Annotated in this window: 106 protein-coding genes and 17 pseudogenes (2 of these 123 cut by a window edge); 57 read left to right on the top strand and 66 right to left on the bottom strand. The window is 69.7% G+C overall.

Annotated features, from left to right (window positions below):
- A protein-coding gene (locus tag ACFYW1_RS04440; RefSeq protein WP_388986792.1) for a PhzF family phenazine biosynthesis protein crosses the window boundary here: on the top strand, positions 1–362 show its final stretch. 544 nt of this gene lie to the left of the window's left edge; 362 of the gene's 906 nt are visible here — the last part of the coding sequence; the start codon falls outside the window, past its left edge; the stop codon is at positions 360–362.
- Positions 363–975: 613 nt separating this feature from the next.
- Here the strand turns inward: ACFYW1_RS04440 and ACFYW1_RS04435 are convergent.
- Positions 976–1,638: a class I SAM-dependent methyltransferase gene (locus tag ACFYW1_RS04435; protein WP_388986789.1), complete on the bottom strand. Its 663-nt coding sequence runs from the start codon at positions 1,636–1,638 to the stop codon at positions 976–978.
- Between the two features lie 457 nt (positions 1,639–2,095).
- Here ACFYW1_RS04435 and ACFYW1_RS04430 point away from each other — a divergent pair, with 457 nt between their 5' ends.
- Together ACFYW1_RS04430 and ACFYW1_RS04425 are read left to right on the top strand one after the other, a co-directional pair.
- Positions 2,096–2,704, top strand: coding sequence for a hypothetical protein (locus ACFYW1_RS04430; protein WP_388986786.1), 609 nt, complete (start codon positions 2,096–2,098; stop codon positions 2,702–2,704).
- A complete protein-coding gene (locus tag ACFYW1_RS04425; protein WP_388986782.1) occupies positions 2,695–2,979 on the top strand; it encodes a hypothetical protein in 285 nt (94 codons plus the stop codon). Before ACFYW1_RS04430 ends, ACFYW1_RS04425 begins: the two co-directional genes overlap by 10 nt.
- On the opposite strand, the gene ACFYW1_RS04420 is transcribed toward ACFYW1_RS04425, so the two are convergent.
- Both ACFYW1_RS04420 and ACFYW1_RS04415 read right to left on the bottom strand, forming a co-directional pair.
- Positions 2,912–4,300, bottom strand: a complete 1,389-nt coding sequence (locus ACFYW1_RS04420; RefSeq protein ID WP_388986779.1) for a DJ-1/PfpI family protein — start codon at positions 4,298–4,300, stop codon at positions 2,912–2,914. The genes ACFYW1_RS04425 and ACFYW1_RS04420 overlap by 68 nt on opposite strands.
- A 120-nt stretch (positions 4,301–4,420) precedes the next feature.
- The gene (locus tag ACFYW1_RS04415; protein ID WP_388986775.1) at positions 4,421–5,401 is read right to left on the bottom strand and encodes a GlxA family transcriptional regulator; all 981 of its coding nucleotides are present in this window, start codon (positions 5,399–5,401) and stop codon (positions 4,421–4,423) included.
- Positions 5,402–5,600: 199 nt separating this feature from the next.
- On the opposite strand from ACFYW1_RS04415, the gene ACFYW1_RS04410 reads away from it, so the two are divergent.
- The gene (locus ACFYW1_RS04410) at positions 5,601–5,837 is read left to right on the top strand and encodes a transposase (protein WP_388986772.1); all 237 of its coding nucleotides are present in this window, start codon (positions 5,601–5,603) and stop codon (positions 5,835–5,837) included.
- 107 nt (positions 5,838–5,944) lie between these two features.
- Here ACFYW1_RS04410 and ACFYW1_RS04405 read toward each other — a convergent pair.
- Positions 5,945–6,350, bottom strand: a pseudogene (locus ACFYW1_RS04405) (hypothetical protein); the annotation flags it as partial.
- Between ACFYW1_RS04405 and ACFYW1_RS04400 the strand changes: the two are divergent.
- From ACFYW1_RS04400 to ACFYW1_RS04390, 3 genes and pseudogenes are all read left to right on the top strand, one after another.
- Positions 6,347–6,535, top strand: a pseudogene (locus ACFYW1_RS04400) (hypothetical protein); the annotation flags it as partial. The pseudogenes ACFYW1_RS04405 and ACFYW1_RS04400 sit on opposite strands and share 4 nt — an antisense overlap.
- Positions 6,536–6,656: 121 nt before the next feature.
- The gene (locus ACFYW1_RS04395; protein WP_388986769.1) at positions 6,657–6,830 is read left to right on the top strand and encodes a hypothetical protein; all 174 of its coding nucleotides are present in this window, start codon (positions 6,657–6,659) and stop codon (positions 6,828–6,830) included.
- Positions 6,812–7,363, top strand: a complete 552-nt coding sequence (locus tag ACFYW1_RS04390; protein WP_388986766.1) for a hypothetical protein — start codon at positions 6,812–6,814, stop codon at positions 7,361–7,363. The genes ACFYW1_RS04395 and ACFYW1_RS04390 overlap by 19 nt, the downstream gene beginning before the upstream one ends.
- A 104-nt stretch (positions 7,364–7,467) precedes the next feature.
- Here the strand turns inward: ACFYW1_RS04390 and ACFYW1_RS04385 are convergent, their stop codons facing one another.
- The 3 genes and pseudogenes from ACFYW1_RS04385 to ACFYW1_RS04375 all read right to left on the bottom strand — a co-directional run bounded on the left by ACFYW1_RS04385 (position 7,468) and on the right by ACFYW1_RS04375 (position 9,497).
- Complete coding sequence (locus ACFYW1_RS04385; RefSeq protein ID WP_388986763.1) at positions 7,468–8,691, bottom strand: prealbumin-like fold domain-containing protein; 1,224 nt, start codon at positions 8,689–8,691, stop codon at positions 7,468–7,470.
- A gap of 230 nt (positions 8,692–8,921) precedes the next feature.
- Positions 8,922–9,232 (bottom strand): annotated as a pseudogene (locus tag ACFYW1_RS04380) (hypothetical protein).
- Between the two features lie 34 nt (positions 9,233–9,266).
- A complete protein-coding gene (locus tag ACFYW1_RS04375; protein WP_388986760.1) occupies positions 9,267–9,497 on the bottom strand; it encodes a hypothetical protein in 231 nt (76 codons plus the stop codon).
- 533 nt (positions 9,498–10,030) lie between these two features.
- On the opposite strand from ACFYW1_RS04375, the gene ACFYW1_RS04370 reads away from it, so the two are divergent.
- Positions 10,031–10,261, top strand: a complete 231-nt coding sequence (locus ACFYW1_RS04370; RefSeq protein ID WP_388986756.1) for a hypothetical protein — start codon at positions 10,031–10,033, stop codon at positions 10,259–10,261.
- 165 nt (positions 10,262–10,426) lie between these two features.
- Here ACFYW1_RS04370 and rpsN read toward each other — a convergent pair whose 3' ends face one another.
- Together rpsN and rpmB are read right to left on the bottom strand one after the other, a co-directional pair.
- Positions 10,427–10,732: a 30S ribosomal protein S14 gene (rpsN, locus tag ACFYW1_RS04365; RefSeq protein WP_388986753.1), complete on the bottom strand. Its 306-nt coding sequence runs from the start codon at positions 10,730–10,732 to the stop codon at positions 10,427–10,429.
- A complete protein-coding gene (gene rpmB, locus ACFYW1_RS04360; protein WP_388986750.1) occupies positions 10,732–10,968 on the bottom strand; it encodes a 50S ribosomal protein L28 in 237 nt (78 codons plus the stop codon). The genes rpsN and rpmB overlap by 1 nt, the downstream gene beginning before the upstream one ends.
- A 68-nt stretch (positions 10,969–11,036) precedes the next feature.
- Between rpmB and rpmG the strand changes: the two genes are divergently transcribed.
- From rpmG to rpsR, 4 genes are read left to right on the top strand one after another with little or no spacing between them, the layout of a single operon-like run.
- The gene (rpmG, locus tag ACFYW1_RS04355) at positions 11,037–11,201 is read left to right on the top strand and encodes a 50S ribosomal protein L33 (protein ID WP_388986747.1); all 165 of its coding nucleotides are present in this window, start codon (positions 11,037–11,039) and stop codon (positions 11,199–11,201) included.
- A 47-nt stretch (positions 11,202–11,248) separates the two neighbouring features.
- On the top strand, positions 11,249–11,503 hold the full coding sequence (locus ACFYW1_RS04350) for a type B 50S ribosomal protein L31 (RefSeq protein WP_388986744.1): 255 nt from the start codon (positions 11,249–11,251) through the stop codon (positions 11,501–11,503).
- Positions 11,503–12,657: a CobW family GTP-binding protein gene (locus ACFYW1_RS04345; protein ID WP_388986741.1), complete on the top strand. Its 1,155-nt coding sequence runs from the start codon at positions 11,503–11,505 to the stop codon at positions 12,655–12,657. Before ACFYW1_RS04350 ends, ACFYW1_RS04345 begins: the two co-directional genes overlap by 1 nt.
- Positions 12,658–12,699: 42 nt before the next feature.
- A complete protein-coding gene (gene rpsR, locus ACFYW1_RS04340) occupies positions 12,700–12,942 on the top strand; it encodes a 30S ribosomal protein S18 (RefSeq protein WP_388986738.1) in 243 nt (80 codons plus the stop codon).
- A 54-nt stretch (positions 12,943–12,996) separates the two neighbouring features.
- On the opposite strand, the gene ACFYW1_RS04335 is transcribed toward rpsR, so the two are convergent.
- The 3 genes from ACFYW1_RS04335 to ACFYW1_RS04325 form a co-directional block, all read right to left on the bottom strand.
- Complete coding sequence (locus ACFYW1_RS04335; protein WP_388986735.1) at positions 12,997–13,197, bottom strand: hypothetical protein; 201 nt, start codon at positions 13,195–13,197, stop codon at positions 12,997–12,999.
- A gap of 566 nt (positions 13,198–13,763) precedes the next feature.
- Positions 13,764–16,319 carry a GH32 C-terminal domain-containing protein gene (locus ACFYW1_RS04330; protein WP_388986733.1) on the bottom strand — a complete coding sequence of 852 codons (2,556 nt, stop codon included), beginning with the start codon at positions 16,317–16,319 and terminating at the stop codon, positions 13,764–13,766.
- 208 nt (positions 16,320–16,527) lie between these two features.
- Positions 16,528–17,499, bottom strand: coding sequence for a carbohydrate kinase (locus tag ACFYW1_RS04325; protein WP_388986730.1), 972 nt, complete (start codon positions 17,497–17,499; stop codon positions 16,528–16,530).
- A 300-nt stretch (positions 17,500–17,799) separates the two neighbouring features.
- Between ACFYW1_RS04325 and ACFYW1_RS04320 the strand changes: the two genes are divergently transcribed.
- From ACFYW1_RS04320 to ACFYW1_RS04305, 4 genes are all read left to right on the top strand, one after another.
- The gene (locus ACFYW1_RS04320; protein ID WP_388986727.1) at positions 17,800–18,813 is read left to right on the top strand and encodes a sugar ABC transporter substrate-binding protein; all 1,014 of its coding nucleotides are present in this window, start codon (positions 17,800–17,802) and stop codon (positions 18,811–18,813) included.
- A 174-nt stretch (positions 18,814–18,987) separates the two neighbouring features.
- The gene (locus ACFYW1_RS04315; protein WP_388986724.1) at positions 18,988–19,983 is read left to right on the top strand and encodes an ABC transporter permease; all 996 of its coding nucleotides are present in this window, start codon (positions 18,988–18,990) and stop codon (positions 19,981–19,983) included.
- Positions 19,980–20,813, top strand: coding sequence for an ATP-binding cassette domain-containing protein (locus tag ACFYW1_RS04310; RefSeq protein WP_388986721.1), 834 nt, complete (start codon positions 19,980–19,982; stop codon positions 20,811–20,813). The genes ACFYW1_RS04315 and ACFYW1_RS04310 overlap by 4 nt, the downstream gene beginning before the upstream one ends.
- 110 nt (positions 20,814–20,923) lie before the next feature.
- On the top strand, positions 20,924–21,967 hold the full coding sequence (locus ACFYW1_RS04305) for a LacI family DNA-binding transcriptional regulator (protein WP_388986718.1): 1,044 nt from the start codon (positions 20,924–20,926) through the stop codon (positions 21,965–21,967).
- 52 nt (positions 21,968–22,019) lie between these two features.
- On the opposite strand, the gene ACFYW1_RS04300 is transcribed toward ACFYW1_RS04305, so the two are convergent.
- Entirely contained in the window at positions 22,020–22,169 is a 150-nt protein-coding gene (locus ACFYW1_RS04300) for a hypothetical protein (protein WP_388986715.1), read from the bottom strand.
- Between the two features lie 260 nt (positions 22,170–22,429).
- Positions 22,430–23,089, bottom strand: a complete 660-nt coding sequence (locus ACFYW1_RS04295) for a carbohydrate-binding protein (RefSeq protein ID WP_388986712.1) — start codon at positions 23,087–23,089, stop codon at positions 22,430–22,432.
- A gap of 308 nt (positions 23,090–23,397) precedes the next feature.
- On the opposite strand from ACFYW1_RS04295, the gene ACFYW1_RS04290 reads away from it, so the two are divergent.
- The 4 genes from ACFYW1_RS04290 (at position 23,398) to ACFYW1_RS04275 (ending at position 26,368) form a co-directional block, all read left to right on the top strand.
- Entirely contained in the window at positions 23,398–23,700 is a 303-nt protein-coding gene (locus tag ACFYW1_RS04290) for a hypothetical protein (RefSeq protein ID WP_388986709.1), read from the top strand.
- A gap of 391 nt (positions 23,701–24,091) precedes the next feature.
- The gene (locus tag ACFYW1_RS04285; protein ID WP_388986707.1) at positions 24,092–25,099 is read left to right on the top strand and encodes a hypothetical protein; all 1,008 of its coding nucleotides are present in this window, start codon (positions 24,092–24,094) and stop codon (positions 25,097–25,099) included.
- Between the two features lie 40 nt (positions 25,100–25,139).
- Positions 25,140–25,907 carry a hypothetical protein gene (locus ACFYW1_RS04280; protein ID WP_388986704.1) on the top strand — a complete coding sequence of 256 codons (768 nt, stop codon included), beginning with the start codon at positions 25,140–25,142 and terminating at the stop codon, positions 25,905–25,907.
- Positions 25,892–26,368: a sugar-binding protein gene (locus ACFYW1_RS04275; protein WP_388986702.1), complete on the top strand. Its 477-nt coding sequence runs from the start codon at positions 25,892–25,894 to the stop codon at positions 26,366–26,368. The genes ACFYW1_RS04280 and ACFYW1_RS04275 overlap by 16 nt, the downstream gene beginning before the upstream one ends.
- A 98-nt stretch (positions 26,369–26,466) precedes the next feature.
- Here the strand turns inward: ACFYW1_RS04275 and ACFYW1_RS04270 are convergent, their stop codons facing one another.
- The 8 genes from ACFYW1_RS04270 to ACFYW1_RS04235 all read right to left on the bottom strand — a co-directional run bounded on the left by ACFYW1_RS04270 (position 26,467) and on the right by ACFYW1_RS04235 (position 36,743).
- On the bottom strand, positions 26,467–26,703 hold the full coding sequence (locus ACFYW1_RS04270) for a hypothetical protein (protein WP_388986700.1): 237 nt from the start codon (positions 26,701–26,703) through the stop codon (positions 26,467–26,469).
- A gap of 239 nt (positions 26,704–26,942) precedes the next feature.
- The gene (locus ACFYW1_RS04265) at positions 26,943–27,809 is read right to left on the bottom strand and encodes an NAD-dependent epimerase/dehydratase family protein (RefSeq protein ID WP_388986697.1); all 867 of its coding nucleotides are present in this window, start codon (positions 27,807–27,809) and stop codon (positions 26,943–26,945) included.
- A 26-nt stretch (positions 27,810–27,835) separates the two neighbouring features.
- Positions 27,836–30,058: an FAD-dependent oxidoreductase gene (locus ACFYW1_RS04260; RefSeq protein WP_388986694.1), complete on the bottom strand. Its 2,223-nt coding sequence runs from the start codon at positions 30,056–30,058 to the stop codon at positions 27,836–27,838.
- A gap of 12 nt (positions 30,059–30,070) precedes the next feature.
- Positions 30,071–32,362, bottom strand: coding sequence for a hypothetical protein (locus ACFYW1_RS04255; protein WP_388986691.1), 2,292 nt, complete (start codon positions 32,360–32,362; stop codon positions 30,071–30,073).
- 103 nt (positions 32,363–32,465) lie between these two features.
- Positions 32,466–33,344: a carbohydrate ABC transporter permease gene (locus ACFYW1_RS04250; protein ID WP_388986688.1), complete on the bottom strand. Its 879-nt coding sequence runs from the start codon at positions 33,342–33,344 to the stop codon at positions 32,466–32,468.
- Positions 33,341–34,285 (bottom strand): carbohydrate ABC transporter permease, encoded by a 945-nt coding sequence (locus ACFYW1_RS04245; RefSeq protein WP_388986685.1) that lies wholly within the window; start codon positions 34,283–34,285, stop codon positions 33,341–33,343. The genes ACFYW1_RS04250 and ACFYW1_RS04245 overlap by 4 nt, the downstream gene beginning before the upstream one ends.
- Before the next feature lie 7 nt (positions 34,286–34,292).
- Positions 34,293–35,633 (bottom strand): ABC transporter substrate-binding protein, encoded by a 1,341-nt coding sequence (locus tag ACFYW1_RS04240; protein WP_388986682.1) that lies wholly within the window; start codon positions 35,631–35,633, stop codon positions 34,293–34,295.
- Positions 35,634–35,741: 108 nt separating this feature from the next.
- Positions 35,742–36,743, bottom strand: coding sequence for a LacI family DNA-binding transcriptional regulator (locus tag ACFYW1_RS04235; RefSeq protein WP_388986679.1), 1,002 nt, complete (start codon positions 36,741–36,743; stop codon positions 35,742–35,744).
- A gap of 235 nt (positions 36,744–36,978) precedes the next feature.
- Here ACFYW1_RS04235 and ACFYW1_RS04230 point away from each other — a divergent pair, with 235 nt between their 5' ends.
- Together ACFYW1_RS04230 and ACFYW1_RS04225 are read left to right on the top strand one after the other, a co-directional pair.
- Positions 36,979–38,121, top strand: coding sequence for a mandelate racemase/muconate lactonizing enzyme family protein (locus tag ACFYW1_RS04230; protein ID WP_388986677.1), 1,143 nt, complete (start codon positions 36,979–36,981; stop codon positions 38,119–38,121).
- Between the two features lie 536 nt (positions 38,122–38,657).
- Positions 38,658–40,775, top strand: a complete 2,118-nt coding sequence (locus tag ACFYW1_RS04225; protein WP_388986674.1) for a DUF6351 family protein — start codon at positions 38,658–38,660, stop codon at positions 40,773–40,775.
- Between the two features lie 132 nt (positions 40,776–40,907).
- Here the strand turns inward: ACFYW1_RS04225 and ACFYW1_RS04220 are convergent.
- Positions 40,908–41,399 (bottom strand): annotated as a pseudogene (locus tag ACFYW1_RS04220) (transposase); the annotation flags it as partial.
- A gap of 33 nt (positions 41,400–41,432) precedes the next feature.
- Here ACFYW1_RS04220 and ACFYW1_RS04215 point away from each other — a divergent pair.
- Positions 41,433–41,672 (top strand): annotated as a pseudogene (locus tag ACFYW1_RS04215) (IS5/IS1182 family transposase); the annotation flags it as partial.
- Positions 41,673–41,702: 30 nt separating this feature from the next.
- On the opposite strand, the gene ACFYW1_RS04210 reads toward ACFYW1_RS04215, so the two are convergent.
- From ACFYW1_RS04210 to ACFYW1_RS04195, 4 genes and pseudogenes are all read right to left on the bottom strand, one after another.
- Positions 41,703–42,050, bottom strand: a complete 348-nt coding sequence (locus ACFYW1_RS04210; RefSeq protein ID WP_388986670.1) for an AAA family ATPase — start codon at positions 42,048–42,050, stop codon at positions 41,703–41,705.
- Between the two features lie 35 nt (positions 42,051–42,085).
- A pseudogene (locus ACFYW1_RS04205) lies at positions 42,086–42,259 on the bottom strand (IS5/IS1182 family transposase); the annotation flags it as partial.
- Positions 42,260–42,293: 34 nt separating this feature from the next.
- Positions 42,294–43,169, bottom strand: coding sequence for an IS3 family transposase (locus ACFYW1_RS04200; protein WP_388986667.1), 876 nt, complete (start codon positions 43,167–43,169; stop codon positions 42,294–42,296).
- Complete coding sequence (locus ACFYW1_RS04195; RefSeq protein WP_388986664.1) at positions 43,166–43,465, bottom strand: transposase; 300 nt, start codon at positions 43,463–43,465, stop codon at positions 43,166–43,168. The genes ACFYW1_RS04200 and ACFYW1_RS04195 overlap by 4 nt, the downstream gene beginning before the upstream one ends.
- Positions 43,466–44,150: 685 nt before the next feature.
- Between ACFYW1_RS04195 and ACFYW1_RS04190 the strand changes: the two genes are divergently transcribed.
- A complete protein-coding gene (locus ACFYW1_RS04190) occupies positions 44,151–44,984 on the top strand; it encodes a serine hydrolase (protein ID WP_388986662.1) in 834 nt (277 codons plus the stop codon).
- Here the strand turns inward: ACFYW1_RS04190 and ACFYW1_RS04185 are convergent.
- Positions 44,923–46,014 (bottom strand): aminotransferase class I/II-fold pyridoxal phosphate-dependent enzyme, encoded by a 1,092-nt coding sequence (locus ACFYW1_RS04185; RefSeq protein WP_388986659.1) that lies wholly within the window; start codon positions 46,012–46,014, stop codon positions 44,923–44,925. The two genes, ACFYW1_RS04190 and ACFYW1_RS04185, sit on opposite strands and share 62 nt — an antisense overlap.
- 247 nt (positions 46,015–46,261) lie before the next feature.
- Here ACFYW1_RS04185 and ACFYW1_RS04180 point away from each other — a divergent pair, with 247 nt between their 5' ends.
- The 4 genes from ACFYW1_RS04180 to ACFYW1_RS04165 all read left to right on the top strand — a co-directional run bounded on the left by ACFYW1_RS04180 (position 46,262) and on the right by ACFYW1_RS04165 (position 49,028).
- Positions 46,262–46,720: a transposase gene (locus tag ACFYW1_RS04180; protein ID WP_388986656.1), complete on the top strand. Its 459-nt coding sequence runs from the start codon at positions 46,262–46,264 to the stop codon at positions 46,718–46,720.
- A gap of 278 nt (positions 46,721–46,998) precedes the next feature.
- The gene (locus ACFYW1_RS04175) at positions 46,999–47,676 is read left to right on the top strand and encodes a CGNR zinc finger domain-containing protein (protein ID WP_388986653.1); all 678 of its coding nucleotides are present in this window, start codon (positions 46,999–47,001) and stop codon (positions 47,674–47,676) included.
- A gap of 30 nt (positions 47,677–47,706) precedes the next feature.
- Entirely contained in the window at positions 47,707–48,771 is a 1,065-nt protein-coding gene (locus ACFYW1_RS04170) for a 2,3-butanediol dehydrogenase (protein ID WP_388986650.1), read from the top strand.
- A 62-nt stretch (positions 48,772–48,833) separates the two neighbouring features.
- Positions 48,834–49,028, top strand: coding sequence for a hypothetical protein (locus ACFYW1_RS04165; RefSeq protein WP_388986648.1), 195 nt, complete (start codon positions 48,834–48,836; stop codon positions 49,026–49,028).
- A gap of 201 nt (positions 49,029–49,229) precedes the next feature.
- Here ACFYW1_RS04165 and ACFYW1_RS04160 read toward each other — a convergent pair whose 3' ends face one another.
- The 4 genes from ACFYW1_RS04160 to ACFYW1_RS04145 form a co-directional block, all read right to left on the bottom strand.
- On the bottom strand, positions 49,230–49,907 hold the full coding sequence (locus tag ACFYW1_RS04160) for a hypothetical protein (protein WP_388986646.1): 678 nt from the start codon (positions 49,905–49,907) through the stop codon (positions 49,230–49,232).
- 601 nt (positions 49,908–50,508) lie between these two features.
- Positions 50,509–50,655 (bottom strand): hypothetical protein, encoded by a 147-nt coding sequence (locus tag ACFYW1_RS04155; RefSeq protein ID WP_388986644.1) that lies wholly within the window; start codon positions 50,653–50,655, stop codon positions 50,509–50,511.
- Between the two features lie 577 nt (positions 50,656–51,232).
- The gene (locus ACFYW1_RS04150) at positions 51,233–51,895 is read right to left on the bottom strand and encodes a response regulator (protein WP_388986641.1); all 663 of its coding nucleotides are present in this window, start codon (positions 51,893–51,895) and stop codon (positions 51,233–51,235) included.
- Complete coding sequence (locus ACFYW1_RS04145; RefSeq protein ID WP_388986638.1) at positions 51,892–53,019, bottom strand: sensor histidine kinase; 1,128 nt, start codon at positions 53,017–53,019, stop codon at positions 51,892–51,894. Before ACFYW1_RS04145 ends, ACFYW1_RS04150 begins: the two co-directional genes overlap by 4 nt.
- 227 nt (positions 53,020–53,246) lie before the next feature.
- Here ACFYW1_RS04145 and ACFYW1_RS04140 point away from each other — a divergent pair, with 227 nt between their 5' ends.
- The 3 genes from ACFYW1_RS04140 (at position 53,247) to ACFYW1_RS04130 (ending at position 55,051) form a co-directional block, all read left to right on the top strand.
- Entirely contained in the window at positions 53,247–53,681 is a 435-nt protein-coding gene (locus ACFYW1_RS04140; protein ID WP_388986635.1) for a DUF6223 family protein, read from the top strand.
- A gap of 153 nt (positions 53,682–53,834) precedes the next feature.
- Entirely contained in the window at positions 53,835–53,990 is a 156-nt protein-coding gene (locus ACFYW1_RS04135; RefSeq protein WP_388986632.1) for a hypothetical protein, read from the top strand.
- A 494-nt stretch (positions 53,991–54,484) separates the two neighbouring features.
- Positions 54,485–55,051 (top strand): hypothetical protein, encoded by a 567-nt coding sequence (locus ACFYW1_RS04130; RefSeq protein WP_388986629.1) that lies wholly within the window; start codon positions 54,485–54,487, stop codon positions 55,049–55,051.
- Between the two features lie 484 nt (positions 55,052–55,535).
- Here ACFYW1_RS04130 and ACFYW1_RS04125 read toward each other — a convergent pair whose 3' ends face one another.
- The 4 genes and pseudogenes from ACFYW1_RS04125 to ACFYW1_RS04110 form a co-directional block, all read right to left on the bottom strand.
- On the bottom strand, positions 55,536–56,078 hold the full coding sequence (locus tag ACFYW1_RS04125) for an SMI1/KNR4 family protein (RefSeq protein WP_388986627.1): 543 nt from the start codon (positions 56,076–56,078) through the stop codon (positions 55,536–55,538).
- Positions 56,079–56,711: 633 nt separating this feature from the next.
- Positions 56,712–57,014 (bottom strand): hypothetical protein, encoded by a 303-nt coding sequence (locus tag ACFYW1_RS04120; protein WP_388986624.1) that lies wholly within the window; start codon positions 57,012–57,014, stop codon positions 56,712–56,714.
- A gap of 52 nt (positions 57,015–57,066) precedes the next feature.
- Positions 57,067–57,350: pseudogene (locus ACFYW1_RS04115) on the bottom strand (IS110 family transposase); the annotation flags it as partial.
- 16 nt (positions 57,351–57,366) lie between these two features.
- Positions 57,367–58,104, bottom strand: coding sequence for an ATP-grasp domain-containing protein (locus ACFYW1_RS04110; protein WP_388986621.1), 738 nt, complete (start codon positions 58,102–58,104; stop codon positions 57,367–57,369).
- A gap of 287 nt (positions 58,105–58,391) precedes the next feature.
- Here ACFYW1_RS04110 and ACFYW1_RS04105 point away from each other — a divergent pair, with 287 nt between their 5' ends.
- Positions 58,392–58,763: a hypothetical protein gene (locus ACFYW1_RS04105; RefSeq protein ID WP_388986619.1), complete on the top strand. Its 372-nt coding sequence runs from the start codon at positions 58,392–58,394 to the stop codon at positions 58,761–58,763.
- Positions 58,764–59,092: 329 nt separating this feature from the next.
- Positions 59,093–59,593, top strand: coding sequence for a DUF6355 family natural product biosynthesis protein (locus ACFYW1_RS04100; protein WP_388986616.1), 501 nt, complete (start codon positions 59,093–59,095; stop codon positions 59,591–59,593).
- Positions 59,594–60,436: 843 nt separating this feature from the next.
- On the opposite strand, the gene ACFYW1_RS04095 is transcribed toward ACFYW1_RS04100, so the two are convergent.
- The 3 genes from ACFYW1_RS04095 to ACFYW1_RS04085 all read right to left on the bottom strand — a co-directional run bounded on the left by ACFYW1_RS04095 (position 60,437) and on the right by ACFYW1_RS04085 (position 61,719).
- A complete protein-coding gene (locus ACFYW1_RS04095; RefSeq protein ID WP_388986613.1) occupies positions 60,437–60,871 on the bottom strand; it encodes a protein-tyrosine phosphatase family protein in 435 nt (144 codons plus the stop codon).
- A gap of 163 nt (positions 60,872–61,034) precedes the next feature.
- Positions 61,035–61,247, bottom strand: a complete 213-nt coding sequence (locus ACFYW1_RS04090) for a hypothetical protein (RefSeq protein WP_388986610.1) — start codon at positions 61,245–61,247, stop codon at positions 61,035–61,037.
- Positions 61,248–61,314: 67 nt separating this feature from the next.
- Positions 61,315–61,719, bottom strand: coding sequence for a DUF6188 family protein (locus ACFYW1_RS04085; protein ID WP_388986607.1), 405 nt, complete (start codon positions 61,717–61,719; stop codon positions 61,315–61,317).
- Between the two features lie 162 nt (positions 61,720–61,881).
- Between ACFYW1_RS04085 and ACFYW1_RS04080 the strand changes: the two genes are divergently transcribed.
- Positions 61,882–62,085, top strand: coding sequence for a hypothetical protein (locus ACFYW1_RS04080; protein ID WP_388986604.1), 204 nt, complete (start codon positions 61,882–61,884; stop codon positions 62,083–62,085).
- 364 nt (positions 62,086–62,449) lie between these two features.
- Here ACFYW1_RS04080 and ACFYW1_RS04075 read toward each other — a convergent pair whose 3' ends face one another.
- Positions 62,450–63,367: an NAD(P)-dependent oxidoreductase gene (locus tag ACFYW1_RS04075; protein WP_388987010.1), complete on the bottom strand. Its 918-nt coding sequence runs from the start codon at positions 63,365–63,367 to the stop codon at positions 62,450–62,452.
- Positions 63,368–63,455: 88 nt separating this feature from the next.
- Here ACFYW1_RS04075 and ACFYW1_RS04070 point away from each other — a divergent pair, with 88 nt between their 5' ends.
- Entirely contained in the window at positions 63,456–63,830 is a 375-nt protein-coding gene (locus ACFYW1_RS04070) for a winged helix-turn-helix transcriptional regulator (RefSeq protein WP_388986601.1), read from the top strand.
- A 52-nt stretch (positions 63,831–63,882) separates the two neighbouring features.
- Positions 63,883–64,431 (top strand): IS6 family transposase, encoded by a 549-nt coding sequence (locus ACFYW1_RS04065; RefSeq protein WP_388986598.1) that lies wholly within the window; start codon positions 63,883–63,885, stop codon positions 64,429–64,431.
- Positions 64,432–64,597: 166 nt separating this feature from the next.
- Here ACFYW1_RS04065 and ACFYW1_RS04060 read toward each other — a convergent pair.
- Positions 64,598–64,746 (bottom strand): annotated as a pseudogene (locus ACFYW1_RS04060) (IS701 family transposase); the annotation flags it as partial.
- Positions 64,747–65,573: 827 nt separating this feature from the next.
- On the opposite strand from ACFYW1_RS04060, the gene ACFYW1_RS04055 reads away from it, so the two are divergent.
- Genes ACFYW1_RS04055 through ACFYW1_RS04045 form a run of 3 tightly spaced genes read left to right on the top strand, consistent with a single transcriptional unit; the run spans position 65,574 to position 67,729 of the window.
- Positions 65,574–66,068 carry a hypothetical protein gene (locus ACFYW1_RS04055; RefSeq protein WP_388986595.1) on the top strand — a complete coding sequence of 165 codons (495 nt, stop codon included), beginning with the start codon at positions 65,574–65,576 and terminating at the stop codon, positions 66,066–66,068.
- Positions 66,069–66,119: 51 nt separating this feature from the next.
- On the top strand, positions 66,120–66,869 hold the full coding sequence (locus tag ACFYW1_RS04050) for a DsbA family protein (RefSeq protein WP_388986592.1): 750 nt from the start codon (positions 66,120–66,122) through the stop codon (positions 66,867–66,869).
- Positions 66,866–67,729 (top strand): cytochrome c biogenesis CcdA family protein, encoded by an 864-nt coding sequence (locus ACFYW1_RS04045; RefSeq protein ID WP_388986590.1) that lies wholly within the window; start codon positions 66,866–66,868, stop codon positions 67,727–67,729. The genes ACFYW1_RS04050 and ACFYW1_RS04045 overlap by 4 nt, the downstream gene beginning before the upstream one ends.
- A gap of 255 nt (positions 67,730–67,984) precedes the next feature.
- On the opposite strand, the pseudogene ACFYW1_RS04040 reads toward ACFYW1_RS04045, so the two are convergent.
- Positions 67,985–68,107 (bottom strand): annotated as a pseudogene (locus tag ACFYW1_RS04040) (sulfite exporter TauE/SafE family protein); the annotation flags it as partial.
- A 120-nt stretch (positions 68,108–68,227) separates the two neighbouring features.
- Here ACFYW1_RS04040 and ACFYW1_RS04035 point away from each other — a divergent pair.
- Positions 68,228–68,920 carry a hypothetical protein gene (locus ACFYW1_RS04035; RefSeq protein WP_388986587.1) on the top strand — a complete coding sequence of 231 codons (693 nt, stop codon included), beginning with the start codon at positions 68,228–68,230 and terminating at the stop codon, positions 68,918–68,920.
- Between the two features lie 180 nt (positions 68,921–69,100).
- Here ACFYW1_RS04035 and ACFYW1_RS04030 read toward each other — a convergent pair whose 3' ends face one another.
- Complete coding sequence (locus ACFYW1_RS04030) at positions 69,101–72,592, bottom strand: protein kinase (protein ID WP_388986584.1); 3,492 nt, start codon at positions 72,590–72,592, stop codon at positions 69,101–69,103.
- A 215-nt stretch (positions 72,593–72,807) separates the two neighbouring features.
- Between ACFYW1_RS04030 and ACFYW1_RS04025 the strand changes: the two genes are divergently transcribed.
- Together ACFYW1_RS04025 and ACFYW1_RS04020 are read left to right on the top strand one after the other, a co-directional pair.
- Positions 72,808–73,098: a DUF1330 domain-containing protein gene (locus ACFYW1_RS04025; protein WP_388986581.1), complete on the top strand. Its 291-nt coding sequence runs from the start codon at positions 72,808–72,810 to the stop codon at positions 73,096–73,098.
- A gap of 347 nt (positions 73,099–73,445) precedes the next feature.
- Positions 73,446–73,844: a hypothetical protein gene (locus ACFYW1_RS04020; protein ID WP_376297882.1), complete on the top strand. Its 399-nt coding sequence runs from the start codon at positions 73,446–73,448 to the stop codon at positions 73,842–73,844.
- Here the strand turns inward: ACFYW1_RS04020 and ACFYW1_RS04015 are convergent.
- From ACFYW1_RS04015 to ACFYW1_RS03985, 7 genes and pseudogenes are all read right to left on the bottom strand, one after another.
- Positions 73,839–74,681 (bottom strand): IS5 family transposase, encoded by an 843-nt coding sequence (locus tag ACFYW1_RS04015; protein ID WP_388986578.1) that lies wholly within the window; start codon positions 74,679–74,681, stop codon positions 73,839–73,841. The genes ACFYW1_RS04020 and ACFYW1_RS04015 overlap by 6 nt on opposite strands.
- 228 nt (positions 74,682–74,909) lie before the next feature.
- Positions 74,910–75,742, bottom strand: a protein-coding gene (locus ACFYW1_RS04010; protein ID WP_388986575.1) for an IS5 family transposase whose coding sequence is annotated in 2 segments (ribosomal slippage) — positions 74,910–75,382 and positions 75,382–75,742 — 834 coding nt in all. Because the reading frame shifts where the segments join, the coding sequence is not laid out codon by codon here.
- 49 nt (positions 75,743–75,791) lie between these two features.
- Positions 75,792–77,255 carry an MFS transporter gene (locus ACFYW1_RS04005; protein WP_388986572.1) on the bottom strand — a complete coding sequence of 488 codons (1,464 nt, stop codon included), beginning with the start codon at positions 77,253–77,255 and terminating at the stop codon, positions 75,792–75,794.
- 603 nt (positions 77,256–77,858) lie between these two features.
- A complete protein-coding gene (locus tag ACFYW1_RS04000) occupies positions 77,859–78,314 on the bottom strand; it encodes a relaxase domain-containing protein (RefSeq protein WP_388987007.1) in 456 nt (151 codons plus the stop codon).
- A complete protein-coding gene (locus ACFYW1_RS03995) occupies positions 78,245–78,496 on the bottom strand; it encodes a relaxase domain-containing protein (RefSeq protein WP_388986569.1) in 252 nt (83 codons plus the stop codon). The genes ACFYW1_RS04000 and ACFYW1_RS03995 overlap by 70 nt, the downstream gene beginning before the upstream one ends.
- A 296-nt stretch (positions 78,497–78,792) precedes the next feature.
- Positions 78,793–79,437, bottom strand: a pseudogene (locus ACFYW1_RS03990) (transposase); the annotation flags it as partial.
- Positions 79,383–80,684, bottom strand: coding sequence for an MFS transporter (locus ACFYW1_RS03985; protein ID WP_388986566.1), 1,302 nt, complete (start codon positions 80,682–80,684; stop codon positions 79,383–79,385). The pseudogene ACFYW1_RS03990 and the gene ACFYW1_RS03985, both read right to left, overlap by 55 nt.
- Before the next feature lie 55 nt (positions 80,685–80,739).
- Between ACFYW1_RS03985 and ACFYW1_RS03980 the strand changes: the two genes are divergently transcribed.
- A complete protein-coding gene (locus tag ACFYW1_RS03980; RefSeq protein WP_388986562.1) occupies positions 80,740–81,483 on the top strand; it encodes an AraC family transcriptional regulator in 744 nt (247 codons plus the stop codon).
- A 368-nt stretch (positions 81,484–81,851) separates the two neighbouring features.
- On the opposite strand, the pseudogene ACFYW1_RS03975 reads toward ACFYW1_RS03980, so the two are convergent.
- Positions 81,852–82,148 (bottom strand): annotated as a pseudogene (locus ACFYW1_RS03975) (LysR substrate-binding domain-containing protein); the annotation flags it as partial.
- Positions 82,149–82,151: 3 nt separating this feature from the next.
- On the opposite strand from ACFYW1_RS03975, the pseudogene ACFYW1_RS03970 reads away from it, so the two are divergent.
- A pseudogene (locus ACFYW1_RS03970) lies at positions 82,152–82,535 on the top strand (SDR family oxidoreductase); the annotation flags it as partial.
- A 59-nt stretch (positions 82,536–82,594) separates the two neighbouring features.
- Positions 82,595–82,933, top strand: coding sequence for a hypothetical protein (locus ACFYW1_RS03965; RefSeq protein WP_388987004.1), 339 nt, complete (start codon positions 82,595–82,597; stop codon positions 82,931–82,933).
- Here the strand turns inward: ACFYW1_RS03965 and ACFYW1_RS03960 are convergent.
- The gene (locus ACFYW1_RS03960) at positions 82,838–83,218 is read right to left on the bottom strand and encodes a hypothetical protein (protein WP_388986559.1); all 381 of its coding nucleotides are present in this window, start codon (positions 83,216–83,218) and stop codon (positions 82,838–82,840) included. The two genes, ACFYW1_RS03965 and ACFYW1_RS03960, sit on opposite strands and share 96 nt — an antisense overlap.
- Before the next feature lie 443 nt (positions 83,219–83,661).
- Between ACFYW1_RS03960 and ACFYW1_RS03955 the strand changes: the two genes are divergently transcribed.
- Positions 83,662–84,213 carry a hypothetical protein gene (locus tag ACFYW1_RS03955; RefSeq protein ID WP_388986556.1) on the top strand — a complete coding sequence of 184 codons (552 nt, stop codon included), beginning with the start codon at positions 83,662–83,664 and terminating at the stop codon, positions 84,211–84,213.
- Positions 84,210–84,485: an acyl carrier protein gene (locus ACFYW1_RS03950; protein WP_388986553.1), complete on the top strand. Its 276-nt coding sequence runs from the start codon at positions 84,210–84,212 to the stop codon at positions 84,483–84,485. The genes ACFYW1_RS03955 and ACFYW1_RS03950 overlap by 4 nt, the downstream gene beginning before the upstream one ends.
- Positions 84,486–84,785: 300 nt before the next feature.
- Here ACFYW1_RS03950 and ACFYW1_RS03945 read toward each other — a convergent pair whose 3' ends face one another.
- The 4 genes and pseudogenes from ACFYW1_RS03945 to ACFYW1_RS03930 form a co-directional block, all read right to left on the bottom strand.
- Positions 84,786–85,496, bottom strand: coding sequence for a type 1 glutamine amidotransferase domain-containing protein (locus tag ACFYW1_RS03945; RefSeq protein WP_388986552.1), 711 nt, complete (start codon positions 85,494–85,496; stop codon positions 84,786–84,788).
- Positions 85,497–85,561: 65 nt separating this feature from the next.
- Positions 85,562–87,147, bottom strand: a pseudogene (locus ACFYW1_RS03940) (succinic semialdehyde dehydrogenase).
- Between the two features lie 7 nt (positions 87,148–87,154).
- Entirely contained in the window at positions 87,155–88,081 is a 927-nt protein-coding gene (locus ACFYW1_RS03935; protein WP_388986549.1) for an acetoacetate decarboxylase family protein, read from the bottom strand.
- Positions 88,082–88,187: 106 nt separating this feature from the next.
- Positions 88,188–88,763, bottom strand: a complete 576-nt coding sequence (locus ACFYW1_RS03930) for a TetR/AcrR family transcriptional regulator (protein WP_388986546.1) — start codon at positions 88,761–88,763, stop codon at positions 88,188–88,190.
- Positions 88,764–88,833: 70 nt separating this feature from the next.
- On the opposite strand from ACFYW1_RS03930, the gene ACFYW1_RS03925 reads away from it, so the two are divergent.
- The 3 genes from ACFYW1_RS03925 to ACFYW1_RS03915 all read left to right on the top strand — a co-directional run bounded on the left by ACFYW1_RS03925 (position 88,834) and on the right by ACFYW1_RS03915 (position 91,733).
- Positions 88,834–90,042, top strand: coding sequence for a saccharopine dehydrogenase family protein (locus tag ACFYW1_RS03925; RefSeq protein WP_388986543.1), 1,209 nt, complete (start codon positions 88,834–88,836; stop codon positions 90,040–90,042).
- Positions 90,029–90,643: an alpha/beta fold hydrolase gene (locus ACFYW1_RS03920; protein WP_388986540.1), complete on the top strand. Its 615-nt coding sequence runs from the start codon at positions 90,029–90,031 to the stop codon at positions 90,641–90,643. The genes ACFYW1_RS03925 and ACFYW1_RS03920 overlap by 14 nt, the downstream gene beginning before the upstream one ends.
- Positions 90,644–90,812: 169 nt before the next feature.
- Positions 90,813–91,733 (top strand): NAD-dependent epimerase/dehydratase family protein, encoded by a 921-nt coding sequence (locus tag ACFYW1_RS03915; protein ID WP_388986538.1) that lies wholly within the window; start codon positions 90,813–90,815, stop codon positions 91,731–91,733.
- On the opposite strand, the gene ACFYW1_RS03910 is transcribed toward ACFYW1_RS03915, so the two are convergent.
- The 7 genes from ACFYW1_RS03910 to ACFYW1_RS03880 form a co-directional block, all read right to left on the bottom strand.
- The gene (locus tag ACFYW1_RS03910) at positions 91,697–91,906 is read right to left on the bottom strand and encodes an AraC family transcriptional regulator (RefSeq protein WP_388986535.1); all 210 of its coding nucleotides are present in this window, start codon (positions 91,904–91,906) and stop codon (positions 91,697–91,699) included. The two genes, ACFYW1_RS03915 and ACFYW1_RS03910, sit on opposite strands and share 37 nt — an antisense overlap.
- Positions 91,894–92,529 (bottom strand): hypothetical protein, encoded by a 636-nt coding sequence (locus ACFYW1_RS03905; protein WP_388986533.1) that lies wholly within the window; start codon positions 92,527–92,529, stop codon positions 91,894–91,896. Before ACFYW1_RS03905 ends, ACFYW1_RS03910 begins: the two co-directional genes overlap by 13 nt.
- Positions 92,530–92,610: 81 nt before the next feature.
- Positions 92,611–93,585 carry an alpha/beta hydrolase gene (locus tag ACFYW1_RS03900; RefSeq protein ID WP_388986531.1) on the bottom strand — a complete coding sequence of 325 codons (975 nt, stop codon included), beginning with the start codon at positions 93,583–93,585 and terminating at the stop codon, positions 92,611–92,613.
- 1,378 nt (positions 93,586–94,963) lie between these two features.
- Positions 94,964–97,534 (bottom strand): ABC transporter permease, encoded by a 2,571-nt coding sequence (locus ACFYW1_RS03895; protein WP_388986529.1) that lies wholly within the window; start codon positions 97,532–97,534, stop codon positions 94,964–94,966.
- A 74-nt stretch (positions 97,535–97,608) separates the two neighbouring features.
- Positions 97,609–98,415 (bottom strand): ABC transporter ATP-binding protein, encoded by an 807-nt coding sequence (locus ACFYW1_RS03890; RefSeq protein ID WP_388986526.1) that lies wholly within the window; start codon positions 98,413–98,415, stop codon positions 97,609–97,611.
- 321 nt (positions 98,416–98,736) lie between these two features.
- Positions 98,737–99,411: a response regulator gene (locus tag ACFYW1_RS03885; protein ID WP_388986523.1), complete on the bottom strand. Its 675-nt coding sequence runs from the start codon at positions 99,409–99,411 to the stop codon at positions 98,737–98,739.
- Positions 99,408–101,111, bottom strand: a complete 1,704-nt coding sequence (locus ACFYW1_RS03880) for a sensor histidine kinase (RefSeq protein WP_388986520.1) — start codon at positions 101,109–101,111, stop codon at positions 99,408–99,410. The genes ACFYW1_RS03885 and ACFYW1_RS03880 overlap by 4 nt, the downstream gene beginning before the upstream one ends.
- Before the next feature lie 605 nt (positions 101,112–101,716).
- On the opposite strand from ACFYW1_RS03880, the gene ACFYW1_RS03875 reads away from it, so the two are divergent.
- The 3 genes from ACFYW1_RS03875 (at position 101,717) to ACFYW1_RS03865 (ending at position 104,180) form a co-directional block, all read left to right on the top strand.
- Complete coding sequence (locus tag ACFYW1_RS03875) at positions 101,717–101,929, top strand: hypothetical protein (protein ID WP_388986517.1); 213 nt, start codon at positions 101,717–101,719, stop codon at positions 101,927–101,929.
- 94 nt (positions 101,930–102,023) lie between these two features.
- Positions 102,024–103,253, top strand: a complete 1,230-nt coding sequence (locus ACFYW1_RS03870; protein ID WP_388986514.1) for a cytochrome P450 — start codon at positions 102,024–102,026, stop codon at positions 103,251–103,253.
- A gap of 45 nt (positions 103,254–103,298) precedes the next feature.
- Positions 103,299–104,180 (top strand): glucose 1-dehydrogenase, encoded by an 882-nt coding sequence (locus ACFYW1_RS03865; RefSeq protein WP_388986512.1) that lies wholly within the window; start codon positions 103,299–103,301, stop codon positions 104,178–104,180.
- 271 nt (positions 104,181–104,451) lie between these two features.
- Here the strand turns inward: ACFYW1_RS03865 and ACFYW1_RS03860 are convergent.
- Positions 104,452–105,776 (bottom strand): annotated as a pseudogene (locus tag ACFYW1_RS03860) (APC family permease).
- Between the two features lie 216 nt (positions 105,777–105,992).
- Here ACFYW1_RS03860 and ACFYW1_RS03855 point away from each other — a divergent pair.
- The 3 genes and pseudogenes from ACFYW1_RS03855 to ACFYW1_RS03845 form a co-directional block, all read left to right on the top strand.
- Positions 105,993–107,207: pseudogene (locus ACFYW1_RS03855) on the top strand (catalase); the annotation flags it as partial.
- A 62-nt stretch (positions 107,208–107,269) separates the two neighbouring features.
- On the top strand, positions 107,270–107,458 hold the full coding sequence (locus ACFYW1_RS03850; RefSeq protein ID WP_388986509.1) for a hypothetical protein: 189 nt from the start codon (positions 107,270–107,272) through the stop codon (positions 107,456–107,458).
- A gap of 284 nt (positions 107,459–107,742) precedes the next feature.
- Positions 107,743–108,384, top strand: a complete 642-nt coding sequence (locus tag ACFYW1_RS03845; protein WP_388986506.1) for a carbonic anhydrase — start codon at positions 107,743–107,745, stop codon at positions 108,382–108,384.
- Between the two features lie 447 nt (positions 108,385–108,831).
- On the opposite strand, the pseudogene ACFYW1_RS03840 reads toward ACFYW1_RS03845, so the two are convergent.
- Positions 108,832–108,948: pseudogene (locus ACFYW1_RS03840) on the bottom strand (IS5/IS1182 family transposase); the annotation flags it as partial.
- 371 nt (positions 108,949–109,319) lie between these two features.
- Positions 109,320–110,135 carry a hypothetical protein gene (locus ACFYW1_RS03835; protein ID WP_388986503.1) on the bottom strand — a complete coding sequence of 272 codons (816 nt, stop codon included), beginning with the start codon at positions 110,133–110,135 and terminating at the stop codon, positions 109,320–109,322.
- A gap of 111 nt (positions 110,136–110,246) precedes the next feature.
- Here ACFYW1_RS03835 and ACFYW1_RS03830 point away from each other — a divergent pair.
- Positions 110,247–110,295 (top strand): annotated as a pseudogene (locus ACFYW1_RS03830) (transposase); its annotated part runs 423 nt beyond the window's last position; the annotation flags it as partial.

Genomic DNA, 110,295 nt, shown 5'->3' with positions numbered 1-110,295 from the left:
TGGCGGGTCTGGCCGAGGCGAGGATCGTCCGCAGCGACTTCGCGGAGCTCGTCGGGCGGTACGGCGCGCAGTTCGCGTACGTGCTCGACATCGAGGCGCTGGAAGGTCGTCACTGGAACAACGACGGCGTTCTGGAGGACGTCGCGACCGGCAGTGCGGCAGGCTGCGTCGGCGCGTACCTCGCCCTGCACCGCGTTGTGCCTGTCGAGGAGGAGCTCACCCTGGGGCAGGGGCGTTTCACCGGCCGTCCGAGCCTGCTCACCGTCCTGCCTCAGGGGCGCCCCGACGCGCTCCACAACATCCGGGTCGGCGGCGACGTGAGCATGGTGGCCCGGGGAACCCTGGACACCCTGCCCGAGTGAGGACCATTGCCATGCCCAGCTTTCCCCTTCACCCGGCCGACCGTATTCGCGCGGTCGTGGACCTTGCCGGCCTCGTGGAGGTGGAAAAGCCCCTCATCCCGGTCGAAGCCCCGAGCCCCGGCGCCGGCCTCTTCGTGCCACGCTTCCAGAGGCGACACCGGGGACGGCGTCATGGCGGCATGATGGCGGTCTTCCGCGGCCTGACAGGTGCGCCGACAAGACCGAGCGACCGTACATCCACGCTCGTGTCATCAAACCGACCCACGCAATGGTGACCGCCACCATGACCGGACCCGACCTCGTCGACTACCGGTCCTCACGCCAGGGCGGATGGCCACACACCACTACGGTCGTGATCAGGTCCGGGCGTACCTGCCAAACCTGGGAGCCATCTGGGAGCTGAGCCCCGGCGGCAGGCGACCTCGACGACTGGAGGAGCGCGGAGCCAGTGGCTGAGTTGTTCCGTGTCGCGTCCTCCCAGAGCGTGAGCGGGAGCCGGGTGGTGGCGTCGACCAGGAGAGTTCCGTAGGCGCCGCCGTAGAGCGCGAAATCGTCCACCCCCAGCACCAGGAGTGCCTCCAGAGGGGGAAACGTGTGGGTGCCACGGCCGAGGTCAGACGGAGGGTGCGGTCTCGCGCTGACGGAGTACGTCGTAACCCACGAACTCGAACAGCCGGGTGCCGGTGGGCAGGGGTTGAGGCGTGCCGGTGAACCGGTGCACACCGACCCCATAGCCGGCGCCCGGTTCCGACAGCCACTGCAGTTCGAAACCCTGTCCGCCGAACCAATCGCAGATCATGGGCACCCGGTCGGGGGCGGCGCGGTTGCGGGTCCAGATGACGGTGCCGCCGGTCTTGCACAGTTGGTTGCAGGCGCCGATGGTGTGCTCGATGTCGCTGTCGGTGATGTTTCCGAAGACACCGCAGACCAGTACGAGGTCCGCGGGGGCCATGCCCCGGTACTGATCGATGAGGGAGGCATCGCCGGTCACCACCTCGACCTGGTCCAGGTCTGCCCGGCGGGCCGTCGCCGAAGCCGCGGCGGTGTTGCGGGCGTCCAACTCGACAAGCCTCGCCCGCACCTCGTGGCGGCGCGGGTGATCGGAGAGGACGTGCAGGAGGTCGCGACCGTCGCCGGCGCACATGCTGATCACCTTCAGCGGCCCGGCCGGGGAATCGTCCAGGGCAGCTCGGGTCTGCGATTGAACGGTCCGCAGCCTCCGTGCCATCCAGGAGTCGGCTACGTCGTACTTGTCGTGCCAGGTGTTCCAGTCCATCGCCGCACCCTACGGCCGGCCATGAGCCGCAGACGATCCAATTTCGATCAGCGCAGGCGCCCGCTGAAGCGTGCAGGCCCAGGTGAGAACGCGGCACTCGCCCGAGCCTTCACGTGCTGGGGGTACTGCTGGACACCTTCGAGGACACCGGTGACCGCACCCACCGTGATCTGAACGGCTCCTGCAGCGGCTGGTGTGGCTCATGCCGACATGTTCTTCGTCATTACCGGACGCTCTCGGCTGCAGCAGGCCGAGGAGGGGCTGCAGGGGCAGCTCGGCTGGACCGGCCCTTCGGCATGGCCCGGCCTGGCTGCCCACGGCATCCCCCTGCCACGCCCCGCGGCCGCCGGAACGGAGCGGGGGGCGGCAGATCCTGATCGGCGACTTCAGCTCCGAGCACTGCGAGGGCCACCCGGCCCTCAACAGCCGGCCCCTGATCGACGAACCCCCGCGCACCGTGATCGCCGAACGCTCCCACGGCCTGCCCCTGTACCTCGATCTGTCCGTGATGCGGTTCCCGGAGATCCGCCGGACCGGCCGCACCCCGCAGCCGGCCGACTTCGACCATGACTTCCCCGCCCTGATCGCCCGTACCCTGACGGACCTCACCCCGGACGAGCGGCATGTCCCGCGCCCCGTCTCCCCGCTCGATTCCTTCGCCCTGAACCTGGCGGCCCGGGCTGCGGGCATGACCCACGAGGCACCCGCGATGCGGCTGGCAGAGCGGCTCTTCGTCCGGGAGAACCCGTTTGGCCTGTGGCCCTTCTACCTGCATGGGCTGATCCGCACCGCCGACGACCGGTGGTCACCACGTGACTGGCAACAGGCCGCCCACCGTGCCTTCGCCGCTCCGGGCGAGCAGTGGAACAACGGGACCGGCCGGGACCGCGTGCTGCTGACCGGGTGGCTGCGCCAGGGCCTGGCCGTCGCCCGCGACTTCCGCCTCGACCCCGGCCGGCTCGCCGATCCCGCCTGGACCTACGGCAGCGACTCGCTATTGGGAACCGCTCACCCCCGCCACCCGCCCACGCCCTGGAGACGGCCGCCGATGCCCTGGTGGAGCTGATCAGTGCGCTCGCCCGCCCGCAGCACGAGCACCGCGAACGCACCGCCGACCGACTCGCCGCGATCACCGCTACCGGGCTGCTGCCCGCCGACCTGCACGAGATGGGCGTCTACTACGGCCTGTCCGGAGGTGTGATCAACGGTGCCGAGTTGGGGCCGGTAAGGGGCTGTGGGCCGGGAGGGCACCCCGTGAAGGTGCGACGCGCTGTCATGCTGCCCGCAGGTGCCGCCCAGCCCGGCGGATGGCCGTCGGAAGGAACCCTGCACCAACGCTGACCGCGGCCGCCGCGACGGCCAGCAGGGTCGACCGCCAGGGCCAGGCCGCCCCGGTGAGCGTCAGGTGGGAAGAGGGGTACTCCGAGAACTTCGCCGTGACCCGGGCCGTGGAGCGGTCGCTGTGGCGGGCGAGGTCGCGCAGGACAGGATCGAAGCCGAACTCACCGTCATGCCGTCCCCCGCCGGGCAGTTCGACAGCCAGATTGTTGCGGAGCGCCCAGGTGCGCAGGGACGTGTCGACGGCCGACACGTCCGCGACGCCCGGCACCACGAAGCGGTCCACTCCGTGGGAGCTGGAACCTGTCGGCCGGGCGACCAGGACGAGGCCGTGACGAGTGGTGACTGTGCCACGGCTGCCGAGGACCACCGTACGTGCGCTGAAGGACACCCCGCCGTATGCTTCGAAGGCGGCTGCGGCGGCGATCTCATCGACGCCGTCGACCAGGCCGATCCCCACCGTGGAGCGCAGCCAGGGGAACGCGGCGTTCAGCGCGTACGGCAGGTCGCCGGGGGTGAGGTGGTTTACCGGGATCGTGGTTGGTCCGTCCGGAGTCCAGCCCGGATACGACAGGCCCTTCCCGATTCGGGTGGCTTCGTCCTTGCCTGCGAGTTCCTCCACGACCCGCAGGGCTCCGACCGTGCCGGAGGTGACGCCGGCGGTGGTGGTGACCCGGTCGTCCTCCACATATCTCTGGCCGCGCTTCCAGTGCACCTGGGGGTATTGGCGCTTCAGGGAACTGATGTTGGACCAGAAGGAGGTCGCGTTCCGGCCGTCCAGCAGGCCGGAGGCCGCCAACAGCTCCGAGCCCGCGCATACTCCCAGAACACGGGCACCCTTGCGGTGCCGCTCCACGATCCAGTCACGCAGCCGCGCCTCCTTGGCGTCGGCCGGGTCGGTCACCGCGGGCACGACGACCACATCGGGCTCGGGGACCACTCTCCTGTCCACCTCGGCCAACGTGTGATCGGGCAGGAGCTGGGCGCCGCCGGAGAGCGGGGAGACGCGGCGTTCGGCTGCCACGGTGTAGACGAACAACTTCTCCGACTCGGCGAACACCTGGTACGGCGCCATCACGTCGGTGGCCACGGACCCCTCGTTGCTGACGACCACCGCCACCGTGATCCGGCCGCTCGGAACGGCCCGCGCGGTCGGCCACGCACCCGCGTCCGACGCGGCAGGTGCGGGCACGAAACTTTCCGCCATCGACGTGCTCACCCCCGCGAAGGCGATCCCGGCGAACGACGCCACCGACAGCGCCGTGCCCATGAGCACCCGGCCCGCGCGGCGGACCGCCCGGCGGCTCCTGTTCAACCTTGGCATGACATACCTCCATAAAACGGTCAATCGATGGCAGTGCGACACACGCAACCGCCCTCATGGGGAGAAGCAAGAAAGGAATTGGCCGGGGGAAGGCGTCAGGAGCCGTTCCCGGCGGGCGTTTCAGCCGGCGGGGCGCATCTGCGTGCGGAGCCGGGACGGCGGAATGCCGAAGCTCTCGGTGACCAGACGGCGCAGCTGCCGTGCGTCACGGAAGCCGCAACGGGCAGCGACCGTCTCCACGGTCAGGTCGGTGTCCGTCAGCAGGGCGCGGGCACGTTCCAGGCGCAGCCGGCGCTGGTAGGCCAGCGGAGTGATCCCGGTGGCCGTGGTGAAGGCCCGCGTAAGACCACGCGGCGACAGATGGGCAACGGCTGCGAGCTCGTCGAGGGAGTGCGGGGCATCCAGATTCTGAGCCAGGTGGTCCTGCACCCGGTGCACGGCGGGCTGCACATGGTCGCGGTAGCGCAGGAAAGGGCTGATCTGGGCAGCATCGCCGTCCCGCCGTAGATAGAGCACCAGTTCACGGGCGACGGCGGCGGCCAGTTCCGGGCCGTGGTCGCGTTCGACGAGGGACAGCGCAAGGTCGATCCCGGAGGAGATGCCCGCGCTGGTACTGATGCGCCCGTCGTGGACGTACAGGGCCGCCTCGCGGACCCGGGCTGCCGGATACCGCTCGCGCATCGCTCCGGTCAGCGACCAGTGCGTCGTGCACGACCGGCCATCCAGCAGTCCCGCCTCTCCCAGGGCCGCGGCGCCGCTGCACACCGACGCCACCCGCGCCCCCGCGTCATAGGCATCCCGCAGCCATCGCACTGCGGCGCTCGACACCAGCCGGTCGGATCCAGTCAGTCGTGGCCCCGGGACAAGCACCAGGTCACCCGGTCCCGCCTGCGTCGCCGCAAGCGCCTGGAGCCCGGCGAGCTCCAGCCCCTGCGCCGAGCGCACCCCACTGGTCTCGGCGACGTACTCCAGCCGGTAGCAGCCGCCCAAGTGGGCTGCCGCATGGAAGACCTGGACCGGGCCACCGAGATCCAACAGGTTCACCTCGGGCAGCACCAGCACGACCACCCGTTCCGTACACCCGCTCATTACGTCACTCACACGGACACAGTAGGCAAGCTCCACCGGCACCCACGAGGGCAACCAGCGCCGAAGACCGGACGGATCAGGCACTGCGAGGTACGGACCCTTGATCAATTCTCGGTGACGCAGGAGCCGACCGAGTGGGGTGCCTACCGAGTCCCGGTCAATCTGTGGGATTCGCCCTCGGTGCGGGACCTGGGACGGTAGACCTTCTTGCGTGACGCGAGCGCAACTGACTGACGAGGAATGGGAGTTCGTCGGGCCGTACCTGCCGATCGGCGAGTACGGCGTATCCCGAGCGGTTACGGCAACAGTTCGAGGGTGTGATCTGGCGCTCAAGGCCGGCGGACTGTGGCGGGAGCTGCCGCAAGAGTTCGGCGCCTGGTCGACCGTCCACAACCGCTTCTGGCGGTGGTGTGACGCGGGCGTCTTCGAGGCCCTGCTGAAGGGCTGATCGCGGAAGCGGCGAAACGGGTGTGGCCCTGTCCCTGGTCAACATCGACTCCACCACCACGTGCGCTCACCACGACGCAGCTGGGATGCACCTGGGCGAGGACGTCCTCACTGCCCTTGAGAAGGGCTGTCGCCGAGGCGGAGAAGGCCGAGCCAAAAGGGGCAACCTCGAAGAACAAGAGGGACAGGACACCGATACCGATCCCGAGCGGCGGCGTATCCGCCATCGGCGAAAACTCCGGCTGAAGACCGCCCTGCCGTGCGGTGGTTCTTCGAGTCGAGCGGCCGGCCTGGGGCGGGACGGTTTCGGTGCACCGGCTGGAGAGCCGGTCTTCGCGTGCAGGTTTCTGAACCCCCTGCGGACTCGGGCGGGCGTGAGTTTGTTCGGCGGGGTCGGCTTCTCCCAGGGCCGCCGGAGGTCGACGGCCAGCGGGCGGGCCGGCCGGGGCCGGGCACAGGCCGCGATCACCAGCCACGTCCACCGGTCGGCCGCATCCGAGCTGCGAAGCCGAGGAAACCCACGACACCTCCCACCGCACGGTCCGAGCCGGAGTCGAGCAGGTCTCGGCCCGCATGAAGACCTGGAAGATCCTCCGCGACTGCCGCCCGAAGGGCGACGGCGTCCACCGCGCAGTCCGCGACAGCATCCGCCTCCATGGCCTCGCCCCGACCGGGGAGGGGAGCCATGCCCACAACTGATGAGGAGCGCGGATGAGATCAATTGCGGGACCCACATGAAGAGTTGACGGATTCATGCGTGGCCCAAGCGGTGGACATGTCACTCAGGGTGTTTTCACTGCAGCATGAAAACGAGGCATCGATGAGCACCACTCGATTCTCCGCGTTCGTCGGGGTCGTCTGCGCGGCCGTTCTCTGTGTCGGCTGCAGCTCGCAGGCGGAGGAGCGGCCGAAGGCCGCCGCGCCGACCGCCGACAGCCCGTCGCCGTCGGCAACCGCGGCGCCGACCCGCATGTGGTGCCGGGTTCGGCCCTGAAGACCTATCTGCCGGCCAACCGCACCCTGCCCGAGGAGTGGAAGGTTTCCACCGTGTTCGAGGAGCACGACAGCGGCCCGAAGCTGGTGCCGCCGTCCGCCAATCTCAGCCCGACGGTGAACTTCGGTTGCGACCAGCTGGTCCGGAGCGGTACGGAGGCACCCCTGGGCGGCTGGAGCGCGTACGCCAGCCCGGGGAGGGCCACCGACCCGTCCGCACATGAGGTCGGGATCATGGTGCGCGTCTACTCCACCGGCCAGGCGTCGGAGGCCAGGCCGGAAAGCCCGCCCTCCACCAGCCGAAGAAGAGGCTTCTCCCTCACGCTCCACCGCCATCACGTCGATGATCCTCGGTCAAGGCAGCACCTGAATCCTGCGCGTGCCACCGAAGACATCAACGAGACACCTGAAGAAAGCAACCCCCGGCTTACGGACAACCCCGCGCCCCACACCCATCTTCGGGAACGTCGGGGCGGTTCCGGGCCGGCCCTCTCAGAGGATCTCTTCCATCAACTTGCCTTGTCCTTCTGGTAGTTGATCTTCTTTCTGTTTGCTGCGGGTCTTGCACAGCCACGGGCCGATCATGACGCGCTCACCGCAAGGCCCCGGCCCCGCCGCCGCGGGCGAGCCGACTCGGGTCACTTGCATTTCTTGCAGGGCTCACCACGGGTGTTGCTGATGGTGGTGGTGAGGTCGGGGTTCTGTCCGGTCAGTTCGAACGGGCCGCTGACGCGGTTTTCGGGCAGTCGGTAGCCCTCGGGGACGGCGGTCTCTTCCAGGTAGTAGGTGCCCAGCTCCAGGGCGTCGAAAGTGCACAGGCCCTGCTCGTCGGTGGCGCAGGCACTGCCGACCTTGGTGTCGGGGTTGGTGCCAGTGGTCTGGAGTCCGTCGATGTTGTTGGTCTCCTGCCATACCTGGAAAACGGCACCCGGCAGTGGCTTCCCGTTCGTCCTGTCGGTCTTCTCGACAGTCAGCCGGCCGGTGGCACAGGGCTTCCACTCGAAGGTAGCCAGGCCGTCGCCCTGGCGGGCGCCGGTGAGGAAGACGGCTCCCGCGGGGCCTGTGCTGGATCCTCCGCCTCCGCCGGCCCCACTGTTGTGGTCGGTGGGAGACGCGGCGCCCCCGCCTCCGCCGGTGGCGCCTCCACCGCCTCCACCGCCTGCGCCGCCGTGCGGGTCGCGGATACTGTCGCCGCCGCGACCACCGACCGGCCCGGTTGCCGGAGAACCGTTCTCACCGTTCGGGTCTGTGGTCGGGGTGTTGATTCCGCCCTGGCCTCCTTCCCCGCCCGGGCGTCCCGGCTTGCCCTCGTCGTCCCCGGCCAGCCCGATGCCAGGCTCACCGGTTTGTCCGCCGTCCCCGCCACCGATGTCCGAGGAGAAGAAGGACGCGCCTCCGCCGCCGCCTCCACCCGCCACGATCAGCGGGGTCGGCCCTGCGCTGATGACGGTCCGCCCACCCCCGCCGCCTGCGGTGATACCACGGATCTGACCCCCGACCCGATAGGCGCCGCCGGTTCCGCCGCCGCCATATCCGCCTTCGGCGGCCGCGTCGGGGTCATCCCCGTCATGGCCCGCGCCCCCGACATCGACGGTGAGAACCTGACCGGCCATGACATCCAGCGATGCGGACACCTCTGCTCCGCTGCCGCCCGGCACCCCGTACTGACCGGTTCCTCCGGCTGCGCCGTACGCCGCGACGGACAGCGAGCAGACTCCCGCGGGGACGGTGAACTGCTGGGGAGCCCCGGTGAAGGCGAAGGTCTGCGAACCTGTTTGCTCTGCTCCTGGCATGCCGGCAGCGGACACCGGGGCCACAGTAGCGAACAACACTGCGGCGGAGGCTGTGAGCGCCACGCTCACGATGTGTCTCTGTGCAAGTCTCATGCTGGCAACGTATGCATACGTTCCAGGTACTTGTGCGATGCAGAAGCCGCGAGGCCAGCCATACAACCTGAATGGTCGCACCACTTCACCGGGCCCGAAGGGCGGCCCGGCCGGGCTCGGCCGATCGGGCTCTTTCATCCGAGAGGTTCGGGAAGGAGTACTCGGCAGCGGCCGCGCGCCGTTTCCGCGGTCCGTAATTGTGGGCGTCAAAGGCGGTGAGGTTGTGCATCCTGCCCTGCCGGTCGGCCATCCAGTGGGCGCGGGCCGCCGGGGAGCGGGTCGTACAGCGCCCGGCCCCTGTCCCCCGCCCCAGTTCGGCGGACAGGGCGGCACCGTCGTCCATCTCTTCCGGTCGCTAGCCGGTGATGTCGAGCAGTAGCCCGTCCAGCGGCCCGCCGACCAGGGCGGCGTACGTCTGGTGCGGCAGCGGGCCGGGATGGGGGCCGTCGTGGTCGTGGTTGTACACCCGGCCGCGCAGCAGCTGCTCGTCATCGGCATCGCCCGGCCTCCCAGCCACCACCGACACCCATCCCGGCCTCCGAACCCGTCCGCTACCGGCGGCGCCCGATGCCGAACCGGCTGCGGGGCTTCACCGCCGGCGCTTCCGCGGCCGCGCGCTCGCCTTCCTCCGCCCGGCGGCGCACGACGCGCTCCGTCTCCGCGCGGTCGGCGGCCTCCTTCGCGTACGGCCCGCACAACCGGTCCCGCTCGCCGGGCCACGAGGATCGCGTGGTCTCCTGCCAGCGTTCGTCGGTGAACTTGGCGCCGCACCGCGTGCACACCGGCCGCTGCGCCTCCCGGTGAGCGGCCTCGCGCTCCGCCTGGCGTCGGCGGGCCTTGGAACTGCATCCCGTACAGCCGGTCCCCCGTCGGGGTTGTCCAGTGCCTCGGACAGCGTCTGCCGCTCATAGCGCCCGAGCCTGCGCCACACCGCGCCCGCGGCCCCGGCGGATCGGCGGTGATCCGCTCCAGCTCGGTGACGACCACGGGCACCGCCTGGTGGTAGTCGACCGCCGTGTATCTCTCTCCCCGGGGCGGGGTGTCCGCGAAGTAGGCGCGGGCGGCCTGCTCCAGACGCTGCATCCGGCTCTCGGGCTGCTCGGCGGTCTTCCCGGTGAACACGAACACCACCGGCACGTACCTCTCACGGCCCGTCGCCGGGTAGATCCGCGACCACAGCCGGACATCATGCACCGCCGCACCTTGCCGACGCGCTGCCTTCTCCTTCCGTTCGCCGGCGCGCAGTCCGCGCGGTGAGGCACTCGTCCTGCGCACCGACGGCAGTATCCATGCCATCACCCCCACCACGGGCAAGGTGACCAAGAAGATCTCCGTCCTCGATCCGCGGCAAGAGCCGCTGGACTGGCAGCAGTCCCGCCCGGCGCTGTTCGTGCGCGGCCACACGACGTGCGTCTGCGACCCGTCGAGCGGGAAGCTGCTGGCCATCGACGTCGAGTCGGGCAAGCAGCCGGCCTCGACGGAGCCGCCAAAGACCCCCAACGGGCTGAGTGCCGTCAAGCAGCACCGCCCCTCCCCCAAGACATGAGGGGCGCGTTCCTGCCGGGCCGGAGCGCGCTCCTCCTGTTGCCCTGCGAGGTCCTCGCACCGCGACAGCGCCCTATCGGCCGGAGCGGCCATCGGGTCAGCAAAGGGCGACGGGTGGTGTCACGGCTCGCCGGTCGCACCACCACCCGTCATCGATACCGAGGTGTCACCAGGAAGACTTGGTCACTCCGGGAAGGAATCCGGCATGCGCCTGTTCGCGCATCCTGACCCGGGACAGCCCGAACTTCCGCAGGTGACCGCGGGGACGGCCATCCACGCTGTCCCGGTTGCGCACCCGGGTCGCGCTGGCGTTGCGCGGCTGGCAGCGCAGTTCCTCGACCGCTGCGGCCCGCTCGGCCTCCGTGGCGCCGGGCCGACGGATGATCTTCTTCAGCTCCGCACGCCGTGCGGCGTACCGCTCGACGGTCGCCTTGCGCTTCTCGTTCTGCGCGATCTTGCTCTTCTTGGCCATCAGACCTTCTCTCCCCGCGCACGGACGCGAGCGACCGCCGCCTCGATGCCGATGATGTCGATCGTCCTGATCGCCTTGGCACTCAGCACCAGGCGCACATGCCGTCCTTCACTGGGCAGCCAGTAGCGCTTGCGCTGGATGTTCGGGTCGTACCGGCGCGACGTGCGCCGGTGGGAGTGGGAGATGTTGTTGCCGAAGCCCGGCTGTGCGCCAGTCAGTTGGCAGTGGGCGGACACGAAGTTACCTGCCTCTCATTGAGCCGATCTCGTATTGAAAATGGAAACCATTGCCATATGATAGTCGCATGGCTCGCAACGAACTACGCCCGATCATCAAGCTCCGCTCCACCGCGGGAACGGGTTACACCTACGTCACCCGCAAGAACCGAAGGAACAACCCCGACCGGCTGGTGCTGCGGAAGTTCGATCCGTTCGTCCGCCGCCACGTCGACTTCCGCGAAGAGCGTTGACACCCACAGCTCCCCGCTCGGCACTCCCCGACCCCGAGGACACCGCTATGAAGCCCGGACTCCACCCCGCCTACCGCCCCGTCGTCTTCCGCGACAAGGCCGCCAACTTCGCCTTCCTGACCCGCTCCACCTTGACCGGCAATCGGACCGTCGAGTGGGAGGACGGCAACACCTATCCGGTCGTCGACGTGGAGATCTCCTCCGCGAGCCATCCCTTCTGCACGGGGACCGCCCGCGTCCTGGACACTGCGGGACGCGTCGAACGCTTCGAGCGCCGCTACGGCCGCCGTGAGGGCCGGTGATGAAGGACAAGCACACGCTCCCGGTCGTCATCGTCAACGGGCTGCACTCGGACGCCCGCCACGTAGTCGTGGAGGGGCTGTTGAGGGAGGTGCCTCACAGCGTCGCGCTGCACCACGACCTGGCGACAGCAGAGAAGGGCACGGTGCACCGAACCGTACGTGACACCTCCGGGATCCTCTCCAGCGGCGAGGCCCCCCTGGTGAACGACTGCGCCTGCTGCGCCCTGCGCGCGGACCTGATGCCGGAGCTGGGGCGCCTGGCGGCCGACGGAGTGACCAGGATGGCCGTCGTCGAGCTCTGGGACTCCGTCGAGCCCAAGGCCATGTCCGAGATCATCGCCGCACACGGTGAGGGCCTGGTGGAGGTGACCGGCGTGATCACCGCCGTGGATCCCGCCCTCGTGCTGCCCTACCTCGCCAACGGTGACGATCTCGCCGAGGCGGGTCTGGCAGCAGCCGCCACCGATCAGCGGACCGTCGGAGACACCTGGGCCCGGCAATTGGAGTACGCGTCGGCTGTCGCCCTCGTGGACAACGATCGGGCGGACCAGGAAGACCGGGCACTGGTCAGTCAGCTGCACCCGACGGCACCGCAGGCAGCGGCCGGTTCCAAGGAGTTGGTGAAGCTGGCTCTCGCGGGATTCGACGTGGAAGCGGCCGGTGCCGGCCAGCATCCGGCCTGCGCCCTGCTGCCCCAAGAGGCCGAGGAGGCCGGCGTCAGCACTCTCGTGTGGCGCAAGCATCGCCCGTTCCATCCCGAACGCCTGTACGACGCACTGGAGGACCTGAGCTGCGCGGCCGCGCGCAGCCGAGGCCGGTTCTGGCTCGCCGACCGCCCCGACACCCTCCTGTCCTGGGACGCGGCGGGTGGAGCGCTCTGCGTCGAGAACAACGGCCCCTGGCTCGCCTCCCTGCCGGACGCCGCCTGGGACATGGTTCCGCCGGTCCGGCGAGCGGCCGCCGCACTGGACTGGCACCCCGAGCACGGCGACTGCTGCCAGCACCTGGTCTTCACCTCTCCCGGACTCGACCGGGACGGACTGACCGCTCTGCTCGATTCCTGCCTGCTGACCGACGACGAGTACGAAGCAGGCCGCGCGGCATGGAAGAACCTGCCGGCCGCATTCGACGCGCTTCTCGACCCCGCCCGCTGACCACCTCACACACCCGAACACCCGCCCCCGTAAGGAAGACCCATGGTGCGACGCCAGGAACCCCGCAAGCCCGCCAAGAACCGACCGAACCCGCTCGACGCGGCGAAGATCACCTACATCGACTACAAAGACACCGACCTGCTGCGGAAGTTCATCTCCGACCGGGGCAAGATCCGCAGCCGCAGGGTCACCCGTATCAGCTCCCAGCAGCAGCGACAGGTCGCCGCAGCTATCAAGAACGCACGGGAGATGGCACTGCTGCCGCACTCCGGCTCCAGCAAGTGATCCGCGGCCAGGGGCAGCCGTCGCGACACGGCACGGGGTGACGTCCGAAAGACCTCAGCAGCACGCCGCAGCGCCGACAGCGCGCCCGGAGGCGTCCACGCCGGGAAAGGTGTCCGGTTCCTCCCACTGGATGTTCTCGGCGCGCAGCGCCCGGCTGAGCCGGGCGAAGGCGCGGCGGTGACGGTCGTGACCTTCGGGGTCGTTGCGAGCCTGGTCATGCAGCAGCGCGGGGCAGGGCCGCGGCCAGGCCGTCAACCACGACACAGCACGGCGGCAGAGCCCGGCGAGGCACTGCCGGGCCTCCGGCGCGACAGACCCCAGGGCGGCGGCGGGGTGCGGCGGCACGGGGTCGCGGCGAGACGGAGCAGTTCGGTCGGTCGACGCCTCTGCCCGAAACCCCGACCCCGGTCCTGCGACTGCCCCGGCCCCGCCCTGGAGGGACGGGCGAAGAAGGTGGTCGACGACGCGGCGGTGACGAGGCCGCGGGCGGGCGGTGACCAGACCTCCGGAAGCACGACCCACACGACCGGCCCCTCCGCCGCGGCCTCGCGGCAAGAGCGAACTGTGTCCCCGGACACAGGCGTTACGCCCCGGCACAGACAGAACGACCAGGCGCTGTGACGGGCCGGGCCGCGGAGCGGTGAGACCGGGCCGACGACACCGGCACACCCTCGGCACCGGCCCGGAAGGGCGGAGGGAAGGAGGCCGACGACACAGTGAGGCGGCGGCGGGCGGGCGGTGGCATGCGGGTTCACGAGACACGCGCTGCCGACGCCGAGACCAGTGTCCGCCTCCACGCTGTCAACGGGCTGGGTAGGTGGTCAGCTGCGGTAGGGCTGCATCTGCCAGATGTTGGCACTGTCCAGGCGGGCAGTGCCGCCTTCGGCGAAGAGCTGGATGCCGTCGCTGTCCGGGCTGGGGAAGATCTGGTCGGTGATCACGGCCTCGCCTTGGCCACCGAATACCTCGACGGAGGACCAGTCGACCAGGATCCGGAGCTCGATCTTGCCGTTCCTGGGTGTCAGCGGTGCGCGCTGGATGCCGGGGAAATCGCTGTGGAAGTCCACCGCGCCCGAACGTGTCCGGTCGACGTATAGCTCCTGGGTCTTCCTGTCGTAACCGATGACGGTTTCCTGGCCTGGGCCCGTGCGCACCTTGAATCCGAAGCGCTTGGCGTCGGCGAGGGTGAACGTGGCCCGGATGTCGAGTGCCTTGCCGTCGGCCCGGCCCGCTGCCAGCGATATGGAGCCTTCCGCAATTCTGGTGCCGCGCACGCTGGTCAGGGGTCCGTGGAGCGACGCCACAGTGGACACGGGCTGCTGCGTCAGCCGGATCCGGCCGTTCACTGTGCGCAGGGCCATCTCTCGCGGGATGCTCTGTGCTCCGCGCCAGGGGGAGGTCGGAGTGCTGTTTCCGTACTGCCAGTTGTTCATCCAGCCGATCATGCGGCGCTTGCCGTCCGGGCTGTCCTCCCAGGAGACGGCAGCGTAGTAGTCCTTGCCGTAGTCGACCCAGTCGGCTCGCTGGAGGTTGGAGCGGGCCGGCTGATCGGCGGTGACGAAGTGGTCGGCCATGATGTGGCCCCAGCCCGCCGTGTTCATGTCGACGATCTGGACGGCAGCCTGCTTGCCCTGGTGGGCACGGAGGTCGAAGGAGGCCCAGTCCAGGGCTCCGCTGTCGGCTCCGGTCGTGCTCTGGACGACCTGGCCGTCGATGAGGAGATTGACCGTGGTCTCCGTGGAGCGAGGGCGTGCGGGGGTGTCGGACAGCATGGCCTGGTCGAGCAGGATGTGTCCCCAACTGCCGGTGTTCTCGTCGACGACCTCGATGCGCGCGGTTCGGCCGACGAGGTCGCCCAGGTCCCAGGAGACCCAGTTGAGGGATTCCGAGTCGGTGCCGGTGGCACTGCGTACCGTCTTGCCGTCGACGACGAGCCGGACGGCGGTGGGCGCGTCGGACCCGGAGGGGTGGTTGCCTCCGCCGACGAGGAGGTTGAGGTGCTTGGCGGTGATGGTGAACTCCGGCGAGACGAGGGTGCCCGTGCTCGCGTCGCCCCCCAGGAACGTGTTCACCAGGCCGGTGCCCGTGTGTCCGGACACCGGATTCTGGCCTGGGAGGGTGCCGTGTGCGGGGCCGTTGCCGAAGGCGGTGCCGGTGGTGGTCCATGAACCGTAGGTGTCCTGCTCGAAGTCGGCGAGGGTCTCGCCCGCGGGTGCGGGTGAGTCGCCCATCACGGAGCCGGGGACGTATGGGTGACGGCCACCGCCCACCTTGAAGTTGAGGTACGGGCTGTCGACGGTGAAGGGCGCGGAGGTGAGGGTGCCGGTCTCGGCGTCGCCACCGTGGAAGCTGTCGACGAGCCCCCTGCCCTCGAAGCCGACCGTGCCCGAGGAGCCGGGCGCCGGCGCCGGGACCGGTCCGTCGCCGAAGGCGGTGCCGGTCGTCCGCCAGGTGCCGTAGTCGGCCCCCTCGAAGTCCTGTACCACCACTCCGGGCGGAGGTGTGTAGGAGCCCTCGTCGTCGGGCGTGAACTTCGTGCCGTCGAAGTCTCCCACGAAGTACTGGGCGGCCGAACCGCCGGCGATACCACCGGGGTTGATGTTGACGACGAGTGCCCATTTGGTGCGCGTGGGGTCGCCGTCGACGGGCAACGGGAAGAGGTCCGGGCACTCCCAGACGCCGCCCACCGCGTTCTGCGGGCCGAAGTCGCTCAGGTGCGTCCAGGTCTTGAGGTCCTTGGAGGAGTAGAACCGGACCTTGTGCTCGGTGGACAGCGACACCGTCATCAGCCAGCTCCTGGTGGGCGCGTACCACTGGACCTTGGGGTCGCGGAACTCCTTCGACCCGATATCGAGCACGGGGTTACCGGCGTACTTGGTCCAGGTTCGGCCGCGGTCGATGCTGTATGCCAGGGACTGGGCCTGTTTGCCGCTGTCCTTGTAGTGGCTGGTGTAGACGGCGACCATCGCCGGGTTCGTACGGGTTCCGAACCCCGTGGTGTTGCCGTGGTCGACGACGGCGCTGCCGGAGAAGACCATCTCCCGGTCGTCGTGGGGTATGGCGAGGGGGAGTTCCTGCCAGCGCACCAGGTCCTTGCTGACGGCGTGGCCCCAGGACATGTTGCCCCAAGTGCTGCCGCTCGGGTTGTACTGGTAGAAGAGGTGGTACTCACCCTGATACCAGACCAGTCCGTTGGGATCGTTCAGCCAGTTCTTCGCAGGACTGAAGTGGAACTGCGGGCGGTACGTCTCCGTGTACGGTCGGCTGCCCTCCGCCGCGGCCTGCGGGGCGACGGAGGCGACGGCGAGTGCGCATGTCGCTGCCGTGGCGGCGGCGAGGCGCAGCGGGACACGGCGGAGTGCGGGGGCTCGGCTCATGGTTTCTCCTGCACTGTGGGCGTCGTCGTGTCCGCGTCCGCTGCGGTGGGACGACGCTGAGGGATTCGCGGTGCCGGGCGATGGGGCAGCCCGGAAAACGGGTGTCATCGATGACACACGACAACGATGACACCCGGTGCGGAGTGATGATGTGTGGGCTCCGGACCTCACGTCAATGGCCTGGTCCGAGTTGGTTCAGGCCGCCGGTTCAGTCGGCGAGGTGCCCGGCCGCGGCTGACGGCAGCTGCAACTGGCCGGCCCACGGCGGGTTCGGCCCGACGACGCCGCAGGTCAGCGCCGCGACCCGAGCGGCGAAAAGGCAGGCGTCGAAGACGTCGTCGACCCGCAGATCCGTCAGTCGTCCGCCGAGGAGCCCCTTGGCGCCGAGATGATGCAGGAGGCCTGCCGTGAAGGAGTCGCCCGCGCCGACGGTGTCGACCACATCGGTCGAAGGCGCCGGCACGGTGGCCCGCTCGCCGTTCAGCGAGGCGACCGCGCCGCGCTCCCCTCGCGTGATCACGACGAGCGGCACACCTGCCGTGTGCCAGGTGTCGCAGGCGCGCTCGACCGTGTACTCGGGCAGCAGGAGTTCCAGGTCGTCCTCGCTCAGGCGGAGGATGTCCGCGGTCGCGCACCAGCGCGGCAGGCGTTCGCGGTAGACCTCGGGCGCCACGAGCAGCGGCCGGACGTTCGGGTCGATGGAGATCGTGGCGGAGGCGGAGGCGCGGGCGAGGAAGTCCTCCACCACCCTGCCGCCGGGCTCGCGCACCAGGGCCAGGGAGCCCGCGTGCAGGCAGGTCGTGGAGGCCAGGTCCGCGGCGGCGAGTTCGTCCGCTGTCCACTGCCAGTCCGCGGTGCCCTGGGCGTGAAAGGAGTACGCGGCCCGGCCCTGGGCGTCGAGCTCGGCGACGGCCAGCGTGCTGGGCTCGGGTGCGTGTATCGCGGCCGTGAGGTCGACACCCGAGGCTTCCAGGTGCCCGCGGAACAGACGCCCGAAAACATCGTCGGACAGCCGCGCCAGGAAGCGCGCGGGTGTTCCCAGACGGGCGAGCGCCACGGCTGTGTTCGCCGGACCGCCGCCCGGCAGGACCCGCAGGGAAAGCTCGCCCGGCACGGCTGCGGGGACGGTGAAGGCGTCCGCGACGCATTCTCCAAGGACGGTGACCAGAGGCAGGCGCATGGCTCGTTCTCTCCAGGTGGGCAGCGCGGGAAGGCTGCGTTTTCAAGGGGCCTTGAGGGACGCTCACGGAGAGGGGTGCTCTCGATGTGAGGCGGTGCAGGCGGGCGGCGTTGCCGATTTGTGACGGCAGGAAGGCATTGACGTTTCCGGGTGATGGAGTTCATCATCCTCCGCAAGTGGTGTCAACGATGACATCGGTCAACGATGACATCACTCCAGTGCGTTCGACAGCAGCAGTCGCTTTGCTCTGCGGCACCTCGACCCGCGGCCATTCCGCCCTCGTCCAGCAGGAGATCAGCCATGCTTCGCAGAAACCGCACCACCTTCGCCTCCATCGGACTCACCGCTCTCGCCGCCGTCTCGGCGCTGACCCTGACGGCCTGCGGCTCCGGTGCTCAGGGTGGGTCCGGCGGCGACGGGACCAAGGTCGGTCTGATCACCAAGACGGACACGAACCCGTTCTTCGTGAAGATGAAGGAGGGCGCCGCGCAGGCCGCGAAGGCCAACGGCGTCGAGCTCGTCAGCGCGGCCGGAAAGTTCGACGGCGACAACGCGGGACAGGTCACCGCAATCGAGAACATGGTCAACTCCGGGGTCAAGGGCATCCTCATCACGCCCAACGACTCCAAGGCGATCGTCCCCGCCCTCGAGAAGGCACGTGCCAAGGGCGTCCTGGTCATCGCGCTCGACAGCCCGACCGACCCGCAGGACGCCACCGACGCCCTCTTCGCCACCGACAACGTCAAGGCGGGAGAGCTCATCGGCCAGTACGCCAAGGCGGCCATGGCCGGCAGGGGGGCGAAGATCGCCACGCTGGACCTCGCACCCGGCGTCGCGGTGGGCGTGCAGCGCCACCAGGGCTTCCTCAAGGGCTTCGGCGTCGCAGAGGGCGACCCGTCGATCGTGTGCATGCAGGACACCGGCGGCGACCAGGCCAAGGGCCAGACCGCGATGGAGAACTGCCTCCAGAAGTCCCCGGACATCAACGTCGTCTACACGATCAACGAGCCGGCCGCGCTGGGCGCCTACACCGCGCTCAAGGCCAAGGGCCTGGAGAAGAAGGTGCTCGTCGTCTCCGTCGACGGCGGCTGCACCGGCACGAAGGCCGTCAAGGAGGGCAAGATCGCGGCGACCTCGCAGCAGTACCCGCTCCAGATGGCGTCCCAGGGCGTCAAGGCGGTCGCCGACTTCGCCAAGAACGGCAAGAAGGCATCCGGTTACACCGACACCGGCGTCACGCTCATCACCGACGCGGCCAAGACGGGGGTCGACTCCAAGGACACCGCCTACGGCCTGGAGAAGTGCTGGGGCTGATCCCGATACCAGGGTGCGCTGCGGACGTGACAAGCCGCTCCTGAGGCCGAGCGGTCCGAATCCGGCCCCCGTCCAGGAGGCCGGCCGCCCCCAGGGCCTGTTCGGCGAGCAGCTCTCCGGCATCCCTCTGGCGAACCCCGCTCCACCGACCATCGATCACCGGCAAGGACCCTCATGACTGCCACACCTCTGCCCTACGATCAGCTGAAAGGACCGACCACGGTCCGCCGGCTGCTCACCACACCGACCACGGGCCCGCTCGTCGCCCTGCTGCTGGCCTGTGTCTTCTTCTCCCTGACGACCGAGCAGTTCCTCTCCGGCGGCAACTTCTCGCTGATCGTCCAGCAGGTCATGGTCGTGGGCACGCTGGCCATCGGCCAGACCCTGATCATCCTCACCGCCGGCATCGATCTGTCCTGCGGTGCCGTCATGGCGTTCGGCAGCATCGTCATCGCCAAGACGGCCGCCGAGGGCGGCCTGCCACCTCTCGTCGCGATCGCCCTCGGCCTGGCCGTATGTGCGGGCTTCGGACTGGTCAACGGCCTGTTGGTGCAGATGATCCCGCTCCCGCCGTTCATCGTCACCCTCGGCATGCTGAACGTGGCATTCGCCCTGACCCACATCTACTCCGCCGAGCAGACGATCACCAACCTTCCCGCACCGCTGACCGCCCTCGGTGAGACGTTCCCGCTCGGCAACACCGACATCACCTACGGCTCGCTCGTCACGATCGCCCTGTTCCTGCTCTTCGCCTACGCGCTGAGCGGCACCTCCTGGGGCCGGCACGTCTACGCGCTGGGCAACAGCCCCGAGGCCGCCCGCCTCAACGGCATCCGCACCTCCCGGCTGACGATCGGCCTCTACACCCTGGCCGGGGCCGTCTACGGGATCGCGGCGCTGCTCCTGATCTCCCGCACCGGCGTCGGCGACCCGCAGGCCGGACAGACCGACAACCTCGACAGCATCACCGCCGTCGTCCTCGGGGGCACCAGCCTCTTCGGTGGCCGGGGCGCCGTCCTCGGCACCTTCATCGGCGTCCTCATCGTCGGTGTGTTCCGCAACGGTCTGCAGCTGATGGGGGTCGCTTCCATCTACCAGACCCTGATCACCGGTGTGCTGGTGATCCTCGCTGTGACCGTCGACCAGATCTCCCGGAGGAAGGCACGATGAGCACTGCCGATGTCACGCCCGTGCTCCAGGCCCGCGGCCTGGTCAAGCGGTACGGCCATGTCACCGCCATCGACGGTGCCGACTTCGACCTGCTGCCCGGCGAGGTCCTCGCCGTCATCGGCGACAACGGCGCCGGCAAGACGAGCCTGATCAAAGCCCTCACCGGCGCGATCACCCCCGACGAGGGCGAGATCCGGCTGAACGGCGAACCCATCAGATTCACCGGGCCGCAGAGCGCCCGGCAGCACGGCATCGAGACCGTCTACCAGGACCTTGCCGTCGCCGCCTCCATGGACATCGCCTCCAACATGTTCCTCGGGCGCGAACTGCGCCGACCGGGCTTCCTCGGCAGCGCGCTGCGCATGCTCGACAAGAAGCGCATGCGCCAGGAAGCGGCCGCTCACATGGCCGACCTCAAGATCGGGCTGCGGTCGCTGACCCAGCCGGTGGAGACCCTGTCCGGAGGCCAGCGCCAGGCCGTGGCGGTCGCGCGGTCCGTCGCCTGGGCCAAGAGCGTCGTCGTGATGGACGAGCCCACCGCCGCGCTGGGCGTCAAGGAGTCGGGACAGGTCCTCGACCTGATCCGCCGAGTCCGCGACAGGGGAATGCCCGTGGTCCTGATCAGCCACAACATGCCGCATGTCTTCGAGATCGCCGACCGCATCCACATCCACCGGCTCGGCCGCCGCGAGGCACTGATCAAGCCCTCCGACCATTCCATGGCGGAAGTCGTCGCCATCATGACGGGGGCGCTCCGGGTGGACGACGATGGAGGTACGGTCGTTGCCGACGCGGATGCCGCCAAGGCGGCAGGCGTGTCCGCCCACTGAGTCGCCGCAGGGGCAACACCGCGCAGAACGCAGGATCGCCGCGCGGTCAGGACAGCGGGCCCGGCCCCGGGCAGGGGCCGGGCCCGACGAACGCATAGGAACGGTGGTACATGGCCGCGAACCGCCGCCCCACACTGGCCGATGTCGCCAGAGAAGTGGGCGTCAGCGCCAAGACGGTGTCCCGGGTCCTCAACGAGGACGGACCGAGCTCTCCGCAGACCCGCGAACGTGTACTCGCCGCGGTCGCGAAGCTCGGCTTCCAGCCGAACCTGATGGCCCGCAACATCCGCGTCGGAGGACCCGACACCACCGTCGGCCTGGTCGTGCCGGACCTGGGCAACCCCTTCTTCGGAACCGTCGCCGGGGGCATCGAGGACGTCGTACGCGGCCGGGGGCTCACCCTGCTCATGGGCTCATCGGCCGAAGACCCCGACCGTGAGCGGGCATTGATCCAGACCTTCCTCGCCCGGCGCGTCAGCATGCTGATGGTCGTTCCCGCGTTCGGAGCCGACCACAGTCACCTCAAGGCAGCGCGTGCCGCCGGGCTGCCGGTGGTGTTCCTCGACCGGCCGGGAGTCGGCCTATCCACCGACTGCGTGGTCAGCTCCAACCGGACCGGCGTCCACGAGGGCGTTGCCCATCTCATCGCCCGCGGTCACCGCCGGATCGGTTTCGTCGGAGACCTTCCCGCCAAGCTCTACACCCGGCGCGAGCGGCTCGCCGGCTACCGCTCGGCACTCGCCGAGGCCGGACTGCCCTACGACCGGACCCTGGTGACCGGCGCCCACAGCCAGGCCGGGGCCGCCGCCGAGACCACCGCACTGCTGAACCTGCCGAATCCACCCACCGCCATATTCGCCGGAAACAACATGATGGCCCTCGGAGTCATCGCCCAACTCACCCGCGCGGACCGCAAGGACATCGCACTGATCACCTTCGACGACCTCCCACTCGCCGAGACCCTCGAACCCGCACTGACCGTTGTCGCCCAGGACCCCGCGACCATCGGCGAGACAGCGGCCGAGACCGCGCTCGCCCGCCTGGACGGCGACCGCACCCGCGCCCGGACCATCATGATCCCCACCCGTCTGGTGGTCCGCGGCTCCAGCGAACTGCTCCCTCCCGCTGCCGGCTCGACAGCGGCCAGGAACTGAGCACCACGGTCCTGGGGCATCCCGGGCGTCCTCGTCACCCGCTCGAACTCTTTCAGAAGTCGGTGACGATGCGGTCCAGGTTGACGCCGCCGGTGTCGGTGGATTCGTGGCTGAGACGCACGGGGTTGGGTCCGGCGCTGAGAGGCACATACACGGTGGGGTCCGCCCAGGTGTTCCAGTCGACGTGGGTGGGGAGCGACAACTGCGTCGGGTGGCCGTTGACGGTCAGGGTGAGGGTTTGGTGTGTTCCTGTGGCGTTGGCATAGCGCAGGGTGAGTGGGCAGATCCCGGCGGTGGGGCTCTGGAGGACGAACGCCGCGGTTTCGCCCGGCCGATTGAGCCGGTCAGTGAAACCGGTGCCGGAGCAGCCGCCGTGGTCGGCGATGCTCTGGGCACCGCCGCTCAGTGTGGCGGACTCGACCTCGACGCGGAGGGCGCATCCGGGAGAGCCCGGTGCGATGCTCAGGTGGTCCAGGTTGATGTTTCCGGTGTCACGCCGGAACGGGTGCAGGAGATGGTGGTGACACCTGCCCGGAGGGGAACTTCGACAGAGCGGTGTCCCCAGGTGTCCCAGTGGGAGAGCGCCGGCAGGCTGATGCGGGAGGGTTCCCCGTTGACCGTCATCGTCACGGTCCTGGGCGAGCCTGTCGCGTTGGCATAGCGCAGGGTTGCCGTGCGGTTGCCGTCATGGTCGGCCGGGACCGTGAAGGTGGCGGAGGCGCCCTGGTTCCAGTAGCCGTCGGCGAACCCGTCTCCGGAGTAGTCGAGATGGTCGGCACTGGTCTTCGCTCCGCTTGACGGAATCGCGGTCTCCGCCTCGTACCGGGTCTCGCAGGACGGTGGCCCCTCCTGGATCGCGAGACGGTCGAGGTTGACGTTGCCGGTGTCGCCGCCTCCGTAGGAGTAGGTGATCGTGTTGCCACCAGCGTTGAGGGGAATGCGGATCTGCTTGTCGGCCCAGGTGTCCCGTGGGCACGGACGGCACCCGAACCTTCCCCCACCACGCCACCGCCGGACCGGTGGTTCGCGGATGCCCAATGGCTGATCGCGCGGCGCGTCGTCTCCGGCACCGAGGTCGGGTTCGCCGCCAAAGCCGGCGCGAACGAGGAGCCGCACAACCACAACGACGTCGGGTCCTTCATTCTCGCCGTAGCCGGCGAACCGCTCGTCTCGGAGCTGGGCGCGGGATTCTACGACCGGGACTACTTTTCGCCGATACCCGCTACGAGACACCCGCGGCGGGCTCCCACGGACACAACGTCCCGCTGATCGACGGCGCCCGCCAGCACGACGGCCCCGAGGCACGCGGCCGGCTCAAGGACGTACTGGCCGAGCCGGGACTCACCAGGCTATGCTGCGGCCTCTCCCCGGCGTACGACGTCGAAGGACTGGAGGTCGCCGAACGCGAACTCCTGCTGACAACCACGTCGTTGCGGTTGCGCGACCGGTTCGCGGCATCCAGACCACTGGCGATCGTGGACCGGCTGGTGTCGTTCTTCCCCATCGAACTCGACGGCGAAGGCGCCGTCATCCGGGGGAACCGGTCCGTGCTGCGCCTCGCCTTCGCCGGCACGGGGTGGAGCGCGGCCGTCCACCGGATCGACTGCCGGGGGCGAACCGGCGCACCGGTCCCGGTACACGCCCTCGACCTGTGCCGCACGGCCACCGAGGCCGAACTCACGGTGACCATGGACCTGCTCCCACCGCTCCGGGAGGCCCCGAACGATCAATAACAACCACCTTCCGCAGACCTCTGGGAACGCCGTCGAACACCCTCGTACTGTCGGCCGTCCCCCCTCAGCGAGGAGATGAAGCATGCATGGGCTTGTTCAAGAGCCGACCAGGTACCAGACCAGGGGCAACAGCGTTCGCAGTGGTGTTGGCGCTCGTCGCGGCGCTCGCCTCGGTGATCATGCCCGCAACACCGGCGCAGGCCGACGGTGTGCTCTCCGTCGAAGGGGAGAGCCCGACGACGACCAACTTCCCGGCCGCGTTCTCCGACGCCCGCGCGTCCGGCGGAAAGCACCTGAGGGTGTCACGGCCGACGAACCCGCCGGTGGCCCCTACACCGCCACGTACACGGTCCCCGTGCCGACCGCGGGGCTGTACACCTTCATTGCGGACATGACACCGCTGCGGAACGCCTCCTGGGCATCCGCCGTCTCGATCACTGTCAACGACAAGCCCTACGAGACGACGCCGACCTGCACGAACACCTCGATCGCGGAGATCCGCCGGGCCTCGCTCGGCGGGGTGTGGCTCAAGCAGGGCGACAACAAGGTCACCTTCTCGGTGGACGGTCACCGCTCCGACGATGCCCGCTACCTGGCCTGCATCGACAGAATCCGGTTCGAGGCCACGACCTTCCGGGTGAGCGCGATCGACAGCACGGCTCCGCTGGACATGTTCCAGAAGGGCGACGAGGTCGCCCTGGGTCTCCGGCTCAACGCCAGGCCCAACACATCGGCGTCGGTGGATTATCAGGTCCTCGACTACTGGGACGCCGAGGTGGCGTCCGCGGCCGTCCCCGTCCCCGACGGTTCCGACCGGGTTTCGGTGGCGCTCGGGAAACTGCCCATCGGCCACTACCGCATCAAGGCGTCGATCGCCGGCGGAACGCCTTTCGTCCACGAGTTCGCCGTGGTCATACCTCGCACCGACCGCCCCGAGATCACTGACTCGCCGTTCGGTATCGACGCCGTCGGCAGTTGGTCGATCCCCGCGGACAAGCAGGAGGAGGTCGCCGCGGCGCTGGGCCTCAGCGGAATCACCTGGGTCCGCGGAAGGACGAGCTGGAACGACGGCACCAACCCGTCACCCGGCGTCTTCGACTTCGCGAAGGAGTCCACGATGGGGGACTCCTACCGGCGCGTCGACGCGCAGGGGATCAACCTCCTGGCGGCCTACCACTCGGCCCCGGCCTGGACGAAGGCGCACCCGGGGGACGTGATGCCCGGAGACCTCATGGCGGCCTACAAGTACGCGCTGGCGACGGCGAACTACCCGCAGATAGATGCCTGGGAGATCTGGAGCGAAGGGGATGCTCCGGGCAGCAACCCCTTCAGTTCCGGCAACGAGAGCGCCGACCTACCGCCTCAAGGCCCAGCCCGACCCCACGTATCTGCGGGTTAACGGCGCCCAGGTGGTGACCGGGAAGTTCGATTTGCGCCCCGTGGCGTCGGCCCGGTCCTCACTCACCCTCACTCCCGCGCAGCGGGTCGTCGTGGCGCAGCGCTACGGGGACGCCGCGCGTGCGGACTCGAAGGCGCAGGGATACCGGCTGTCCGGGGACGAGGCCAACACCGTCGATGTGCAGTTGTACAACCTGAACGATGTGGCCGTGACCGGCACTCTGCACGCCGAGGCGGACAACGGGTGGCGGACGGCGAACACTCAGCCGCAGGTCACGATCCCCGCGATGTCGTCGGTGACCGTGCCCGTGAAGGTGAGTGCCGGCCCCGGCACGGTGATGGGCATCCGCGGCGAGCTCCGGGTGAGCGCGGACTTCGGTGGTCAGAAGACGTCGCCCTCGGTGGCCGAGATCACCGGTTCCTCCGTCGCGGGTACCGCAGGCCATGTGCTCTCCGCCGACGGGAAGCACGCGGTGCGGGTCGTCTACACCAACATCACTGACAAGCCGACGCGTCTCGCCGCCGTCAAAGTCCGGTTCGGCAAGGAGAAGGTGACCGCGCCCACCCGCGGCGCCATGGTGTGGCCGGGCAGGTCGCTGCCGGTGGACGTGCCGATACCGGGTACGGCGAAGGACGGCACCGACTACCGCGTGCAGTTCGTGACCTCCGGCGATGCGGCGCATCAGCTCGCGGGGACGGTGGGGGTTCCGGCCGCGGATGTGATCGCCGAGGCCGGACCGCGGCGCAGATCGACGGGGCACCACCGACCGCGAGCGTCGGAAAGGACTCCGGGTTGTCGGCCGACGTGACCCTGGCCTGGTCGCAGGAGGCCCTTGTCGTCGATGTCTCCGTCGCGGACGACGTCCAGCGGCAGCCCTTCACCGGGCAGAAGATCTGGCAGGGCGATTCCGTCCAGGTGGCTCTTGCACCGGGGTTCCCGGGAGAGACGATCTCCGCGGGCGCCGAGTACGGCGCGGCGCTCACCTCGTCCGGGGCGCAGAGCGTGGTACTCCGCAACATGGATGGCAGCCCGGGCACCGGGACTGCCGCCACCAGCACCGTGACGCGGGACGAATCTGCCAAGAAGACGCACTACCGAATGTCCCTGCCCTGGGCGGAGCTGACACCAGCCGCTGCGGACCAGCGCCTGCTGAGCGTCTCGGTCCTGGTGAACGACGACGACGACGGCCGCTCGTTCCTCGCGTGGGGCGGCGGCATCTCCAATGTCAAGGACTCGAACCAGTACAACGCTGTGACCCTGGTGGACTGACCGTCCTCCTTCGGCGTTCCGCCGCCGCGGCTCCGGCCGAGGCGACGGAACACCGTCTTTCTGAACTCCCTCGCAGGCTCATCCGTGACAACTTCAGATCACCGCCCCGGCAGCAGCGGACGGCCGATACCCGGGCCCTCGTTCACGAGCATCTCCATGAACTGACGCGGCCGCCCGCTGACCAGCCATGACGCCATCGTGAACAGCAACGCGGCGACCACCACCCGCACCGGGCCGACCGCCCCTGCCGAACCCGACCCGGCACCTACGAAATCGGCATCAAGGTCACCGACAGCGATATCGATGCCCTGCCCATGCGTCGGCACCGCTTCCACTGCGCTGGAACTGCACTCTCCATCCCCAACCTCGCGAGACCACCAGTACAGCCGAGGGTTTGCGGTCGGCCAACCGTCCTTCCCCGCCCGGCTCCGGGCATCTGCGAGACCCGGATCTGACCGGTATGTCCGAACAGGCCCTGACGAAACCGCCCGGCCAGGAAAGCCGGTACCTCACCCCTCCTCGGGGAACGTCCCGTCTCCTACCGTTCCGCGGAGGCTCGGCGGCCGTCATGATTTCAGCTCGGGGCAACCGCCCCGCGGCCGAGGAGATTCAGTGCTGTGAACCCGAGCAGCCTGCGTGCGGCCGAGGTGTCGACCGGCGCCGTGCGCCCGGGCAGCGGGCGCCGCAGCACGGTGGTGGGGTGGTAGCGGCGTAGCAGTTCCTCTGTCGGGTAGGGCACGATGATCTCGGGGGCACAGAGGTGTACCGCGTGCGCCTCACGGCCGGGTACGTCCAGGGCCAGCAGCGCGGCCCTCGCCGCGTCATGGACCTCGAGGTACGTCCACAGGTCCCTTGCCCCGGCGGCCGGGTCGGCCGTGAGCCGGGCGGCGTGCGCGTGCAGCCGTTCCTCGAACCCGCCCACGTACGGATAGCGCAGGCACACCACGCTCATTCCGTGCCGCCGAGCCATCATCTGCGCTGTCAGCTCGTCGACCTGTTTGGACAGGCCGTAGGGGTCGGCCACCTGGGAGGCCATCTCCTCATCAACCGGTGCGTACGGCGGATGCGGATCCTCGACGTCCGTCCAGGGCAGGCCCGTGACCCCCCAGGAGCTCGCCACTGCCGCATGCCGGATCCCGGCCCGGCCGGCCTCCTCCAGGACGGTGAAGGTGGAGAGACTGTTGCCCGCGAACACCTCGAATGCAGTGTTGCGTGCGGGAGTCGGGATCGCCGCCAGGTGGATGACCGCGTCGGCGCCCTCCAGAGCCGCTCGCACGGTCTTCGCATCGGCGGCGTCACCGGCGACGACCAGTCGCGCCGCGAGATCGCCGGGATCGTCGAGGACCAAGGCATTCGCTTCGATTCCGCGCTCGGCGAGCAGCGCGAGAACCGCTCGCCCGATCCGTCCGGCGGCCCCGGTGACCATCGCTCTTCCGGCCATCCAGTCACTCTCCTGCGTCGGTGTGTTTACTCGTAGGCGCGCACGGCGACGATGTGCGCCGACGCCGCCCCGTTGGTGGCTTCGACGATGACCCGGATCGCCGATGTGGTGACCTGTTCCGTCGGCGTGTGCATCTCGCGTCGCCGCCGATTCCGTGTCGTACGGGCGATGACACGCCAGCTGCCGTCAGTATTCAGTGCCTCGATACGGTAGTCGCGAAGGAGGGTGGGGAGGGTGTCGAAGGGCGTGCGGTGGTGGTGCAGGTTGATCAGGTCCTCGTTGACGTCGTCGTCGGCGAGGACCTCGATCCGGCCCAGGGTGACCGGTTCGGGCCAGGTCAACTCGAGCCAGGGGGAGGGTTCGTCCGCCAGTGGTGCGGAGACCCACATGTGCGGTCCCGCGTACGGGCGGGCGTAGCCGTCGGTGGCCTTGGCGGGAGAGTAGGCCGCGGTCTCTCCCGTACGCAAGCAGAACGTGTGGCGCAGGAGACCCGTGTCCGTCCACTCGCGCAGCGGCTGCGGCGATTCGTCCGACGGGCGCAGCGGGACGCGCGTGAAGCACAGGACGCCGGGGGTCGGACGGTCGGAGCGGTGCAGGGCGAGGGCGTCGTTGGCGCGGATGACCAGAAAGGCGTTGCGCGGGGTTTCGGGAGACCAGCAAAGGCCCGTCTTGAGCCATTGCCGGGCACCGGCGGCGACGGGCAGGGTGGTGGAGGTGACGAGGCGGCGCGGGACGTAGTTCTGGCCGAGTTCGGGGTCGTACAGATCGATCACGACCTCGGTGTCGCGGTCGGCGTCGACGAGCAGCTCCACCCCGGAGAGATCCGGGTCCGCGGGGAGGACGAGCCCGGCGTCCGCCGCGAGCGGCCACAGCTCGTCGGACTCCTCGACTGCCAGGCCGCTCAAGGTGGACGATGCCGTGGCCGTCGCCCGCAGGGCCAGGTCCTCCGGGTCCGTCGAGGCGAGACCGATGAGCGAGGCGTCCTGGCGCAGCAGCGTCCTCTGCAGCTCGGGTACGGAGAGTCCACGCGGGGTGACATTTGCGGCGGCGCAGAGTGCCGCCGCCGTGCCGGCCGCCTGACCGACTGTGGCGCAGGTCGCCATGACGCGGGTCGAGCCGAAGGCGACATGGCTGGCGGAGATGTTGCGTCCGGCGAAGAGCAGGTTCGTCGTGTTCACCGAGTACAGGCTGCGGTAGGGGATGTGGTAGATCCCGTCCGCGTAGCGCTGCTTGGCGCCGTCCCCGTCGGAGTACATGCCCTTCGGCGGATGCAGATCGATGGACCAGCCGCCGAACGCGACCCGGTCGTCGAACTCGGTCTGGCCGAGGATGTCACCCTGATGGAGCACGTAGTCGCCGAGGAAGCGCCGGTACTCGCGCTTTCCGGGCACCGAACCCACCCACTCCAGCGTCATGTTGGCGGCATCGAACTCTCCGGAGTTCTTGATGTGGTCCCAGATGCCGTGGATGACCGACCACAGCTCGTCACGGATGCGTTCGTTGTCGTGGACGGTGTCGAGCTCGCCGCCGAACTCGATCCACCAATATGCACAGCCGTTGTCACCGGACTTGATGATGCGGCGCTGCGGGATGGAGGTGCGGGAGATGTCCTTGGCGAAGTCCGGCGGCACGAACTTGACCGGGTGGCCGGCATCCTTCGTATAGAAGAGGAGCGTCGATCCCAGGGTGATGGTGTCGGCCGTCTCCGGGGCCCATGCCTCGTCGTACTGGGCTCGGGATTCCCGGCCGATGCGGTGGTGAGCGCCCGCCAGGTGGCCGATCAGGCCGTCTCCCGTGCAGTCGAGAAAGAAGGAGCTCTCGAAACGTATCCGCCGTTCCGAGCCCATCATCCAGCCGGTGACCGAGGTGATTCGCCGGGCCTGGTCCGGACCTTCGGCATCGACTTCGCGCACATCGGTGTTGAGATAGAGCGTGATACCGGGCTCGGTGCGCACGGCGTCCAGGACCACGGAGTCCCAGTAGTACGGGTTCCCGTCCGGGTTGCGGAACTGGTTCTCCACGAGCAATTCGCCCATGATGCCGCCCTCACGGGCATGGTGATTCTTGCCGTGGCCGGTTGCGCCGCACACCCAGACCCGAACCTCGCTGCTCGCGTTGCCACCGAGCACCGGCCTGTTGTTGATCAACGCGACGCTCCGGCCGAGCCGGGCCGCGGCGATCGCCGCGCAGACCCCGGCCAGACCGCCGCCGACGACGGTGATGTCATGCCGTGCGGTTTCGTTCCTCATGTCGTACGTCACTTACTTCCAGTCGGGGTTGGCGGCGAGGCCGTAGTAGATGCGCGGGGCACCATCGAGGGTGAGGGTGACCTTGCCGTCGGACGCTTTCAGACGGCGCTCCTGTCCGATGCAGTTCAGCTCCCGCACCGTGCCGTCGGCCGTCCCCGAGTGGGCCACGACAGGGGTCCTGGTCGTCCAGGTGTCGATCCAGGGCTCGGGTGACGGGTACCAAGGGTCCTCGCCATGATCGGAGTTGAGGATGTACCCGTCCTTGCGGCTCCAGATGATCGACACCGGTCCGTCGGGAGTGGTGAAGAGGAGCCCCTTGATGTCCTGGTCCGCGAAGGCGAGATGCCGAACGAAATCGGCCTCGTCCAGGACCCGGGCGGCGGTCGCGAAGGCGAGCATCGAGGGCTTGGCGCTGGTGTCGCGGTTCATCAGGCCGTAGTGGTACTCAGGGTTGGCCGGGTCGGCCTCCTGAGGGTGATGGATCACCGAGTCGTGCAGCTGGTACCAGTTGACGGCGCGCACCTTCTCGGACTTGGCGAGAGCGAGCGTGAGCAGTGTGTTCTCGGCGGCGTGCCGGTAGGTGTCGCTCCACCACGCGTTGGGCCGGGTCGGCGCGTACGCCTCGGTGAGCCACAGCTCCTTGTCGCCGCCGTACTCCTGAAGGACCTGGTTCGCCTTGCGCAGCGCGCCGAGGAAATTCCAGTACGTGCCGGACGACCCATGCGTCCACTCCTCGGGCGGCGGTGCGAAGTCGGGTGTGAAATTGCCGCGGCCGGGGTGGAAGGCGAAGGCGTCGATGAGGTCCCAGCCGCCCGCGTCATGGAAGTTCTCGGTCCATACGTAGTCCATGCCACCGAGGCCGGCGTTCATGACCTTCATCCGCGAGCCCGCCGCGTCGAGGCGCGTGGTGACCTGGCGCAGACCGTCCCGGACGTAGGCTTCGGCGCCGCGGCCCGACATCCAGGGCTGGTTGACCTCGTTACTCACCTCGAAGTACGCGGCCTCGGCGTCCAGGGCCTTGGCGACATTCGTGTCGGCCCAGGCCGCGATCTGCTCCGGACTGCCGCCCACGGGGATGCCGCTCAGCTCCACGTTGTGCCCGATGCCGTTCGCGTCCAGGGTCGCGGTGTCGATGCCCGGGGCGCCTGCGTAGGCGATGCGGATCCACTTGATGCCGAGTGTTCTGACCAACCCGAGTACGGCGTCCTTGCCGGGCTTGAGCAGCCAGGGGTAGTTGGCGAGGCCGAACATCGACTCCTTGCCCGCCTTGTACGCGAACTCCGGGAGAACGCTCAGATTCGTGCGGGCCAGCGCCTTGTCTTTGCCGCTGACCACCTCCACCCCGGTGAACACGAGGTTCTGCGAGGGGGAGGTGACAGGGAAGGAGGTGTTCCAGGCGGCGCCCGCCGCCAGGCTCCTGGAGAGCCTTCCACCGGCGATCTTCCTGCCGCCGAAGTCCCGCGCCCACCAGGTGAGCGTCACCCTCCTGGCCGCGGCGGAACCGTTGACGACCTGCGTCTTGAGCGTCATCGTCTGCCCGGTCGCCTTGTAGAGGTTGAACGGCTGGTCGGTCCACACCTCCACGCCGAGCGGCCTCCCGGCGGCGATCGCTCCCGCACCGCGCGGCCGCAGATCGCCGAGGACCAGATCGGCCTCGGCGACCGCGGTGCCCGCGCCGGTCGAGGTGCCGGGGGAATGGACCCAAGTGGCGTTCGTGTTCGCGGGGTTGGTGGACGAGAGGCAGAAGAAGCCCTTCGAACCCGCCCACGTCTCCACGTACGCGCCGCCCGCGTTCACCTCGTACGGAATGCCGCCCCGGGGGTCCTTCTCCCAGACAGTCAGTGCTTCGTACGACTCCGCCGCGCTCGCTTCGTACACCGTGCGGGAGAACATGAAGCCGGCCGGTGTCAGCGTGCTGGACCCGTCGACCTCCCACTTCATGTGTGCCTTGTGGGGGGTGACGTCGAAGGTGCCACGCACCGTGACCCCGGCCGTGCCGCTCGCCATCGTGTACGTGATCTGAATCGCGGGTCGCCCGTCCGGGAGTGTTGTCCGGGCGGGCGTGCCGCCGAAGGTGCGCTGCTGGCCGAGCACGGTGTCCTTGATCATGAAGTGGCTGAGCAGGACGCGGTCGGTGCCCGCACCGTCCTGCACGAGGACGCTGCCGTCGCCACGGCCGACCAGGGCGATGCCGTCGGCCTCGATGGTGACCGGGTCCGCGGCGTACGCGGGAATGGTCGGCAGCAGTGCGGCGCCGGTGGCGACGGCCGTGGCCTGGACGAATCTGCGTCGGGCGACTGACATGGAGGTGCCCTTCTCTTGGTCGGGGGGTTCCGGATGCTTCGGAGGTTTCGAAGCGGAAGGCGTGATGAGGGAGTCGAGGCTCGGACGTTGGTCCCGGTGGAACTCAGCCCTTGACTCCGGTGAAGCCGAGCCCGGCGACGATGTACTTCTGGCAGACCACGAAGACGAGCACCGGCGGTGCGACGGCGAGCACCATCGTGGCGATCAGCTGATCCTGCGGAGCCTGCGTGGCGAGTTGGGCCAGAGCGACGCTGATCGGCTGCCTCTCGGGGTCGGTGATGGCCACCAGCGGCCAGATGAAGTCCTTCCAGGAGTGCATCACCGCGAGCAGGCTGATCACCGCGAGCACCGGCTTGCTCATGGGCAGCACGATCTTGGTGAGCAGTTGCCGGGTGCTTGCCCCGTCGACCCGCGCCGCGTCGAACAGCTCCTTCGGCAGGGCGTCGAAGAACTGCTTGGCGAGCAGCACCGTGAAGGCGTTCGTGCCGGCCGGCAGCCAGATCGCCCAGTAGGTGTCGCCCAGGTTGAGGTGGAGGACCGGCACATCGATCACGGTCATGAAGAGGCTGACCATGTTCACGGTGTACGGCACGAACATCGTGGCGAGGACCGCCCCGTAGACGACCTTGCCGAACTTCGGTTTGAGCACCGAAAGGGCGAAGCCCGCCGTGGCCGAGACGAAGAGCTGGACGAACCACGAGCCGCCGACCACCAGGAAGGTGTTCATCAGATAGCGGCCGACACCCAGATCGGTGTACGCCGTCGAGAAGTTGCCCAGGGCCGGCCGGTCCGGCCAGAGGGCAAGGGGCTGAGTCGTGAGTTCGGTGGGCGGTGAGACCGCGCCCTTGACCATCCAGTACAGCGGACCGATACCGATGAGCAGCAGCAGGATCAGGGTGAATATTTGGATGGAGCGTACTGCCGCGCGTACGCCGGGGCGTTGGCGGTCGTTGGCGGAGACGAAGGTGGTGAGCGTGGTCATGACGTGCTCCAGCTGCGGGTGGCCCGCAGATAGACCGCGGAGAGCAGGGCGAGGGCGAGCACCATCAGGAAGGAGAGCGCGGCGGCCTGGCCGTACTCGCCGTCCTGGAAGGCGTACCGGAAGATCAACAGCAGGACCGTGAGCGTGGAGTTCTCGGGTCCGCCGCCGGTGAAGACATAGGGCTCGGTGAAGACCTGCACCGTGTTGATCAGCTGGACGAGCAGCAACAGTCCGATGACTGAACGGAGTTGCGGCAGCATCACATGCCAGATCCGCCGCCAGATCCCGGCTCCGTCCATCTCGGCGGCTTCATAGAGCTCGCCGGGGATGCCGACCATCGCCGCGAGGTAGATCAGGACGGCGCCGCCCATGCCCGCCCAGGTGGCCTCCAGGACCAGCGAGAGCATGGCGCTGCCGGAGGACTCCAGCCACGAGTACGGGCCGAGCCCGACCTTGCCGAGAGCGTTGTTGAAGAGCCCGCTCCCGGGATCGTAGAACCACTTCCAGAGCAGGATCGCCACGACCGGTGGGATGACCACCGGCAGATACACCAGGAAGCGGTAGACGCCGGCGCCGCGCCGCACCGTCGACATGACCGCGGCGAGGATCAGCGGTGCCGGGAAACCGATCAGCAGACCGAGGGCCACGAAGAACAGGGTGTTGCCGACGGCGGTGCCGAGCAGCGGATCGTCGAACAGGGCACGGAAGTTGTCCAGGCCGATCCAGACAGCGGGCTCGACGAGGTTGGTCTCCTGGAAGCTGAGCAGCAGGCTGCGCACGATCGGCCACCAGGCGAAGAGCCCGAATATCAGCAGTGTGGGGACGAGGAACAGCCAGGCTGTGAACTCTTTGCGGGCGCTGGTGCCACGCCGCGGCGGGGTTGGCGGCACGGACTCCTTGGACACAGCGGCCGGGCGCCGGGACGGAGTGAGCAGGGCCATGGGCCGGCTACTTCTGGTCCGCGATGAGCTTGGCATTGACGTCCTTCTCGGCCGAGGCCAACAGGGCGTCGATGTCGGCGTCGCGCTCGGTGAGCACCGCCTGGACCACCGGGTCGAGCGCGGTGTACAGCTTCTGCGCCTGGTACGGCGGCTCCGGCTTCAGCCTCAGCGTGGCGAGGCCGTCGGTGTACGGCTTGAAGTTCTGAAGTTTCACATTGACGTAGGGCTTGATCGCGGCGTCGATCTCGGTCTGCCGTTTCCTGTCGAAGACCGGCAGCGTCGGCACGCCCACCGCGGACTTCGGGTCGGCGGAGAGCGCCTTGGCCTGCTCGGCGGCGATGTCGGTGCTGTACTGCGGCTTGGCGTAGGCGAAGGTCAGCCACTCGACGGCGGCTGCCGCGTGCTTCTTGTCGACGGACTTCGGGACCATGTAGATGTCACCGCCGGTGAGCGTCGCGTCGCCGCCGGACTGCGGCATCGGGGCCGCGCCGAAGGCGTCGGTGTTCTCCATGCCGAACTGCATCTTCGCCAGCCGGTACGTTCCCGGGCTTCCCATGAACATGCCGACCTGCCCGGCCGCGAACTGCTTGATCACGTCGTTCTGATTGTTGAGGAGGGTTTTGCCGAGGGAATCGTCCTTCCAGCGCATGTCCTTGAGCAGCCGCAACGCCTTCTTCGTCGGCTCCCCGGTGAGCACCGCGGTGTACTTGCCACCCTGCTCCTTCTCCAGCTCGCCACCGAAGGCGTACGACAGCATCGTCAGCTGCCAGCCGCCCTGGTTGTCCTTGGACTCGTGGACGAAGCCCGCCTTGCCGGTCCTGTCACTGATGCTCTTGGCCGCGGTGCGGACTTCCGCCCAGGTGGTCGGCGGTCTGTCGGGGTCGAGACCGGCCTTCTCGAAGAGCTCGCGGTTGTAGACCAGGCCCTGGGCGTACGGATTCTGCGGTACGCCGTACACGTCGTCGGCGCTGTCGGTCAGTGGCTGGAGCACCTGGGGGTTGAACTCCTTGAAGTGCTTCCACTCCCTGAGCCGCCCGGTGATCGGCTGCACCTGCTTCTGCTGGATGAGCCGCTGCGGCTCGGTCAGCGGCACCTTGATGACGTCCTCGACATTGCCGCCGGACAGCTTCGCGGAGAACGTCAGCGGGTCGAAGACCGTGGTCGAACCCTTGACCTTGATGCCCGGGTTGGCCTTCTCGAAGTCGGCCACCTGTTTCTTGAACAGGGCGACCCCCGGCTTGTCGGTGGCCGGCGGCATGCCCTGAACCCGCAGCACGAGATCGCCGTTCCCGTCGGCGCTGCTCGGGACGAGGGAGGAACAGCCCACGAGAGTCGTGGTCAGCGCCATGCAGCCAAGTATGGCTGCACAGCGGGAGTTTCTGGGCATAACGGCTCCAAGGGGGCAGGAGTGGGCTCGGCGGGTTGCTTTGCTCGTTGTGATGGCGTGCGTCGCGGGTCAGCGGACGGGTGCGGGGCCCGTCGAGGCACGGGGGATCAGACGGGAGCCGATCTCCACGAAGGGGGAAGCGGCATCGGGTGCCCGTCCAGCACCGCCTGCGGTGCTCGCGATCGTCTCGATCAGGAGGTCCCCCGCACGCGTGGCGATCTCTTCGGGGTCGATCCTGATCGTGGTGAGACTGGGAGTGGAGACGGAGGCGAGCAGGGTGTCGTCGATGCCGATGACACTGACGTCGCGCGGCACGCTCACGCCGAGGTTGGCCATCTGGTGCAGCACACCCAGGGCGACCAGATCGTTGTGGGCGATCACGGCCGTCGCGTCGTGGGCGGCGACGAGGGTGGCGGCGTGCACGCCCGTCTCGAACCGCGGCTCGTACGGTCCAAGTTCGGACAGGGAGAGGTCGAGCGCTTCGAAGGACTCCTGGATGGACTTGCCGCGGCTCAGCTCGGCGCGGGACGCGTTGATGAAGACGCAGCGCCGATGGCCGTACGCCTTCAACTGCTCGGCGGCCTGCGCGATGCCGGCGGTCAGCGAGATCCGGACCTCGGGGATGCCCGGCACATGTCGGTTCACCACCACCAGCGGCATCCGGCCCGCGAGTTCGTGGAGCCGGTTCTCGGTGAGAGTGGAGGCCCAGAGGATCAGACCGTCGACCCGCTTCGATACGGCCGCGATGGCCGCCAGCTCGTCCGCCTCGCGCTCGTCGCTGTCGGCGACCAGGACCGTGTAGCCCAGGCGCCGGGCGCGGGCCTGCATCGCCTTGATGATCGGAGGGAAGAACGGGTTGGCGATGTCCGGGACGATCAGGCCGAGTGTTCCGGTACCGCCGCCGCGCAGCGAACGGGCCGCCGGGTTGGGGGAGTAGCCGAGTTCCGCCGCGGCGTCGAGGATGCGCTGCCGGGTCTTCGGCTGCACCTGGTCGGGTGCGGTGAACGCACGGGACACCGTCGACACCGAGACGCCGACGGCGCTCGCCACCTCCCGGATCGTGACTGCCACGGGGGCCTCCTCCTCGTCCTGAGCCGGGGGAGCCCCGGTCCTCTCACATCTGGATCCTGCGAATGCGGTTGATGCTTGCGAACGTTCCCAGCGCGTGTCAAGGAGTGTGTCGGGAGTATTTCACTGCGGAAAACCTTCTCGGTGCACGGGTCTTGTGCTGCGCCTCGGCTGCTGATGATGATGTCTTCCCAAGAATGGCACTGAAATTGCGGGAACGTTTTCACAAAGGAGTGGCATGAAGATCACAGGCCTGGAAGTGCTGACTCTCCCTGACCACGGCGACAGCATGATGCTGGTCGTGGTCGACACCGACGAGGGCATCCACGGTCTGGGTGAGGTCGGCATCAGGTCGCGTCAGCGGGCGGTCTCGGGCGGTCTTGAGCACCTCGCGGAGCTGATCACCGGTGAGGACCCGCGGCGGATCGAACACCTCTGGCAAGTGATGTTCCGGCGCGGGTTCTTCCCCGCCGACCGCATACTCGGGGCCGCCGTCGCAGCGGTGGACGTGGCCCTCTGGGACATCCGCGGCAAGGCGCTGGGCGTACCGGTGCATGAACTCCTCGGCGGCCGGGTGCGTGATCACGTACCCGCCTATGTGCATGTCGGCGACGGCTACCACGACCGCGCGTGGTTCCTGGACCGCTGCCGCGACCTGGTCGCCGAGGGCTGGCGCCATCTGCGATTCGCCTCGCCGCACGATGCCGACGGCACGCTCGACGCCCGTCGCTGCCTGCGCGACTCGGTCGGCCTCTTCCACGAGGTACGGGACGCGGTCGGCGTCGAGGTGGAGCTGATCCTCGACGTCCACACGCGTCTGGACCCGCCGGAGGCGCTGACCCTGTGTCGGGAGATCGAGGCGGCCCGCCCGTACTTCGTCGAGGACCCACTGCGTTGTGAGAACCCGGACAGCTATCGCATGCTGCGGGCCCGCACCGGCGTGCCACTGGCCGCAGGTGAGCAGTACGGATCCAAATGGGAATTCAGGACACTCATCGAGGACGACCTCATCGATTACGCGCGCGTGGATGTCGGGGTGGCTGCGGGCCTGTCCGAGGCGAAGAAGATTGCTGCGATGGCGGAGACCCACCACATCAAGCTCGCCACCCACAACCCGCTCGGTCCGGTCACCGCCGCCTCCTCGCTCCAACTCAACCTGGCCTGCTCCAATGTGGCGATCCAGGAGCACCAGACGGACCCCGATCCGGCCATCGCCGCCCTCTTCACCGTGCGGCCGACGATCCTGCCGGGTCGGGTGGAGCTGAGTGAACTCCCCGGCATCGGCGTCGACATCGACCGGGAGGCGGCGCGCCGGTATCAGGCCACAGCGGCCGAGCGCCCGCACTTGCGCACGGCGGACGGCGCGTTCACCAACTGGTAGCCGAGCCTCGGGACCTCCCCTGGGGAATCGAAGGCTGCGTACAGTCCTTGGGCCCCATCCGGTATCGAACAGGACGCCGGACAAGGAGCGGGATCCTTCCGGACAACACCCGCGCCTGCCGGTGGAGGGCATATCCCCAGGCGATGCCCAAGGCGGTCAGCACCTTGCCGTCGCACAGGACGGTCTCGGATCGTGGTCCGTGACGATCTCGAAGCAGTCGGAGGGTCGCTTCGTCCCGGAGCGGGGGGCTGATCCTCAGTTATTCCAACGGCACGCACGCTCTTACGGACCTCAGTCATCGAGCGGAGAGAAGCAATCCGGAGATCCGCCTCGTCGGCGGGGACCATCCGTACACCGAACCAGGGGTGCCCTGTTCATGCTGCTGACCGAGCAGCCGGGCACCACGACAACGGGACGTTCGCATCACTATCCCGGCGGGCTCACGGCCCGTGTCTGCGCACTGAGTACGAATTCCGAACCCAGGAAGTGAGGCGAGTTCCGTCGTGTCGTACAGAGGAGCCGCGAGCCCAGTCGAAATGGGCCTTGTCGGCATAGCGTTCATGGGCGTGCTGGTATGCGTGTCAGCGACGCCGGCCGGCAGCCAGGAGCGTGAGAAACTGCAGGTGACGGCCGTGTCATCGCGGCCCGGCACGGTGTCGGGAGACGACGCCCTGATACGTGTCGAGGCGCCCGCATCCATAGCGACCGACACAGTTCGGGTCGAGGTGGAAGGCCGGGACGTGACTTCGAGCTTCCAGCCCTCCGGTGACAACGCGCTGATGGGCGTGGTGAAGGAGTTGTCCAAGGGCGACAACAGACTCACGGCCAGGGCTCAGGGCGCGGACTCCGGACAACTGACCTTGAAGAACCACCCCATCACGGGGCCGGTGTTCGCCGGGCCGCACGAGCAGCCGTTCGTCTGTGACACCGCCGAGTTCAAGACGGTCACAGGCGGCACCCTCGGGCAGCCGATCGACAAGGACTGCTCGGTCAAGACCCGCGTCGATTACATGTATCGCACCACGGCCGGCAAGTTCGTTCCGTTGCCCGACGAGAACGTCCGTCCCGACGACCTGGCGACTGCTACGACGAGCGTGGGCAAGAAGGTGCCGTACATCGTCCGTGTGGAGACCGGCACCATCAACCGCGGCATCTACGAGACGGCCGTGCTGCACGACCCGAACGCCGGTACCCCCAACCCACTGCGGCGTGAGCCGGGCTGGAACGGGCGCCTCGTTTACGGCTTCGGCGGGGGCTGTAACGGCGGCTGGTACGTCCAGGGTCGCAAGACCGTCGGCATCATGAACGACACGTATCTGAGCAAGGGATACGGCGTCGCATCGTCCACGCTGAACGTCTTCGGCAACAACTGCAACGACCTGCTGGCAGCCGAGACCATGAGCATGGTCAAGGAACGCTTCGTGGAGACGTACGGCGCCCCGGCCTTCACCATCGGAAACGGCTGCTCCGGGGGCTCATACCAGACTCACCAGATCGCCGACAACTACCCGGGTCTGCTGGACGGCATCCTCTCCGGCTGCAGCTTCCCCGACGTCGGCTTCGGGACGATTCAGACGCTCGGCGACGCCCAGCTCCTGAACCACTACTTCAAGGAAGTGGCGCCGGACGCTTTCACCAAGGAGCAGCAGAAGGCGGTCTCCGGATTCGGCAAGTGGGAGAGCATCGGTAGCTTGGCCAGGGCCGCAGGCCGTATAGACCCCACCGTGTTCTGTCCGCCCCAGCTGCCCGAGGGACAGCGCTACGACCCCGACACCAACCCGGACGGTGCCCGCTGTGACGTCTACAGCCACACCGTGAACGTCTACGGCGAGGTACCGGAGACAGGGAAGGCGCGCAGGCCGCTCGACAACACCGGTATCCAGTACGGACTTGAGGCCCTGAACAAGGGGACCATCGACATGGGCCAGTTCATCGACCTGAACCGGCGCATCGGTGGCCTCGACGACGATGCCAAGCCCGCTGCGGAGCGCACCGTCGCGGACCTCAAGGCGGTACGGACGGCCTACCGCACGGGCCGCATGCTGAACGGCGGTGCTGGCCTCGCCGACGTTCCGATCATCGACTACCGCGACTACACGGACGACGCGGCGGCCGGCGACATGCACATGCGCTTCCACTCCTTCTCCACCCGAGCGCGCTTGGACAAGGCCAACGGAACCCACGCCAACCAGGTCATGCTCACCCGCTCCAACGGGCACGGATTCACTCTCGCCGGGATGCTGTCCGACATGGACCAGTGGCTCACCGGCATCAAGGGAGACTCCGGCAACGAGCCCCCTATCGAGAAGATCGTCCGCCACCGGCCCCAGGGCCTCACGGACGCCTGTTGGACCCGTGGCATCGGTGCGAAGAAGATCTCGGAGCCCCAGGTCGAGGGCATCGGCAACACCGAGTGCAACACCCTCTACCCGGTGTGGACATCGCCGCGGATGGTCGCCGGAGCCGATGTGGCCAACGACATCGTCAAGTGCCGCAAGCGTTCCGTGATCCGCTCCGACTACCGAGTGCCGATGACCGACGGTCAGTTCAGGGATCTGGAGGCGGTCTTCCGGGACGGTGTCTGTGACTGGTCCAGGCCTGGGGTGGGTCAGCAGGACCTCGCCGGTACATGGCTCTCCTTCGACCGGAAGTGACAGGCTCGCAGCAGGTGAGCCAAGACTGGGGCAGTGCGACCTCTCGCAGCAATCGCACCACCTCACCGGTTCCGGCCTGCAACCCGCGGGCGGGACCGCAAAAGCCCGTCGCGGCTGGCCGCGACGGGCTGGTCAGCGACTTCGGAAACGGGTGGCCGGCCCGGGGGCCGCCACGAGGCCGAGCCCTCGCCGCGCACAGCGGACGATGTGATCGCTCCCGGCTGGCATGACGCCACCTGTCCCATGCCCCGAAGGCTCCCCCGGGCCGAAGGCCAGGTCGAAGCGATTGCGCGGCTCAGCGAACAGCACCGCCGCCGAGGCGGAGGCCGCCGTGCTCGCTTCGGCCCTGCTGGTTTGCCGCTCGGAGCCGCGCATGTCGTCCCTGCACTTGACGATCGCGATCACCGGGGCGAGCGCGGCCAGGCAGTACTCGACGAGGCCGCCGGTGCAGCCGCCATCGGCTCGGATGAGGGACAGGCGATGGTGCGCGTCGGCCACCTGCGCGAGCAGGGCCTGGGCGGCGGCGCGGCCCTCGACGTCCGCGGCGGTGACCATCACGCCCAGCAGCAGGCCGAGCGTGTCGATCACGATGTGTCGCTTGCGCCCGTTGACCAGCTTGCCGCCGCCGACGAAGGAGTCTGCCTGATGGGCTGCGAGTCGATCACGCCGGCCAGCCGTCTCAAGGACGCCTCCGGCTTCGTCGTGTTGCTCCGCCGCTGGGGCGTCGAGAGGTCGCTTGCCCGGATGATGCACACCCGCCGCCACGCGAGGGACTACGAACGGTTCATCCAGCACTCCAATACCTTGATCACCTGGGTGGCCATCACCCTCGTGACCCGGCGGCTCGCTCGGAAAGGTGCCACCCCCAGCTGGCCGAGAAAACCGGCGCCAGCCGACGGCTGACCGGGCTGCAACGCAAGGGTGCGGTCAGCCGCGTCGTCCCAAAGGCGGGGTGTCGAAGAGAGCCAGTTCGTCATTGTCGAGCGCCTGGAAAAGCTTCACGTACTCCTCGAGCAACTCGCGGCTGACTGGGGCAGTCCCCGGCCCGCCCTCCCGGCTCCGGACTCCGAGCCGACGGCACAACTCATCAATCGGCACAGCAAGATAGTGCAGTTCAACGGGGAGCTCGATTGCGTGCGCTGCCAAACGCTTCTCATCCCGTTCAGAGCGTCCCCAGAAGCCGAACTTCAAGATCACAGACTGTCCGAGCCCCAGCAGGTCCTGGGCATGGGACGAAAACTGCCTCCCAGAGGTCGTTTTCACCTGATTTTCCATCCCGAAAGATGCTGCTTGGCCGGTTTTGGGTCGCGTCAGGAGATCGTGTTCTCGCCGGTGAGGCGGCGAGCCATGAGGTCGGTCATCGCGAGGTGGACGATGGCTTCGGAGCGGGTCGGCAGGGTTTCCCAGTCGTGGGGCAGTCGTCGGTGGAGCACGAGCCGGCCGTAGGTCCGCTCGGCCGTCCACCGTTTCGGGATCGGGATGAAGTGAAGCTTCTCCGTGATCTTGGACACTCGATGGTTATGCCGCGGGGGTGTGTCGGTGCCGTTGCCGGGTTTCGGTCGGGGTGAGGTAGCCGAAGACCTTGTGTCTGCGCAGGCGGCGGCGGTTGCAGAACGTCTCGATGAAGTCGAAGACGTCGGCACGGGCGGTGGCCCGGTCGGGCCAGATGCGGGTGCCGATCTCTTCTTTGAGCAGGGCCCAGAAGCTCTCCGCGGCGGCGTTGTCGAAGCAAGATCCGGTACGTCCGCAGCTCTGGCGAAGGCTCAACTCGGTTATTGGGTCCCGGAATCGGGCCGGGGTGTACTCGCTGCCGCGGTCGCTGTGGATCACACAGCCGGGTTGCAGCCCACCGCGGCCGTGGGCCATGTCGAGTGCATCGACGACGAGCTCGGCGCGGTGGTGGCCGGCCATCGAGTAGCCGACGACCTCGCGGGTGGCCAGGTCCAGCCGGCGGGCGAGGTAGCGCCGGCCCTCGCCGGTCGGCAGCGCGGTGATGTCGCCGACCAGCTTCGTGCCGGGCACCTCGGCGTGGAAGTCGCGGCCGATCAGGTCCGGGGCCGGCCTGGCCTTCCTGTCCGGCCTGGTCGGCGAACGGCGCTTGCGGCGGGTCACGCCCTGGATGCCGTGCTCGCGCATGAGGCGGGCGGCCCGTTTGCGGTTCACCCGCCGTCCCGGCCGCCGCAGTTCGGCATGGACGCGCGGGACGCCACAGGTCTGGCGCGAGCCGACGTGGATCTGCACCAGGGTCTGGTCGGCGGCCCGGCGTGCGGCCCGGTTCTTCGCCGTGGCGAGCCAGGCATGGAACGAGGAACGGGCCACCTTGAGCAGGCGGCAGAGGAAAGCGACACCGTGGGTGGTCTTCTCCGCCTCGGTGAACGCGTACGTCTCGTTCACCGATCGCTCTCCTTCACGAAGAAGACCGCGGCCTTTCGCAGGACCTCGATCGTCCTGGCCTGTTCGGCGTTCTGCCGTCGCAGCCGCTTGAGCTCCTCGCGCTCGGCGGTCGTGAGCTCTCCCGGGGCGCCCTCGCCACGGTCGGCCCCGGCCTGCCGGTACCAGCCGCGCAGGGACTGCGAGCTGATGCCGAGCTCCCGGGCGACGGCGGTGACCGTCTTGCCCGTGGAACCGACAAGCGCGATGGCCTCCCTCCTGAACTCCGCGGTGCACCGCTTCGCGTACTCGCTTCCCACCTGGTGCTACTTCCTCTGGAACCTCAGATCCCAGTCTCCAGATGTCCACGATCAAGGGGAAGGTTCAAAGAATCGTTGCTCCAGGGTCGAGGTCACCCGAACGTGCAGCACCGTGGACTGTTCGCCGGTCTGCTCAACTGTCGCCGTGTACAGGGCGGACTCTGCCGACGACGGAGTCCGTGTCCGGGAACTGGTGATCCGCCGTCCGCTCGCCAGGGCACGGGTGACGGCGTCGGGGTCGAAGTCCTCGTGAGGTCCAGCACAACAGCTGAGCGGGCCTCGGGCCGGATCATCGTTCTCGAGACGGACCGTGCGGAGGGCGAAGTAGCCCGGGTGCCGAGGCCGGGGGTGCAAGGGCCTCCCCATGGACTTCTTCGGCTCGGTGCCGCCATGACTCCCACGGGTGTGTCCGGGCCCGGGTGTAGTGAGAGGCCGTGCAGGGGACACGGCCCACCATTCCGGAGGAGACCGGCAGCTCACCATCGGAGGGAAAGTTCGTGGCGCAGATCGTCCGGCAGCAGCGTGTGGAAGTGTTTGTGGGGTATCACGCGTTCGGGTTGCAGGAATCCGACGACGCGGACCGTGAATCACCCCGGGTTCGGCAGAGATGGCTGTCGCATGACTTCGGTGGGTTTCTGGGTGATGTGGCTACCGCGGCCGTGCGCACGCACCTACGCTCGGTGCCGTGCTCTCTGTTGCCTTGGCACCGTGGCAGGGCCTTCCGCTGCTCCTGCGGAACGCCGAAGTCCCTCATGACGCGGCCAGCACCATGAAGGTCGCCGTGCTCGCCGCGCTGTACCGCAGCGGGGTGGACCTGGACCTGTCCGTGCAGGTGGTCAACCGCTTCCGGTCGGTCGTCGGCGGCACGTACGCCAACGACCCCGCGGCCGACAGCGATCCGCTGCCCTGGCAGCGGATCGGCGACCGGGTGCCGCTGCGCTGGCTGGCCGAGCGGATGGTGCGGCACTCGTCGAACCTCGCCACCAACTTGTGCCTGCGGGAGGTCGGCCACGCCGCCGTGGCCGAGGTGTGGCGGCGGGCCGGCGCCACCAGCAGCGCCAGCCCCCGCGGCATCGAGGACTACGCGGGCCGCGACGCCGGCGTCCACAACCGGGTGACCGCCCTCGACCTGCTGCGGCTGCTGACCTCTCTGGAGCCGCAAGTGCTCGCCCTGCTGGAGCACAACGCCCACCGGGTCGACCTGGCTGCGGGGCTGCCGGCAGGCACCAGGCTGACCAGCAAGAACGGCTGGTTCCCCGGCCTGCGGCACTGCGCCGCCGTGGTCCATCCCGACGACGCCGCCCCGTACACCCTTGCCGTCTGCTACACCGGCCCGCTCGGCTCCGGCGACGACGTCCACGATCCCGCCGCCCGGCTGCTCGCCCGCGTCTCCGCCGCCGTGTGGCAGCGGCGGCACGCCCTCGGTGCCGGCGAGAATTCCGCCGGTCGTGGCACTGTCATGCGTGACCTCGCGCCTCCGGAACTCCGGCGGTCAGGGCGTCCACACCGGGACCGTTGAGCAGGTTGATGCGGACGTACCCCTCGTAGCCGTCGAGCTCGAAGAAGGGCGCGTCGAGCGCCAGGAACCGCTCGCGGGGCGCCGATGGGCGGGCGAAGAGGAAGAACCCCGCCTCGACCGGCATCTGCTCGGCCAGTGCCCCGCGGTCGGTGAGCAGCCGGTGGCGGTCCCGTATATGCCGGATCAGCGCCGCGTTGCCCTCGCCGAGCATGACGTCGGCCGCGCGGTGGGCGAAGAGCCGTTCGGAGACCGCGACATCGCCGTGCAGATTGAGGTGCAGGTCGGCGAGGTCGTCGCGCAGTTCCTCGCCGACCAGCAGATGGGCGCAGCGGTAGCCGTGGATCGACAGGTGCTTGGTCGGGCACACCATTCGCAGCGTCCGTTCCACCGGCAGCCGCGCGCTCGCCTCCTCCCACCGCCCGTCCCACGGCATGTACTGGAAAGTGCCGTCGACGAAGACCCAGGAGTCCGTCTCCCGTTGCCACGCCGCGATCTCCTCCAGCACCCTGCCTGGTACCCGTCGGCCCGCGTACCAGACGGGGTCGGTGAGCAGCAGCACCGTGGGCTCGCGCGGAAGGTCCAGGTCGAAGCCGGGCTCGAAGGCGTGGCGGCGGGCGACGCGGACGGGCTCGATACCCATCTCGCGGAAGAGGTAGGCGGCTTTGTAGTAGATGGGCGGGATGTAGTGCACGCGTTTGTGGCCGGTGAGGGAGAGCCAGGTCGCGACGGTGCCGAGGATACTGCTCGAACCCCCGGCGGGGATCACGTTGTGCTCGGTGTACGCCGCCCCGTCGTGCCGCCGGTGCATCCCGGCGATCTTCGCCCGCAGCGACTCGTCCTCGTCCAGCCCGGCATAGCGGCTGATGTCGGCCAGGCGGTACGGGGCGGTGTGGGCGAGCTCCCCCAAGTATGTCTCGACCAGCGGATGCCCTCCGTTGTAGTCCGAGACGAAGACCCGCTTCCCCGGGCGCTGCCGCTCCTTCTCGATCCACTCGTGCCGCGCCAGCATGTCGAACAGAGATGCGGTCATGCGTCTCCTGTCGGTCGGTCGCGAGATGCTGCGGGCTCAGTATCGAAGTGGGGGGCGGAATGGGGCAATGCGACTGTTTCGGCCAGCGGCTGGTTACCTTCAGGCCACATGCTGCCGTTTCTGGTAGCGGCCTCGTCCAGGTTGGGTGAGGTGATCAGAACCGCTTCGGCCCTACCCACCGCTCAAGGCGGCCTCGGGGTCGGGAGTGTTCAATGGCCGGCGGATCCGGTGGTCAAGGAGACGCCGGATGAGCGGCACCACCATCGAGCAGGAGCCGGCCGGCGAGCCGGCGGCGGTGGCCGTGCCGACGAGTGATGAGCAGTTGGTCGCGATGCTTGTGGACCGGACCCGCAGCGAAGGTCTGCGGCCGGCTTTCGCCCCTGACGACTGCCGCCAGTGCCCGGTGAAGACCGCCTGCACCCACAGCGATGCCCGCAAGGTCACCTTCCTGCCACGCGGTCTCTACGACATCCAGTCCGAGTCACGGACCGGGCAACAGACCCAGGAACGGCTCTCGCGCCACCCGCTGCGGGCAGCCATCGAGAGCACGATCAGCGAGTTCGTCAACGGCCATGGCATGCGCCAGTGCCGCTACCGAAACCAGAGCAAAGCGCACGTCCAGCACGTTCTGACCGCCATCGCGGTCAACCTCGAACGCATCGACGTCCACCTACCGACACCGCCGGCCCACCAGCCCGAACCCTGACAGCTCTACAGAGCTTCCTCTGACTGGCAGCGCATCCCCGGCCCCGGTCCTGGCGCGTCGCCGCCCACCCCGCTGGGCGAGGGCGCCGGTCAGCCCCTCCACCCAGACCTGCCCAAGAACCGAACCTCGCTCTCGCACAGCGCCTCGCCGAGCACCCCCGTTCCAGTCACTGACCCATCTCGACGACCTTCATCCAAGATCCCCGACAGCGTCAGGCGCTGAACACCCGATGGATCGACGCTGCCGGGCGGCACGGCCTGCTCGACTCCCTCGACGGCTTGGCAATCCGGCTCGCCTCGCCCGCCGTCGCTGCGGCGTTCGACGGCCATCGCGCCGCCGCCGACAGTCCCACCTCGGCCAACCTCCTGGAGACCCGCGCCGCCCTGGGCGTGCTCGTCGATGCCACCCCACCGGCCGATCGGGCGCGCGGCGCGCTCAACGAGGTGCTCGCCCGCGGCAGGCTGCGCCGCACGTCGGCCCCGCCGCGGACCGTCACCGAGATCGACGACCCGTCCTGGGCCCCGGCGTGGGCGGCGGCAGTCGACCACCTGTCCCTCCTGGACGACCGGCCCGAGCGCCTGCGCCCCTGTGCCGACCCCGCCCGTGTCCTGCACTTCTACGACGCGTCCAAGAACGGCCCCCGCCGCTGGTGCTCCATGGCGGGCTGCGGCAACCGCGCAAAAGCCTCCCGCCCCTACGCGCGCCGGAGCGGCGCCGCCCGAGCACTGCCCGGGCGGCGGGTTTCGCCCGGTCGGCTGCTGATCGCTGGACCCGTGCCGCGCACCTGGGGTGCGCATCCGGCGTGCGTGGACGGTACGGCAGGCGCAAGGGCGCCCATGGTGCAGGAGGCCCACATGAGTGCACATCCGCTTTGCCACATAGTGTTAGCTGTTGACGTGAATGTGTGGCGCGAGATGCGAACCTCACGCCACGGCAGGGTCCGACACGAGGTGTGAGCAACACACAGCCGAAGGAGCCGACTCGAAGTGAAGGCTGCACGTTATTACGACCGCGGTGACATCCGTATCGAGGACGTCCCGGAGCCCACCGTACGACCGGGCACGGTGGGCATCGACGTCGCGTTCTGCGGGATCTGCGGCACCGACCTGCACGAGTACCTCGACGGACCGATCTTCGTTCCGCCGGCCGGTCACCCGCACCCGGTCTCGGGCGAGTCCGCGCCCGTGACACTCGGGCACGAGATGTCCGGCGTGGTGTACGCGGTGGGCGAGGGCGTCGAGGACCTGAAGCCGGGTGACCGTGTCGTCGTCGAGCCCTACATCCTGCGCCCCGACGTCGATACCAGCGAGGACAACCCGACCTACCACCTCTCGCCCGACATGAACTTCATCGGGCTGGGCGGTCGCGGGGGCGGGCTCGCGGAGAAGATCGTCGTCGAACGCCGTTGGGTCCACCCGGTCGGAGACGTCCCACTGGACCAGGCAGCACTCATCGAGCCGCTGTCGGTGGCGTACCACGCGTTCCAGCGCTCGGGCGCAAAGGCGGGCGACTTCGCCCTCGTCGGCGGCGCCGGTCCCATCGGGCTGCTCACCTGCGCGGTGCTCAAAGCGATGGGCGTCGAGGTCGCGGTCACCGAGCTCAGCTCGTTGCGTCGGCAGAAGGCACTGGACGCCGGGGTCGCCGACCATGTCATCGACCCCGCCACCACCGACGTCACCGAGGAGGTCCGCCGGCTCACCGACGGCAAGGGTGCGGACGTCGCATTCGAGGCCACGTCCGTCAACGTGGTCCTCGATACGCTATTGGACGCCATCAGGCCCGGCGGTGTCATCACCGTCATCTCGATCTGGGGCAAGCCGGCATCGATCGACATGCAAAAACTCGTCCTCAAGGAGGCCGACCTGCGCGGCACGATCGCGTACGTCAACTCCCACCCGCAGACCATCGAGCTGGTGCAGGAGGGACGCATCGACCTGGCGCCGTTCATCACCAAGACCATCGGCCTGGACGACCTCGTGACCGAAGGCTTCGAGACCCTGATCCACCACAACGAGACGGCCGTCAAGATCCTGGTGAACCCCCGCTCCTGACACGTCGGCAGAGCCGATGGCGGGAAGCGCATGGTGGGAGCCGCACCCAGGCCCGTGCTCCGATGCTCGGTGGGCTTCGCCGCGTACCCGCACGCGGCGCGCCGGCCGGTGCCCTGGTCGGTCTGCCGGTTTCCACCAGGACCGTCACCGGGAGGGCCCGCGTCGTCCTGAGCCTGGAGCGGGCCACCCGGCCGATCCGGGACGGGCAGCGGATTCGCGTGCACCGAACCGACGGGTACGTCGAGATCCTGCCCTGACCAAACCCTGCCCGCTGCGTACAGGGCGTCGTCCGTCGGCGGAGTCCGCGCCCAGGAATGACCAACCCCTGTCCTGCACCAGGGCACGACCTGTTGTAGCGGAGCCGCAGCTCTGTTACGGCAGCCGCGGCTCGCCCGGCGCCGATCGGCCCGCGCCGAAGTAGATCAAGCCAAGTTCGGGAAGCCGCATACGTACGCCCATCACCCGGTCGGACTACGCAGTGCAGTCAGTGGAACAGTCCCCGCATCGCGGCGGTCTGCCGCTCCACCGCTTTTGCGATGGCCGGGTCCGCCCTCGACGTGCGGGCGGCCTGGCTGTGCGCCTCGATCGCGCGCCGGTAGCCGTCCGACGAAGTGAGGTGCTCCACCGGCGCGGCGGCCGGGGGCGGGGCAGGGGCAAGGGGCCTCCGCGGTGGGGTTGGTCTTCATCGGTGCGGGCGCCAGGACGTGCAGGGCGCGGACATTCGCCTCCGGCACCTGCTGGTTGGCCGCCGCGATCGGTTTCGGCGCGCTCCAGCACAGCTTCGTGCCGACTGCCGGGACATCGGGGACGACGTCCGGGCGGCCGGTGTCCGCGTCGAGCGCCACGGCCAGGACCCGCCCGGCCAGCTCCGGGGCAGCGCGCGGTGAGGACGGCGTCGAACCGGGCGAGGACGCTGCCGTCGGCGGCCGGGGGGCCAGGCCGCGTTCGGTCCTCATCCAGCTGATGGCGCTGCCGAGTCCGAGCGGCTCGCGGCCGTCGCATCGCAGGGCGGGGCCGGTACGCCGTCTCGGTTTGTCCTTCCGGGCGTGCCCGGTCTGCTCCGCTGCTGCTTCGCGGGCGGCGAGCAGCGCCTGGCGGGCGAGGTCGGCACCGGAGGGCTGCGGGGTGCTGGTCATCAGGCCACCACCCCGGCGATCTGCTGGACCATGTGCCGTCGGCGCAGGCGGCGCAGCGGCAGGGGGGCTCGCGCGTGCACGGCGCGTCCTGCTCCTGGCCCTGGCAGGCCCGTGGACCGGGCTCCTCGACCGGCTCGGCCGTCGCGGGCGTTCCGGTACGGGGCCGGGCGGGCGCCGGAACGACCGTGACGGTCCGGGGCGTGGAGACGGTGTCCGGGCGGGTGCCGTGCTGGAGGCACAGGCCGACGGCGGCACGGCGGGCGCGCTCGCGGTCGGCGGCCTTGTCCTGGACGGGACAATCTCGGCGCACAGCACGCAGGTGGGGCGGGCGCGCCAGATGGTGCCGGACTCGTAGTCGGCGCAGCCGGGGCCACAACAGTGAGGGCTGGTCTCGTAGCCATCGGGCCGACCTTCAGGGGACGTCCTGACACCTGTTTGGGCCGACCCGTGTGGTGGCCCGGGCAACCGCTTGAGAAGTCATCTTCATGGCTGACATGACCACCGAGGGCCCGGCCCGCCGAGCCGACCGCAGGGGCCCGGATCAGGCGGGTTCATTGGACGCGTCGATGGCCTGCCGGCAAACGATGGCACCCTCAAGGGATCAACGCACTGTGGCGAAGCCGGTGGAGTGCCCACCCCTCAGGTCGTCGAAGTTGTTGGGGCCGGCGAGGGGGTTGGCCGGCAGCCGGGCGCTCTCCTCGGAGATCTCTTCCGCCCGGCGGTGGGGCAGCCGTGCGCGGCCGGTCACCGGGCAGATGCCCAGGGCCAGGGTGCGGGCGGGGGCTTTGCGGTCGGTGAGGAACAGCGGGCCGCGGGTGTGGCTGGCGATGAGCCGCAGCAGGAGCTGGGCCGCACCGGCGCGAGCGGCAGCACCGCTTTCTCCTCGGCCTCGGCTTCGGTCCCGGCGGTGAACTCGACAGCCGAGGCGGCCAGGGCCTCGACCAGCTCTTCCCACGCGATCCCCCGCCGGTCCAGCTCGACCTCGGCGGCCTCCAACACCTCAGCCGGCCGGGCGACCTCCTCCCGTAGCCCTTCCACCCGCACACGGGCCGCTGTCTCCCCTCCAGCATTCCCAGCACCGACGCCATCGCGCGCCCCTCGCTCACGGAGCGGAAACAAGATGCCGGATGTCTCTCCACATTCCGAGCCACACCAAGCCTGACCAGAAGAAATCAACGGATCACGTTCGGTTGGGAGACGACTTCTCACATCATCGACGCAGATGCTGTGGAAGCCGGATTCTGTGGTGGTGCGCTGGTTCAACCAGCGCACTCACTTTCTGACCGACGACCGCGGGGCTGGACGGTGGTTGCGGCCCGCGGGTCTCAGGAGTTGCGCGGAGCGACCAGGCCGGATTCGTAGGCGAGGATCACGAGTTGGGCGCGGTCACGGGCATGGAGCTTGGCCATGGCCCGGTTGATGTGGGTTTTCGCGGTCAGGGAGCTGATCACCATGCGGTCGGCGATCTGGTCGTTGGACAGGCCCCGCGCGACCAGGGCGACGGCCTCGCGTTCGCGGCTGGTCAGCTCTTCCAGCCCGGCTTCGGCACCGGTGTCGAGCGGCTGGGAGATGTACCTGTCGATCAGCTTGCGGGTGATCGAGGGGGCGAGCAGGGCGTCGCCGCGTGCGGCCACACGGACGGCGTGCAGGAGGTCGTCCGGGACGATGTCCTTGACGAGGAATCCGGCGGCGCCGGCGCGCAGCGCGTCGAAGACGTATTCGTCCATGCCGTAGTTGGTCAGGATGACGACGCGCACCCGGGCCAGGGCCGGGTCCGCGGCGATGCGCCGGGTGGTCTCGATGCCGTCGACCACCGGCATCTGGATGTCGATGAGCGCGATGTCGGGCAGGTGTTCCCTCACGAGCTCCAGACCCTCCTCGCCGTCGGCGGCCTCGGCCACCACCTCGATGTCGTCCTCGAGGTCGAGGAGTGCGCGGAATCCGCTGCGGATGAGTGGCTGGTCGTCGACCAGCAGGACGCGGATCATGACGTGTGCTCCACGGGGAGTTCGGCCCGGACGGTGAAGCCGCCCTCGCCGCGCGGTTCGGCGCGCAGCAGGCCGCCGAGGGCGGTGACGCGTTCGCGCATGCCGAGCAGCCCGACGCCGGGCACGGGGGCGGTGTCCGGCGTGGCCTTGCCGTCGTCGTCGATGCGGAGCGCGAGGGCGTCGGGCCGGTAGTCGATCCGGACCGATGCCGTGGTGGCGGCGGAGTGCCGGACGATGTTGGTCAGCGACTCCTGAACGATCCGATAGGCGGTCCGGCCCACCGCGGCCGGCACGTCGTGCCGCTGTCCCTCGATCGTCAGCGTCGCTTCCAGACCGGTCCTGCCGGCCCGCTCCACCAGTTCCGGTACGTCGGCCAGTCCGCGTGGCGGGGTCGTGTCGTCGTCGCGCAGCGCCTCCAGGGTCGCGCGCAGCTCCCGGCTGGCCTCACGTCCGGCCTCCTGGATCGCCAGCAGTGCCTCCGGCACCGTCTCGCCGCGTCTGCGGGCCACGTGGACGGCGACTTCGGACTGCACTTTGATGATGGAGATCTGGTGGGTGAGCGAATCGTGCAGCTCGCGCGCGATGTGCAGGCGCTCCTCGTCGGCGCGGCGCCGCGCAGCCTCCTCCCGGGTGCGCTCGGCCTCCTCCGCCCGCTGCTCCGCCTGCCGCAACGCTTCCCCCGCGGCAAAGGCAGCGATGAGCCAGGCGATCTCCAGGGTGCCGCGGGCCCGCACCAACGCCTCGCCCACGGGCCCGTCGCGGGCGACCAGGGCCGTGAGCTGGAGAGCCACCAGCAGGGTCACGGAAGCCGTCACCACGAGGGCGCGGTGCCCCTCCCGCACCGCGCCGTACACCGCGACCAGGTACGCGACGGCGAGCACGTCGAACCCGGCGGCCTGGTACCCCACCGCGCACAGCCCGGTGACGGCCAGAACGACGACCGGAGCCCGGCGGCGCGCGGCCAGTGCCAGGCCGCCGAGCGCCAGCAGGGCGTAGCCGAGCAGGCCGGGCCCCGTGCCCGTGTGCTCCCCGGACCATCCGGTGCCCAGCATCAGCGCCGCCACGCCCGCAGCGATCACCCAGTCCCCGGTCCCGGCCGGGACGGCGAACCGTCGTTTGTCCATGCGCGCACCCTAGCCAGATGCCCGCGCGGGCGAGTCCCGCTCGCGGACGAGCGGACCTCTACCGCGTCCGCAGTACTTGCGCGGCTCCTGCAGCACCCGAAGTAGCCGCGTGCGCCATCGGCGGCAGCGCAAAGTGCCTCCGTCTGCGGGACGACCGGCGGCGGGCCCGGCGGGCAGGATCCGACGACATCCAGCAGCAGGAGCTGTACGAGGAGAAGGAGCACCCCATGTCCGTCCGTTACGTACTTGCCACCAGCACAGGCGCCCTGTTCGGTGGGGCCGGGCTTGCCGCACCGGCGGCCGCGCACGCCTCCGTCCAGCCGATCGCCGTCGATGCCTACGACCTGACCGCCGGGCGGCTCGTGGGCACCGTGGCCGCACTGGTGGCGTTGGCCGGCGTGGTCATCGGCGCCCTGGCCCTGGCCCGCTCCGCCGGCCGAATCGGCAACGGCAACGGGAAGAAGGGGGCCCAGGCGGCTCTGGTGGCGGGGCTGATCGGCATCGTCGTCGGCGCGGTGAATCTGGCCGTCGCCGACGGCGGTCCCGGCACCGGCAACGGAGTGATCGGTGGCGCCCTGGCCCTGCTGCTGGGGCCGATCGCAGCGGTCCTCGGCCGGCTGGCCCGGGCCCGCTCCCGCCGCACCGAGCAGCCGACCGGCTGACCGCCCCGACTACGAGGGCGCGTTCGCGTGGGGGAGGGACAGGGGCAGGGGCATGAGGAGGCAATGATGGCAACCGGAACTCCCCCTGCGGGCAGGACTCCGGCGGAACCGGGTCGCTTCTGTTTCCGGCGCCGCCGCCTGGTTCTCCTGATCTTGATTGCCGGAGTGGTCGTGGTGTCGTTCGTCGGCTTCGGCTACGGCGCCGCCCCTGGCAAGGACTTTTCCGGAGGAGACTCGCAGTCGGCCGAGGCGCAGCAGCTGATGGAGAAGCGCTTTCCCAGGAGCAAGGGGACCGACTGCCCCTCGTGATCGAGGCCGTTCAGGGGGGCCGGCGATCCTGCCGCCGGGCAGAGGACCGGTAAGGACGTCGTTGACCTCACCGACTCACCTGTGACCGGGCCGGTGGCTTCGCCGTACCAGGGCAAGAGCCTGGGGCCCAGGACCGTCGCATCTCGCCCGTACGACCATCCCGCCGAGCGACGAGGAGGTGGACAAGAGCGAGTTCAAGGCTTTGGTGGACACGGTCAAGAAGGTCTCCGACGACAGTGTCACGCCTGCCCTGGGCGGGGACCTGGCGGAAAAGGCCGAGGCACCCCCAGCAGGGTCCGGCCGAGGCGTAGGCATCCCGGCAGCAGCGGTGACACCTTGTTCATCGCCTTCGGATCACTGGTGGCCATGGCCTGCCGATCGTGACCGCCCTCCTGGCAATCGGCTCGGGTCGGCATGCAGCCACTGCGCATTCGTGGCGCAAGGGCCTTGGAAACGTGGCGGAATGGTGACATCGAGGCTCCAGGATTGAGCCCGTGAACACGACGAACCGGTTCCGGACCGTGCGCCTGGGCTTCCTGTGGCGTTTCTCGGGAGTAGGGCCCGGCTGCCTGCTGGGGCTTCTGGTGGCTGTCGTCCTCGGCACGAGCGGCGCGGTGGACCGGCTGGGCACCGTCCCCAGCCTGCTGATCGTTGCCGCAATGGTCCCCGTCGTGGCCCTGCCCGCACCCATCAGCTTCTGGGTGCGCGCCGACAGCGAGGGGCTCACCCTCTCCAGAGCACTTCTGCGCCGCCGCTACCACTGGCACGACATCACCGGCCTGGACATGACTTTCGACGAGGACCCCGATTCGGACGCAGCTCGCCTCACGATGCGTCTGCGCCTGTCCACGACCCCCGTTACCGGCCGCGGACCCCTCGTCGGCGTCCTCGGCCTCGCCCCGGGCCATCAACTGCGGGGCACCGGACCACGTGGACTCGCAGACCTGTTCACCCTCCTCGCCGCCCATGGTCTCCCCCTCGGGGACCCGGACTTCGCCAACCGCCTCCTCACCGCCCACGGCCTTCCCCCGCTCGGTCCCGGTCCGAACCCGGCCGGCTGATCCACACTCCGCCTCTTCCCGGGGCTGTTCGCCATGCCCGAACCGAACGACCGGGCCGGTCCACGGGCCCGGTTCGCCAGGGCTGACCCGGGAGCAGCACTGGGCGGCTTCGTACGTACAGGGCGGACAAGACCGATCGGCGCATTGCACGCCCGGCAATGATGATCGGAGACAAGACACATCTGGCCGGACCTTCCGGATCCACCATGCCGGAGCCGTCGTGGTCCGCGTCCCTGTTCGCCGCAGCCGCTGCCCCGCTGCGGGCGCGAGCGGTGTGCGAGACGTTGGATGTGGAGATCGCGCCCAACAACATCCGCTTGAAGCTCAAGCGGCTGGTCGAATGCGGAATCCTGGCCGAGACCGAGCAGGGCTTGTTCACCCGGCCGCGGCCATGGCCGACCGGCGAACCCGCGGCCAGGCCGCCCGCCCCGAGCGAAAGGGCGACACGGGCGCCGACTTCACGGAGAGCTCTCCGAGTTGCCGATCAGTCGATGCGGTCGCTCAGGCCCAGCACCTTCGGGTTGTCGCTGGGGAAGTTCCTGGGCATGCCCGGCACGTCGATGGTGCGCCCGTACACGCCGGCCAGGAACTCAACGGCACCGACTGGGAATTCGATCCAGTCGGCGTTGTCCGTGCGGACGACCACCGGCCATGCGTCCGGATCCACAGGGCTCGTCCTCCAGTAGAAAGTGTCCCCCGAATTGGACGACGCCCAGGAGATCAGGCCTCCCGGCTGCGGGTAGGGAACGTAATCCTCGGTGTCGCCCATCTCGTACAGGTCCTGAAGGATCTCGTCGTCCCTGGACGCGGACGCCCACGGCGCCTCGGCGCCGGGCGTGGGAAGGGACACCATGAGGAAATCATCGATGACGAATACCGGGTACGCCTCCGCCAGAGAGCGGAAGTCCGAGGGCAGCGCCGTCCCGAGGCTTGCCTCGAGGGCGGTCCAGTCCACGCTGTGTCCGCCCGGCACACGCCACCGTGTCATGGAAGGCAGCACGGCCTCCAGCTCTTCGACCCTCACCATGTCATCTGCCAATTCGGGGAGTTCTCGACCACGACGGTCCCGAACAATACTCTGTCCTCGATGGAGGGGGACGCGGCCACATAATTGCCCAGAGAGTCACGAACCGCCCTCTCAGGGTTCGCCCCGCCCGGCCGTCGCAAGAAGAAGTCCGCGCCCGTGGAGGATCCTGCGCACCGCCGTTCCTTCCTCGCGCCACCGCCGACCTCGGCCGCGAAACCTGGCGCGGACACCTCTCCCCCACCCCCGCCCCGGGCACCACCTTCGCCCTGTCCGAACTCATGGTCCGCCCGAAATGGCGCGGCACCGGCCTCACCCGACGGCTCCACGACACCCTCCGCAACCCCCGCCCCGAGCAGCAGGCCACCCTCCTCGTCGACACCACCCACCCCCGCGTCCAGGCCCTCTACGAAACCTGGGGCTACCGCAAGATCGGCGAACGCCGGCCCTTCCCCGACTCCCCCTCTACGCCGTCATGCTCCGCGGCATCCCCAGCGCACAACCCGATCCACGACGACCGTTCACCGGATCCGCTCCCGCACCAGGCCGGTACAGGTACTGCCCCGTGCGGCCGCCGGCCCCGGAATCACGGCGGCCTCTTCTCTCGGCTATCGCGGGGAAGGACACCTCATGCAGTCAAGCCGTCAAGCCGCCGCCCCATCGCCCCCGCAGAACCTCGGCCCAGTCTCCAGCTCCCGGGCCCGGATCCTCCCACTGTGGCACCCGGCCGGGAGCCGTCTCGATCAGGTGCACGAGCGTCCAGGCGACGCCGTAGCAGTCGTCGGGGCCGAAGCAGGTGGCCAGGGCAGCCGCCTCTTCGGACGTGACGGGGCGGGAGATCGTCCTCAGCCGGCGTTCACGCCTGTCGATCTCTTCCTCGCTCGCGTCCCAGTCGGGAAGCGGTCCGTCGGCAACGAACGTCTGCACTTCGGGTCTCATGACCGAATGATCGTCTCTCCCGCCGCCCCTGGACAAGCTGCCTCGTCCTGCTTCACGCGGTGGCTGTTCCTGCTGGCTGGAGCTCTGCGGGGAAGGCGATCGCCTCATCGGACGGGACCCGCGCCAAGAGGCAGTGATGGAGTTGGCCGAGCATCCGGTTGGACAGGTACCGCAGAGCCTGCATGTGCCGGTCCCCTTCTGCTCGGCGGCGCCGGTAGTGGGCGTACGCACTACTTGAACCGCTGAGGGGGCGAAGGCCCACAGGTGGCCGACGTGGCTGAGGCGGTTGTTCTTCACGAACCGACGTCCGACGTAGCGGCGTTTGCCGGAGGCCCGGTTCGCGCAGTGCGCATCAGTGCCGTTCGAACGCCGAATCTCGCGGCCGCAGGTGCTCGCGTGGCCCCGCCGCCCGCAGAACCACGTCCAGCACCCGTGCCGGGTCGGCCGCGTAGGCATGCGAGAACCACGCCATGTTGGCCTCCACCACGGCCCAGCGATGGCCTGGGCGGTAGGGGTCCAGCAGTTGTCCGACGTCCACGACGACGGCGCTCGGCAGCGTGTGCCCGGCTGCGACGGTCAGCCGGTCGGCGAACTCAGTGATCTGCGCGGTGGTGGCCCGGTCCGCGCGGTCCGTACCGAGCGGGCGGGGGTCGAGGCGGCCGAACACCGCGTACCGGCTCGCCGTGGCGATCCGGCCGTCCAGCAGGAACAGCCGGTACTCGGCCGCGAAGGTCACCACATCGGACAGCAGCACCGGTTCTGCCGGATCCAGGGAGGAGGACAGCCGGGAGCCGTCGGTGTAGACATCGGCCGGGAAGGACTTGTCACGGGGTGGCTTGACGAACGTCGGCTGGTCGATCGCCCATGCGTCCGCGACGGTCCCCGCCCGTACCCGGCGGCCGGTGAACTCCTCCGGCAACTCGGCGAGCCAGCCGTCTGTCGGCTCCAGCAACGCGAACCCGAGCCGGCCGGCCAGCCGCGCACCCGCGACCGGTCCGCCGTACCAGTACGCAGGGCCTGCCAGGCCGGGCTCCTCCGCCGCCCTGACCGACATCCCTCGGCCCGCCGCCTCGACGGCCAACAGTTCCATCGTCGACGTCCGCCGCCCAGGCATGACCAGCACTGCAAACCCCTCCCGCACTCCGCAAAACCGCCACGCTAGCCCCACCGTTACCAGCGACGCAGCCGAGAATTCCCCACAGTCGAGCGCGGCCGCGGTACCCGGGGCGGTGTCTCGTGTGCGGGACGTCTCGGTGCCGACGGTGCCCGCGTCGTGGAGCGCGGCCAGGGCGCGGGCGACGTCCAGGAGCCGGTACGCCTGCGCGCCGGGGATGCCGAGCTCCGCCTGGCAGTACGCCTCCCAGCTGCCGTGCCCGAGTGGCCCCGGACGCGGGCGGCGTGGGTGCCGCGGCCCCGCGCGACGAGGGCCGCCACGGAGCGCCGGAGGTCGTCCATCGCCTCGCGCAGCCCGACCGTGATCTCCCCGGCGCGGGCTGCGGTGAGCGGCGGCCGCGCTGGTTCGGCGCCGTGCTCCTGGTTCTTGGGGTGCTTGCCCACCACTCCCTCGTCCTCCGCGCCGCCGGGCATCACCAGGGCGTGCGGGAGTACGGCCGCGGGCACGGGCCGGCGCCCTGCCGGTACGCGGGCCGGGCCGGGATCGTCGGGCCGGATATGGAGCTGCCGGGGCGGGCCGAGGTGCTGTCGGATGTGGCGTGTGAGGTGTGGGAGGCCGTGGTCGAGGACAGGTGATCGCCATCGGCGGCGTCGGACACGCCGGCCGCCGTGGACACCCCGGTCGACGCGCTCGTCCGGATCGGGCCGGAGTTCGCGGGGTGCCGACACCCGCGCTCGCCGCGACCGCGGCGATCCGTGCGCTCTGGCGAGGTCCGAGGACGGCCGCGAGGCCGCCGGGCCTGCGGGGCGCGCCCCGCACGGTTGCGGGGCCGGCGGCGGAGCGGCACACCGTTCCAGAAGTCTGGATCGCTCGGAACATGGTGGTGGCCGAGCAGCTGTGGTGGGGCGAAATTCCCGTTTCAATCTCACCTGCCACTCAATCCAGCGACATACGGTAATGATGCATGAACATGGAGTTACACCGGCGGTGCCAGTGCGACGCGCAAGAGGTGTCGTGGTGTCAGGCAGAGCCGATCATCTGGTCGTCAATCGTCATGACTCGCCCCCAAGGAGTGTTTGTGAAGCTCTCCCCCCGTCCTTTTCGAGCCGTTTTGGCGGCAGCGTCAGGTGCCACGCTGGCCATGATGGCGTTCCCGGGTCCGGCTCACGCCGAGCTTGAGCGCGGTCCGGAAGCGCGTCAGGCGAGTGCGAGCTCTCTCGCCCCGTGCGGCTTCTTCCGGTACAGCGTCCGCGAGTCCCAGTTCGCCGCATACAACCACTGTGGCTCGACGACGGTGCGGGTGCACGTCGACGTCGCAGGGGGCGGTAGCACGAATGACTACCACCTCTGCGTCAGCCCCGGCCGCACGCAGCTGCCGGGCGCAGGTCCGAACTATCTCAACGCGTACTACATCGGCGGCGCCGGCTGCCGGAGCGGAGATCGCACCGGGCACACGCCCCACTGAGCCTTGATCCGACTTCGATGGCAAACGGTCCAGGGTTCGTTGTCGGGGGACAGCGAGGCCCATGGCGGGTTCGGCCGGCGCACGAACGGCGGAGGCCGGCATGGCTCCGGCGGACCCTGGTCGTTGAGTGTCCGGCCGCACGGCCGTGCCCTGCGGCGGGGCGCTGACCGCCGAGCGACGCGAACGAGGACCGATGCCGAAGATGCCCGCCCCGACCCTACGTACGGCTACGCCCCGGAGACGAACACGGTCCGGGCCGATCAGCACGACCTGGCGCGGCTGCTGTTGATGTTCCGCTTGCTGAGGCGCGAGCAGAAGCCGGGCCGGTGGAGGCACATGGACGACTACGACCTGTCCTTCGAGCGCCCCGCGGACGCGGTCGATGCCGGCTCGCAGTTCCGGTACGGCAAACGCTGGACGGGTCCTGATCTGCGGATGCGCTGCACCACGACCGAGGCGGCCCACACGTGGCCGAACGGTGCCCGTACGACAGGGAGGCGACGTTCACCTGGATGGTGCCGGCTACGGCTCGCACGCCACCAAGAAGGATCTGTCGACGGGGCCGGCGATGGCGTCGGTGCCGGTGCCGGTGCGGGGGTTTGCCTGGCGGACCGGTCAGCGTCACCGACCCGGGCTGGAGTCTCTGGTGACGGCCGGCCGGCAGCATGGCTTCGAGAGGCTGGCCGAGCGCTGGTTGCTGCTGGTCATGGACTTCGCCGCCGGGTTCGACGAGGTACTGTCCCAGCCGTTCCGTCCCACCCATGAATCCACACCAACCTGGCGAGGAGCATGGACCCATCAAGTCGCGGGACGGGATGAAACAATGGGCCCAAATGGGCCGCCTCAACGCGGCGTGAAGTTCCGTACGTAGCGCCGCTGCCAGGGTGTCTCCACCGCCCGCGGATGGTAACCCCGGCGGACGAACGCCACGGCGTCCGCCGCGGGGACCCCGTCCAGCACGGCCAGGCAGGCCAGCGCCGTCCCGGTCCGGCCCAGCCCGCCGCCACAGGCGACCTCGACCCGCTCGTCGGCGGCCCGGTTCCACACTTCTTCGAGGAGGACCCGGGCTGCCTCCCGGTCCGCCGGAAGCCGGAAGTCCGGCCACTGCAGCCACCGCGACTCCCACCCGGCCGGGGGCGGGGTGCGGCCCAGCAGGTACACGCCGAACTCCGGCTCGGGACCCGCGGGCAACGGCTTGCGCAGCCCCCGGCCGCGGACCAGCCGTCCGGAGGGAAGGGCCAGGACGGCCGGATCATCGGCGTTCCACTGCTCGCTCACCTCGGCCATTAAAGCACCCGGCCCCCAGCTCCGGCCCCTGGTTCACCAGAAGCACGAACGCCCGGTTCTCCGCCGGAGAACCGGGCATCGCAGCACACCGCCGAGCCGCTCTCCAACCGCCCCGGTGGAGGCGTCTCGTATGCTGGAAGCTGATCGCGGACCGTTACGAGCTGATCGGCCGTCTGGGTCGGGTGGCATGGGCGAGGTGTGGGGCGGGCGGGATCGCGTGCTCCACCGTGAGGTCGCGCTCAAGCTGCTGGATCTCGACGGGATTGCCCAGTCTGACCTGCCCCGATGGTTCGAGCGCGAGGCGGTGGCCGCTGCCCAGATCGTCCACCCCGACGTCGCCGCCCTGTACGACCGGGCACAACAGCATCGCGGTCGTGCGGCGCAAGCTCGACGAGGAGGCGCCGCCTCTCGACGCGCTCCGCCTGAGCCGGCTCTCACGCCTGTGGCCGGTCGGGCATTCTCACGCCGCCGCCGGGCAGTGAACCGATGGAGGAGCTGCCCCGCAGACCGATGACCCAGCCGAAGGCATCGGAAGAGACCGGCACATCCAGACGCCAGCCGCTGGCGAAGCGCACTCGCAGGCTGCCCGAATCAGCCGCGTGAACCTCTGCGACCACCTGATCGAGCAGTTGCGGAAGCCGATCGAGGTTGGTCCGTGTGGATGCGTGGACGGGAACGGCTTCGTGGTCCGTCGTCAGTTCGGCGGGGCTGTGAACCTCGATCCGGCTCGAACCGGTGTGAAGTCGCAGGACGTTGCCGATGATCACCTCTCCGATGCCGATCCCACGCATCGAGTGGATGTCCCAGCCGTCGCCCACACGGTTGATCCCGTTGGCCATGCCATAAGCCTACGGACCCCGGCTGGCGCGCAGCCACACAAGATCACGTTGCCGGCTCCGAGGGGCTCTGAAACGGGTTGCTTTTCTCCTGGATCGCCAATTCGCGAGGGAGGCTGCCGGCTTTCTCCAGCACCGGGCCCGTGCTCCTGGTCGTGCTCGTCGGTGGCCCTCGCCTTCGCCACCGGTTCCGACGTATCCGGCCACAGCGACGGCTTCCGGGTGGGTTTCCTGGCCACCGCGATCTTCGCCTTGGCCGGCCTCGCCCCCGCCCTGCTCCTGTTGCTCCCCCACCCCGCCGAGCGCAGCGCCGTCGTGGAGGCGGGATCGGAGGACGAAGAGGTGAAGCCGGTGACAGACGGCCACTGACCGCCACCCTCCCCCCGCACCGATGTGCGGACCGGTCTGATTGGCTGTCACCGGCACCCGGCCTCTGCCTCGCGCCACCCACCAGGGCGCGCGGGGGCAGGGCAGTTGTCGACCAAGCACATCACTGTCACCACGGCCTGGTCCGGCCTGGCCGTACGGATGCCCTCGGACGGATGCGGAGCGGGGGCGGCCAGATGCCGGGGGCGGCACCCTGCCGAGCGTCGGCACTGCCCCGGAGCGGGTCGGCACTGCGTACAGGCTCAGCTCCGGGCCAACCGTACCGCCCCGCGTGCCCGCCAGTCGTACGAGCCCGCCGGCGCCCGCCCACCGGCGAAGAGGGGCGGAAATGCTCGACGGCGACCACTCATGCGCCGGAGTGCTTGAGACTCTCGATGATGCGGGCGAATCCCTCTGTCCCGTGGCCGGCGTCCACCTGCTGCTGTATGAGGCGCTGGACCATGGCAATCGGTTCGGCGCTCACTCCCTGGTCAGTGATCGCCTCGATGAACAGGCCGAGGTTGGAGAACGTCAGGCTCTGCTGCCCCGGGACGGTGTAGTCACCGCCGTCGATGACCTCGGCGTACCCGGTGAGTTCGCCGGTCATCGCGGTCAGCCACGGGGCGGCCATCGCCGCGAACCGGCTCGCCGGCACGCCTGCCGGTGCCAGCATGGCCGCACCCTGCATGAACCCTGCGAACATCACATACATCGCCGAGAGCAATGCGAAGTCGTAGAGCGAGGCCAGTCCCGGGTCCTCGCCGAAGTAGGTGCTGGTCGCCCACCGGTCGAACAGTGCCGCGTGCTCACGGAACACCTCCTGCGAACCGCTGTACAGGATCGAGGCCCCCGGCTGCCCGATCATGGAAGGCACCGCCATGATGCCGCCGTCCAGGTAGGCGATCTGCGCCTGGGCTGCCCAGAGGGCCGACCGTCTCGCCTGCTCGGGCTTGGTCGTGGTCAGGTTGACCAGCTTCCGTCCCGCCAGGTCGCCCACGAGCGGGTCGAGTACCTCGTGCACCGAGTCGTGGTCGAAGAGGCAGACGACTACCAGCGGACTCGCCCGGACCGCCTCGGCGGCAGAGGCGGCCTCGGTCGCCCCCTGTGCGACGAGTGCCTCTGCCTTGCCCGTCGAGCGGTTCCAGACCGTGGTCCGCACTCCGGCCTTCACCAAAACCTCGGCGAGCGCGCTGCCCATCGCGCCGAGTCCGAGGATGCTCACGTCGGTTTCGTGGATCTCGTGCATGTCACTGCTCTCCCATGTCGTGCGGAAGGTTCCGTTGATGCCTCAATCCTCGTCAGGGCCAGTAGAGTTGAACAGTACGGACTAATTAGTGCGGTACCCACCGGAAGGTAAGTACCACCCGGGCGGCATGGAGGAACTCTTGGCAACAGCAGCACGACGAGGCCCCTACTTCTGCGGAGTCGACGCGGCCATGGACGTCGTCACCGGGAAGTGGAAGTCCCTGATCATCTGGGAACTGCACGAGCACGGCACGCGCCGTTTCGCGGAACTGCGGCGCGGGCTCCCGGGTGTCAGCGAGAAGATGCTCGTCCAACACCTGCGGGAGATGGAGGAGGACGGTCTCGTGCACCGGGAGGTGTACCCCGTGGTGCCGCCGAGGGTCGAGTACTCCCTCACGGAGCACGGCGTCACCCTCAACACCGCCCTGGAGTCCCTGGCCGAGTGGGGGCAGGAACGGATCCAGCGAATCGGCGCGGAGAAGGTCCCCGCGGACGCTGCGTGAGAGCAGGCATTGTCACGTCGGCTGACCGGGTGGGGTGATCTTGGAGTTGGTCATGCCGGGGAGGGGGCGCTCGTGTCGTCAGCGCCGCCGTCGTGCAGGGGGACACCGGTACCCGGTCGAGGTGATCTCCCCTTGCGTGTGGTTGTACTTCCGCTTCCCGCTGCCGTTCCGTGAGGTGGAGGAGCTGATGCTCCAGCGCGGTGTGATCGTCTCCCACGAGACGGTCCGCCGTTGGTGCATGAAGTTCGGGCATGCCTGTGCGAACGGGCTGCGCAGCCGCCGGCCGTGGCCGGGGGACAAACGGCATCTGGACGAGGTGTCCGTGAGGATCAACGGGGAGCGGAAGTACCTGTGGCGGGCCGTCGACGCCGACGCCGACGGCACCGTGCTCGACATCCTGGTCCAGGGCCGAAGGGGCAGGGCCGCGACCAGGCGCTTCTTCCGCAGCGTCGGCGGAATCCAGCGGTTCCCGGCCGCGTTCAGCGGTATCTCACCCCACTTCCGGCCCTGCCGACACCTGATGACCGCAACCCACTACCGCATCCGCTTCACCGTCTGGGACCAGGCCACCGGCATCACCGCCCTGCCCACCACGGCCTGAGCACAGCACCGGAACCCGGCCTTACCACACCCGACACACCATCAGGCACTCACACCCCCAACAACGTGACAGCCCCCTGTTGCGGGGTAGGGGCGGTTGCAGGGGGCACAGGGGCCGGTCCAGCCCTTCAGCAGGTTCTGGAGAACGTCCAGGACCTGGTGGAGGGTCAGGCCGGTGTGCGGACTTTTGGGTCGAGCCGCCTGAGGGGAGGAATGCCTGGGCGGCGGTGACGAGGGTGACGTGGTGGTGCCGGGTGCGGCCCTCGAAGCGGTCCAGGCCGGGGCCGTGTTTGAGCTCGCGGGAGTTGTGTGCGATTGCAGGAGTTCCACGAACCGCGAGTGAGCATCGAGGAGACAGCAATCCGTTACCCATGCACATGGGGAGGGTGGTCTTCTTCCCGGTGCGGGTTCCTCAGCTGAGGAAGAGGCGATTCCGCCTCTTCCCGCGCGCCCTCCCGTCCGGTCGCCTGTCCCCCGCTCTCCTGCGAGCCGCTCGGGTGCTCGGGTGCTCGGGTGCTCGGGTGCTCGGGGCGAGCCTGTCAGGCTGTCCGACGGGGCCGTCGATGGCGCGTGCGAAACGGGCCCTGGAGGGCGTGGCTCACCCTCGCGGAGATTCGGGTCCGCCCGGGTGGGAATTCCGCACGGGCTGAGGCGAGGTGCCGGATGGTGTGCCCTAGAGTGGCCGTACCACTGAATGGGCGTGGGGGCGATGATGAGGCGGGCGAGCGCGTACGGGCCGGTGCACACCGGTTTTCGCGCTGTTCTGTCCCTGCTTGTGGCCGTCGTAGCCCTGCTGTGCGTGTTCGGTCACGTGCAGCGTGACGGTTCGCTCCCCCGGACATCTGCCGCGGAGTTCGCCCACCCCGCCTCCTCTCTCGAAGCGCCGTCCGGAACGTCTGCGCCGTGCGGCAAGAAGGCCGTCGCCGATCAGACCCCTCAGCGGGCCGAGAACACTTCGCAGGTGTCCGACTGCTCCGGTTGCCCGACGTCCCGGGCCGGAGCGGTGGCGTTTCATGAGCCGTGCTCCGGCACGTACTCGGCAGGCCCCGCCCCGCCGCCTCTCCCATCGCTCCACTCCGTTCTGCGGATTTAGGCCGGCCCGTTGGTCGCGTCCCTGAATCCTCCAGAACGGAGTCATCTCACATGTCCTCTTCCCCGCGCTCATGGAGCCGGGCCGGTGCGGCACTGCGTGGTTGGCGGACCCGGCAGTGGACGGTGGCGGGCCTCGGCGCCCTGGCCACCGCAGTCCTGGTCGGCGCGCCCACCGACGTGGTGCCCAACCCCCTGTTCGGCCGGTCCGTCCCCGTGCAGTGGTGGAACTACCCCGCCCTCGTCGTCACGGCGGCACTGGCGGGCATCGTTCTGAGCACCTACGTGCGGCAGCCTTCCCCGCCCGGGACGACACCGGCCCGCGATGGCAGTCGTCTGGGAGCGGCCGGCGGTGTGCTGTCCTTCTTCGCCGTCGGCTGTCCGGTGTGCAACAAGCTCGTTCTCGTGCTCCTCGGCGCCTCCGGTGCCATGAGCTATTGGGCTCCCCTGCAGCCCCTGCTGGCAGTCCTTTCCGTGGGCCTGTTGGCGGAGGCCGCACTGCGCCGCCTGTCCCTCCAGGCCGTGTGCCCGGTCACGGCTTCCGCCTGATCCGCGGCCCGATTCTGCTCATTTCCTTCTTCCTCACATCTGAGGTGTGCCATGGCTTCATCCACCCCTTCTTCCACTCGCCTTCCCCGCAGGCGGACCGCTGTGACGGCCGCGGCCCTCGTCGCGGCCGCGGCGCTCGCCGGACTCGCCTTCGCGCTGGACGGCTCGGCCCCCGGCGACAAGCCGGAGACCAGGTCCCCGGTCGCCACCGGACCGGCCGACCCGGTACCCGCCGACGAGAGCCTGCTCGCCCTTGCGCGCCGTGCCCCCGGTGACGCCCTGGCCGTGGGACCGGTCGACGCCCCGGTCGTGATGATCGAGTACTCCGACTTCCAATGCCCCTTCTGCGGTCGCTTCGCCCGCGAGACCGAGCCCGAACTGCTGCGCTCCTACGTGGACAAGGGGGTGCTGCGTATCGAGTGGCGCAACTTCCCCGTCTTCGGCGAGGAGTCCGAGCGGGCCGCGCTGGCCGGATGGGCCGCCGGACGCCAGAAGAAGTTCTGGGAGTTCCACGAGGTCGCCTACAGCAGGCCACGTGAACGCAACAAAGGCGAGTTCTCCGCGGAGAAACTCGTCGCGATGGCTCGGCGGGCAGGCATCCCCGACATCGAGCGGTTCCGCTCGGACATGGCCTCCGACGCGGCCCGCGCCGCCGTGCGCAAGGATCAGGAAGAGGGCTACGGCCTCGGTGTGAGCAGCACCCCGGCGTTCCTGATCAACGGAAAGCCGGTCCTCGGGGCCCAGCCCACGGCCACGTTCGAGGAAGCCGTCGAAGCGGCGGCCGAGGCGGCGGGACGGTGAGCGAGGTCGGTCTGGCGGTGGCCTTCCTCGGTGGGCTGCTCGCGCTCCTCAGCCCGTGCAGCGCGCTGTTGTTGCCGGCCTTCTTCGCGTACTCCTTCACCAGCCGGACGAGGCTGCTGGCCCGTACCGGCCTGTTCTACGTCGGTCTGTGCGCGACACTCGTGCCGCTCGGCGTAGCCGGTTCCTTCGCCAGTCGGCTGTTCTACGGCCACCGGGACACCCTGGTGACGGTCGGGGGGTGGGCCGTCATCGTTCTGGGCGTGGCCCAGATCGCCGGGTTGGGGTTCGGCTCCCGGCGCATGGCGCAGGCGGCCGGTGCACGCCGTTCCGGATCGGCGTTGTCCGTGTTCGCCCTGGGCGCCGTCTACGGCCTGGCCGGCTTCTGCGCGGGGCCGATTCTCGGCGGCATTCTCACTGTGGCGGCGGTGGGTGGCGATCCGATCCACGGTGGAATGCTGCTCGCCGTGTACGCGCTGGGAATGGCACTGCCGATGTTCGTTCTGGCCTTGCTGTGGGACCGGTTCGATCTGGGCCGCAAGCGTTGGCTGCGCGGCCGGTCCCTCCGGATGGGGCGGGTCTCCCTGCACAGCACCTCGGTCATCGGCGGATTGGTCTTCGTCGTGCTCGGCACGGCCTTCCTGCTGTTCGATGGGACGTCCGCGCTGCCATCGGTGATCAGTACCGACACGGAGTTCGCCCTGGAGGAGCGCCTGTCGGCCATCGGAGCCGCCGTGTCCGACCGGATGGTGCTCCTGTTCCTGGCGGTTCTGGTCGCTCTGGCAGGACTGCTGGCGCTGTTCCGCCCGACGGCGAAACGGACAGGGCGGCCCTCACCGCGGGAGCCGTCGAAGCACGGGTGACGCGCTCAGCCCCGTGTCAGTCGAACGGAGAGGGCGGAAAACCGGCGCACCGGCCCCGCCCTCTCCTCGACTCGGCCGTTGCGCGGAGTCGTGCCGGGGGCATTGTCGGGGGCGGCGGCAGGGAGTTCACGGCCGTTGCGTCCGACAATGCCGCAGGCGCGGGGCGAGGAATGGGACGGGAAGCATGGGTGGCTGGAGAAACCGTGCCCTTCTCCTCGGCCTGGCCCTCCCGGCGGCCGTAGCGGCCTCGCTCGTGATCACGTCGACGAGTATGAAGGCCGCCCCGCCCAGCAGGACGAACGCGAAGATCTGTTGGAGAGTTCGTCCGGTGATCTTCGAGGCGAGCCTCTTGCCGTCCCGGGCGGCGAGGATCGCGGCCCTCCGGGTCATCTGGCGGCGCTGTCCAGCTCCACCCCGGCCGTACGCCGTGCGGCCACGTCGGCCCTCACCAGTAGCGTCTACCACCAGGGCACCCGGTGGCCGGCCAGCGCGTATGTGGTGGCTCCGCTCGTCGCCCTCGTCGACACTCCCTCGACTCCCGACCGGGACACCGTCCTCCACGTACTGCATGCCGTCGCCATCGGCAACCTGCGCGACGACGAACTGCCCTTCAACCCCACGTCGGCCTTCGCCGACGCCGACCGGGTACGCCCGGCAGACGAGGATGCGGTGCTCCGGGTTCTCTTCGAGGAGGACCCAGACATCGATGCCGTCGCCGATGTGGCCGACGCCGTGGCACTGCGCTGGGCCGCCGAGGCCTACCGTGCGGCCGAGCGTCATACGGCCTCCTTCCTGAGGTGGCTGCACGATCCCGACCCCGCCGTGGTGACCCTCGCGGCGGCGTTGCTGGTCTGGTTCTCCCCGGTGCCCGGACTGCCGGGCGCGCTCGCCGCCGTGTCGTGCGACACCGCCGACGCGCGGGCATCGGCGAACCTCGCACTTGCCCACCTGTCCGGCCACCCCGGTTCCGATGAACTCGGAGCCCTGACGACGGGTCTTGCCTCACCCGACGAAATGGTACGGATCACGGCCGCGATCGCCCTGGCCCGCCGACAGGCGACGACACTGCCCGACGCGGCACTGACCGTCCTCGTGCACGCCGACGCGGTCGCGGTCTCCGGGGCTGTTGAGGGCTGGGACCGCTCCCTGCGGGGCCACGTCGCGGTGGCCCTGCGCCGCCTGGGCCTGTAACCCGCCTTCGTGTGAACGCGCGGGACGCAGCCCGCAGACCGGCCCGGCGCCGGACCAGCACCGAACTCATACGCAACCGGCGGGCGGCCTGTTGATCACCCACCAGTCAAGCCGCCAGGTCAACACGCCCCAACCTCAATCGCGTACCGAGTCGTAAGCCGTCACCAATTCCCTGGTTGGTCAGGTCGGGTGCGAGGCGAGCTCCCAGTCGAGTTCCCACAGGCGTAGTGGCGTGTTCGCGCCGGCGGTGAGGGCGTACCGCCCGTCCGGCGTGAACGCGCAGGCCCAGATCCCGATCTGCTGCGTGTCGAGGGTGTGCACGAACTGTCCGGTCCTCGGGTCCCATATCTGGACCATGCTCGTGGGTCTGCTGGACACCGCGACCGCCACGAAGCGGCCGTCGCAGATGTACCGGACCGTCTGCGCGTGACCTGGCAGGTGCTGTTGGCCCCGGACACAGGTGCCGGAGCCGAGGTCCCAGAGCCGGATGGTCCGGTCGTTGCCACAGGACACGGCGAAAGCTCCGTCCGGGCTCAGCGCAACCGAGGAGGTCTCCGTGGGACTGTCCAGAACGTTCGTGCACTTGCCCGTGTCCAGGTCCCAGACCCGCACGGTGCGGTCCCAACTGCCGGACACCGCGCGGTGCCCGTCGGGATGCACCCACAGGTCAGTGGTGATGAAGCCGTTGCGGCCGTGGCCGCAGAGTGTTCGCGCGAGGCGGCCGTCCTTCAGGTCCCACAGGTGCAGTGCCTTGTTCCGGTCTGCGGTGAGCGCCCAGTGCCCGTTCGTACTGAAACATGCCGGCTCGGCACCGCGGCCGGCACGCTCGTCGGTGATGTTCGTGAGTCTGTCACCGGTGTCGATCGACCACACGGAGAGTTGGCCGTCCTGCGTGGCGGACAGCACGCGCTGTTGGTCGGAGCTGAGCCGGACCGCGGTGAACGGGGAAGGGCGGTCGATGTGTGCCCGGGTGGCGAGTCCCGTGCCGACCGCCCATTCCCGCAAGCATCGACCGGTGCGCGTGTCCCACACCCGCAGGCTTTCACCGGCGGATACGACGCGAGCACCGTCCGACGACAGATCGACCGCACACGGCGCCACGGACAGGCCGGGGAGCTCGCCGACCTGCCAACTGGCCCGCACCCCCACCTGCGGCAGTACACCGGCCAGCGACCGCCAGGCCGACAGCACGTGCGGGGCTCGTTCGAAGCCGGGAGTCTGCCGTGCCCTGGCGAGCAGTTCGCGCGCCTCGCCGTAGCGACGCCCGTCCCTGGCACGCTCGGCTGCATCGACCAGCGTTCCCACGTCCGCCCGCAGTCCGGCCAGCTCTCCGTGCCGGTGCGGGGGACTCAATCGAGGGGGCGCGGTGTAGTGGTCGGGCAGGGGCCACCATCGCACTCCGTCCTCGTCGGCAGCGACCGCCCGCCGGGCGCCCGGCGCCAGCAGCACCTGCTGCCGACAGCTCGCGGTGGACGGGAAAGTGCGCAGGCAGCGGCCGCTGTCCAGCTCCCACAGCCGTGCCGTGCCGTCGGCCCCGCCGGACAGCAGCGCCTGGCCGTCGCTGCTCCAGGACAGCGACACCACGCGTCGTGTGTGGCCGGTCAGTGTGTGCGTCTGCGCACCAGTGGCGAGATCCCAGACACCGATGTCCTCCCAGGAGCGCTTGGTGGTCCCGCGGGAGCGGGCCATCGCCAGGGTCCGGCTGTCCGCGCTGATGGATGCGGGTACGGCCGCCGCGTTGACTCCGTGCGACTCCCACATGAGGGCCCCGGTGGTGTCCCACAGCTGCAGGCTGCCGTCATCAGTTGTGATCAGCACTGACCGTCCGTCCGGGGACAGGGCGGCCAGGCTGCCTTGCTGCCCGAGCCGCAGGCTCAACTCCCCGGTGAACGCGTCCCAGATCGTCACACTGCCGCCGCCCGTCTGTGCGACGGCGACGCGGCCGTCGGCGCTGAGCCGGACGGCGCTGACCGGGGCACGACCGTCCGCACCGAACCGGCGGGACGTGGAGGACCCCGACTCCTCGTTGAAGTCCACCCGCCACAAGCGACGACGTCTCACCAGGTCCCACAGGTGCAGCTGGCGGTCGAGGCCACACATGACGAACCGCCCGTCAGCGCTGACGTCGATCTCCTTGTAGTAGTGCGGCTCGTCCCGGCGGAACAGGCACTGTCCGCTGTGCAGGTCCCACAGGCCCACGTGCTTCCGGGAGGAGACCAGCGCCCGTCGGCCGTCTGCTGTCAAGCGGACCTTCGTTCGCGGTGCCTGGGGCACCTTGAGACCGTCGGCATCGGACACCCACCTCTCCTCGGCGGGCCACCAGCCCATCGGACGGGACGTCACGCGGCTGCGATCGGATGCCCCGCCCTCCCTGACCGTTCGCAGGGCGCCGGCAACCTTCGGCTGCTCCGGGGCCATTTCCTCGACAGTACCGAGGAGCGCGTCGGCCGTGGCGATGTCACCACGCTCCAGGTTGACTTCGGCCAGCAGGTATCGGGCCGTCCAGGAGTCCCCGGAGGCGGTGCGAGCAGCTTCCAGCCTGCTGATCAGTGCATCGTCGGTGAGGGCGCCGGACCGCCACCGGCGCAAGCCGTCGTTGTAGGTGGCTTCCAGGTGCCGCGGGTCGATGTCGACGGCTGCCTCGAACGCTTTCGCTGCCTGGGCCGGCCGACCGAGGTCCAAGAGCGACAGCCCTCGGTTGTTCAGCTCGTCCGCACGCAGGTCCGCCGCAACCGGCTGGTGGCGTGGATACTCCTCGCCCACCGTCCGGCGATAGACCTCGACCAGCTCGCCGGCGACCTCGGGCATCGACTGCGGACGGGCTGCCCGGTCGTGACGCAGGCACCGGTCCAGCAGTGCCACGACCTCCGCGGGGATCCCGATCCGGTCAGTGTCCCGCCGCCCGGCGCGGTGATCTGCGAGGACTTCTGCGGCGACGGGGCCGACCATCCAGGTCCTGCCGCCGATGAACATCTCCAGCACGGACACCGCGAAGCTGTAGATATCGCTCCCCCGCCCCACCCGCTCCCCCCTGGCCTGCTCAGGCGACGCGTAGGCGAGCGTCATGCCACCCCAGGAGACGATGGCGCTGGCCCCCTCGGGCACGCCGCCGTCCACGGAAGCTCCTGCCCTGGCCCGGGCAAGGCCGAAGTCGGTCACCTTCGCCGTGAACGCTGCGTCCGTGCCCACATCGACCAGCACATTGGCGGGCTTGACATCCTGGTGCACCAGCCCGCCCGCATCGTGACAGTGGGCGTGCTCCAGACCCCAGGCCATTTGGATGGCGACGTCCAGTATCCGGGCACGTACCTCCGACAGCTCGCCCGCGTACAACCGTCCGTCCGCGATCCAGTCCGCCAGACTGCCGCCCGCGACGTACTCGGCGAACACCCGTGGAGCCCCGTCGAGCAAGCGCACGCTGTAACAGCCACACACATTCGGGTGCAGCCCCAACCCCACCCACGCCTCAGCCTCGTTGACAAACAAGTCCCGGTGGCCCACGCTCTGGAACCGGCCCGGCCGCGGACTCTTGACCGCCAGGTCGACGCCCCATTCCCGGTCCCGGACCCGGTGCACCACGCCCATGCCGCCGCGCCCGAGCTCTGCCAGAACCTCGTACCGGTCGTCGATCACGTCCCCGACCCGCCACGACGACGGCTCTTCGCTGCTCATGCCCGTCATCCCCAACCCTCCTCGTGCAGTGCACGCAACCAGAGTGACTTCGCCCGACTGTTGCACGGACCCGTCGATCCCCCTCCGCGGTTCCCCACAGGTCCCATGGGTCCGTAAACCATGTCAGGAGAGTCCAGCCAGGGAAGCCGTGGCCCTGCTGTGAGGGGACGGTCGGCGCTGAGCTCTGCGTTTGACGTCGCAGATCAGTAGGCCGAGTGACCTGCGACGTCAAACGCCGGGCTGAGAAGCCGGCTGCTTACAACAAGCTGGCCCATTCGGCCGTCAAGGCCGGAAGCGGCCGGGTCCTCGCCCATGGCGGCCGGGTCGTGGCGCATGACGCCGGAATCGCCGAGCGCACCGTCCTGATCGAGTTCGACAGCTTCGAGCAGGCCGTCGCGGCGCACGGGAGTGCGGCCTACCAGGAGGCGCTGACCGCCCTCCCCGACGGCCCGGATCACCCACCTCCGCAGCTGCCTCGGCGCGTACACCGGGGCGTTCCGCACTGACGACGTCGTCTGCCTGTCCAGCCGGCTGGTCCACGTCCAAGGGCCCGACGCGCACAGCGGCTTCGGTATCGAGCTGACCTCGTGGCCGGCAGCCGAGTCCTTCCTCGCCGGCCTGACCCGCTGAGCCACACATTGGTGTCCACGACTCATGTCCGCCTGAGCGTACGAACGGCCCCCGTCGTCCGGACTTGGCAGATTCCATCGGACGACAGAGCCGTTCATGCGCCCCTGGAGGCGGCGGCCCTCGATCACTCTTAAAGAGCGTTTTGTCCTGGCCAGGGCGTTTGATAACTGGCGCGATGTTGGCCGCTTGGGGTCGGCCCGTGCTGGCGTGTGAGGATCCGCCTGTGGAGTGTGATGTGTGCGGGCGGTCGATGTGGCGGTGGCCGGTGCCGCCGACGGTCTGGGAAGAAGAGATCTGGTCCTGCTTGTGGTGCCATGCGGCCACCCATGTGGGCGGCGAGTGGTTCGAGATTTCGCGGCCGCCGTATCTGCCCCTGAGGATGCGTTGGGAGAAGGCCGCCGCGGATGGCCTTGCCCCTGGTGTCTCCCACGCGTTCGGCATCTTCGACAAGACGCTGTGCGGCATCCAGGAAGCCGGCATGTCACCGTCCGACTACTCGTGGCTGCCGGAACGGGAAGACGCCTGCGGCGCCTGTCGGGAAGCGGCGAGTCTCATCGATAGCCGCTGGCCGCGGGCGATGAGGAGTGAGGATGCGCGGGTCAGCGTGGCCCGGCGGCTATGAGTCCTTCCAGTTCGGAGTCGACTCTCGGGTGAGCCTGCGGCTCATCAGGTCGATCATCGCGAGGTGGATCATCGCTTCGGAGCGATGGGGGTGGGTTTCGTAGTCGCGGGTGAGGCGGCGGTGGTGCATGAGCCAGCCGAAGGTCCGCTCGACGACCCAGCGTCGCGGAATCACCTTGAAGCCCTTGTGAGCGGGGTCGCGGCGGGTGACTTCGACGTCGATGCCGAGGCGGGCGCCGTGGTCGATGACCTTGGTGCGGTAGCCCGTGTCGGCCCACGCCTTCGTGACACGCGGATGGTCTGCGGCGATGCTCGAGAGAACCTGAATGCCGCCGGCGTTGTCGGAAACGTTGGCGGCTGTGACCAGCACGGCCAGGAGGAGGCCGAGCGTATCGACGCCGATGTGCCGTTTGCGGCCCGCGATCTTCTTGCCCGCGTCGATGCCCTGGCCGGCCGCAGGCACATTGGCCGAGGTCTTGATGCTCTGGGCGTCCAGGACGCAGGCGCTGGGCTCGGCGTCGCGGCCTTCGGCCTCCCGGACCAGGCGTCGCAGGAGACCGTTGAGCTGGCCGAAGACCTCGCCCTTCTGCCAGGCGGCGAAGTACCCGTAAACCGTCTCCCATGGAGGAAAGTCGTGCGGCAGGTACCGCCACGGGATCCCGGTCCGGTCGACATAGAGGATGGCGTCCATGATCCGGCGCAGATCGTGCTCGGGCGGTCGGCCGATGTCCAGGCCCTTCCCTCTTCGCTCGGCCCGCCAGGCCGTCAGAGTTGGTTCCAGCAGATCCCAACGGGCATCGGACAGGTCACTCGGATACGGCCGCTGTCTGCGAGGCATGTTTCTGTAGTACCGATGGCCGCCGTCCCGCCACAGGGCGCAAACCGGCGTGACCGGGGGCGTGTTGGGATCAGACAGGAGCGAAGGGCCCGAAACGGGCCCTCGAAGGCCGTCATCCGCCTCACCTGTCACAAGCACGTCTACTGCCCCAGCCGGCCCGAAGCGGTCCGTTACCTAAAGTGCGATGAAGCGCCCCGGCTGGGATAAAACGCTCTTTTACTGATCGTTTCAGAATGAGGTTCGGAGGCGTCGCAAGCAGATGATGCTACAGGCGAGTTGGAGCAGTCCGAGGTGGAGGCCGGCGCGTATCTCGTAGCGGGTCCGGAGCCGCTTGAACTGGTGGAGCCGGGCGAAGGTGCGCTCGACGACCCAGCGTTGGGCGCCCAGCCCGGAGCCGTGTTCGGTGCCGCGGCGGGCGATCAGTGGCTTCACGCCGAGGTCCCGAGCGAGTCGGCGGTACTTGTCGTGGTCGTAGCCGCGGTCACCCAGCACCAGGTTGGGGCGGCGTCGGGGCCGGCCCCGTTTGCCCCTCACCGGCGGCACGGCCTGGAGGAGTGGGATCAGCTGGGTGACGTCGTTGCGGTTGCCGCCGGTCAAGGTGGCGGCGAGCGGGATGCCGGTGGCATCGGTGATCAGGTGGTGCTTGCTGCCCGGACGTGCGCGGTCGACAGGATTTCGTCCCGTCTTGGGGCCCCCTTTAACGCCCGGATGTGAGAGCCGTCGACCGCCGCCCGGGAGAAGTCCAGGGCGTTCGCCCTGCGGAGCCTGGCAAGGAGAACCTCGTGCAGCCGGGGCCACACACCGGCCTCGGTCCCCTCGGCCAGCCGCCGCCAGCAGGTCATGCCCGAGCCGAAGCCGATTTCCTGCGGCAGGTGTTCCCAGGCGATCCCGGTGTGCAGCACGAACAGGATGCCCTGGAACACCAGCCGGTCCGGATACCGCTTGCGCCCCGGGTGCCGGGTCCGGCGCTCGACCTTGGGCAACAGCGGTTCGATCACCGCCCACAGCTCCTCATCGACCTCCCACGGTTTCGGCCGAGCCACCCCACACCCCCGGATCATCGGTTCCGGACTGATCCGACCACCTCGAAGATCATTTCGTCAGGAGTTCTTACCTCGGAGCGCCGTCGTCGACCTCGTCGCGGGCCGCGGGCGCCGCGCTCTTCCGCGGGCTGGCGGCCCTGTTGCCACGCAGGCCGAAGGCGGAGACCGCCGCTCCCAGCAGCACCATGACCACCGGGACGACGAGTGCGGTGCGGTAGGCGTCCAGCACTGCACCTGGTGAGCCATCGGCACCGGCCGCGGCGATCCCGTACACGGCGGTCACCGCGGAGATCCCGACCGCCGAGCCGAACTGGGTGCACGTGTACAGCAGCCCGCCGGCCAGGCCCTGCTCCTCCTTCGCCACGCTGTCGGTCGCCGCGATGGTGAGCGGACCGTAGGCGAAGGCGAAGGCGGTGCCCGCGATGATCAGGCTCGGGAACATCGCCGCGTACGGCCAGTCCATCCCGACCGGCAGGAAGAGCCCGTAGGCCACGATCGCCAGCAGGAAGCCGCCGAAGATCACTCGACTGTTGCCGTAGCGGTTCACCAGGCGCGGGGTGAGGGTGGGTGCCAGCACGGCGTCGCAGCCCATGGCGATCAGCGCGATCGCGGCCTGCAAGGAGGACCAGCCGCGCAGCTCTTGCAGGTAGAGCGTGACGATGAACTGGAAGCCGAAGAACGCACCCAGGAAGAGCAGGGCGGCGAAGTCGGCCCGCACCATCGCGGCCTTGTGGAAGATCCCCAGCCGGACGAGCGGTGCTTTGGCGCGTCGTTCGATCAGGATGAACGCCGCCACCAGCGCCAGCCCGGCGACGAGCGCGCCGAGGGCCGGCTCGAGCCCTTCGCCGCGGTGTTCGAGCCGGATGATGCCGTAGGCGAACAGCAGCATCGCGGCGGCTGCGGCGGCCGCGCCTGGCAGGTCGTAGCCGTGCTGTGCGGGCTCGGGGCGGGCCTCGGTCGGCACCAGCCCGAGTGCCGCGAGCAGGATGGCTCCGGCCAGGAACACCGGGGCGAAGAACACCCAGCGCCAGCCGAGTTCGGTCAGCAGTCCGCCGATGACGAGGCCCAGCGAGAAGCCGCCGGCGCCGACACCGGCGAAGACGAGCAGGGCCTTGTCGCGCTGCGGCCCCTCCGGGTACGAGGTCGTGATGATCGACATGGCGGCGGGGGTCATGAAGGCAGCCGCCACGCCGGTGACGAACCGGGCCGCGACCAGCATCCAGCCGTCGGTCGCGAAGCCGCCCAGCATGGAGAAGACCATGAAGACGCCCAGCCAGGTGAGGAACATCCGTCGTCGGCCCAGCAGATCGGCGGCGCGGCCGCCGAGCAGGGTGAAACCGGCGTAGCCGAGCACGTAGCCACTCATCACCCACGCCGCGGTACCGGTGGTCAGGTTCAGGTCGGCGCGGATGGTGGGGACGGCAACGGCCAGCATGGCGACATCGCTGCCCTCAAGGAAGATCGTGCCGCACAGGACGAGCAACAGGACCCAGGGACGTCTGTTCGTGCGGGCCGCAGGGATGGTGGACACGGATGCGCTCCTCACCCGTTGAGTCGTGTGGTCACGTCCGGTTCATCAGCGACGGACGCTGTCCGTCGCTGAAGCTGCACAAGTACAGCCACGTCGTCCGCACCCGCACCTCGAACCATCCGTCCCGGAGCCTCCACCGTCGCCATGGCCGTGACCGTACCGAGCAACAAACAACCGGGGCCACACCTTTTGTATGTGCCCGGAGGTTCGCGTGGGTGGTCAGTGCAGAGGTGAAAACAAACTCAGCGGTTGACTTCGAGGTTCGTCAGGACGAGACAGGACGCGCAGGAGGTGGGTGGCGCGAACGGGGTTGGTGCGGAGCTTGGTGAGGGCCCGCCAGTTCTTGCGGTGTACAAAACCGTGCCCAACCGGTGCGCGTCCGGCGGTGGGGACGCGGTTGGCGACCTGCTGACCGGTGGTGAGCTTGGGGGCGCGGGTCGCGGTGAAGCCGGTAACGATCACGGGGTCGCGTACGTCGTTGTCCGGACCCCGGGGCCGACAGCGCGCGGGTGAGTCAGGACGGAGTCGTGGCGGGCGGCGGTGATGTCGTGGGCGCGGCCGGGACGGACGGCTGATATTTAAATCAGGCGGCCTCTCTGGTGGTCAGAGCGAGGAAGTGCAGGCCATGTTGACCTGCGACTTCAAGTTGGCGGAGGCCCAGTGGAGCCCACTCCCGCACGGGTGGCGTCCACTCCCGGAACGATGGCGCGCATCGTGGTGCGCGCGGGGCGCCATCATCGGTGTGATGGTGCGCACTCGGTGCGGGGCGGCGCGCGCACCGGCGGCACGGCGGTGGGGAGGGTGCGCGCGGCAGTGCTGGAGGAGGCCGTCGACCATCCGCTTGCCGAACTTCAGGAGCGCGGGCGCCCGCCACCATGCGAGCAGCTGCTTCAACGACCTGGGGGCCTTCTTGTCGGGGCGGGTGTCCTGCGCCGCCCACCAGCCGAGCCCGTGGCGGGCGCGCTCGTCGGTCAGCCGGCCGTGCTCCTTCACGTACACGCCGGTGATGCCCTCCAGGACGTTCTCGATGCGCCGGCGGCGGGTGGAGGACCAGTCGATGAGCTCGGAGTCCGGCCCCGGCCGTCTCCATCACCGGGTGCAGGCCCGGCATCGCTTCCCGGCGCGCCCCGCACCGGCCTGCCGTTGTCGCCCCTGCGCTGGACGCGGTTGAGGATCAGGCAGTGGTCATGCAGCAAGGGAAGACCGTCCCGGTTGTCGAAGTGCCGGAACGCCTCGACCACCAGGCCCGGCGTCTTCGCCCCCCTCGCGGCCCGAGGACCACCTCGTCTCCGCGGCCTCTTTCCCCAGCCGGCGCAGCGTCTTGGCGATGGTTCGCTGGTGCGGGCGGTCACCGGGCTTCGCCTCGCCGCGCGGCCATCTTCTCCTGGTGGTGCTGTTGGTCGGGGCTGCCCAGTACGGGGTGGCCGATGGCGATGGCGCCGCAGAAGATCCCCTCGCCGAACAGCTTCTTGAAGTGGTCGCGGTTGAACTCGCGGATGCTCGGGTTGACGTAGGCGGTGGCGAGGCCGAGGTCGGTCGCGCGGAACTGTTCGAGGCGGGCGAAGCAGCGCTCGATCACGTTGCGGTCCTTGTAGAGCTCACGGTCGGTGGCCTGCCGCCGGCCTGTCCACGCCGTATGCGGTTGGCCTTCTGGTCTGTGCGTTCCGGGATCACTGCCCGGATACCCCGCCTGCGCAGGGCCTGACGGATGGCGCGGGACGAGTACGCCTTGTCCGCGATGACCGCGTCGGGTTGGCACCGAGGGCGTCCGACGCCTGCTCGGGGCACTCTCAAGGTCTCCATGACGGTGTCGAAAACGGTGGAGTCGTTGACGTTGCCGGGTGTGACGACCACGGTCGAGGGAAGGCCCCGGCCGTCGCAGGCGAGGTGGAGTCCACCGATATCGTCCACTTCACCGTGCCGGCTGCGCCTCGGTGTACCTGGACGTGTTCGAGCAGCTTCGCCCAGGTGCCGTCCGTCTCCCAGCGCGCGAAGCGTTCGGGCACGTCCCGCCAGGGCGTGCCGGTCCGCAGGCGCCACAGCACGCCGTTGATGACCTGCCGTTGATGACCTGCCAGTGGCGCCGCCACGGTCGTCCCCGCCCGTCAGTCCTCGGCGGCAGCGGTGCTATCCGCTCCCGCGCCGTTTGGGTCGGTTCGCCCCGGCGGACGGCAGGATCCATGCTCGGACACGTCCTCGTCCGTCCGGTGGAACATACGCGTTCTCACTGGTCAGCGCGGGTCTACGCGTCTTGCCGTGCGGTTGCGGGCGCGGGTGAGACGGTCCCAGTGCCGGGGCGGCGGGTTCGGGCAGGGTGCGGAAGAGGAGCCAGCTCAGGGCGGGCATCGCGATCAGCGGGGTGAGGGCGGTCTGGAGGGTGGTGGTGTCGGCGAGGTGTCCCAGCAGGGGGCTGATGAGGCCGCCGATGCTGCCGGTGAGGCCGAGGGTGATGCCGCTGGCGGTGCCGATGCGGGAAGGCAGGTAGTCCTGGCCGAGGGTGACCTGGAGGGAGAAGGGAACGTACAGGCCGGCGGAGGTGAGGGCCACGAAGAGGAACATGGCCGGCCCGGGTGTGTAGATCACGCCGGTGACGGCGGCGATGGAGAGCAGGTAGGACCAGCGCGAGACGTGAACGCGGTCGTAGCGGCCGGCCAGGGACCCGCCCAGGACCGAGCCGACGGCGCCGCCCAGGAACAGCAGGAACAGGGCGGTGGTGCCCGCTGTGGTGCTGCCCTGCATGCGCTGCTGGGCGTAGAGGGAGATGAAGGTGCTCAGGCCGGTGAAGACGATGGAGCGGAAGACGACCGCCAGGGACAGCTTCACGAACGAGGCCACGTCGTCCGCGCTGGGGGGCGTCCGGGGCTCGGCCGTTCCGGTCCGGGGCCGGGCGAGCATCCGCAGGACGGGCACGCACAGGGCGACACCGGCGAGCGCGGGCAGGACGAGGACGGGTGTCCAGCGCAGGGAGCCGTGTCCGATCGCGGCCGCCACCATGAGCGGGGCGAGCGCGAAGCCGATGTTGCCGCCGAGGGAGAACCAGCCCATCGCGCTGTGGCTGCCCTGGCTGGCCTGCCGGGCCACGCGGGCGGATTCCGGGTGGTAGGCGGCCACGCCGATGCCGGAGACGGCGACGAAGAACAGGGTGAGCCCGTAGGAGCCGCTCAGGCCGCTGAGCGCGATGCCCACCCCGCCCAGCAGGGTGCTGACCGGCAGCAGCCACGGCATCGCCCACCGGTCGGCGAGCAGCCCGAACAGCGGCTGGGCCACCGACGACAGCAGGGACGCGGCCAGCACGATGCCGGAGGCGACCGCGTAGGTGTAGTCCCGTTCGGCCACGAAGAACGGGATCAGCGCCGCGACGGCGCCCTGGTAGATGTCGACGCAGGCATGCCCCACGGCCAGCAGCAAAATCGATGTATTCCTTCGCACCCCACCCATGCTGGAAGGACCACCCGGTGTCGTGCTTCCGATAAATTGACAGTTGATGCAGAAAATCCGCCACACCCCTGTCGCGCCGACCCGGACCCAGTGCCTGGCCCCCGGCGGCGAGATCGACGCCCACCGCCACGACGACCACCAGATCGCCTACGCCAGCCGCGGCACCATCGCGGTGACCACCGACGCCGGCTCCTGGATCGCCCCCGCCACCCGCGCGCTCTGGATCCCCGCCGGCACCGTCCACCAGCACCAGGCCCACGGCGAACTCGACCTCCACCTCGTCGGCCTGCCCACCACCGACAACCCCCTCGGCCTGGACAAACCCGCCGTCCTCGCCGTCAATCCCCTCCTGCGCGAACTCATCGTCGCCTACACCCGCGACCCCAGCAACGACTCCCCACCCCACCGCCGCCTGCGCGCCGTCATGCTCGACCAGCTCGCCCTCTCCCCCGAACGCCCCCTCCACCTGCCGGCCCCCACCGACCCCCTGCTCCGCGAACTGCACGACATCCTGCGCACCGACCCGGCCGACAACCGCTCCCTCGACGACCTCGGACGTCGGATCGGCGCCAGCGCCCGCACCCTCTCCCGCCGCCTCCGCGACGACCTCGGCCTCACCTACCCCCAGTGGCGCACCCAGATCAGACTCCACCACGCCCTGATCCTCCTGGCCGACGACACCCCCGTCACCGCCGTCGCCCACCACTGCGGCTGGTCATCCGCCAGCACCTTCATCAACGTCTTCCGCAGCACCTTCGGCCACACCCCCGGCACCCGCCCCACCACCTGACGCAGACCCCGGAAGGCGCGTGAGCCGTCAAGATTCTTTGTCGGACAAGCCCTGGGCCTGCCTGTACGGGTGGCCAATGACGTGAACCTGCTCGCCCTGGCCGAACTCCGGCACGGCGCGCGGCCTCGCAGGTCTGCCCTGCCGCCGCCGCCCTTCCTCAACGGGGCGGGCCCGCGCTCCAGTTCCAGGTGCTGAGCGTCGTACGCATCGGACGGGCGGCGGCGGTCGGTCGGGGCCTGCGTTCCAGTGCAGCGTGAGCCTGCGGCGGCGCTCGGAGCTGTCGACGGCGATCCAGGCGGCGACGCCGGGCGGGCGAGGTCGGGTACGAGACCGACGCCGAGCCCCGCCTGGATCAGGGCCGCGATCGCGCTCAGCTCGTTCCCTTCGCGGACGATCCGCGGCACGAGGTCGTGCGCCGCGAACAGCCGGTCGAGCAGGCGACGTTGCCGGTGCCCCGGGTGGGCGGCGACGAAGGACTGGTCGGCGAGTTCCGGCACGGGCGCCGAGGTGCGGCCGGCGAGCGGGTGACCGGGAGGAGTCACCAGCCATACCGCCTCGTCGAGCAGTTGAACCGGTTCCAGGCCGTCCGTGGGGATCGGCTGCGAGGCCGCGCACAGATCGCCCTCCTGGGTCAGCAGCCGTCGGGCCATGTCCGCGGCCGCCACCTGGTGGAGCTCGACCTCGACGTCCGGGTGGGCCCGCTTGTACGCCGCGAGGGGGCCGGTGAAGGTCAGGAAGGTCTCGGACGTCTGCCGTACGCTGCCGAAACCCTTGGCGGCAAGTTCGGCCACCCCGCGCCGGCCCGCCTCCTCACCAGCGTCTTCCTTTCCTGCAAACACGGAATCCCCCACCTGCTGAACACGAACCCGGCCGACGGATCGGTCATCAACGCCGCCTCGTTCCTGGCGGACACCGGTTCGGCGACGGCACCCATGGCATACGCCGAGGCCGAGGCCGGCGTCGTCCGGCTCGCCGGAGACCTCGCTGTCCACCTCGCACGCAGCCATGTGCGGGTCAACGCGGTGCTGTTCGGGTCCATCGAGACCCCCAGCAACGGGCGCTGCTGGAGCGGGATCCGAGCGTGCTGGACAAACGGCTCGTCCGCCGGCCCATGGGCCGTTACGGCACCTTCGAGGAAGCCGCAGGAACAGTCGCCTTCCTCGCCGGGGAGGAAGCCGGCTTCATCGCCGGCGCCGCCATCCCGCTGGATGGGGGCATCGCCAAAGCGTTCACCGTGCCCGACCGATCCGGCCAAGGCCCTGGTGCACCACGGATGGACAGGCCGTCCCGTTCCCACCCAGGCGCATTGACGCGGCCGTGGTCGGACCGTCGGAGAACAGGTACCGGTCTGTCGTCAGCCGGAGACGGTCCAGATCGCGAGCGCCGGCAAAGTGACCACGTATGCAGCACCGCAGAAGCGGAACACTCGGTCCGTGCCACGGCCGGATGATCCACGACGGCCGGTGAGCACCTGCAGCGGACTGGTCGACCCGTTGTCTCCGCCGTCCTCGAAAGTCAGGGCACACACCATGAGCAGCACATCTGCCGCGGTGAGCAGAGGCCATGCCGATGCCGGCGCGCAGAATCCTGCGTAGATCAGCGGGCCCACCACGATGGCGGGCACCATGCCGAGCGACAGCAGGCTCACGGCGATCGCGATGAGGGCGTACCAGCCGAATGCCGTCAGCCGCACAAGCACTGCCAGGGATACGATCCCGACCTGCATCAGGCCCATCGACACATGGTCCCCCCTTCGTCGGTTGAGCCTACTGAGAAACTGCTGCCGCTTGGCACAAGGCGTCCGTCCGGGCCGCCCACCGGCCCCGGGGTCGCCCATCGGGAAACGAAGTCGGTGGTGCGGCACCAGGGACCACCATCCGGAGATCGGCCGAGATGGTGTCGGCCACGATCACTGCCACTACGAGGCCCCTCCCCCGCCTTCCGGCGCCGCAATGTCCGGTGTGCACCCCCGCCCTCGAACGACATTGTCGACCCGGTCGTCGGCTTCCTGGAGGATCCCGGTGTGAACGGTGGCTGCCCAATCCTGGCTGGCCTCGAGATGAGTTCCGTACATGACCTGCACGAGATGCTGCACTACCGCCGCGGGTATCGGCCGTTCCTGATCCCGCCACCGGGATCTCATGAGTCCTGACGTCTTGGGCCGGGCAGAATGCCGGCATGGATCAAGCGTTAGCCGCCCTGCTCGGCGCCGTAGTGGGATCTGCCGGAACCGCCACGGCAGCGGCGCTCACCGGGATCTCTGCTCGGTGGCAGGTGCGGACGCAGGGCGCCCTGCAGCACAGGCAGGCACAGCGGCAAGCTCGCCGGGAGGCGTACAGCGCCCTTCTGGCCGATGCGTCGCGTGCGCGGGACGACCTGTCGGCCGTCTGGCACCAGCTGCGTGACGAGCATGCCGATCTCGCCGAGACCGAACGCCTGCTCGCCACCTCGAAGGCCTCCGTTCATGCGGCACAGCGGGCTGGTGCGACGGTGACGGTCGAAGGGCCGCCCGACGTGGCCGACGCCACGCGGGAGGCATTGGCCAACCTCGCGGTGCTCTATGCCGCCCTGGGCGCCTACAGGGTCTGCCGGGCCGAGGACGAGGACACTTCCGAGTACATCGCGACCTGCGCCCAGCAGCGCCGCCAGGTGCGCCTGGCTCTGGACGCGTTCGCAGCGGCTGCGCAAGTCGCGCTCAGCGACCCGGGGCTGGAAGGACGAAGGCTGTGACCCAGGATCCGGTTCCGGAACAGCTGGCCTGGCTCCAGCACGTCTTGGCGGAGCGGCTTGACATGGAGGTCCGAGCTGGTGACAGGCCCCGGGATCTTGGTTTGGATTCCATCGATGCTGTTCCCGTGGGCGGCAAAATACACCGGCGCTACGGCATTCCGCTGCGCGTTTCCTGGGAATGGCTCATGACCCTCACCACAGAAGAGATCGCTGCTCAGCTCGCCTCCGCGTCTGCAGAACCAGGACAGGGACCGCACAGCGCGGGTAGTTGAGAAAACCATCCGGGGCACGAGAGGCCACGCGTCCGCTCGATGTCATCATTGGCCCCCGCCGAACACCTCCTTGGCGCTTGGCCCGCTGCCGGCCAACGGGTGCAGGGGGCACGTCCGCGAGGCGGCCCCAGGTGATGTGCCGACGGTCGTGCCGCGGCGCAACGAGAACGGTCGCACCGCCAAGTACCTGATCGGGCGTCAGGGAAGTCCCCGGGTCCACTGTCCCGTCGCTGACGTGGAACGCACCCTTCGGCGCCATCCGTCCGGGGCCCTTCCGTCACGGAAGGACTGCGTCTCGGCTCAGCCTCGCTCCTTCGACGCGTTGCCCTCGATGGCCTCGACGACCTTCTTCGCCGTGGCCTTGGCCGAGCCCGGGTTCTGGCCGGTGACGAGGTTGCCGTCGGTCACGACGTACGAGACGAACGGCAGTGTCGCCTTCTCGTAGAGCGCGCCGCGCTGCTTGGCCTTCTCCTCGGCGTTGTAGGGGACCAGCTTGTCGACGCGGGCGAGGACCTCCTCGGTCCAGGCGAATCCTGTCATCCTGCGGCCGGCGATGAGGTACGAGCTGTCGGAGAGCCGGGTGTTGAGCAGGCCGCAGTAGCCGTGGCAGACCGAGGAGACGATGCCGCCGCGCTCGTAGATCTCGCGGGTGATGCGCTGCAGGCCCTCGCTGTCGGGGAAGTCGTACATCACCGCGTGACCGCCGGTGAAGTAGATCGCGTCGTACTCCGATGGGTCGATCTGGTCCGGGCTCGCCGTGTTCTCGAGCATCGCCGTCTTCCCGGGGTCGGCGCGCCAGGACTTGGCGGTCTTGTCGTAGTTCGGGAACTTCAGCGCACGCGGTTCGAGAGGTACCGCGCCGCCGGCCGGGCTGACGAGCGTCTGCTCGTAGCCGTGTTCCTCGAAGACGTGCCAGGCGTGCGTGAGCTCGGAGAGCCACAGGCCAGTGGGGTGGGAAGGGTCGTTGTAGTGGCCGACGTTGGTGACGACGTCGAGGACGCGCTTGGTCATGGCTGATCTTCTTTCATGCGGACCGGGATGGCGAGGCGGCGGGCCGCGTCATGGCGGGTGATCGGTCAGCGGACGCCCAGGGCACGCAGCGTCTTGAACGCCCGGGTCAGGCTCCGCGCCCACTGGTCGTGCCCCACCGAGCGGGGCGGGGTGAAGCCCTGGAGGCGCTGGTGGGCGACGGTCTGGGCTTCGGTGTACTTGAGCAGTCCGTCGGCGCCGTGCCGACGGCCGAGGCCCGAGTCGCCCGTACCGCCCATGGGGGCGTCGATGCTGCCCCAGGCGGCGGCGAACGCCTCGTTGACGTTGACGGTGCCTGCATGCAGCCGTCCCGCGACCTTGCGGGCCTCGGCCCCGTTGCGGCCCCAGACGCTCGCGTTGAGGCCGTACGGCGTGGCGTTGGCCATCGCCACCGCCTCGTCGACCGACCGGTAGCGGTAGATCGACACCACCGGGCCGAACGTCTCGTGGTCGAACAGCGTCATCTGCGGGGTCACGCCGGCCAGGATCGTCGGCTCGTGGAACAGTGGCCCGAGGTCGGGCCGGGCCTTGCCTCCGGCCAGCACGGTCGCGCCTTTCGATACCGCGTCGTCGACGTGCGAGCTGACGGTCTCGAGCTGCGAGGGGGTGGTCAGCGAGCCCATGTCCACCGAGAAGTCGTAGGTCGCGCCCAGGCGCATGGCCCGGGCGCGTTCGACGAACGCGGTGACGAACGCGTCGTGGATCTCATCGGCGACGTAGAGCCGCTCGATGGACACGCACAGCTGCCCGGCCGAGGGGAAACAGGCGGCGACCGCACCGGCGGCGGCCTTCTCGACGACTGCGTCGGCGAGGACGATCATGGCGTTCTTGCCGCCGAGCTCCAGGGACGCGCCGATCAGCCGCTCACCCGCGTCGCGCGCGATCCGGCGCCCGCTGGTGGTGGAGCCGGTGAACATCATGTAGTCGCCGCCGGCCATGAGCGCGTCTCCGATGGAGCTGCCACGGCCGACCACCATCTGCCAGACATCGGTCGGCAGACCGGCCTCGCGCATCAGGGCCAGCGCCCACAGCGCGGTCAGGGCGGTCTGGGTGTCGGGCTTCTGTACGACGGCGTTGCCGGCCATCAGGGCCGGGATCGCGTCGCCGGCGGCCATGCTGAGCGGGTAGTTCCAGGGCGAGATGACGGTGACGACGCCCTTGGGGTGGTGCAGCTCGGTGGTGTGGGTCAGCACCGGGATCGCGCCCTTGCGGCGCTTGGGTGAGAGCAGTCGCCGTGCGCTGCGGCGTAGTAGCGGGAGGTGATCGCGATGTCGGTCACCTCGAGGAACGCGTCGCGACGGGTCTTGCCGCTCTCGGCCTGCATCAGGTCGAGGGCTTCCTCCTGCCGCTGGAGGACGAGGTCGTGGAAGCGCAGCATGATGCGCTTGCGGTCGGCCACCGGGGTGGCGGCCCAGCCGGCCTGGGCAGTGCGTGCCCGGGCGAAGGCGTACTCGACGTCGTCGGGGGTGGACACCGGCAGGTCAGCGAGCGGGGCGCCGGTGTACGGCGAGGTCGTGGCGACCCGCTGGGCTCGGGCACCGGCGGTCACCAGGGTGGCCAGGCGGGCGAGACGGGCCGGCGTCAGCGATGTCGGGAGGGCGGCCTCGACGTGGCCGGTGTTCGTGGTGGTCATCTCGTCCTCAGCTCCGGTCCTGGATGGAGGTGGGCACTGGCATGTGCAGCGCCAGCTGGCCCTCGGTGGTGACGTCGAGCCGGATCGTCCGGATCGGCTTCAGCGAGCGCAGGTCGTCGCTCATCCGGCCCTCGCCGAGCCGCAGGGCCAAGCCGCGGGGGAACCGCGTGGTTCCCGAGGAGAGCATGTTGATCTGGCTGGTCGTGGAGTGCCAGGCGCCGTCGATCGTGGTGTAGGAGGTCAGGGTCGAAACGTGTTCGCCGGTGGGCCGGGCGGTCTGCTTCGGGGTGGGCGCCGACAGGGCCAGGTCAAGGCCGCCCCGGTCGTTGGCGACCCTGGCGGAGGTGCGCTCGGTATCGATGTCGACGTCGAGCCCGGTGACCCACTTGGGGAACCCGTAGCCGTCGTGGCCGCGCACCCGCGCGATCTCGGTGTTGACCGGCAGCGAGAGGACGTAGGAGTGCAGGGAGTCGTTCTTGAGCCCGGTGACCAGATCGAGCAGGCCCAGCCCACCGTGCCGGGCCGGCTTCACGGCGATGCCGACCGCGGCCTCGGTGTAGAAGTCGATGTCGCACACGTCGTACCGAAAGGCCATCACGGAGACGATCCCGAGCCCCGGGGCGATCTCGAGCGGGTCCAGCTCCCGGGGCAGGCGGGCCCGGATCGTCCTGGTCGGCGCGAGCATCGTGAGCCGGGTCGTGGAGATGCGGTAGTAGAAGTTCGGCGTCAGCGTGGGCCCGATGCGGGAGTCCACGCGGTTCTTCGGCATCCGGCGGAAGAAGTCGACGCTGCCGACCCGCGGGTCCCGCTCGACCTCGTCGAGGTCGGTGTCCATGCGGAACCGGTCGTAGAGGCCGCCTTCGGGGACGGTGACGAGACGCCCTGCGAGATCGACCTCTACGGTCCGGTCGGTCGGCTTGCCGGTCGATGTCATGGACTCGCTCCTCCGATGTAAGCGGCGTTAACACCGAGGGTCACACGGGATGTGAGCACCGTCAACAACGGAAGACGTGAGGCGCACAACGGGCGGGCGGCACGCGTCAGGAACCAACCGTCGTGATGGCGAGGAAGGCGCCGCGCACCCGGTCGGCGACCTCCTCGCCCGACGCGGCCTGCAGCTTGCCGTCGAGGTACAGGCAGGTCAGCCCATGGGCGAGCCCCCAGCCGGCCGTGGCCAGGGCCGGCGCGTCCGCGTCGGGGAAGAGGCGATCGAGCGCGTCGGCCAGCAGCTCGTGCAGGGCGTCGGCGGCCTTGACCCGCTCGTCGTCGGCGTCGTCGCACGGCTTGCCGAACATCACACGGAACAGGGCCGGACGCCGCAGCGCGAAGGCGACGTAGGCGACGGCGAACTCGGCCAGGTCCGGGAGCGAGGCGGGCAGGTCGCGCCCGCCGCCCAGGTCGGCCAGCAGATCCCGGAAGCCCTCGACGGCCAGCGCGGACTCCAGGGCGTCGCGGTCCTTGAAGTGACGGTACGGCGCGGTCGGCGACACACCGGCCCGGCGTGCGACGGCGCGCAGCGAGAAGGGCTCGCCGCCCTCCAGCATCTCCATCGCGGACGACAGCAGCGCCGCCCGCAGGTCGCCGTGATGGTAGCCACTCTTCTCCGATGTTGACATCGCTTACTTCACCCTTCTAGGCTTTGTTAGCACTGTAAACATAGTGTACGTCCGGAGGAACCGAGACCCGATGTCCCCCCACACACATTCGCGCCCCTTCGACGTCGTGCTCCTCGGCGCCACCGGCTTCACCGGTGCTCTGACCGCCGAGTACCTCGCTGCCCGTCTCCCTCCCGGAGCCGGGCTCGCCCTGGCCGGGCGCAACCAGGCCAAGCTGGAGGCCGCTCGCAACCGTCTCGTCCGGATCAACCAGCAGCTGGAGGACATCGCGCTGCTCCACGCCGATTCCTCGGACCCGCAGTCCCTGGCCCGCGTCGCCGAGTCCGCGCGGGTCGTGATCACCACGGTCGGCCCCTACCTGGAGTACGGCGAACCACTGGTCGCGGCCTGTGCCGCGGCCGGCACGGACTACGTCGACCTCACGGGCGAGCCCGAGTTCGTCGACCGGATGTACGTCGAGCACCACGCGACGGCCGAGCGGACCGGTGCCCGCATCGTTCACGCCTGCGGCTTCGACTCGATCCCGCACGACCTCGGTGCGCTCTTCACCGTCCAGCAGCTGCCGCCCGGGGTGCCGATGACCCTTCGGGGAGTGGTCCGCACGAACGCCACCATCTCCGGCGGCACGCTGCACTCCGGTCTCGGCCAGCTGTCGCGACCGCGCGCAATGCTGCAGGCCGCGGCCGGGCGCCGGCGTCTCGAACCTCGGCCGCGGGGACGGCAGGTCCGCACCCGCATCGGCCGCCCCCGTCGCGACCGCACGCTCGGGGCCTGGCTGATCCCGCTGCCCACGATCGACCCCGACGTCGTACGACGCTCCGCGCTCGCCGGCCCGGACTACGGGCCCGACTTCACCTACTCCCACTACGCCGGGGCCCGACGCCTCGCGACCGTCGCCGGCGCACTTGCCGGCTTCGCCGCAGCCCTGGCAGCCGTGCAGGTCCCGCCCCTGCGCCGCGCCATCGGCCGACGCATCCCCCAAGGAGAGGGGCCGTCGGCGGAGCGGCGCGATCGCACCTGGTTCACCGTCGACATCATCGGCGAGGGCGGCGGTGAGACCGTGCACACCCAGGTCAGCGGCGCAGACCCCGGCTACACCGAGACGGCCAAGATGCTGGCCGAGTCGGCGTTGTGCCTCGCCTTCGACGACAACCCGCCCACCGCCGGCCAGGTCACCACCGCCACCGCGATGGGAGAGAACCTGCTGCGCCGGCTCGGCGACGCCGGCATTTCCTTCACCGTGATCACCTCGCAGACGGCGATCCATGTCGGACGTTGAGAAGGGTGGTGGCACCGGCACGCCGATCGTTCTCGTCTCGCCGGCGATGGCCATCGGCTCCGGCTACTACCGGCCACTGGTCGCCGACTTCGAGCGACACGGGTGGCAAGCCCGAGCACTGCGCCGACGAGGGTTCGAACGCGGCGAACCACGAGCGAGCCGACGCGAGGACCGGGCCTGCCGCGACGAGATCGACGACATCGCACGAGCCGTCGCCGCAGCGCGGGCGGCGTCACCCGCGCGGCCAGTACTCCTCCTCGGTCACAGCCTCGGGGGACAGCTCGTATCCGGACACGAGCTCACCCCTCCGAGGGCCAACGGGGTGATCACGGTCGCCGGCGCGATCCCCCACCATCGGCACTTCGCCCACGGGGGCCTCCACGTCGCTGCCATGGCGGCGCTGGTGGTCCCGGCGACGACGGCGGTGTTCGGCCACCTCCCCAAACCGGCGTTCGGCGGCCCCGGGGCGCGCACCTTGATGCGGGAATGGGCCCGCATGGTGCTCACCGGCCCTGGTCAATCAGCCTGGGCGACGACACGTTGTCGCCGGTCGGGGCCGTCGACGACCTCGCTCATAGCCTCTTCTCGTCCACCTCGGTGACCCGCCGGCACCACACCAGCGATCAGGTGCCCGAAGGCTCGACCCACGACCACATCGGCCGGGTCCGCACTCCGGCCATGGTGGTCGACCGCATCGCCACGTGGTGGCACGACGCCGCTCGCAGTCGAGCTGTCGTCACCACCCGCACCATCCATCTCAAGGAGACCCCATGCAGACCGTTCTCGGCGCCGGCGGACCGATCGCGGACGAGCTCGCGAACGAGCTCCACCGCAACCACACCAAGGACATCCGCCTCGTCAGCCGCAAGCCGTCGAGGGTGAACGACACCGATGAGCTCGTGGCCGCAGATCTCACCGACCCCGACGCCACCAGCCGGGCCGTCGCGGGCAGTGATGTCGCCTACCTCACCGTCGGCCTGCCCCTGGACTCGGAGCTGTGGGAGCGGCAGTTCCCCCTCATCATGCGCAACGTCATCGACGCCTGCGCCGAACACGGCACGAAGCTCGTCTTCTTCGACAACACCTACATGTATCCCGGAACGTCGACGCCCCAGACCGAGTCGACGGCATTCGCACCGGGCGGACGCAAGGGGCGGGTCCGCGGAGAGCTCGCCACCATGCTGCTGGAGGCCATGCGGGCCGGACGGGTCGACGCCCTGATCGGGCGGGCGCCCGAGTTCTACGGTCCCGGCCGGACGAAGAGCTACACGAACTCGATGGTGTTCGAGCGGATCAAGGCGGGCAAGCGGCCGTTCGTCCCGGTCGACGCCCATGCCAAGCGTTCCCTGATCTGGACCCCCGACGCGAGCCGCGCTCTCGCCCTGCTCGGCAACACGCCGGATGCCTACGGCCAGACGTGGCACCTTCCAATCGACCCGGACCAGCAGTCCTACGCCCAGCTCATCGGGATCGCCGGCGAGGTCACCGGCCGCAAGATCGGCTACACGGTACTGCCGATGCTCGCCTTCCGCCTCGGCCGCCGCTTCGTCAAGCCGCTCGACGAGATGTACGAGCTGCTCGCCCGCTACCGCGACGACAACATCTTCGACAGCTCGAAGTTCGCGGCCCGCTTTCCCGACTTCCAGGTCACGAGCTATCGGGAGGGAGTGGAGCGGATCCTCGCCGACTGACCCGTCGACAGGTCCTCCTGTCGGCTGACTCGTGCCGCGATGCCGAACCGGCTCCGGTACTCCGACGGGGTGACGCCCGCGGCGCGCTGGAAGAGCCGACGGAAGTTCGACACGTCCAGGCAGCCGATACTGCGGGAGATCCGGGCGACCGGCTCGTTGGTCAGCTCCAGCAACTCGCGAGCCTTCGCGATGCGCGCCGCCCGGACGTATCCGGCGCAGTCAGGCCCGTAGCCTCCTGGAACCGTCGCTGGAAGGTACGCGGCTGCATGGCCGCTGTCTGTACGAGGTGCTCGACGGAGTGGGGCTCGTGGAGGCAGGCGTGCAGTGGGGCCCGCCCCTCGCGGATGTCGGTGTCGCCGTGCTGGAGTCGGGGCGTGAACTCCTGGTGGGGGGACTGCCGTCGGCGCGGCGGGTCGGCGAGGACAAAACGCGCCATGTCCAGCATCACGCTGGGACCGGGCATCCGGTCGACGAGGGTGAGGCCCAGCTCGACCCACGCCAGGATTCCCGCGGCCGTCATGATGACGTGGCCGAGCCGGTGCGCGAGCTCAGGATGAGTGTCCGAGGTGCACACCATGACCGGCCCGGCGTCGGTGGCGGACACCGCCCAGGTGCTGACTCGGATCACACTCGGAGGGTCGGCCGGCTCCACGGCGTACTCGCCGGCGACGCGGAAGACGTCCCGGAGACCACGGATCGCCGACACCTGGCAGTCGTCGTACTCCAGCAGGCCGGCCTCACCGACGACCCGCGCTCCGGTCTCGTCGACGTGTGGACCTGTCGCGGCCGGGCTCATCGCGTCTCCTCGAAGTCCGTGGTCGGCGCAGCGATGGGCGGCAGACCCCGTTGAGTCTGCCGCCCATGTTCCCGGCTGCGGTCACTCCGGGTGGAGAGCCTCTCGCAGCGCGTCGACGGACAGCTTCCGTGCGACGCCGGTGGCCGGGGTGTCCCGCAGGCTGTCCAACAGCATGAAGTCGTGGACGGTCCCGCTGACGCGGACGGCCGTCACCTCTACGCCGGCCTCACGGAGCTTGTTGGCGTAGAGCTCGCCCCCGTCCCGCAGGACGTCGGCCTCCGCCGTGATGACGAGGGCGGGCGGCAGCCCCTTGAGGTCCTCGAGGGTCGCCCGCAGCGGCGAGGCGTACTTCTCCTCGCGCTTGGCCTCGTCGGTCGTGTACGCGTCCCAGAACCACTTCATCCCGTCGCGGGTGAGGTAGTAGTGCTCCGCGAACTGGTGGTAGGACTGCGTGTCGAAGTCCGGCCCGGTCACGGGGTAGAGCAGGATCTGCGCCTTGAGCGCGAGCCCGCCGCGGTCCTTGTTCATCTGCGCGAAGACCGCGGACATGCATCCGCCGACCGACTCGCCGGCGACGGCGACGCGGGAGGTGTCGAGGCCGTGGTCGGCGCCGTTCTCCTCCAGCCACTCGCCGACGGCGTAGTTCTGCTCGACCTGCGTGGGGTACCCCTTCTCGGGCGCCCAGTCGTAGACCGGGAAGACGCCGGCGGCACCGGCCCCGACGGTGAGCTCGCGGAAGAGGCGGTCGTGGGTCCTGTCGTCGCCGAAGACCCACCCGGCGCCGTGGATGTAGAAGACCACGGGCAGCGGGCCCGTGGCGCCCCTGGGCTTGATGATGCGGGTGCGGACGGTGCCCCACTCGCCGGCGTCGACGTCGACCCACTCCTCGTCGACGTCCGGGCGCTCGACGCCCTCGCCGCTCTGCAGGTCGCTGAGGATCTTGCGCCCCTCCTCGGGCGGAAGCTCGTAGATCCGCGGGTGTGGGTCGGTGTCGTCGGCGAGCTTCTTGGCCTCGGGCTCCAGGTACGGCGTGGTGGGGGCTGGAAGGTCGGTCATCGCTGGTCCTTTCCTCGAAAGCCGGTCGCAGGCCGAGTGCCGCGAACGACTCTCTTCGAGGTGATCGCGACACTCGTTCCGAAGTACGGCCCGGTGAGCGGAGAATCGGGCCGGCCGAGAACGGGAAACCCCGGAGTGCGGCCCGACGGGGGCTCTGACCTCAGCAAGCCCCGGTCGCAGCGCGAAGCGGTTCCGCCCATGGACACCGCTCGTGAAGGGGCATGGCGCACCTCCGGCGGAAGGCTCTTCTTCCCTACAGGGTCCGCCTCGCCCGCGTTGATCGCATTCGGTGACGCGGGTGGGAGTGGTGTGCCGCATGCGCACTGAGCGGGACCGGCAGGGCCGACGCCGGGTCTTCTGTGAGCCATCCTCTGTTCGCAGTCGGCGCCGGAAGCTTCCTGGTGGGCGCATCAGGACATCGTTCTTATCGGGACATCGTTCTTGAGGAAGGCGAGACGCACGGTAACCGGGCTCGTCCCTTCGTGGTCGGCGATGTCCTGAAGGGACAGGCGGTCGTGTTCGTACCAGGTACGCCATTGCCCGATGCGGGCGGCGGTGTGCTGGGTGGGCCGGAACCGGGGAGGGCTCCAGTGGACCGGATGCCGGGACAGCGGGTGGATGACGTGCGCTGTGGTGGTGGTGAGCCTCTGGGCGACCTGGGCGAGGGAGAAGTCGCCGACGGGTTACGGCCTCGTGGAGCGGGGCCACGGTGCCCCTCTCCGGGGCAGGGTCCGGCAAGGTCAGTGGGCGAAGGACAGCAGGGGCGAGGCGCGGGGCCCACTGGACGGGTTCGTCGATGCCGTGCTCATCGAGGATCGTGCGCGCCGTCTGGGTGAGGAGTTCGGCTTCGGCCAGGCCCCTGGCTTGTACACGAGAATGGGGTTGTGCGCGTCGGTGCCGAATGCAGCAGCTGTCCGGGCAGTGAGCTGCTGCTGCTCGTACTGTCGGACGTGAGCGCTCTGACAGGGCGGTGCTCCTGGGTGGGCCCTGCGGTCACTTCGCACGTTCCGCAGGGCCCGCCCCTCTGCCGGGTCGGAGCATCCAGAAGTGGATGCCGGCCGGTCTCGCGGCAACGGCAGCGCCCTCGAACGCGACATCCGTGCCTGGCTCGCCGACTGGAACGAGCACCCCAGACCGTTCGTCCGGACGAAGCCGGCCGACGAGATCCTCGACAAAGTCGCCGCCCACCGCCGACGAATCTCCGACTCAGGTCACCAGGTTGCCCGACCCACCGTGACCGGTTCACGGAGAACGAGCCGGAACCACTTCACGTGAACGAAGCCGAGCACCTCCTCTTCACGTACGACGCCCGCGTCGGGCAGGCCGGTGACGGGCCTGGCCGACGCGGGCGTCGTGGGGCGCTGTCGAGCGGGTCGGGTCAGGATTCGGCGACGGCCTCCAAGGGGCTGAGGCCGGCGGCTCGGCGGGCCGGGAGGGCTGCGGCGAGGATGCCGACCGCGAGGGAGAGCGCACAGGTTGTGAGGAGGGTTCCCCAGGGGAAGGTGAACTCGTACTGCTTGATGGAGCCGTTGGCGAGGGAGCTGACGGTCCAGGCGCCGAAGGTTCCGCTCAGCACGCCGAGGACGGTGCCGAAGGCGGCGACGGTGAGGGCCTCGAGGCGGATCATCGTGCGGATGCCGGCGCGGTGCATGCCGATGACGCGCAGGGTGCCGATCTCGCGGGTGCGGTCGGTGATGGACATGGCGAGGGTGTTGGCGATGCCGAGGGCGGAGACGGCGCCGCCGAGGAAGAGCAGACCGTACATCAGGTTGATGACGACGCCCATGGCACCGGACGCCTCGGCGACGAACTCGTCGCGGCTCTGGACAGTGAGGAGGGGGTTCCTGCCGGTGGCGTCGAGGAGATCGGCCTTGGAGACGCCGTTCTTGTCGGCCGCGACGAGGACCCGGGTGAAGTACTGACCGGTCTCGCCGTGCTCGTCCAGGTGCTGGATTTCTGCGCGGGCCCCGATGGCCGGGCCGGCAGTGGGGTTGTCGCGGTAGACGCCGATGACGGTGTAGGACCGGATGTCGTCGCGGCCGAAGCCGGGGGTGGTCCTGGCCCGGGAGCCGGTCCTGAGACGGTGTTCGCGGGCGGTGGTCTCGGAGACGGCGACGGCACCGGCCTTGAGGCCCTTGAGGGAGCCGGAGACGAAGTCGAGCTTCATCACGTTGTCGAGACCGGCGGGATCGACACCGGTGACGCTCAGGTTGTCGCCGCCGAGGAGGATCTGCCCATCGGCGATGGCGCTCGCGGTACGCACGCCCGGGGTGTCGGCGATCCTACGGGCGGTGGCCTGGTCGATGCCGGTCATCTGGTCGGCGGTGATCAGGTGGTCGGCAGTGAGGCCGGCGGCGGCCTGGCGGTCGAGGGCCCGGGCGCTGGAGTGGGCGATGGTGGCGAGGCCGACGACGAGGGCGGTACTGACGATGACGGCGGAGGCGGTGGCGGCGGTGCGGCGCGGGTCGCGCAGGGCGTTCTCGCGGGAGAGCCGGCCGACGGCGCCGAAGCGGGTGGTGAGCTTGCCACCGGCCCGGATCATGGGGGCCGCCAGGATCGGGGCCAGCATCAGGAGGCCGGTGATCAGGCCGAACGTGCCGAACACGGCGTTCTGGAGGTTCTCGTCGGAGGCGTCCTCGGCTCCCGAGAGGGAGATCAGCAGGGCGGCGCCACCGAAGGTGAGGAGGCCGCCCGCGACGGCCCGGTAGCGGGAGGCGGCGGCGGACGGCGGCTGGTGGACGGCTCGCAGCGCCTCGACCGGGGCGATCTTGGACGCCTTGCGGGAGGGGATCCAGGCGGAGAGCACGGTGAGGCCGACGCCGACGAAGAGCGCGGCGGCGATGGGCGTGGCCCCGATCACGAGGGGCCCGGTGGGAGGGGCGCTCCCGTCGATGGTCATCAAGTGGGGCATCGCGACGGCAAGTCCGAGGCCGAGGCCGAGGCCGAGGGCGGAGGAGAACAGGCCGACCAGACCGGCCTCGATCAGCAGGGAGCGGATCACTTGGCGGCGGGAGGCGCCGATGGCACGCAGCAGGGCGATCTCCCGGCTGCGGCGGGCCACCAGCATGGTGAAGGTGTTGACGATCAGGAACGAGCCGATGAAGAGGGCGACGAGGGCGTAGATCAGGGCGACCTTCTCGTTGCTGCGGACCAGGACGCTGATGTAGCGGTCCTGTTGGGCGACGAGGTCACTCGCGGTGGAGGTCTCGGCCCGGTCGGCGCCGAGCGTGTCGGTGACCCGCTCGGCCAGGTCGAAGTCACTGGTGCCGGGCTTGGCCGTCAGGTCGATGTACGAGTAGGCGCCGGGCTGCCCGAACATGTCGTGGGCGGTGGCCTTGTCGAAGAGGACGAGGGTGCCGGTGCCGGAGCTGACGCGGGTGTCCCTGGTGGTGACGGTGCCGACCAGCCGCTTGTGCATGACGGGGCCGTTGGTGGCGAGGGTGATCTCGTCACCGATCTTGTGCTTGCCGCGGGCGGCGGTGCCGGCGTCCAGGGCGATCTCGTCGTCGGTGCGCGGTGGGTGGCCCTGGGCGATCGGGAAGCGGGGGTCCTTGCCGTCGGGTCCGGGGATCCAGGCGTCGGCTCGGTTGCCGCCACGCTTCGCGCTGCGCATCGGGTCGCCGGCGGCCGTGTTCAGTACGGCGGAGCCGGAGATCGAGGGCCGGACGCTGTCGACGCCGCTGATACCGGCGAGCTCGGCGACGGTCGCGTCGTCGAGCGCCGGGGTCCGGCCCCCGGGGGCGGGCTCCCCGGGCTCGGGGGGCTTGGGGCTGACGCGGACGGAGAGGTCGGCGAGGTTCTCGGAGGCGGCGGCACGATGGGCAGCGGTGGAGGTGTCGCCGAAGACCAGGGTGCCGCTGACGAAGCCGACGCCGAGGCAGACCGCAAGCACGGTCATGACCAAGTGGGCTTTGTGCGCGAGGACATTGCGCAGGGCTGCTTTCAGCATGAGTGTGTGTCCGGGGCGTGAGAGGGCGGAAGGAGAGTGCGGCGCGAGCGGAATCCGGGGGTGGGTCGGCCCGGTCAGCTGGTGCGGCCCCGGGTGTCGAATTCCTTCATGCGGTCCAGGACCCGGCCCGGGCCGGGCTGCCGCATCTCGTCCACGAGCCGGCCGTCGGCGAGGAAGACGACCCGGTCCGCGTAGCCGGCGGCCACCGGGTCGTGCGTCACCATCACCACCGTCTGTCCGAGTTGCCGCACCGATTCCCGCAGGAAGCCCAGGACCTCGGCGCCGGCCCGGGAGTCGAGGTTTCCGGTGGGCTCGTCGCCGAAGACGATCGCGGGCCGGGAGGCCAGGGCCCGGGCCACGGCCACGCGCTGCTGCTGGCCGCCGGAGAGTTGGCCGGGGCGGTGGTCGAGGCGACCGGACAGGCCCACCATGTTCACGACCGTCTCCAGCCACTGCCGGTCGGCTTTGCGGCCGGCGATGGCCGTGGGGAGGGTGATGTTCTCCACCGCCGTCAGGGTGGGCAACAGGTTGAACGCCTGGAAGATGAACCCGATCCGGTCCCGGCGCAGTTCGGTGAGCTGCCGGTCGTTCAGGCGGCTCAGCTCGGTGCTGCCGATCCGCACCGAACCCGAGGACGCCGGGTCCAGGCCGGCGACGCAGTGCATCAGGGTCGACTTGCCCGAGCCCGAGGGGCCCATGATCGCGGTGAACTCGCCCTCTTCGAAGGAGATGCTCACCCGGTCCAGGGCGACGACTTGCGTGTCCCCGCTGCCGTACACCTTCGACAGGTCGGATGTGCTCGCGGCGCAAGGGACCGCCGACTGGCGCGGGGCGGAGGAGCCCGCGTACGGGGCGTGGTGGGGGAAGGACAACGGCGGCATGGACACACTCCGGCACGAAAGTGGGAAGAAAACGGCCGGGTGGGCCCGGGCCTCCCCCGTCGGGGGGAGGCCGCTTGGCATTCGGGGCACCGGCCGGGGACGCTTACCATCGTCACCCTCCCTGACCTGCGAAAACATCGTCCTCAGGCGGTGGCTTTCCCTCTGTCGCCGGACAGAGGCGATCAGGGGGAGCGGTGGTCCGTTTCCCTCTCCAGGACGACTGGCGTCTCTGTCGAAGGATGGAGCCCCTCCCGGCGCGCCGGAGCGTACGGGAAGGGGCGGATGACTCGGGGAGCGCCCGAGGGCAGTGTGAAAGCCGGATCAGTGGACGAGACCGGTGCGGTGAGCGAGAACGGCCGCCTGGACGCGGCTGCTGGTGTCGGTCTTGGCGAAGACGGCGGCCACGTGGGTTTTGACGGTGCCGATGGTGATGTGGAGCCGGCCGGCGATCTCCTGGTTCGACAAGCCCTCACCGATGAGCTTCAGGACTTCGCGTTCCCGGCCGGTCAGGCGAGCAATGCGTTCGTCGGTGGGGCCGGGAGCCGCCTCCTGGTGCGCACCGCTCAGCATACGGGCGACGACGGTGCCGGTGACCTGCGGGGACAGTACGGAGTCCCCGGCCGCCGCCGCGCGGACCGCTCGGATCAGTTCCTCGGGCCCCTCGTCCTTGAGGAGGAACCCGGCCGCGCCGTCGCGCAACGCGGTCAGCACGTTGTCGTCGGTGCCGAAAGTGGTCAGCATCAGCACCCGTGGTGCCGGGTCCAGGGCCAGCAACGGGGTGACGGCGGCGAGCCCACCGTGAACGGGCATGTAGATGTCGAGGAGGACGACATCGGGGCGGTGGGAGGCCGCCTCCGCCACGGCCTGGCGACCATCGGCGGCTTCGCCCACGACCTCGATGCCGTCGGCGTGGGAGAGGATCATCCGCACGGCGGCCCGGATCATCGTCTCGTCGTCGGCGAGCAGGACACGGATCGGGACGGTCGGGGTGGTCATGGGCTCTCCCAGGGGACGGCCTCACGCACCGTGGGGACGGTGAAGGGGTCGATGGCGGTCAACCGCTGATGGGCGTCGAAGCAGTAGCGGACCAGCGGGAGGGTATCGGTCGGCCGGTCGTCGGGGCGTGGGCCGAAGGCGTAGAGGCAGCCGGCCGCTGCGGCGGGCCGGGCGGGTTCCCGGCCCGCCGCGGCAGCACGCGCACCTGGGGAGTCCCTGGGCCCCGTGGCGTGGAACTTCTCCAGTGTCATGCCGATCCTGGGCTGTTCCGGAGGGGCCTGTGGGCCTTTCGGGGAGTAGGAGAACCCGATCCCCACAAGGATCAGCGCCGTCACCGCGGCAAGTCCCCCGCCGAGCACGAGGGTGCGGATCGCCCGAGTGCGGCGGGGCTCGGCTGGTTCCGGGACCGGGCCGTACGAGGAACACGCCGGATGGGCTCCGGCCCATGGGAAGGCATCGGATCGGGTCGTGGCCGGTGAGAGGACGGGGCGCAGTGGAAGGTCCGCGGCGAGGCGGAATCCACCGTCGGCCGACGGCCCGGCGGTGAAGGCGCCGTTCAGCAGTCCGACGCGTTCGCGCAGTGCGGGCAGGCCCCGGCCGGTGCCCGCCCCCTCGGTGATCGTCCCCGGTGACACCGCGGTGTTGTGGACGGCGACCCGCACGGTGTCCTCGTCACGGCAGACCTCGACGGTGACCTCAGTGCCGGGCGCGTAGCGGTGCACGTTGGTCAGGGACTCGCGCACCACACGGTGCACCGCCCGCCGAACCGGCACCGGCACGTCCGTCAGGTCCGGCCCCGTCCACTCCAGGGCGACATCGACCCCACCCGCGTGGGACTGGGCGACCAGTTCCCCGATGTCGGCCCTGGTGCCGACCTCCTCGGTCAACGCGGCCTCGGCCCGCGTGTTCACTCCCAGCGGGTCGAGGACGCCCAGCGCCTGCCGAAGCTCGCGCAGCGCGTCCTTGATGGTGCTCCGCACAATGGTGGCGTCCGGACGCAGAGCGGGCGCGGCCTTGGACAGCGCGAGCTCCAGGCCGCCCACGTGCAGGGAGGCCAGGCTGAGCCGGTGGCCGACCAGATCGTGCATCTCGGCGGCGATCCGGGAACGCTCCTGGGTCCGGGCCTCGCTGTCGGCCGAGGCCCTGGCCCGTTCGGCGGCATCCGCGCGGGCCCGCAGGGCCTCCAGCAACCGGTCCGCCTGGCCGAAGACCGTGCCCACCAGGCCCGGCACCACCACCGCGGCCACCGACAGGACCAAGCCCAGGGCGACCGCGTAGGTCGCACGGGCCGGGCCCGTCCACGAGGCGATCGAGGACACCGTCGCCGTCACGACCGGCGCCACCGCGGCCAGGGCCCACAACCGGGCGCGGCGCCTGCCGGGGAACAGCAGCCGGGAAATGGTGTAGAGGGCTGCGGCGGTGACCGGTCCCAGGAACGGCAGCAGGCCCAACGACACGGTCGACGCCACGAGGACGAGCACAGGGTGGCGGCGGCGCAGCGGATAGAGCACAGCGGCGACGGGAACTGCCATCGCCTGGGCACCCGGGTGCGGGAGCTGCCACTGGATTCCGGCGGCAAGGCAGAGCAGACCGGTCACGGCCGCGGCGGCGATCCCCTCCGCGCCCGCACCGGCCCATCTGGGCAGACGGACTGAGACGCCGCGCGGAACGACGTGCAGGACGCGGCTGAGCAGGGACATGACCCCAGTATCGGCACGCCCCGGGACATGGGCGTGGGCCTGCGGAATGATTCTCCCTCTGCCGAAAGACAGACCCCACCGGCCCGCGGCCCCTCCGACGGGCGACCCGCCGCGTCCAGAGGCCGGGCGGGCTCCGCTTGAGGGAATCGCCGCCCGTGCAACGGCGGAGCACGGTGTGCAGCATGCCGTCATGATGGCCAAGGGCCGGCGCCCGTACCCGCCCTCACCGTCCGGCACCACGGCAGCCGCAGCTCCTTGCAGGCGCACGCGAGCAGCAGGGTCGTTCGCTTCGGGTTCTCGGTCACTGCCCACCCGGCGAGAGCTCACGTCACCGGTACGAACTTGCCCGGGCCGGGGTTGGTGTGCCGAATCGGGGCCGAACGCGCGTGTGGCCCGGCCATCCGGCCGGGTCACACTTCGTCGCCTTCGTCCCCGGCCACGCGCCTCCGGGGCAGCCCGCCGTCCACCGCGATGGCCCAACCCCGTGTGAACACGACGAGCAGCCGTTCGTCCCGTACTCGCAAAGGCCACGGCCCCCGGAGGCCGGCCCGCGTTCTCTTGCGGTGCAGCGTGTGCGGCGGGAAAGACCGAGGCTGAGATGCGTGATGAGTCCCCCGATCGCCGTTCACGGCCCGACCACGTCCGCCGATGGCCGCGCCGTCACGATCAACGGCTCCCCCGTCGGAATCGCCCACAACGATCAGGACCTCATCGAGTTCCTGAGAAGAGCCGGTCTCTACGAAGCCGAGAACCTCCTCGACGACCCGGCCTGGGTCGACTGGCAAGAAGGCCCCGCCCACTGTTACTCAGCACCCTGACCGCACTGCGTCACGGAGGCGACGCGGACCGGCAGGCCCGCCCGGCGCCACGCCACCGAGCGGACCCCTCTGACCACCGTTCCACGGAGACTTCATGGCCGACAGCACCCTGTCCCTTCTGCTCCGGGGGTACGCGTGGCTGCCCGACCGCAGGCGGCGCAGCGGCGGAGCACCGGTCCGCACCCGTCTGCTCGGCAAACGGGTCGTCGCGCTGCACGGGCCGGCGGCGGTCCGCTTCTTCTACGACGAGGACCACATCCACCGCCGCGGGGCACTGCCCGAACCCGTCATCGACACGCTGTTCGGCCAGGGGGCGGTGCACACCCTGGACGGCGAGCCGCACCGGGTGCGCAAGGGCATGTTCCTCCACCTGCTGAAGGACCAGGAGGAAGTACGGGCCCTGACGGACCGGGTCGTGCTGGGGTGGGAGGAAGCCGTCGAGGGGTGGAGGGGCCGGGGTCGGATCCAGGTGTTCGACGAGGTGGCGGGGGTGCTGACGCGCGCCGTCCACGCGTGGGCCGGGGTGCCGCTGCCGCAGGCCGGGGCGGACGGCGTCGCACGCGACCTCGTGGCCATGGTGGACGGCTTCGCGTCGGGCGGGCCGCGGCAGCTGCGCGCCCGGGTCGCCCGAAACCGGCAGGAGAGGCGTTTGGCCCGCCTGGTCGAGCGGGAACGCGACAACGGCGGCGCCGGGGCCGGCGGCGGGGTGCGCGTCACCCCGTTCCGTACCGTCGTGCACCATCGCGATGCCGACGGTTCGCTGCTCGATCCCCGTACGGCGGCCGTCGAGGTGCTCAACATCCTGCGTCCGACCGTCGCGGTCAGCTGGTTCGCGGTGTTCGCGGCGCACGCACTGCACCGGTGGCCCGAGCACCGTGCGGCGCTCCGGGGCGACGATCCCGCCTTCGTTCTCGCATTCGCGCAGGAGGTCCGCCGCTTCTACCCGTTCGCCCCGTTCATCGGTGGTCTGGCGGCGGGCCGGCTCCGGTGGGAGGGGCGCACCGTCCGGCCGGGCACGCTCGTGCTCCTCGACCTGTACGGCCAGAACCACGACCCGGACCTGTGGCCCCGGCCCTACGTCTTCGATCCCTCGCGCTTCCGCGACACGCCGGCGCAGCCGGACGAGCTGGTCCCGCAGGGGGGCGGTGACCCGGCGACGGGGCACCGTTGCCCGGGCGAGGACATCACCCTGGCGCTGCTGTCCGCCCTCTCGGTGCTGCTGTCCGGCCTCTCGTACCGGGTGCCGGAGCAGGACCTCGCCATCCCGCTGAACCGCATCCCGACCGCGCCCCGGAGCGGGTTCGTCATCGAGGACATCCGGTGACCCCCTGTCCCCCTCCCCCACACACGAACAACGGAAGAAGACCCCATGAGCACACCCGGCCAGGACCCCACCGAGCGCTTCGCGCGGCCCGACTTCCCGCAGCAGGAGCAGAAGCACCCCGGCTGGACCGGGCCCATGGACCCGCCGCCCGACCACGGCGAGGACTCCTACCGGGGCCACGGGCTCCTGACGGACCGCAAGGCCGTCGTGACCGGGGGCGACTCCGGGATCGGCCGTGCCGTCGCGCTGGCCTTCGCCCGCGAGGGGGCGGATGTGCTGATCACCCACCTCGAAGCCGAGGAGGAAGAGGCGCGGGTGACGGCCCGGCTGGTCGAGGAGGCGGGCCGGCAGGCGCTCACAGAGGCGTGCGACATCCGGGACGAGAAGCAGTGCCATGCCCTCATCGGCAGCGCGGTGCAGGAGTTCGGGCGCATCGACGTACTCGTCAACAACGCCGCGTACCAGATGGCGCAGCCGGACGGGATCTCCGCGATCTCCACGGAGCAGTTCGACCGGGTGCTGCGCACCAACCTGTACGGGATGTTCTGGCTGTGCAAGACGGCCCTGCCGCACATCCCGGCCGGCGGGTCGATCATCAACACCACGTCGGTGCAGGCGTACAAGCCGAGTCCGCATCTGCTGGACTACGCCATGACCAAGGGCGCCATCGTCACCTTCACCCATGGTCTCGCGCAGATGCTGGCGTCCGACGGCATCCGCGTCAACGCCGTGGCACCCGGACCGGTCTGGACGCCGCTGATTCCGGCGACGCTGCCGGACACGAAGGAGTTCGGAAAGCAGAGCCCGCTGGGGCGGCCGGCCCAGCCCGCCGAGATGGCTCCGGCGTACGTGTTCCTCGCCTCCGACAACGCGAGTTTCATCACCGGGGAAATCGTGAACGCGACCGGCGGCACGCCACTTCCGTAGTCCCAAGGGCCTGCGGCGCGCGGATTGACGAGCCGCGGTAAGGCGGCGGACGTGCCGAAGAATCATGAGGAAGCGCCCGTCCGCGACGCCCTGGCCGCCTACCGGCAGCGGGGGCGAGCTGGACCTCTCTCCCCGGGGTCACGAGCAGGCCCGGGGGCCGCGCCGGAGGTCAGGGCCGTGCTGGGGGGCGCCGTGTTCCTCGGTGACGTCCTGGCCGCGGCGGGCTCGACGACCTTTGTCGTCGGGCGCAGCCGCATTGCGGGGGCGCTGTTCAGCGGGCGCGTCGCAGTCGCAGGGCGGCCACGGAACCGAGAACGGCGCCCACCGCGAGGACCACGGGGCCACGCATCCACACGTCGCGTTCGATCTGGGTGGCGAGCCCGATGCAGGAGGCGGCGCCGAGGACGGGCACGGCGGCCGGGGCCCTGAAGTGGCCGGGGCGCCCCGGGTCGCGGCGCAGGGCGAGCAGCGAGGTGTTGACGAGGAAGAAGACGACGAGGAGCAGGAGGACGAGGGTCGAGGCGAGCGTGGAGACGTCACCGGTCAGCGCGAGCAACAGCGAGAGGGCAGTGGTCGCGGCGATCGCCGCCCACGGGGTGCGCCGGCCCGGGAGCACGGCCGTCGGGAAGCGCGGCAGCAGCCCGTCGCGAGCCGTGCCATGGGCCGGCCGCGAGGACATGATGCCGGTCAGCAGCGCCCCGTTGGCGACGGCCACCAGCGCGATGGCGCTGAACAGCCAGGTGGGCACACCGCCGGCGGTGCGGACGACTTCGAGCAGCGGCCCGCTGGACTTGGCCAGCTTCTCAGTCGGTACGGCGGCCGCCGCCGCGGCGCCGACCAGGGCGTAGACGGCGCCCGCGGTGAGCAGGGCACCGAAGAGCGCCCTCGGGTAGGAGCGGCGGGGATCGCGCGTCTCTTCGGCCACGTTGACGGACGTCTCGAAGCCGACGAACGAGTAGTACGCGAGGACAGCACCGCTCAACACGGCCAGGACGGGCCCCTCGTTCCCGGTGCCGAGGTCGGTGAGCCGGCCCGGGTCCCCGTCGCCGCGCAGCACGATCCAGCAGCCGAGTCCGATCACCAGCAGCAGGCCGCTGACCTCGGTGACGGTGGCGACGGCGTTGGCCCGGGTCGACTCGCTGATGCCCCGGGCGTTGAGCAGCGCCGGCGCGGCCAGGAAGACGACGGTCACCAGGACGAGCGGGAGCGTGACGAACTCGGAGAGGTAGTCGCCGCCGAACCCCCGGGCCAGGGCCGCCACCGACACCACGCCGGCGGCGAGCGTGCAGAAGCCCGCCACGAACCCGGTGAAGGGCCCGTAGGCCGGCGTCGCGTAATGGGACGCGCCGCCCGCACGCGGGTACTTGGTGGCCAGTTCCGCGTATGAGGCGGCGGTCAGCAGGGCCAGGCACAGGGCCACCAGGAGGGGTACCCGGACGGCGCCGCCGGCAGTGGCCGCGACCTCGCCGACCAGGACGTAGACCCGGCGCCGAGGACGTCTCCGAGGATGAAGAAGTAGAGCAGCGGGGTGGTGAGGTCCTTCTTGAGGCTCGTCGGGGCGTCCTGGCTCTCGGGCGTGGTTCGGGGAGATTTCACGGAATCCGTATACCCGCCGCGTTCCGGCGGGCGGTGGGGAGCGGCCGGACGCCGGCGCGTCGCTCGTTGGAACGGGAGGCCGGGGCGGATGGCTCAACCGGTGTGTCCGGCCGTGAGTCAGGAGGGTACGCGTGGTGGGAGGAGGCCGTCCCCGGCGCGTGCCGGCCACTGCGCGCGCGGCATTGCTCTCCCCTCCCCCACACGAGATTGGAATCCGACCTGCTGGACCCGACGAAGATCGTGCCGGAGGAACTGGCGCCGGTCCGGCCGATCGGGCTGATGACGCTGAACGCCAACCCGTCGAACTACTTCGCCGAGACGGAACAGGTCGCCTTCCACGTCGGACACCTGGTGCCGGGCATCGACGTCACCAACGACCCGTTGCTGCAGGGCCGCCTCTTCTCGTACGTCGACACGCAGATCACCCGGCTGGGCGGGCCCAACTTCGCGCAGCTGCCGATCAACCGTACGCACGCACCCGTCAACGACATGCTGCGCGACGGCATGCACCAGACGGCCGTGCACCGAGGTGTGGCACCGTACCGGCCCAACTCCCTGGACGGCGGCTGCCCGTTCACCGCCGACGCGGACACCGGTGCCTACATCGAGGTGCCCGCCGAGGTGCCGGCGGGCCGCAAGGTACGGGACGCGGCGGAGTCGTTCGACGACCACTTCAGCCAGCCCCGGCTGTTCTGGCTCAGCATGACGTCCACGGAGCGCGAGCACATCGCCGCGGCGTACACCTTCGAGCTCGGCAAGTGCTGGGACCAGGCGGTCAAGGAGCGGGGGCTCAAGGCGCTCGCCAACATCGACCCCGCGCTGTGCGCGCGCGTCGCCGAGGGGCTGGGCCTGCCTGCGCCGGAGGCGACCGTGCCCCTGGCCTCGCCCGAGCCGAGCCCGGCGCTGTCCCAGCTGGGCCGGACGTGGCCGGTCGACGGGCGGCTCGTCGGCATCGTCACCGACGGCGAGACCGGCCTGGACGCTGTACGGGAAGCGCGTGGCGCGGTTCTCGGCGCGGGGATGGTCCCTCTGGTCATCGCGCCTTCGGGCGGCAAGCTGGGCTCCGGGAGCGACCCGGTCACCGTGCAGCGCACCTTCACCACGGCACGGTCGATCGAGTTCGACGCGATCGTGCTGGCGGGAGCGCCCGCTCCGGCCCCGGACGCCTACGGGGCGCGTGACGCCAAGACCGACGACGCGGCCACGGCCACCGGTGTGGACCCGCGCGTCCTGCTGCTGGTCACCGAGGCGTTCCGGCACGGCAAGGTCATCGGGGCCTGCGGTGACGGGGCGAGGGTGCTGGAGAAAGCGGGTCTGGCCACGGACGCGCCCGGCGTCGTGGCGGGCGCGTCCGTGGCCACGGTGCTGGACGGCCTCACCGGACTCCTCGCAGGTCACCGCGCCTGGGACCGCTTCACCCCCGCTCTTTGACGCCCGGCCCCCTTCAAGCCGTCCCGCCCGCCGGGCGGGAGGGTTCCGACACGAGGAGACGCATGAACCACAAGGACCGAGAACACGAGCAGCCGCCCCGGACCGCCGCCGACGAGGTCATCCAGGAGGCGGAGGAGGCCGAGAGCGACGTGACGGACACCCGCGAGCGCCACGGCCGCGACAGCGAGGCCGGCGATGCGCTGACCCCGAACCAAGAGGCCCAGGAGGACGCGAACCAGCCGCACCCATAGAGCGGAAAAGGCGTATTTCCCCTGGTCCGGGGCAGGACCCTCGGCGGATACGAAGAGCGGCCGCCGGACCGCCGGGTGCCACCCGGCGGCCGCCCCGTACCCCGTCAATCCATGGCATCCCATCCGGTCGCACTCCGCCGGATGAGACGGGCCACCGGCACCGTTTCGATCAGGTCCGGGAACTCCCCGGCGGGCCCGGCAGAGCCGAAGACCGACCGGAAAGCCGGGTGGTCCGGCCGGTGAGCGGTGGCGGGACCGGGCGGCACGAACCGTAGGCTAGGACCATGACGAAGATCCAGAACCCGACGCCCCAAGGGGCCTTCGAGCTGCTCATGACCGGTAACCAGCGCTTCGTTTCGGGTGCCCCGGAGCACCCGAACCAGGACGCCGCCCGCCGCGCGGAGATCGCACCGGGGCAGCAGCCCTTCGCCGTGCTGTTCGGGTGCTCCGACTCCCGGCTGGCCGCCGAGATCATCTTCGACCGCGGTCTGGGCGACCTGTTCGTGGTCCGTACCGCCGGCCATGTCGCGGGCAGCGAGGTGCTGGGAAGCATCGAGTTCGGAGTGGAGGTGCTGGGCTGCCCGCTGGTCGTTGTCCTCGGCCACGACTCGTGCGGCGCGGTCGGCGCGGCGTGCGCCGCGCTGGAGAACGGCATGACGCCGACCGGGTACGTCCGGGACGTCGTCGAGCGGGTGACCCCCAGCGTGCTGGCCGCACGGGCCTCCGGACAGGTCGAGCCCGAGGAGATCCTCGCCGAGCACATTCGGCACACCGTCGACCTGCTGCTGGACCGCTCCCGGGTCCTCGCCGACAAGGTTGCCGCCGGACAGGCTGCCGTGGTGGGCCTGCGCTACCGCCTGGCCGACGGCAGCGCACAGCTCGTCGCCTCCCGCGGCCTCAACCCGACGGTTCCCGCGGCATCCTGACGGGGCGGTCGGCACGGCGCCCGAGGCCAGAACGCGCAACCGCAGCACCGCAGCCGACCGGTCGGACCGCGCGGCCGGCCGGGTGACTCCACACACGCGCCGCCCCGCCACCCGCGGCCCCTGAGGACACCGCAGTGACAGGGTGCTTCCAGGCGTTCCTCTCGGGGCAGCGGGACGAAGACCCCCGCTTCCGACAGTCCACCCGGTCAGGGAACGATGCACCGGCCAGCCACCAGCCGTGGACATGGGATGCCGTGCGTTCCCGGCTCATACCGTGCGCTCCTGGCCGGTGCCGTGCGTCGAGGGGAGTCCACTGTCCAGGCATCGGGCGCGGTGGAGCCCACTGAGCCTCCGTCAGCTTGAAGTCGCAGTTCAAAGGGCTGGTGTGACCGGCCCTCGACGTACTCGTGCTGGTCGGGGGCGGGAACCCGCGGAGAAGATCGTCCGTCAGTGGTTGACTTCGAGGTTCGTCAGGACGAGCAGAGCTCGCAGGAGCTGGGTTGCGCGGGCGGGGCCGGTACGGAGCTTGTTGAGGACCCGCCAGTTCTTGATGCGGGCGAAGCCGTGCTCGACCGGTGCGCGTCCGACGGCGAGGACTCGGTTGGCTTCTTTCTTGGCCCGGGGTGAGTTTGTGGGTGCGGGTGGTGGGGTAGCTGGTGACGATCACGGGGTCGAGGAGGCCGCTTTCCAGGCCGCGGAAGCCGAGGTCGGCCAAAGCTCCGAGGCCGGCGGCGCGCAGGTGGGCCAGGATGTGGTCGCGGCGGTGTCGTCGTGAGTGCGGCCGGGCCGGGCGGCGGATATTCGGCTCGAAGAACCGGCATCCCGCCATCCACTACGACGTGGGCAAAACCGTCAAACGCCCAGAGAGTCTGATCGAACGTGATCGAGCCAGACCCTGACGCGGGTCGTGGGAGGCTCCGAGTTTCACCCGGCGGTCAGGTCGCGGTGGGGATATAGGGCGCTGCTGCGGCCTGGGCCATCGTCCGAAGTTTCGTGAAGTAGGAGGCGCAGTATTCCTCGTTGATCAGGGGCACGATCTTGTCGAGGTCGGTGATGCAGCCCCAGAGGTAAGCGATGCCGCTGTCGTCGAGTCCGCCGTTCAGCTCCCTCTGCACGAGGCCGGCGACGTCGGCGTCCAGGAGGACCAGATCTACGCCCTCGAAGTCCACGCCGCGGAAACCATCGGGGAACAGAGCGCGCAGGTGGTCCTCCCACAGCCGGGCGAGTCCGTCTTCGGGCTGTGCTCCGCCTACGTCGGCGGCTGTCGCCTCTGCCGTAGATGGTGGGCAAAGGAGCAGGGAGACGGCATCGAAGACGGCACGCACCATTGCGACGGCCCGGATCGGGCGGAGGGCGGCACTTGACTCGGCGCCCTGCGCGAGCTTGTCGCGCAGCAGTCGGCTGCGGTCGAGTTCGGCGGCGAGTCCAGCCGTGATGAGCCCTGCGTCGGTGGCCCGCTCGATCAGGCTGTGGAGTGGTTCGTTCGTGGCCAGACGCTCGGCAAGGACGTGCTCCAGGGCGAACAGGGAATGCGTGACGGCGACGGTGGCGAACTCGTACCGGTAGTAGGAGTGCCGGATGAGCTCGCGGGAGGTTTCCATCGTGCTCATGACGTACATCGACGCGTCGCCGGGCAGCACCAGGTCGGCAACCAGGGCGTGCATGTCCGCATAGTCGAGAACGAGGCCGCGGGCGCGCGGGTCCCGTACCGGCTGGAGGAGCGGGTCGGTCGGCGGTGGCAGGGTGTTCACCAGTGCAGTCTTGTCGCCGGAAGGCCGTCGGTGCGATCGGATTTGCTCCGGGCGGTTGGTAACCCGCTGCCGCATGTCGCCACTGCCCGGTCCGGCCTCAAAGAACAAGCTCAGATCAACGGGCGCAAGCGGCACCTGGTCGTGGACACCAAGGGCCTGC

Origin of the sequence: Streptomyces sp. NPDC002669 (assembly GCF_042889165.1) — a bacterium.
Classification (GTDB): domain Bacteria; phylum Actinomycetota; class Actinomycetes; order Streptomycetales; family Streptomycetaceae; genus Streptomyces.
This window is presented reverse-complemented; position numbering and strand designations above follow the sequence as displayed.

Coding starts and splice junctions, on each gene's coding strand:
- ACFYW1_RS04435 (WP_388986789.1), bottom strand. CDS start 1,638: ATGGACTGGAACACCTGGCACGACAAGTACGACGTAGCCGACTCCTGG.
- ACFYW1_RS04420 (WP_388986779.1), bottom strand. CDS start 4,300: ATGCCAAGGTTGAACAGGAGCCGCCGGGCGGTCCGCCGCGCGGGCCGG.
- ACFYW1_RS04395 (WP_388986769.1), top strand. CDS start 6,657: ATGAGCACCACTCGATTCTCCGCGTTCGTCGGGGTCGTCTGCGCGGCC.
- rpsN (WP_388986753.1), bottom strand. CDS start 10,732: ATGGCCAAGAAGAGCAAGATCGCGCAGAACGAGAAGCGCAAGGCGACC.
- rpmG (WP_388986747.1), top strand. CDS start 11,037: ATGGCTCGCAACGAACTACGCCCGATCATCAAGCTCCGCTCCACCGCG.
- ACFYW1_RS04350 (WP_388986744.1), top strand. CDS start 11,249: ATGAAGCCCGGACTCCACCCCGCCTACCGCCCCGTCGTCTTCCGCGAC.
- ACFYW1_RS04345 (WP_388986741.1), top strand. CDS start 11,503: ATGAAGGACAAGCACACGCTCCCGGTCGTCATCGTCAACGGGCTGCAC.
- rpsR (WP_388986738.1), top strand. CDS start 12,700: ATGGTGCGACGCCAGGAACCCCGCAAGCCCGCCAAGAACCGACCGAAC.
- ACFYW1_RS04330 (WP_388986733.1), bottom strand. CDS start 16,319: ATGAGCCGAGCCCCCGCACTCCGCCGTGTCCCGCTGCGCCTCGCCGCC.
- ACFYW1_RS04325 (WP_388986730.1), bottom strand. CDS start 17,499: ATGCGCCTGCCTCTGGTCACCGTCCTTGGAGAATGCGTCGCGGACGCC.
- ACFYW1_RS04320 (WP_388986727.1), top strand. CDS start 17,800: ATGCTTCGCAGAAACCGCACCACCTTCGCCTCCATCGGACTCACCGCT.
- ACFYW1_RS04315 (WP_388986724.1), top strand. CDS start 18,988: ATGACTGCCACACCTCTGCCCTACGATCAGCTGAAAGGACCGACCACG.
- ACFYW1_RS04310 (WP_388986721.1), top strand. CDS start 19,980: ATGAGCACTGCCGATGTCACGCCCGTGCTCCAGGCCCGCGGCCTGGTC.
- ACFYW1_RS04305 (WP_388986718.1), top strand. CDS start 20,924: ATGGCCGCGAACCGCCGCCCCACACTGGCCGATGTCGCCAGAGAAGTG.
- ACFYW1_RS04285 (WP_388986707.1), top strand. CDS start 24,092: ATGACACCGCTGCGGAACGCCTCCTGGGCATCCGCCGTCTCGATCACT.
- ACFYW1_RS04265 (WP_388986697.1), bottom strand. CDS start 27,809: ATGGCCGGAAGAGCGATGGTCACCGGGGCCGCCGGACGGATCGGGCGA.
- ACFYW1_RS04260 (WP_388986694.1), bottom strand. CDS start 30,058: ATGAGGAACGAAACCGCACGGCATGACATCACCGTCGTCGGCGGCGGT.
- ACFYW1_RS04255 (WP_388986691.1), bottom strand. CDS start 32,362: ATGTCAGTCGCCCGACGCAGATTCGTCCAGGCCACGGCCGTCGCCACC.
- ACFYW1_RS04250 (WP_388986688.1), bottom strand. CDS start 33,344: ATGACCACGCTCACCACCTTCGTCTCCGCCAACGACCGCCAACGCCCC.
- ACFYW1_RS04245 (WP_388986685.1), bottom strand. CDS start 34,285: ATGGCCCTGCTCACTCCGTCCCGGCGCCCGGCCGCTGTGTCCAAGGAG.
- ACFYW1_RS04240 (WP_388986682.1), bottom strand. CDS start 35,633: ATGGCGCTGACCACGACTCTCGTGGGCTGTTCCTCCCTCGTCCCGAGC.
- ACFYW1_RS04230 (WP_388986677.1), top strand. CDS start 36,979: ATGAAGATCACAGGCCTGGAAGTGCTGACTCTCCCTGACCACGGCGAC.
- ACFYW1_RS04225 (WP_388986674.1), top strand. CDS start 38,658: ATGGGCCTTGTCGGCATAGCGTTCATGGGCGTGCTGGTATGCGTGTCA.
- ACFYW1_RS04210 (WP_388986670.1), bottom strand. CDS start 42,050: ATGGAAAATCAGGTGAAAACGACCTCTGGGAGGCAGTTTTCGTCCCAT.
- ACFYW1_RS04185 (WP_388986659.1), bottom strand. CDS start 46,014: ATGACCGCATCTCTGTTCGACATGCTGGCGCGGCACGAGTGGATCGAG.
- ACFYW1_RS04180 (WP_388986656.1), top strand. CDS start 46,262: ATGAGCGGCACCACCATCGAGCAGGAGCCGGCCGGCGAGCCGGCGGCG.
- ACFYW1_RS04165 (WP_388986648.1), top strand. CDS start 48,834: ATGCTCGGTGGGCTTCGCCGCGTACCCGCACGCGGCGCGCCGGCCGGT.
- ACFYW1_RS04160 (WP_388986646.1), bottom strand. CDS start 49,907: ATGACCAGCACCCCGCAGCCCTCCGGTGCCGACCTCGCCCGCCAGGCG.
- ACFYW1_RS04150 (WP_388986641.1), bottom strand. CDS start 51,895: ATGATCCGCGTCCTGCTGGTCGACGACCAGCCACTCATCCGCAGCGGA.
- ACFYW1_RS04145 (WP_388986638.1), bottom strand. CDS start 53,019: ATGGACAAACGACGGTTCGCCGTCCCGGCCGGGACCGGGGACTGGGTG.
- ACFYW1_RS04140 (WP_388986635.1), top strand. CDS start 53,247: ATGTCCGTCCGTTACGTACTTGCCACCAGCACAGGCGCCCTGTTCGGT.
- ACFYW1_RS04125 (WP_388986627.1), bottom strand. CDS start 56,078: ATGGTGAGGGTCGAAGAGCTGGAGGCCGTGCTGCCTTCCATGACACGG.
- ACFYW1_RS04120 (WP_388986624.1), bottom strand. CDS start 57,014: ATGAGACCCGAAGTGCAGACGTTCGTTGCCGACGGACCGCTTCCCGAC.
- ACFYW1_RS04110 (WP_388986621.1), bottom strand. CDS start 58,104: ATGGAACTGTTGGCCGTCGAGGCGGCGGGCCGAGGGATGTCGGTCAGG.
- ACFYW1_RS04100 (WP_388986616.1), top strand. CDS start 59,093: ATGAACATGGAGTTACACCGGCGGTGCCAGTGCGACGCGCAAGAGGTG.
- ACFYW1_RS04090 (WP_388986610.1), bottom strand. CDS start 61,247: ATGCTGTTGTGCCCGGTCGTACAGGGCGGCGACGTCGGGGTGGACGAT.
- ACFYW1_RS04085 (WP_388986607.1), bottom strand. CDS start 61,719: ATGGCCAACGGGATCAACCGTGTGGGCGACGGCTGGGACATCCACTCG.
- ACFYW1_RS04070 (WP_388986601.1), top strand. CDS start 63,456: ATGGAGGAACTCTTGGCAACAGCAGCACGACGAGGCCCCTACTTCTGC.
- ACFYW1_RS04065 (WP_388986598.1), top strand. CDS start 63,883: ATGCCGGGGAGGGGGCGCTCGTGTCGTCAGCGCCGCCGTCGTGCAGGG.
- ACFYW1_RS04055 (WP_388986595.1), top strand. CDS start 65,574: ATGTCCTCTTCCCCGCGCTCATGGAGCCGGGCCGGTGCGGCACTGCGT.
- ACFYW1_RS04050 (WP_388986592.1), top strand. CDS start 66,120: ATGGCTTCATCCACCCCTTCTTCCACTCGCCTTCCCCGCAGGCGGACC.
- ACFYW1_RS04030 (WP_388986584.1), bottom strand. CDS start 72,592: ATGAGCAGCGAAGAGCCGTCGTCGTGGCGGGTCGGGGACGTGATCGAC.
- ACFYW1_RS04015 (WP_388986578.1), bottom strand. CDS start 74,681: ATGCCTCGCAGACAGCGGCCGTATCCGAGTGACCTGTCCGATGCCCGT.
- ACFYW1_RS03980 (WP_388986562.1), top strand. CDS start 80,740: ATGCAGAAAATCCGCCACACCCCTGTCGCGCCGACCCGGACCCAGTGC.
- ACFYW1_RS03965 (WP_388987004.1), top strand. CDS start 82,595: ATGGGCCGTTACGGCACCTTCGAGGAAGCCGCAGGAACAGTCGCCTTC.
- ACFYW1_RS03960 (WP_388986559.1), bottom strand. CDS start 83,218: ATGGGCCTGATGCAGGTCGGGATCGTATCCCTGGCAGTGCTTGTGCGG.
- ACFYW1_RS03955 (WP_388986556.1), top strand. CDS start 83,662: ATGGATCAAGCGTTAGCCGCCCTGCTCGGCGCCGTAGTGGGATCTGCC.
- ACFYW1_RS03945 (WP_388986552.1), bottom strand. CDS start 85,496: ATGACCAAGCGCGTCCTCGACGTCGTCACCAACGTCGGCCACTACAAC.
- ACFYW1_RS03935 (WP_388986549.1), bottom strand. CDS start 88,081: ATGACATCGACCGGCAAGCCGACCGACCGGACCGTAGAGGTCGATCTC.
- ACFYW1_RS03930 (WP_388986546.1), bottom strand. CDS start 88,763: ATGTCAACATCGGAGAAGAGTGGCTACCATCACGGCGACCTGCGGGCG.
- ACFYW1_RS03925 (WP_388986543.1), top strand. CDS start 88,834: ATGTCCCCCCACACACATTCGCGCCCCTTCGACGTCGTGCTCCTCGGC.
- ACFYW1_RS03920 (WP_388986540.1), top strand. CDS start 90,029: ATGTCGGACGTTGAGAAGGGTGGTGGCACCGGCACGCCGATCGTTCTC.
- ACFYW1_RS03915 (WP_388986538.1), top strand. CDS start 90,813: ATGCAGACCGTTCTCGGCGCCGGCGGACCGATCGCGGACGAGCTCGCG.
- ACFYW1_RS03905 (WP_388986533.1), bottom strand. CDS start 92,529: ATGAGCCCGGCCGCGACAGGTCCACACGTCGACGAGACCGGAGCGCGG.
- ACFYW1_RS03900 (WP_388986531.1), bottom strand. CDS start 93,585: ATGACCGACCTTCCAGCCCCCACCACGCCGTACCTGGAGCCCGAGGCC.
- ACFYW1_RS03895 (WP_388986529.1), bottom strand. CDS start 97,534: ATGCTGAAAGCAGCCCTGCGCAATGTCCTCGCGCACAAAGCCCACTTG.
- ACFYW1_RS03890 (WP_388986526.1), bottom strand. CDS start 98,415: ATGCCGCCGTTGTCCTTCCCCCACCACGCCCCGTACGCGGGCTCCTCC.
- ACFYW1_RS03885 (WP_388986523.1), bottom strand. CDS start 99,411: ATGACCACCCCGACCGTCCCGATCCGTGTCCTGCTCGCCGACGACGAG.
- ACFYW1_RS03880 (WP_388986520.1), bottom strand. CDS start 101,111: ATGTCCCTGCTCAGCCGCGTCCTGCACGTCGTTCCGCGCGGCGTCTCA.
- ACFYW1_RS03875 (WP_388986517.1), top strand. CDS start 101,717: ATGAGTCCCCCGATCGCCGTTCACGGCCCGACCACGTCCGCCGATGGC.
- ACFYW1_RS03870 (WP_388986514.1), top strand. CDS start 102,024: ATGGCCGACAGCACCCTGTCCCTTCTGCTCCGGGGGTACGCGTGGCTG.
- ACFYW1_RS03865 (WP_388986512.1), top strand. CDS start 103,299: ATGAGCACACCCGGCCAGGACCCCACCGAGCGCTTCGCGCGGCCCGAC.
- ACFYW1_RS03850 (WP_388986509.1), top strand. CDS start 107,270: ATGAACCACAAGGACCGAGAACACGAGCAGCCGCCCCGGACCGCCGCC.
- ACFYW1_RS03845 (WP_388986506.1), top strand. CDS start 107,743: ATGACGAAGATCCAGAACCCGACGCCCCAAGGGGCCTTCGAGCTGCTC.